General features: G+C 69.2%; 84 protein-coding genes and 8 pseudogenes. 34 read left to right on the forward strand and 58 right to left on the reverse strand.

All coding sequences use genetic code 11. The features are described 5' to 3' along the window. Positions 1–885 precede the first annotated feature (885 nt). Together LUZ64_RS32850 and LUZ64_RS32855 are read right to left on the reverse strand one after the other, a co-directional pair. Entirely contained in the window at positions 886–1788 is a 903-nt protein-coding gene (locus LUZ64_RS32850; RefSeq protein ID WP_095583100.1) for an MmyB family transcriptional regulator, read from the reverse strand. 659 nt (positions 1789–2447) lie between these two features. Continuing rightward, entirely contained in the window at positions 2448–3104 is a 657-nt protein-coding gene (locus LUZ64_RS32855) for an HAD-IA family hydrolase (RefSeq protein WP_095583110.1), read from the reverse strand. Positions 3105–3565: 461 nt separating this feature from the next. Here LUZ64_RS32855 and LUZ64_RS32860 point away from each other — a divergent pair, with 461 nt between their 5' ends. Continuing rightward, positions 3566–4201: an ImmA/IrrE family metallo-endopeptidase gene (locus tag LUZ64_RS32860; protein ID WP_107426661.1), complete on the forward strand. Its 636-nt coding sequence runs from the start codon at positions 3566–3568 to the stop codon at positions 4199–4201. A 17-nt stretch (positions 4202–4218) separates the two neighbouring features. Further along, positions 4219–5451 (forward strand): MAB_1171c family putative transporter, encoded by a 1233-nt coding sequence (locus LUZ64_RS32865; protein ID WP_095583102.1) that lies wholly within the window; start codon positions 4219–4221, stop codon positions 5449–5451. A 173-nt stretch (positions 5452–5624) separates the two neighbouring features. Here LUZ64_RS32865 and LUZ64_RS32870 read toward each other — a convergent pair whose 3' ends face one another. Further along, the gene (locus LUZ64_RS32870; RefSeq protein WP_143593353.1) at positions 5625–6482 is read right to left on the reverse strand and encodes a helix-turn-helix transcriptional regulator; all 858 of its coding nucleotides are present in this window, start codon (positions 6480–6482) and stop codon (positions 5625–5627) included. 1512 nt (positions 6483–7994) lie between these two features. Here LUZ64_RS32870 and LUZ64_RS32875 point away from each other — a divergent pair. Further along, positions 7995–9344: a helix-turn-helix domain-containing protein gene (locus tag LUZ64_RS32875; RefSeq protein ID WP_232390546.1), complete on the forward strand. Its 1350-nt coding sequence runs from the start codon at positions 7995–7997 to the stop codon at positions 9342–9344. A gap of 157 nt (positions 9345–9501) precedes the next feature. On the opposite strand, the gene LUZ64_RS32880 is transcribed toward LUZ64_RS32875, so the two are convergent. After that, on the reverse strand, positions 9502–10017 hold the full coding sequence (locus tag LUZ64_RS32880) for a GNAT family N-acetyltransferase (protein ID WP_095583104.1): 516 nt from the start codon (positions 10015–10017) through the stop codon (positions 9502–9504). Between the two features lie 270 nt (positions 10018–10287). After that, the gene (locus tag LUZ64_RS32885) at positions 10288–11424 is read right to left on the reverse strand and encodes a hypothetical protein (RefSeq protein ID WP_143593355.1); all 1137 of its coding nucleotides are present in this window, start codon (positions 11422–11424) and stop codon (positions 10288–10290) included. 1019 nt (positions 11425–12443) lie between these two features. Between LUZ64_RS32885 and LUZ64_RS32890 the strand changes: the two genes are divergently transcribed. Next, complete coding sequence (locus LUZ64_RS32890) at positions 12444–12887, forward strand: helix-turn-helix domain-containing protein (RefSeq protein ID WP_095583107.1); 444 nt, start codon at positions 12444–12446, stop codon at positions 12885–12887. A 229-nt stretch (positions 12888–13116) separates the two neighbouring features. Here the strand turns inward: LUZ64_RS32890 and LUZ64_RS32895 are convergent, their stop codons facing one another. The 4 genes from LUZ64_RS32895 to LUZ64_RS32910 form a co-directional block, all read right to left on the reverse strand. Then, complete coding sequence (locus LUZ64_RS32895) at positions 13117–13347, reverse strand: hypothetical protein (protein WP_095583108.1); 231 nt, start codon at positions 13345–13347, stop codon at positions 13117–13119. 101 nt (positions 13348–13448) lie between these two features. Beyond that, positions 13449–14882, reverse strand: a complete 1434-nt coding sequence (locus LUZ64_RS32900; RefSeq protein WP_095583109.1) for an NAD(P)/FAD-dependent oxidoreductase — start codon at positions 14880–14882, stop codon at positions 13449–13451. After that, complete coding sequence (locus tag LUZ64_RS32905) at positions 14857–16638, reverse strand: MAB_1171c family putative transporter (RefSeq protein ID WP_232390564.1); 1782 nt, start codon at positions 16636–16638, stop codon at positions 14857–14859. Before LUZ64_RS32905 ends, LUZ64_RS32900 begins: the two co-directional genes overlap by 26 nt. Positions 16639–16723: 85 nt before the next feature. Then, positions 16724–17275 (reverse strand): helix-turn-helix domain-containing protein, encoded by a 552-nt coding sequence (locus LUZ64_RS32910; protein ID WP_170116825.1) that lies wholly within the window; start codon positions 17273–17275, stop codon positions 16724–16726. A 315-nt stretch (positions 17276–17590) separates the two neighbouring features. Here LUZ64_RS32910 and LUZ64_RS32915 point away from each other — a divergent pair, with 315 nt between their 5' ends. The 4 genes and pseudogenes from LUZ64_RS32915 to LUZ64_RS32930 all read left to right on the forward strand — a co-directional run. Then, positions 17591–18121: a hypothetical protein gene (locus LUZ64_RS32915; protein ID WP_143593286.1), complete on the forward strand. Its 531-nt coding sequence runs from the start codon at positions 17591–17593 to the stop codon at positions 18119–18121. After that, a complete protein-coding gene (locus tag LUZ64_RS32920; protein ID WP_143593284.1) occupies positions 18114–19460 on the forward strand; it encodes a DUF6545 domain-containing protein in 1347 nt (448 codons plus the stop codon). The genes LUZ64_RS32915 and LUZ64_RS32920 overlap by 8 nt, the downstream gene beginning before the upstream one ends. Beyond that, complete coding sequence (locus LUZ64_RS32925; RefSeq protein ID WP_095582637.1) at positions 19450–20199, forward strand: oxygenase MpaB family protein; 750 nt, start codon at positions 19450–19452, stop codon at positions 20197–20199. The genes LUZ64_RS32920 and LUZ64_RS32925 overlap by 11 nt, the downstream gene beginning before the upstream one ends. A gap of 23 nt (positions 20200–20222) precedes the next feature. After that, positions 20223–20405, forward strand: a pseudogene (locus LUZ64_RS32930) (IS5-like element IS4811 family transposase); the annotation flags it as partial. Positions 20406–20615: 210 nt separating this feature from the next. On the opposite strand, the gene LUZ64_RS32935 reads toward LUZ64_RS32930, so the two are convergent. From LUZ64_RS32935 to LUZ64_RS32955, 5 genes and pseudogenes are all read right to left on the reverse strand, one after another. After that, positions 20616–21599 (reverse strand): phosphotransferase family protein, encoded by a 984-nt coding sequence (locus tag LUZ64_RS32935; protein WP_095582635.1) that lies wholly within the window; start codon positions 21597–21599, stop codon positions 20616–20618. Between the two features lie 158 nt (positions 21600–21757). Beyond that, a complete protein-coding gene (locus LUZ64_RS32940; RefSeq protein WP_095582634.1) occupies positions 21758–22399 on the reverse strand; it encodes a hypothetical protein in 642 nt (213 codons plus the stop codon). A 117-nt stretch (positions 22400–22516) separates the two neighbouring features. Beyond that, positions 22517–23620, reverse strand: coding sequence for a phosphoenolpyruvate carboxykinase (ATP) (locus LUZ64_RS32945; protein ID WP_095582633.1), 1104 nt, complete (start codon positions 23618–23620; stop codon positions 22517–22519). Between the two features lie 520 nt (positions 23621–24140). Then, positions 24141–24599, reverse strand: a pseudogene (locus LUZ64_RS32950) (lactate/malate family dehydrogenase); the annotation flags it as partial. A gap of 775 nt (positions 24600–25374) precedes the next feature. Further along, positions 25375–25668, reverse strand: a complete 294-nt coding sequence (locus LUZ64_RS32955) for a hypothetical protein (RefSeq protein WP_095582632.1) — start codon at positions 25666–25668, stop codon at positions 25375–25377. Positions 25669–27725: 2057 nt separating this feature from the next. Between LUZ64_RS32955 and LUZ64_RS32960 the strand changes: the two genes are divergently transcribed. Both LUZ64_RS32960 and LUZ64_RS32965 read left to right on the forward strand, forming a co-directional pair. Then, positions 27726–29090, forward strand: coding sequence for a helix-turn-helix domain-containing protein (locus LUZ64_RS32960; RefSeq protein WP_232390563.1), 1365 nt, complete (start codon positions 27726–27728; stop codon positions 29088–29090). A gap of 431 nt (positions 29091–29521) precedes the next feature. Next, positions 29522–29827: a hypothetical protein gene (locus tag LUZ64_RS32965; RefSeq protein ID WP_232390547.1), complete on the forward strand. Its 306-nt coding sequence runs from the start codon at positions 29522–29524 to the stop codon at positions 29825–29827. Between the two features lie 180 nt (positions 29828–30007). Here LUZ64_RS32965 and LUZ64_RS32970 read toward each other — a convergent pair whose 3' ends face one another. Further along, positions 30008–30295 carry a hypothetical protein gene (locus LUZ64_RS32970; RefSeq protein ID WP_095582630.1) on the reverse strand — a complete coding sequence of 96 codons (288 nt, stop codon included), beginning with the start codon at positions 30293–30295 and terminating at the stop codon, positions 30008–30010. 667 nt (positions 30296–30962) lie between these two features. On the opposite strand from LUZ64_RS32970, the gene LUZ64_RS32975 reads away from it, so the two are divergent. After that, positions 30963–31424, forward strand: coding sequence for a hypothetical protein (locus LUZ64_RS32975; RefSeq protein ID WP_095582629.1), 462 nt, complete (start codon positions 30963–30965; stop codon positions 31422–31424). Positions 31425–32422: 998 nt separating this feature from the next. Here LUZ64_RS32975 and LUZ64_RS32980 read toward each other — a convergent pair. From LUZ64_RS32980 to LUZ64_RS33015, 8 genes and pseudogenes are all read right to left on the reverse strand, one after another. Continuing rightward, positions 32423–33544: a ParB/RepB/Spo0J family partition protein gene (locus LUZ64_RS32980; RefSeq protein WP_095582628.1), complete on the reverse strand. Its 1122-nt coding sequence runs from the start codon at positions 33542–33544 to the stop codon at positions 32423–32425. After that, positions 33541–34692: a ParA family protein gene (locus LUZ64_RS32985; RefSeq protein ID WP_095582627.1), complete on the reverse strand. Its 1152-nt coding sequence runs from the start codon at positions 34690–34692 to the stop codon at positions 33541–33543. The genes LUZ64_RS32980 and LUZ64_RS32985 overlap by 4 nt, the downstream gene beginning before the upstream one ends. A gap of 1635 nt (positions 34693–36327) precedes the next feature. Then, on the reverse strand, positions 36328–37419 hold the full coding sequence (locus tag LUZ64_RS32990; protein ID WP_095582626.1) for a methyltransferase domain-containing protein: 1092 nt from the start codon (positions 37417–37419) through the stop codon (positions 36328–36330). 11 nt (positions 37420–37430) lie between these two features. Next, on the reverse strand, positions 37431–38252 hold the full coding sequence (locus LUZ64_RS32995; RefSeq protein WP_095582625.1) for a protein kinase: 822 nt from the start codon (positions 38250–38252) through the stop codon (positions 37431–37433). Positions 38253–38272: 20 nt separating this feature from the next. After that, complete coding sequence (locus LUZ64_RS33000; protein ID WP_095582624.1) at positions 38273–39190, reverse strand: radical SAM/SPASM domain-containing protein; 918 nt, start codon at positions 39188–39190, stop codon at positions 38273–38275. 267 nt (positions 39191–39457) lie between these two features. Then, positions 39458–40282 carry a WbqC family protein gene (locus LUZ64_RS33005; RefSeq protein ID WP_095582623.1) on the reverse strand — a complete coding sequence of 275 codons (825 nt, stop codon included), beginning with the start codon at positions 40280–40282 and terminating at the stop codon, positions 39458–39460. Then, on the reverse strand, positions 40224–40895 hold the full coding sequence (locus tag LUZ64_RS33010) for a YdcF family protein (protein ID WP_232390548.1): 672 nt from the start codon (positions 40893–40895) through the stop codon (positions 40224–40226). The genes LUZ64_RS33005 and LUZ64_RS33010 overlap by 59 nt, the downstream gene beginning before the upstream one ends. Next, a pseudogene (locus LUZ64_RS33015) lies at positions 40892–42006 on the reverse strand (helix-turn-helix domain-containing protein). Before LUZ64_RS33015 ends, LUZ64_RS33010 begins: the two are co-directional and overlap by 4 nt. 191 nt (positions 42007–42197) lie before the next feature. On the opposite strand from LUZ64_RS33015, the gene LUZ64_RS33020 reads away from it, so the two are divergent. Next, positions 42198–42632 (forward strand): hypothetical protein, encoded by a 435-nt coding sequence (locus LUZ64_RS33020; protein ID WP_232390549.1) that lies wholly within the window; start codon positions 42198–42200, stop codon positions 42630–42632. Positions 42633–42730: 98 nt separating this feature from the next. Here LUZ64_RS33020 and LUZ64_RS33025 read toward each other — a convergent pair whose 3' ends face one another. Together LUZ64_RS33025 and LUZ64_RS33030 are read right to left on the reverse strand one after the other, a co-directional pair. After that, complete coding sequence (locus LUZ64_RS33025) at positions 42731–43297, reverse strand: GNAT family N-acetyltransferase (RefSeq protein WP_095582622.1); 567 nt, start codon at positions 43295–43297, stop codon at positions 42731–42733. A 24-nt stretch (positions 43298–43321) separates the two neighbouring features. Continuing rightward, on the reverse strand, positions 43322–44665 hold the full coding sequence (locus LUZ64_RS33030; protein ID WP_232390550.1) for an NsdA family TPR-like regulatory protein: 1344 nt from the start codon (positions 44663–44665) through the stop codon (positions 43322–43324). Between the two features lie 718 nt (positions 44666–45383). On the opposite strand from LUZ64_RS33030, the gene LUZ64_RS33035 reads away from it, so the two are divergent. The 8 genes from LUZ64_RS33035 (at position 45384) to LUZ64_RS33070 (ending at position 52885) form a co-directional block, all read left to right on the forward strand. Further along, complete coding sequence (locus tag LUZ64_RS33035; protein ID WP_232390551.1) at positions 45384–46163, forward strand: SAM-dependent methyltransferase; 780 nt, start codon at positions 45384–45386, stop codon at positions 46161–46163. Between the two features lie 259 nt (positions 46164–46422). Continuing rightward, entirely contained in the window at positions 46423–46833 is a 411-nt protein-coding gene (locus LUZ64_RS33040; RefSeq protein ID WP_170116823.1) for an ATP-binding protein, read from the forward strand. Continuing rightward, the gene (locus LUZ64_RS33045; RefSeq protein WP_095582619.1) at positions 46830–47636 is read left to right on the forward strand and encodes a TauD/TfdA family dioxygenase; all 807 of its coding nucleotides are present in this window, start codon (positions 46830–46832) and stop codon (positions 47634–47636) included. Before LUZ64_RS33040 ends, LUZ64_RS33045 begins: the two co-directional genes overlap by 4 nt. A 432-nt stretch (positions 47637–48068) precedes the next feature. After that, positions 48069–48644 carry a DUF6624 domain-containing protein gene (locus LUZ64_RS33050; protein WP_095582618.1) on the forward strand — a complete coding sequence of 192 codons (576 nt, stop codon included), beginning with the start codon at positions 48069–48071 and terminating at the stop codon, positions 48642–48644. 74 nt (positions 48645–48718) lie between these two features. Then, entirely contained in the window at positions 48719–49753 is a 1035-nt protein-coding gene (locus LUZ64_RS33055) for an endonuclease/exonuclease/phosphatase family protein (protein WP_095582617.1), read from the forward strand. A 46-nt stretch (positions 49754–49799) separates the two neighbouring features. Then, the gene (gene hemC / locus LUZ64_RS33060) at positions 49800–50720 is read left to right on the forward strand and encodes a hydroxymethylbilane synthase (RefSeq protein ID WP_095582616.1); all 921 of its coding nucleotides are present in this window, start codon (positions 49800–49802) and stop codon (positions 50718–50720) included. Positions 50721–50783: 63 nt separating this feature from the next. After that, complete coding sequence (locus tag LUZ64_RS33065; protein ID WP_095582615.1) at positions 50784–51353, forward strand: helix-turn-helix domain-containing protein; 570 nt, start codon at positions 50784–50786, stop codon at positions 51351–51353. A gap of 1226 nt (positions 51354–52579) precedes the next feature. Continuing rightward, entirely contained in the window at positions 52580–52885 is a 306-nt protein-coding gene (locus LUZ64_RS33070) for a hypothetical protein (protein ID WP_095582614.1), read from the forward strand. Positions 52886–53038: 153 nt separating this feature from the next. Here the strand turns inward: LUZ64_RS33070 and LUZ64_RS33075 are convergent, their stop codons facing one another. Further along, positions 53039–53893: a helix-turn-helix domain-containing protein gene (locus LUZ64_RS33075; RefSeq protein WP_095582613.1), complete on the reverse strand. Its 855-nt coding sequence runs from the start codon at positions 53891–53893 to the stop codon at positions 53039–53041. Between the two features lie 75 nt (positions 53894–53968). Here LUZ64_RS33075 and LUZ64_RS33080 point away from each other — a divergent pair, with 75 nt between their 5' ends. Next, a complete protein-coding gene (locus tag LUZ64_RS33080) occupies positions 53969–54406 on the forward strand; it encodes a nuclear transport factor 2 family protein (protein WP_095582612.1) in 438 nt (145 codons plus the stop codon). 711 nt (positions 54407–55117) lie between these two features. On the opposite strand, the gene LUZ64_RS33085 is transcribed toward LUZ64_RS33080, so the two are convergent. After that, complete coding sequence (locus LUZ64_RS33085; protein ID WP_232390552.1) at positions 55118–56041, reverse strand: alanine--tRNA ligase; 924 nt, start codon at positions 56039–56041, stop codon at positions 55118–55120. On the opposite strand from LUZ64_RS33085, the gene LUZ64_RS33090 reads away from it, so the two are divergent. Both LUZ64_RS33090 and LUZ64_RS33095 read left to right on the forward strand, forming a co-directional pair. Next, entirely contained in the window at positions 55970–57382 is a 1413-nt protein-coding gene (locus LUZ64_RS33090) for a tetratricopeptide repeat protein (RefSeq protein WP_232390553.1), read from the forward strand. The genes LUZ64_RS33085 and LUZ64_RS33090 overlap by 72 nt on opposite strands. A gap of 9 nt (positions 57383–57391) precedes the next feature. Further along, positions 57392–57730 (forward strand): ASCH domain-containing protein, encoded by a 339-nt coding sequence (locus LUZ64_RS33095; RefSeq protein ID WP_095582610.1) that lies wholly within the window; start codon positions 57392–57394, stop codon positions 57728–57730. A 144-nt stretch (positions 57731–57874) separates the two neighbouring features. On the opposite strand, the pseudogene LUZ64_RS33100 reads toward LUZ64_RS33095, so the two are convergent. After that, a pseudogene (locus LUZ64_RS33100) lies at positions 57875–58263 on the reverse strand (hypothetical protein). Between the two features lie 933 nt (positions 58264–59196). Here LUZ64_RS33100 and LUZ64_RS33105 point away from each other — a divergent pair. The 3 genes from LUZ64_RS33105 (at position 59197) to LUZ64_RS33115 (ending at position 62139) form a co-directional block, all read left to right on the forward strand. After that, a complete protein-coding gene (locus tag LUZ64_RS33105) occupies positions 59197–59652 on the forward strand; it encodes a hypothetical protein (protein WP_095582609.1) in 456 nt (151 codons plus the stop codon). Between the two features lie 462 nt (positions 59653–60114). Further along, positions 60115–60252 carry a hypothetical protein gene (locus tag LUZ64_RS33110; RefSeq protein ID WP_170116822.1) on the forward strand — a complete coding sequence of 46 codons (138 nt, stop codon included), beginning with the start codon at positions 60115–60117 and terminating at the stop codon, positions 60250–60252. A 735-nt stretch (positions 60253–60987) separates the two neighbouring features. Then, positions 60988–62139 carry a cytochrome P450 gene (locus LUZ64_RS33115; RefSeq protein WP_095582608.1) on the forward strand — a complete coding sequence of 384 codons (1152 nt, stop codon included), beginning with the start codon at positions 60988–60990 and terminating at the stop codon, positions 62137–62139. A gap of 82 nt (positions 62140–62221) precedes the next feature. Here LUZ64_RS33115 and LUZ64_RS33120 read toward each other — a convergent pair whose 3' ends face one another. From LUZ64_RS33120 to LUZ64_RS33130, 3 genes are all read right to left on the reverse strand, one after another. After that, complete coding sequence (locus tag LUZ64_RS33120; RefSeq protein ID WP_232390554.1) at positions 62222–62473, reverse strand: hypothetical protein; 252 nt, start codon at positions 62471–62473, stop codon at positions 62222–62224. A 535-nt stretch (positions 62474–63008) separates the two neighbouring features. Further along, on the reverse strand, positions 63009–63539 hold the full coding sequence (locus LUZ64_RS33125) for an NsdA family TPR-like regulatory protein (RefSeq protein WP_095582607.1): 531 nt from the start codon (positions 63537–63539) through the stop codon (positions 63009–63011). Further along, positions 63536–64498 (reverse strand): ATP-binding protein, encoded by a 963-nt coding sequence (locus LUZ64_RS33130; protein WP_095582606.1) that lies wholly within the window; start codon positions 64496–64498, stop codon positions 63536–63538. The genes LUZ64_RS33125 and LUZ64_RS33130 overlap by 4 nt, the downstream gene beginning before the upstream one ends. A gap of 302 nt (positions 64499–64800) precedes the next feature. On the opposite strand from LUZ64_RS33130, the gene LUZ64_RS33135 reads away from it, so the two are divergent. Continuing rightward, entirely contained in the window at positions 64801–65250 is a 450-nt protein-coding gene (locus LUZ64_RS33135; protein ID WP_095582605.1) for a hypothetical protein, read from the forward strand. A 47-nt stretch (positions 65251–65297) separates the two neighbouring features. On the opposite strand, the gene LUZ64_RS33140 is transcribed toward LUZ64_RS33135, so the two are convergent. From LUZ64_RS33140 to LUZ64_RS33150, 3 genes are all read right to left on the reverse strand, one after another. Further along, complete coding sequence (locus LUZ64_RS33140) at positions 65298–66353, reverse strand: hypothetical protein (RefSeq protein ID WP_095582604.1); 1056 nt, start codon at positions 66351–66353, stop codon at positions 65298–65300. Positions 66354–66451: 98 nt separating this feature from the next. Then, entirely contained in the window at positions 66452–67177 is a 726-nt protein-coding gene (locus LUZ64_RS33145) for a hypothetical protein (RefSeq protein ID WP_095582603.1), read from the reverse strand. 110 nt (positions 67178–67287) lie between these two features. Further along, the gene (locus LUZ64_RS33150; RefSeq protein WP_095582602.1) at positions 67288–67794 is read right to left on the reverse strand and encodes a hypothetical protein; all 507 of its coding nucleotides are present in this window, start codon (positions 67792–67794) and stop codon (positions 67288–67290) included. A gap of 221 nt (positions 67795–68015) precedes the next feature. Between LUZ64_RS33150 and LUZ64_RS33155 the strand changes: the two genes are divergently transcribed. Next, positions 68016–68177 carry a hypothetical protein gene (locus LUZ64_RS33155; protein ID WP_170116821.1) on the forward strand — a complete coding sequence of 54 codons (162 nt, stop codon included), beginning with the start codon at positions 68016–68018 and terminating at the stop codon, positions 68175–68177. Positions 68178–68191: 14 nt separating this feature from the next. Here the strand turns inward: LUZ64_RS33155 and LUZ64_RS33160 are convergent, their stop codons facing one another. The 17 genes from LUZ64_RS33160 to LUZ64_RS33240 all read right to left on the reverse strand — a co-directional run bounded on the left by LUZ64_RS33160 (position 68192) and on the right by LUZ64_RS33240 (position 84760). Continuing rightward, positions 68192–68365 (reverse strand): hypothetical protein, encoded by a 174-nt coding sequence (locus LUZ64_RS33160; protein ID WP_232390555.1) that lies wholly within the window; start codon positions 68363–68365, stop codon positions 68192–68194. Positions 68366–68443: 78 nt separating this feature from the next. After that, the gene (locus tag LUZ64_RS33165) at positions 68444–70579 is read right to left on the reverse strand and encodes a chromosome segregation protein ParM (RefSeq protein ID WP_095582601.1); all 2136 of its coding nucleotides are present in this window, start codon (positions 70577–70579) and stop codon (positions 68444–68446) included. Positions 70580–70660: 81 nt separating this feature from the next. Then, positions 70661–71080, reverse strand: coding sequence for a conjugal transfer protein TraB (locus tag LUZ64_RS33170; RefSeq protein ID WP_095582600.1), 420 nt, complete (start codon positions 71078–71080; stop codon positions 70661–70663). 21 nt (positions 71081–71101) lie between these two features. Continuing rightward, positions 71102–72826: an ATP/GTP-binding protein gene (locus LUZ64_RS33175; protein ID WP_095582599.1), complete on the reverse strand. Its 1725-nt coding sequence runs from the start codon at positions 72824–72826 to the stop codon at positions 71102–71104. Positions 72827–73376: 550 nt separating this feature from the next. Next, the gene (locus LUZ64_RS33180; protein WP_095582598.1) at positions 73377–73688 is read right to left on the reverse strand and encodes a hypothetical protein; all 312 of its coding nucleotides are present in this window, start codon (positions 73686–73688) and stop codon (positions 73377–73379) included. Further along, positions 73685–74161 (reverse strand): hypothetical protein, encoded by a 477-nt coding sequence (locus LUZ64_RS33185; protein ID WP_095582597.1) that lies wholly within the window; start codon positions 74159–74161, stop codon positions 73685–73687. The genes LUZ64_RS33180 and LUZ64_RS33185 overlap by 4 nt, the downstream gene beginning before the upstream one ends. Before the next feature lie 115 nt (positions 74162–74276). Next, positions 74277–76439: a hypothetical protein gene (locus tag LUZ64_RS33190; protein ID WP_095582596.1), complete on the reverse strand. Its 2163-nt coding sequence runs from the start codon at positions 76437–76439 to the stop codon at positions 74277–74279. A 70-nt stretch (positions 76440–76509) separates the two neighbouring features. Next, the gene (locus tag LUZ64_RS33195; protein WP_095582595.1) at positions 76510–76890 is read right to left on the reverse strand and encodes a hypothetical protein; all 381 of its coding nucleotides are present in this window, start codon (positions 76888–76890) and stop codon (positions 76510–76512) included. Positions 76891–77378: 488 nt separating this feature from the next. Further along, complete coding sequence (locus LUZ64_RS33200) at positions 77379–77966, reverse strand: DUF6197 family protein (RefSeq protein WP_232390558.1); 588 nt, start codon at positions 77964–77966, stop codon at positions 77379–77381. A gap of 121 nt (positions 77967–78087) precedes the next feature. Then, positions 78088–79338, reverse strand: coding sequence for an IS110 family RNA-guided transposase (locus LUZ64_RS33205; RefSeq protein WP_170116820.1), 1251 nt, complete (start codon positions 79336–79338; stop codon positions 78088–78090). 465 nt (positions 79339–79803) lie between these two features. Beyond that, positions 79804–80142: a hypothetical protein gene (locus LUZ64_RS33210; RefSeq protein ID WP_095582593.1), complete on the reverse strand. Its 339-nt coding sequence runs from the start codon at positions 80140–80142 to the stop codon at positions 79804–79806. Between the two features lie 136 nt (positions 80143–80278). Then, positions 80279–80464, reverse strand: coding sequence for a hypothetical protein (locus LUZ64_RS33215; protein WP_143593280.1), 186 nt, complete (start codon positions 80462–80464; stop codon positions 80279–80281). 352 nt (positions 80465–80816) lie between these two features. Further along, positions 80817–81383, reverse strand: a complete 567-nt coding sequence (locus LUZ64_RS33220; protein WP_095582591.1) for a transcription factor WhiB — start codon at positions 81381–81383, stop codon at positions 80817–80819. A 249-nt stretch (positions 81384–81632) separates the two neighbouring features. Next, complete coding sequence (locus LUZ64_RS33225; RefSeq protein ID WP_095582590.1) at positions 81633–82778, reverse strand: methyltransferase domain-containing protein; 1146 nt, start codon at positions 82776–82778, stop codon at positions 81633–81635. Then, positions 82775–83737, reverse strand: coding sequence for an ATP-grasp ribosomal peptide maturase (gene tgmB, locus LUZ64_RS33230; RefSeq protein WP_095582589.1), 963 nt, complete (start codon positions 83735–83737; stop codon positions 82775–82777). Before tgmB ends, LUZ64_RS33225 begins: the two co-directional genes overlap by 4 nt. A 40-nt stretch (positions 83738–83777) precedes the next feature. Further along, positions 83778–84068 carry a putative ATP-grasp-modified RiPP gene (tgmA, locus tag LUZ64_RS33235; RefSeq protein WP_232390559.1) on the reverse strand — a complete coding sequence of 97 codons (291 nt, stop codon included), beginning with the start codon at positions 84066–84068 and terminating at the stop codon, positions 83778–83780. Between the two features lie 179 nt (positions 84069–84247). Beyond that, on the reverse strand, positions 84248–84760 hold the full coding sequence (locus tag LUZ64_RS33240; RefSeq protein ID WP_095582587.1) for a hypothetical protein: 513 nt from the start codon (positions 84758–84760) through the stop codon (positions 84248–84250). Between the two features lie 316 nt (positions 84761–85076). On the opposite strand from LUZ64_RS33240, the gene LUZ64_RS33245 reads away from it, so the two are divergent. The 3 genes and pseudogenes from LUZ64_RS33245 to LUZ64_RS37905 all read left to right on the forward strand — a co-directional run. Further along, positions 85077–85838 carry a GntR family transcriptional regulator gene (locus LUZ64_RS33245; RefSeq protein ID WP_095582586.1) on the forward strand — a complete coding sequence of 254 codons (762 nt, stop codon included), beginning with the start codon at positions 85077–85079 and terminating at the stop codon, positions 85836–85838. Positions 85839–85862: 24 nt separating this feature from the next. Beyond that, a complete protein-coding gene (locus tag LUZ64_RS33250; protein WP_232390560.1) occupies positions 85863–87032 on the forward strand; it encodes a type III PLP-dependent enzyme in 1170 nt (389 codons plus the stop codon). Positions 87033–87228: 196 nt separating this feature from the next. Beyond that, positions 87229–87456: pseudogene (locus tag LUZ64_RS37905) on the forward strand (GIY-YIG nuclease family protein); the annotation flags it as partial. A 141-nt stretch (positions 87457–87597) separates the two neighbouring features. Here LUZ64_RS37905 and LUZ64_RS33255 read toward each other — a convergent pair. Beyond that, entirely contained in the window at positions 87598–87942 is a 345-nt protein-coding gene (locus LUZ64_RS33255; protein WP_232390561.1) for an HAD family hydrolase, read from the reverse strand. A 574-nt stretch (positions 87943–88516) separates the two neighbouring features. On the opposite strand from LUZ64_RS33255, the gene LUZ64_RS33260 reads away from it, so the two are divergent. After that, complete coding sequence (locus LUZ64_RS33260) at positions 88517–88795, forward strand: hypothetical protein (RefSeq protein WP_095582585.1); 279 nt, start codon at positions 88517–88519, stop codon at positions 88793–88795. Continuing rightward, complete coding sequence (locus LUZ64_RS33265) at positions 88795–89262, forward strand: PIN domain-containing protein (RefSeq protein WP_095582584.1); 468 nt, start codon at positions 88795–88797, stop codon at positions 89260–89262. The genes LUZ64_RS33260 and LUZ64_RS33265 overlap by 1 nt, the downstream gene beginning before the upstream one ends. 227 nt (positions 89263–89489) lie before the next feature. Here LUZ64_RS33265 and LUZ64_RS33270 read toward each other — a convergent pair whose 3' ends face one another. The 6 genes and pseudogenes from LUZ64_RS33270 to LUZ64_RS38110 all read right to left on the reverse strand — a co-directional run. Continuing rightward, positions 89490–90122, reverse strand: a complete 633-nt coding sequence (locus tag LUZ64_RS33270; RefSeq protein ID WP_095582583.1) for a hypothetical protein — start codon at positions 90120–90122, stop codon at positions 89490–89492. Positions 90123–91100: 978 nt separating this feature from the next. After that, positions 91101–91313, reverse strand: a pseudogene (locus LUZ64_RS33275) (helix-turn-helix domain-containing protein); the annotation flags it as partial. Between the two features lie 311 nt (positions 91314–91624). Continuing rightward, positions 91625–92392 (reverse strand): DUF4158 domain-containing protein, encoded by a 768-nt coding sequence (locus LUZ64_RS33280; RefSeq protein WP_211305085.1) that lies wholly within the window; start codon positions 92390–92392, stop codon positions 91625–91627. A 139-nt stretch (positions 92393–92531) separates the two neighbouring features. Next, on the reverse strand, positions 92532–92915 hold the full coding sequence (locus LUZ64_RS33285) for a hypothetical protein (RefSeq protein WP_095582581.1): 384 nt from the start codon (positions 92913–92915) through the stop codon (positions 92532–92534). Between the two features lie 231 nt (positions 92916–93146). Further along, the gene (locus LUZ64_RS33290; protein WP_232390562.1) at positions 93147–95384 is read right to left on the reverse strand and encodes an asparagine synthetase B family protein; all 2238 of its coding nucleotides are present in this window, start codon (positions 95382–95384) and stop codon (positions 93147–93149) included. Between the two features lie 600 nt (positions 95385–95984). Next, a pseudogene (locus LUZ64_RS38110) lies at positions 95985–96122 on the reverse strand (IS110 family transposase); the annotation flags it as partial. Between the two features lie 52 nt (positions 96123–96174). Here LUZ64_RS38110 and LUZ64_RS38115 point away from each other — a divergent pair. Then, a pseudogene (locus tag LUZ64_RS38115) lies at positions 96175–96293 on the forward strand (IS5/IS1182 family transposase); the annotation flags it as partial.

Raw genomic sequence — 96293 nt, forward strand, 5'->3', positions numbered from 1 at the left:
CGGTACAACGCCACCGCGTCCGCCTTGAACTCGGCGGGGTAATGCTTCATCCCCACGGGGACTCCGTTCTCCTGGACCATCAAGATCCAAGTCTCTCCGGTGTCCAAAACCCGGGGTCAAGACCCCTGCGGACTTCCCCCATAACCGCGACACCCTGACGACGGCTTCCTCCGACAGCCCCATTACGTGCATCAAGTCGACAATCGACGGCGTGTGTTCCATCGGCGCGGCCCCTTCCATACAGTGGATCCGCACCATAGGCCCGACCACTGACATCGGCCCCGAACGCGTCCCCCGGCCACCGGCACAACTGAAGGAGAGTCGACCCCCCTATTAGCGTCAGCGCAGGTCAAGGAGTGTCGTCCCCGCATCCTGCGGGGGTAGCTCCCGGCTCCACGCCGAGCTCGTCCACGGCGGACGGTCGTCCCCGCATCCTGCGGGGGTAGCTCCGAGACGGGCGGGGCGTCGGGGCCGCTGGATGTGTCGTCCCCGCATCCTGCGGGGGTAGCTCCACTCCGGATCTGTGGGCGTCCTTGTCCGCCATGTCGTCCCCGCATCCCGCGGGGGTAGCTCGGTGTACGGGATGGGCCTGGGAAAGCTTTTTGGGTCGTCCCCGCGTCCGCAGGGGTAGCTCGTCCGATCGCAGGCTGAGACCCAGCAGGAGGTCATCGTCCCTGCGTCCGCAGGGGAAGCTCGGAGCGCGGATACACCCTTGTGCCTCATGGAGGAGTCGTCCCCGCTTCTGCGGGGGTATGGCCACCAGCGGTCCGACCGTGCCAGTCAGCTGCAGGCGTCCCAATGCCGTACGTGCGACGAGAGCCAACAGCCCGCTTACATCCGTACGGGTAGCCCATTTGTTCGCAGCCGATGGCACGGTTCGGATCGTCACCGCCCAAACGCCGGGAGAACACCCTGGACGTCGGCTTCGACCCGTTCCTGGGCAGAGGCACTGTCCAGCGGTGACCAATGCATGTAGACCACTCGGCATCCTGGCGAGCCGATGGGTTCGGAGGCTGCGGCGTCCATGATTCCCACGGCCCCCTGACCATGGTGGATCATCTTCCGCCTGGCTCCGTCGGGGTGGATGTACGGGTCTCGCTGATGGTGGTACATCTCGGCCAGGTCACCGGCCTGTACTTCTGTTTCCACCTCTCGCAGAGTTTGGTTCTGGGGTTCCTCGTTGAGTGCGAAGCGCAGCTGGGAGAGGGCCACGGGCCCCCAGTTCTCTGTCCAGTCGGGCATCCGGCAGCGGCTGTGGCTGTAGGGGGGAAGGGAGAGTATCCAGCGCATGACGTTGCTGGGGACGCCTCCGAAGAGGGCGTCGGCCGCGGAGTTGTGGTCGATGACGTCCCACTCGAAGGTGGAGATGTAGGCGGGGACCGTGCTGGAGTGGATTGCCAGCTTCCAGGCAGGGGCGACGCGGCGGCCGGCTTCGGGGGAGAGCGGTCTGGGGGCCTTGTAACCGTGGACGGCGAGGTGGAGCTCGCTCCACTGGGCCTCGCTGAGGCGAAGGATCTTCGCGGCGGCGCGCAGGAGGTGGTCGGGCGGGCTGGTGAGGGATGCCCGCTCGAGGCTGCAGTAGAAGTCCAGTCGGTGACCGGAGTGCGTATCGAATCCGAGGAGTAGGTCGATCTCCTGCTGGGTGAGGTAGCCCACGCGGCGTCCCCTGCCGGTGCCCCGTTCCTTCATCCCGTTCGCGAGGCGGAGCCCGTCAAGCTGCGGGTAGTCGGCCGGGTCCGTTCGGAACCGGGCGCGGCTGAGGATCCGTGTGACCCGTGTGCGGTCCATCTGGAGGGTTCCCCTCTGTGATACCGACCTTGCTTTGTTTAATTTCGAATTATACGGGGATTGGTGCTACCCAAACCCAGGGTCACCGATGACAATCGGTGCGTCGCGCCTGCGCTGACCACTGCCCTTCTCCCGTTCCCTCGAACGGCTCCGGAGAAGGGACGGGCGTGACTGGCCGTCGCACTGTATGTCCGTGGTGCGGGTGAGCACGGGGGAACGGACCGGTTGGCAGGCTCTTCCAAAGCCACAGATCTGCCCTGCCCAGCCTCGACTCCCGAGGAATGACGACATCAGTGAGGAATTCCTCCATGCGGTGGGAACAGCTCCACCCCGGTAGTCAGGCCGTGGCCGGCTCCCGCGCTCGCGGATTCACGGGCTCTCCCGTCCGAGCTCAGTACTGTTGCTCGTGCGCGGGGCAGTCGGCATCTTCCTTGGCCGGGCGCTGGTACGGCAAGCGCTCGCGGCTGGGTGCGCGGGCGACAGCGCGCGGCCGGCTCCGTCGCGACGGTCGTCTCGGAACGCTCCCCTGTGTTCGACCATGCGCTCCCGCCACTCTCCGCCAGTTCGCCGACCCGCCGGGCCCCGGCCGTCTTCGACGGCTACCGGCGGCGGTGGCCACCGGGCCCCTCTTACCCCTGGCCACGGCCGCCGCACGGCGCTCAGTTGACGGTGATCTCCAGGTCTCCGGACTCCATGACCCGAGCGGACACGGCGGTGAGGTCCGCGACCGTGGCGTCCGCCGCGAGTTCGTCCGCGCGGTGTGTCGTCGTCAGCGCGATGGTCGCCATACCGGCCGCTCGCCCCGCCGTCAGACCCGCGGGCGCGTCCTCGAAGACCACGCAGCGGGACGGTTCGACCCCGAGCCGCTCGGCCGCCAGCAGGAAAGGCTCGGGGTGCGGCTTGTAGTGGGTGAGGTCATCGTCCGACGTGACAAGGAACTTGGGATGGATACCCACCTGGTGGAGGCGCGCCTCGGCAATACGTCGGCTGCCGGACGTCACTACGGCCCAGCGGTCTTGAGGCAGCGAAGCCAGCAGCTCGATCGCGCCGGGGACCGGCTTCACGTTGCCGGCGACCGCGTCGGCCACCTCCGCGTCCACCAGGCGGCGGACTCCTTCAGCGACCTGGTCGGCGGGCAGGAGAGCGGCGGCGATCTCGGCGGCCGGGCGGCCGTGCACCTGGACGCGTGCCATGGCCTCTTCGAGGGTCATGCCGTACGACTCGGTCCACTGGCTCCAGACGCGCCTGACGGACCGCAGCGAGGACACCAGCGTTTCATCGCTGTCGAACAGAAGAGCATTCGCCGAAAATCGCATGGCTGGGAGCGTACATGGCGTGTGCATGCAGGTGATCGTCCGGGTGACGGTCATACCGCCCGCCGGGCTGAAAGGGATTCCACTGTGTGATGCCCGACGCCGGTCGTCTGTCGGCGGATCGGCAGGGTTGGGTAAGGGCTGTCGCGGGCTTCGGGGACGAAGGTGAGCCGCTCCCGGAGAAGTCAGGCGGAGAAATCCGGGTGGGCTCGTGCGTCCGGTCGCGTTGCCTGCGCGGAGTCGAGCTGAGCGAAATCCGCCACCCAAGGGGCCGTGGCGGTGCTTCAACGCCGTGGTCGCGGAACACCAGGTCACCTGGGGTACGACGGGGCCGCGCCCCTGCGTGATTCGGACTCCTCGGCCTGTCCAGATGCGGGAGTCCGGGCCACAACCGCGTGTGTCATCCCCTCGTGGGATTGTTTGGAAAGTTCGGGTGTTCACGAAAGGGACGGCAGGGGCGGGACATGAGAGAGGAAAGCCGCAAGGCGATGCGTCATCGGTACATACACGGCGCACACTCTCCAGGCCGAGAGATTCTCGGCGCGATCCAACGGCTCTTCAGAGGCGGAGATCTGCGCCGGCTGAGCAGGAGCTGCACGGAACGGTTGGAAGATTTTCCACTGCCCGACCCCTTCACCCTGGATGATTTGATCGCCGACATCGAGGCCGCCCGGGACTGCGTCATCCATCTGCTGCCGGTGGCTTCCCCGACCGACGACCTGCGGGCCGTCTGTGGTTTGCGGGTGAGTATCGACAAGGCCCACTTCATCCTCTACCGGCCCCGCCCCACGCCGAACCAGACCCTTAACACGATTTTCCATGAGCTGGCGCACCTGTGGCTGGACCACGGCAACGATCAGGAAGTCGCGGACGAACTGCTCGATGCCCTGCGCCCGCTGCTCGCCGAAGCCCTTGGCACGGGTGCCGTGATGAACGCACGCGCCCACTACGGTACCCGCGACGAGCAGGAGGCGGAGCTGTCCGCCTCCCTCATCCGGCACCGGATCCGTCAGCAGTCCGCTGTCGGGCAGGACCTGCTCAGCGTCATGGAAGTCACTTTGACCCACCCCCTGGCTCCACCGCGGCGCCGCCGCACATAAGGACGAGTACCATCCCCATGTTGAGCATTCTCATTCTGTTCGTCTGTGTCGAAATGACCGTTGTGGCGCTCTGGCGCCTGCCGGCCACCCGGTACGGCGACCCCTTGCGGCGCGCGCTATGGGGGTGTTCCGCAGGCTGGGCCGTAGCGCTCTGGGCCCGGTTCCCCCCGGTCAAGAACGCCATCGACGGTCTCGGTGTCAACGACCTCAGCGCCCTGGTCAAGGACTTCGCCTGCATGGCCGCTTCGCTGGCACTGCTCAATTACGCGGTGACCAGCTACGGAGTCAGCCAGGACGCCCCACCACGCCGCTTCGCCCTCTTGCGCGGGACCGCTCGTTTCGCCCGGTGGGCCACTGTGGGCGTCATCCCCGTGATGCTCGTCATGTTCTTCGTCGTGGTCGACCGGTCCCGGCCCAGCCGGGACTTCGCCGCAGATCATGCCGGTCAATGGGGCGTGGTGGTCTTCTCGACGCTGTTCTACCTCTATCTGGGCCTGTCCTGCACGACCTGCGGCTACCAGTGGGGGCACGTCGGCCGGCGTGCCGAATCGCCCGCCCTGCGTATCGGCATGGTGCTGGGATCCGTCGGCCTCTGGTTGCTGGCGGCGTATTCCGTGGTCCGGGTGAGTTTCGTATGGGGGACGATCTTCGTTCCCGCCTCTCCTGACGTCTCGCACACCGTGGGATCGCTCAGCAGCTTGCTCAATGTCCTGGCTGCCGCCCTGTTCGCTTCCGGGGCCAGTCTTCCGACCACGGAGGTCGTCGTGCAGCGCTGGAGTTCCCACCGCATGCTCTGGCGCCTGCACCCGTTGCGGAGGGACCTTGCCCGGCAGTTCCCCGATCTTTCCTTCCAGCCGCTCGCTCCGCGGTTGCGGGAAGCCCTGCGCTTCACCCCTGCTCTGGACGTGCGCCTGGACCGCGCGGTCCAGGAAGTGGGGGACGCGGTCGAGCAATTGCGCCACTATGTGGTTCCCGAGCTCTGGGCGGTCATCGAGGACGTCACGGCCGAGCATCCCGACCAGGAGGCGATGGCCGAGGCATATTGGATCGCCGCCGCCCTGCGCTCCGCCCGGCAGGGGCGCCGTTTCGAAGTACCAGCACCGGCCCTGCCTTCCAAGCCTTTCGCCGACAGTGTCTCTGAAGGGCGTTGGCTGGTGCGGGTCCAGGATTCCTACGCCCGGATAACTCCCGCCGCAGTGGACAAGATCCTCGATCGCGCGGATCGGCGGTTCACGACGGAGCACGTGTAGTACTCGACAGAGGGCGCTCCTCTCGTCTTCGCCTGGCTGTGACCGGCGGGGAGGGAGCGGCGCCCCGGGCATCGGCTCGATCTCGGATCTCACGCCCCCACGGATGTCGTTGAGGGCTGCCGGCAGTTCCCTCCGGGACCTGACGAGGCCGGGCCGGTGCGGGTCCCCGGCGCCTATTGCGGGGCTTGAGGGGCTTGCTTGCCGGACTTACGCAGCAGCAGATCGGTGATCGTGGCCACCATTTCAGGGGAAATGCTCCGGGTCCCGCCACGGGCGCCGATGGCGATTCCTTCTCGTCTCCGCGTCAGATAGTCCAGGCGTTCGAGTAGTTCCTCTTCCACTTGCGTTCCGGGCATGAAGTCGAAGGGCGTGACCCCCAGCGCCTCGGCCAGCCCTTGCTGGACCGGTCCCATCGGCAGTCCCGCGAAGACCTCCTCGGCGGTTCGCGCGCGCGTGCGAAGGTCTTCCACGTCCTGCGGTACGAGGTTGGCGCCGGTCGCGCGGTTCACCGCGGTGGCCACGTCGTCGTTGGTGACCTTCGGGCGGCCTTCCAGGTAGGCGTGGATCTTCTCGCTCAGCGTGCGGGGGGACGGTTCCGTCCTCACCGGGCTGGATGCCACGACGCCGAAGGAGCGTTCCTGGGCCGCCGAGAGTTCTTCTTGAGTGACGCCGTAGAGGCTGGCGGCGCTTTCCAGGAGAGTCGGCGAGAGACGTTTCTTGCCGGTCTCCGCCTGGCTCAGCGGTACGCGGGTCGTGCCGAGCGCGACGGCCGCCTTGGACTGGGTGAGCCGGGCGTCGGCGCGCAGGTCGGCGAGGTCGGGTTGACCGAGACGGGGGAAGAGGACATCGAGGTCGACGCCAAGGGCCTCCGCGATCGCGGGCAGTCGTTCCGCCGACGGAGAGTGTTCGTTCTCCCAGTCGACGACCGCTGTCTTGCTGACTCCCAGCATCTTGGCGAGGTCCACCTGGCGCAGGCCGGCACTACGGCGCATCGTACGCAGGCCCTGACCATTGAACTGGCGAGGCGGCACCAGTGAACTCCAAAACTCGGCGGCGGCATCGGGACGGACTCGATCACTGTAGCTTCAAGATTGCTACCAGATCCGACTTCAGGTAGATTCCGGTATCGACCCGGAGGGGGTACCACTACCCCTCTCGTTCATCCCTGTCAGGGCTTGCTCTGTTCGAGACGGGGTTCCGGACCCGGCCACTACGCGGCCTGAACAACCTGTGGTGTGACCCAGGTCCGGTCGATCCCCAGACAGCCGGAGACCGCATGAGCGTGGCACCAACCCAGCCTCGAGCATATCCCTCAGGCCGATCTCGGCATCCGGACGTGCTCGGTCCCCCGATCGCGCTGAACCCCGGACGAATGAGCCCGCCGCCGACCGCACATACGGCGCAGGACCTGCAAGGCACAGCAACGCCACAGATCTCGGTATCTGCCGAGGCACTGTCCGGCGCGGGATCCGTTCGGGCGTTCAGCATTCCGAACACAGCAGGCCATCCATAAACAATGAAGCGCCGAGGGCCGAGCCGGCGTAGCAGCCCTCGGACAGAGCGGTGAACGTGATCACCGCCGACAGCATCACACCTGAAGAAGTCGTCGACAGCCTCACTGTCCTTACCCCGAAGACGCCCGAACCCCGTCCCAGGGACGTCCCGGTCCTGCCGAAGACCGGAGCCTGACGCCCCGCCGACGGACACCTGTGCCGCGCCCCCACATGGACTCACTCTCCGGGGGCGGGGGTCAGCCCGCAGCGTGTCCCGGCACCACGCCCTCTCTCCTTCTCCCGCTCACCCGCTGGACTCAGCCATGCCTGAAACCACCCGCTCCGTCACCACGGACGGCTCTTCCCACAGCGACGGCGCCCCGTCCCTGACTTTTCTCCCCTCAGCGCAGCGCCACCTCGCGATCACCACCCGCGCTACAACCGGCGCTCATGCCAGGCCCCCTGCTCCGGGGCCCCGGAGCACCGCCCGCTTCACCAGCCTCGGAACCGTCATGAGCAGGGCCGGCTTCTTCGACGCGCCACGGACCACTCTGCGCACGCCGTTCGAAGCATGTCTGGTCCCCTCCGCAGGTGATGCCGGGAAGCTCCTTCCACCACAGCTCCGGGCACCTGGCCGACGCCGTCCACGCAGAGCCGCACCCCCAGGCGCCCCTCACCGCATCGGCACGCCCGCCCCCGCGGATCGGCGACCGGGCGTGCCCGGACCACAAGCGGCTGTCCCCAGCCGGGCAAGACCGGTCTTCGAGTCGGGCGCCCTCCCGGTCACCTTGGTCCGTACCCGCCGACGCCCTCGGCCGATGCCGTTATCCGGCCCGCGCCAGCCGCACGCGGGTGGTCGCAGCGCACGATCCGCGCACCGCGACCACCCATGCCGCTTCGGCGTCCCAGCCGGTGTTCCCCCTGGCCTGACCGCCAGGGAAGCCCACAGCCGTTCCCGTCCCCGTTCTCCACCGCGCCTGAAGGCCCCTTCCCCTGCCAGTGGGGGACACGGGTCCGCTTCGCGCTACCCGAACCCGCCTGGACCAGCTCATGCCTTCCCGCGCCTCCGCTCCCGCGCGCCACATCGCGGTCATGCGGCCCGTGCCACCGGCCCAGCAGTGGGTCTCCACCACTCTCACCCGCATCGCCTCGGACCCCTACAGCTGGATGCAGGCAGTCCACTGGGTCGACGGCCACACCACCACCGCGGGCCGTGGCCACGGCCCGCGGTGGTGCCTCACCACTATGCGCGTCGCCCAGTTACTGGCCCAGATCTCCCCCTGCCGCCCGGGCATCGCCTACCTGGCACGCCGGCTGACGGTGAGTGAAAGAACGATCCAATACCACCTGCAGCTACTGCGCGAGGCCGGCCTGCTGACCTACATCGTCAAAGGCTCGCGCGTACGCCGGGAGCGAGCCCAGGCGAGCGAGTTCGCCCGGACGATCCCGCCGGCCTTCGACAAGGCCCTGGGGCTTCGCACCGTCGGCGAGGGCGTCCACCGGAGGGTGACGGGCATCTCGGAGAGCGGGCGGACGGTAATAGCAGCGCTGGCCCGCAAGGCGGCCAGGAAAGTTCGAAAGCCCCGCTCGAAATGCTCGACGAGAGGATCGAAGACGGTTCCTTCAGGCGATCTTCGTTGCACCCCAATGGGGGGTAGTACCTCTCCGTCTTCCTCTGCCGGTACCTCTATACATCCCTCTGAGAGCAAGCTCGCCACGGGAAAGCGCTGTTCCTCCCGCTCGAAGACATCCGCCCGGGGAGGCCGTCGGAAGCTCAACAAGGTCGGCAGGCGCCACCAGCTGGCGTTCGAGCTCGTCCAGCAAGTGCCGTGGCTCGGGCGGGCCGCCGTACCGCGCATCGCGTGGGTGGCACGGCACGTCGCGGACGCGGGGTGGACGGCCACCGAGGTCGTCGCATGGCTGGAGGTGGAGAACGTGGCGCGTCGGGTGCACCGTCCGGCGGCGTTCCTCGCCCACCGGCTCCGGGGTGCCCATCTGCTGCTGGACACCCCGGCCAAGCGTGCCGCCTGCGTGGCCGCCTGGCGGGACTCTCGTCGCTCCGCCCAGCAGCGGCACGTCGAATGGCACGGCGACTGGCAGGCTCCCTCCAGCCCGGCGGTGCGACGCATGGTCGCGGAGGCGTTCACGACGCTCCCGCGGGAGCCCGGGGGCAAGGCCCTGCCGCCCTTGCGGGTGGGCGAGGACGGCAGGGCCGACCTGGAGCAGCTCTCGCGCGAGGAAGTCGTCGATCTGCGGGCGGCGGAAAAGCACCCGGAGATGATCCGGATGGCTGTTGAGGCGTGTGGCGAAGCCTTCGCCCGGAGGCTGTACACGCATCACCTCGTCGACCGCGTCATGCGGTTGAGCCTCACCGGGCGGGAGGCTCTCCACCATCCATAGGCTCCGGTATGAGCGTCCCCTTCAACCTCGCCAGCTGCCGGTGTCCTCCGCCCGCATCCGGCAATGACCCACGAACACCCCGCCGACTACGCCAGACTCTCAGGCCCACGGACGCACGCCCGTCACCGGAACCGACGGCGTCGCGGCCGGGCTGGACTCAAAGCACGCGCTGGTAGCGGAGCTCGGTGAGTGTGATCCCGTCGTAGATGTCTTCCTGAGCCGCCCCGTCGGCCTGGTAGCCGGCTCGCTCGTAGAAGCGCTGGGCTCGTTGGTTGTCACGCAGAACCCACAAAGCTGATTCCTCGAAGCCTTGGCCCTTCATCTGATCATGAGCCTCACCGAGGAGGATCTGGCCGATGCCCTGGCCGATCAGATCCTGCGATACGTACAGGGCGTAGACCTCACCGACCCGTCCCGGGGCGGGAATCTCACTTCGACACGGTCCGAAGCAGATCCACCCCACCGGGCCGCGGTCACCGAGCGCCACAAGGTCTCGTGCCTTTCGTCCAGGTCGAGAAAGCCACTGCCGCCGTCGAGCGGCATCACCTTCCACCGTCATCGCGTCCAAATACGTCCGGGGAACGATGCCGGTGTACGCCGCCTGCCATCCTCGGACTCGGATCGTCGAAACGGCCTCGATGTCGGCCACATCCATCTCCCGCACGTGCACCATCGCGCCACCGTAAAGGCACAGGCGCCTCGGAACGAACTGCTTTACCTCGCTGTCGGTGCCTCCCTTGAGGAGAGCGGCTCCTGACGAACGGTCTTCCCCGCGGACTCCCGCCCACAACCAGCGTGAGCGCACCGAGAAACGGGAGAGCCATCCCTTGGTCTTCGCCCGGCGGAGGCCGCCGGGCGAAGACCAAGGGATGAAAGGAAACCAGCCCACCTACAACGTAAGGAACCCTGCCCGACTGAACACGGGGGTATGGCCGGGACAGCATCAGTGCAGACAGATGCGTCGAGCGTAGGTCAGCCGCAGAGCACGGTCCACGAGGCCGGTTCCGTACAAGAACCCCGCGGCCGACCAGCCGAGCTCCTCCACCGCGTTAATGATCAATGCGGTGTCCCCTCGCCGATAGGCGGCGCGTGCGGCCTGACGCAAATCGATGAGGTCGTCCTCGCTCAGGGCTTCGATCCCGGGTAAAGGGGACATGACGGCGTGGACTCCGTGCGAGGCACGCAGAGTGGCGAGGGCGGCGAGGAACTCCTGGTTCGGGACAGAGCCCTCGTCGTTCTCGGAGCTGCGTCGGAGGGCCTCTTCCCGCATCCAGGCGTCAAGGCGTAGCTGCGCGGCGATGTACAGGTGGGGGCGTTGTGGCCGCCAGGCGGTGGTGCAGCCGAACCGGATGGCCGGGGAGATCTCCCTCAGCCAGACGTTGATGCTTCGTTCGTCCCAGCCCTCGGCGACTTTGTCGACCAGTGCCCAGGACAGTTCCGGAATGGTCGCGTGCTGGGCCCAGGGGTGCAGAGGCCGTAACGAGCGGGCGAGTCGATCCGCTGTGCCGTACATGGCGGCTGTGACGGTGTGGCCCAGGGTGCTCTTCCGGGGCGGTCTCGTTCTTCTTCGACGCGCTCGCGTAGTTCTTTCCCCACCACCATCTACACGATCTCGTCCGCGAGGGGTGGATGCGAGAGAATGGGGCGCACGGCTCCCCGGGCGACCGGGGCGGTGCCTTTTCGGGGAAGCATCGGTGCGGCGCCGGCGGTTCCCGGTCCCGCGGACGCCGATGACCCGGCCCCCGTAGCCGGTTCCTGCCAGTCGGTGTCCCATGGCCCTGTCGTACACGGCCGGGATGACGGCGCCGTACACGGTGGCCGTCGCCACGTATTTCCGGCCGGGTAAGCGGAGGTTGCGCTTGGATCCGTGCACCAGCCAGACCAGCGCGCCCAGCTCCCTGAGGACCGCGACATGCCGTTTGACCGTGGCCACCGACACCTCCAGGCGCCGCGCCGTGCCGATCAGGTCGTACAGGACGATTCCGCGCTGGTAGTCCATCCGCCGCGCCAGGTCCCGGGCCACCGCCAGCGTCGTGGGGCCGGCCTTCGGGTGCAGGCCCGCGCCGACCAGCCAGGTCACGGCACGCGTCCAGGCCCGGGGCTGAGCACGGCGGGATGCGGTGCGCAGGATGTCCTGGTCCTCGCCGCGTACTACTGGGAAGGCGTGGCCGGGAGGCAGGGTGGTTTCAGGGTCTGGAACCGTGGCGCTCGGTGCGGGCCCTCCGGCTCCGCCACGGTGCCCGCTTGTGGTGGGTGGAGCGGGCGGGCGGGAGGCGTCCGGAGCTGCTGTGGCGGCCGGGAAGGTAGGGGGTTCCATAGGCTGGGAGCGGGCATGCTGTAGCTGACAGATGGCAGCGTGATGCTGCATGATGAGCAGCGCTTCCTTCCTGCTTTTGGGAACAGGACGGCCCGCATTGCGAGGGGCTGCCCTGGAAGGGTGGCGTTCCGCCTGGATCGCGTGACTGTGGAAGGTGCCTCGGTCCAGGCCCTGGCTCGGGTTATGACACGAGCTGTGAAGGGGCCGCCTGGTGATTGGCGTCGCCAGGTCGGTCCGTATGAAGGTTCGCGGCGTTCCATGCCGCACGGCTCTAGGGCATCTTCACGTCCTTGTGCCCGTCTCCGGGCAAGGGGCACATCGGTGGGACACGGAGTGCGGGCCGGGAGTGCGTCCGAGCAGCCTTTTGAAGAGCGGGCGCGGCCGTAGGCGGCACGGAGCCACACGGCGGTGAACCGCCCGGGAGTTCCGCGGCGGCCATGGCGGCAGTCCTGCGCTGATCAACAGTAGCCGTCGTACCGGCTGAGTCGTTCACGCCTGTGCCTGGCCCCCCTCGCTGTGTCGCACCGGCGGTTTCGGGTTGCCGGTCGCGCACCGTCCGCAAGAGCCCCCGCACCGGACGACGGGTCGATCATTGCGGGCTGACCACCGGGTGTCAACGGTTGTTGAGGTAAGGTGGGACGGAATTTCATTACTCAATTTGGCTATTTTCCAAGCGTGTTGAGGACGGCCGATCAGTGAGGCCGCGGCTAGTAAAGATCGCCGAGGATGGGCATACTGCTGCCTGTCCGATCCGACGCGCACCAGCAGCCGGGGAGTTTCGCATGGGCGGTACCAGCGCGAAAACGGGTGAGCGCGTCGCTGACCTCCAGTTCGCCGAGCGCCTGGACATCTTGTTCGCTGATATGTACCCGGCCTCGCAAGGCCGGCCCTACACCAACGGCGAGGTGGCCCGGGCCACCGGCTTGAGCACCACTGCCATCGGCTATCTGCGTTCGGGCAGGAACCAGCCATCCTTCGACACGGCGGTACGACTCGCCGGCTTCTTCGGTGTCCCGCTGGACTTCTTCCGGAGCGATGAGGTCGCCGCCGCGGTCCGCGCGGACCTGGCCGATCTCGCCGCCTACCGTGACGGGCGGGCGCGCAGGATCCTGCGCCGCTCCGCGGGTTTGCCCCCGGCAGTGCAGGACGCGATCGAGGCGGTCATCAGTGAGTACCACGGCGCGTCCGGACAACCCCGGTCAGGAGAAGTAGCACCTGAGGAATGACCGGTGGACGGCGGCCCGGCGTCCCACACCGCCCCACCCTCGTCGTCGCCTGCCCCGAGGACCGGGTGGTGTTCTATCGACCGGCTGCGGTCCAACTGTCGCTAGCACCGCCGACGCGCTGCGCAAGCGGCAGCTGGGCTGATCAGGTAACCCGCCCGTGCGAGCGGGCCCGGGCTTTCTGCCGGCCCCGGCCCGCGACGGGCAGGCGTTTCGCGCCCGGGCAGCCCGGTCAGTCCTCCGGCCGAAGCCGCTGACGAGCCGCCTTCAGCCGCTGGTCGTAGTCAGGTGCGAACAGGTCGGGAAGCGTCCTGTCCAGCGTTCCGGCGATCCGGTGGATCGGCGCCCACACCGCCGGGTCGACGACGTGCCTGAGCTCGGTCATCCGGAGCTTCTCCAGCCAGTGCGACAGCACCAGGGCCTCGTCGCTCGTCAGCTCGATCGTGACCTGGCTGTCGCCCATACGCACCCCTTCGGCCGGAACTCCTTCCCCGATCACGCGAATTTACCGGTTCCCGGGAGCGAGGGAGCACGGAACCGGCAGAACGGGGCAGGACCGGCCCGTCAGCTCCGGGCTCGCCGGGCGTGCTGGAAGGACAGTTCGGCGGTGGTCAGTGGTGGTCCGGTCAGGGGGCGCCGGCCGGGGCCTCGCAGTGCCGCGATCATCATGTCCGGCGTCGCCAAGGTGGTGAGGGGCCTGGAGAGCGTCATGGCGGAGATCAGGGCGCGGGCCACGGCCGGGCGGCCGGTGGCGGTGAGGGCGACGCGGTCCATGTAGGCGCGCAGCAGGCGGGCCGCGGGCGGGGGCTGGGTTCCGGTGGCTCCGGGGTAGAGGATGTCCTGGCCGGTGGCCAGGGCCCAGGCGGTGTCGACGGCCTTGCCGGTGGCGCGTTGGACGCGGCGGGCGAGTTCGGAGGCGTCCAGGGGATGCCGGGTCAGTTCGGTGCGGAGGGCTTGGGCGCTGTGCGCGGCGACGGACATGCCGTGTCCGTAGACGGGGTTGTAGGTGGCGACGGCGTCGCCGAGGACGGTCAGGCCGGCGGGCCAGGTGGCCAGGCGTTCGTAGTAGCGGCGGCGGTTGACGGTGCTGCGGGTGACGGTGACGTCGGTGAGGGGTTCGGCATCGGTGATGAGGTCGGCGACGACGGGGTGGCGGACCTGGCGGGCGAAGGGTTCGAAGAGGGCGGGGTCCTTGGTCGGTTCGCCGCCGCGGGTGCCGGAGAGGGTGACCAGCCACCGTCGGTCCTCGATGGGGACCAGGGTGGCGGTCTGTCCGGGGACGGGTTCGCGGGTGTCGGCCTGGACGTTGACGACGGGGAAATCCTCCGTGCCGTCGGGGGCGCGGAAGATGCGTGTGGCGTAGACGAGGCCGGAGTCCACGACCTCCTCGTGCACGCGGGGCAGGCCGAGGTCGGTGAGCCACTGGGGGATGCGGGAGCCGCGACCGGTGGCGTCGACGACGAGGCCGGCCTCCAGGTCCTGTTCCGTGCCGTCGGCGGTGTCGCGTACGCGTACGCCGGTGACGTGGCGCGCGTTTCCCAGGAGAGTGACGGGTTCGGTGCGGCGGAGGAGGGTGACGCCGGGCAGGGCGAGGGCTTGTTCGCGGACGACCCAGTCCAGGAGGTCACGGGTGCAGGCGATGAGGTACTGCATCTCGGGCCACCGGCGTATCCAGCCCTGGGGGGACAGTGAGGCCAGCCCGGTGGGCAGGGCGATGCGGCGTGCCCCGGCCTCCAGCCAGCGCTGGTGGGTGCCGGGCAGGAGGCTTTCGATGGTGCGGGCGCCGCCGGACCACAGGAGGTGGGCGTGGCGTGCCTGCGGGAGGCCCTTGCGGGGTGCGGGCTCGGGAGGCAGCTCGTCCCGGTCGACGAGGATGATTTCGTCGGTGTGCGGGGCGAGTGCGGCGGCGGCGAGCATGCCGGTCATTCCCGCGCCGAGGATCACTGCCCGCCGGTGGCGGGCCGGGCGGTGGTCAGTGGTCCTGTTCGGCTGGTGCATGGGTGGTTGTCTCCTGCTCCTGGAGGTGTCGGCGGGCGGTGGCGACGATGGGTGAGTGCCGTAGTGCTCGGGAGACCCGGACGAGTGCGGTCAGTGGCAGCGGGGGCTCGGCGGTGGTGCTTCTGGGTTGCTGGTCGAGGGGGAGGGCGGGGGTGGGGAGGCCGGCGCTCTTCTTCTGTGCGGCCACGGCGAGTACCGCGGCCTCGGCGATGGCTTCGGCTTCCCTGCCGGTCCTGCCGGTCCGGTGCGCCCGTTCCAGGGCGGCGTCGGCGACGGTGGCCTCGAAGTAGGGGCGCAGGGCCAGGCGTCCGTCGTGGATTTCCGCGATGCGCCGGGTCAGTCGCAGGTCGACGGCCCACCAGGGGACCGGGACGTTCGCGACCACGCCGGGGGTGGCCGTGGAGAGCGTGGCCCATAGGCAGTGGAGGGCCGGGTGGGTCCGGAGGGCGGCGAAGGTGTCGCCGGCGGCGGTGAGGTGGTGTCCCAGGAGGGGTAGGAGGAAGCCGGTGGCGATGCACAGCGTGCCCATCGCGCCGAACCGGGGTGCGGCCAGCGTGCTGAGGTTGTCCCAGTCGGTGCCCGTCCAGCGGGCGGCGACGGCCGCGAGTTTGGTGAGGTCGAATCCCAGGTTGCACAGGAAGCCGGCCGTCAGGACGCGCAGGCCGCGCTGGAGCCAGGGCCGTCCGGTGGCGTGTCGGGCCCAGCTGCCGCAGACGGTACTGATCGAGATCGCGGCGACGCCGGTGGCGAGGAGGTACAGGACGATCATTTCCCGGATGAACGGGGTGTTGGCGTAGTAGGTGTCCAGGTCGACGCGTCGTTCCTCGGGAGCGTTGCCCAGGGCGAAGAGGGCGCACAGCGCGACGATGACGAGCCCGTATCCCGCCGCCCAGCGGCGGGCGGCGCGCTCCCGTTGTGGCGCGGGGCCGCCGCGCCAGCGGTCGATGAGGATGAGCCAGGAGGCGGCCAGGGCGCTGAGCAGGGAGTAGACGAGCGGGGCGGCGATGTTGGGGACCCCGGTGAGGCGGTTGACGAAGGCGATGCTGGTGGGGGCCGCGAAGGCGAAGGTTCCGCAGCTGAAGAAGAGCACGGCGCAGACCACGCGGAGCAGGGTGTCCTGCGGAGCGCGGGCGAGGTCGCGCAGTTTGAGGCAGAGCGCCGTCCCCACGACGATCGAGGGGAGGTAGTAGACCGGGTCAGGCACGCACGGGCCCCTGGAGGTTCTGGGGTCCCAGGGAGGCTTCGAGGCGCTGGACGAGTCCTGAGACCGGTGCCTGGCGGAGGCTGTCGTGGGCTTCCTGAGCGAGCCATTTGCGGGCCCTGCTGCCCAGGAGTGAGCCGAACGTCTCCGCCGCGGTTTCGTCGTGGTCGCAGAAGGCCGTGCGTGCCGCGAGCCGTCGTAGCGCGGTGTGGGCCGTGCCGGGGGCGAGCAGGGGGCGGCCTCCGCCGTGCTGAGGGCGGGGTCGGCGCGGTGGTGCTCTTCCAGGTGCCACAGGTCGTGTCCCAGGATGACGAGCTGGTGGACCGGGGCGGTGTCCTTCTCGCAGAGCACCAGGTGCTGGGCGTCGGTGGCCACCCACAGGCCGCTGACGGTTCCGGCGGGGAAGGACACCAGCCGGTGACTGACCGGGCGGTCGTGGCGTCGGCTCATCCCGGCGCACAGGGCGGTGAACAGGACATCCGGGCGTGCGGGGCCCGGCAGGTCCAGTCCGCTCAGCAGTTCGGCGCATAATCGCCGCATCCTCTTCAGGTCCACGGTCGCTCCGGCCGTCGTGCGCTCTCGTCGATCATGTTCTTCCCACCCACCCTGCGTCGTGTGCTCCGGGCTGTTCTGTGGTGTCTCACGTGTCGCGGGCGGGTGGAGGGGGGCGGTCGTTGCCCAGGATCTGGTCGACGATGCCGAGGACGGCTGTCAGTCCTTCGTCGGAGAGTTCGTTGGCGCGCAATGCGAGCTCTTTGACCCTGTGCTTGACCATGAGTTCGTCCATGCGGGTGGCTGGGTTGTCGCGGTCCGGCGCCGGAGGCGCTGTCCTTCTTCCGGGGGCGGTGGGGAGGTGATGGTCGCCGGTTTCGAGTGCGCGCAGGGTGCGTTCCACCTCGTGCACCGCGGGGTCGCCCGCCGGCCTCAGGAAGTAGTCCGAGCTGGGGATGTCGAAGAAGTCGGCCAGGCGGACGGCCTTCTCCAGGGTCGGGACGGACTTTCCCTTCCGCAGGTTGCTGATGTACTGGCTGGAGACCCTGACGTGTTCCGCGATCTCCACATCGGTGTACCGCCGCTCTCCGGTGGGGTAGCCGGTGTCGATCAGGCGCTGTAATCGGCGACCGAGCAGCGCGGCGGCCGTGGGAGCGGGAGCGCCTGGGGCCGCCTCATCCGGGCGTGGAGGCGTGGACATGGGCATGCAGTGTAGGACTCGCGGCCAACCGCGGGGAACCTGCAATCAACAATAATGGGCTATTTTTGATCGCTGAGGGCCTTAAGTGCCCTGTGATGCCCGAGAGTTCAATAATAATTGACAGGAGCGTGCATGGTCTGTGACCTTACGTGATCATAGGGCGCGGGACGGCTGTGCCCCCGAGAGGAGGGCCCCGCGATGCCCCGAGGTTCCACGTACCACCCTCCGGCGTACGTCTCACCGGCCCGCGCACCGCAGGTGCTGAAGCGGCACCGCGCCGGCCGGCACCGCGCACGGGGGCGGTGACCGCCCGCCATGCCCTTACGCGACAGCGCACGGACCAAGGTGACCCGGCGGCACTGCGAGAAGCGCCTGGCCTCGCTCGAACTGCCCCGCACCTGCGACATCCGGTCCCTCGTCACACACATCGCCGAGCGCATAGGCCACCCCATCGAGCTCGTTCCCCGTTCGCTCGACCCCCGGTCGGTCTCCGGGCAGTGCGAGTTGCGCCACGGCGTCTACCGGATCGTCTACCAGGCGCACACCAGCGCCTGGCACCAGGAACACATCATCAGCCACGAGCTCGGTCACCTGATCTCCGGCCATCCGTGCTCCGACATCGGTGACGAAGCGACCGACCGGCCTCCGCCAGCCACCCGCGTACTGAGCGCGGGCACCGTGGCACGCATGCTGAACCGCTCCCAGTACGGGGACCCCCTGGAACGGGAGGCCGAGATCATCGGCACCCTGCTCCAGCAACACCTCGCCACCCACGCCCAGCCTTCCGCGCACGCCGCCACCTGGGTCGCCCCCGCACTCGAACACACCTGGGGCGGCCGTGCATGACGTGCTCTACCTCGGCTGCGCGCTGGCAGCCGGCGGCGTTCTCCTCTACAAACTGCACGGGCTGCGCGAAGCCCCGTCCGCGACCCTTGTCGCCGTCTGCCTGTGCACCGGATTCCCCATGCTGGCGTTCATCGCCGCCGCGCCCTCGCTCTACACACGGATCGGCCGCGCCTCCGGCGTCCCGGACCTCGCCACCCTGCTCGTCTACGGCTTCATCACTTGCTTCAGCGGCTCGGCCCAGGTCCTCGCCTCGCTGTGGTCCGCGGAAGTCCGCCACCCCGCCGAAGCCTGGGAAGCGGCCCGGCCACGCGTCATCCGCCGCCTGGCCGTCTTCGCCACGGCCCTTTCCCTCATGACCGCCCTGTTCGCGTACGCCGCTTGCACGGGAGCGCTCACCGGCGGCCCCCACCCCCTGGACTTCGACACCTTCTACTCCACCGTGCCGACCGTCGTCGTGTTCCAGTTCGTCTACCAAGCGGGCTTCGCCTACGCGCTGCTCGGCGTCAGCCGGGCATGCCGACGGCACGCGGCACACCTCACCGACCGCGAACCCGAACGCACAGCCCTGCGCACCGGCGTCCTGCTGATTTCCCGGGGCTGCCGGGTCGCCCTCGGCTACAGCACCTGCAAACTCCTCGCCATCAGCGCCGCCGCCACCGGCGGAGGCACGACGTGGGACGTACTCTCCACCGTCGTCGGCCCCTTCTTCGCCTCGGCCGGCGCCATGCTCATCGCCGCCGGCTTCGCCTACCCCGCCGTCCAGGCATGGGCGGGACGCCGCCGTGATCTCCTCGCGCTGCGGCCCCTGTGGCTGGTCGCGGCCGACGCCGACCGGCACCTGCTCCTCGACCCCCTCCCTCCGGCCACCCGCCGCCAGGTCGCGGTACGCGATCTACGATGGCGGATCAGCCGGTGCATCACCGAGATCCGCGACGCCCAGCTGGCCATGCGGATCTGGGAGGACCCCCTCACCGCCGACATCGCCCGACACCACGCCCGTAGGCTGAAGTACTCCGCCGAGCGCGTCGAAGCCGCCGCCTCGGCCGCCGCCCTCCTCGGCGCGATCCGGACCCGCAACGCCGCCCTCGACAACCTCCTCTACACCGCCCGGACGCGAGCTCTGTCCCCACAGGCGTTGGCCGAAGCCGTGACCGCCACTCTCACCCAGGGCCTGGGCACCGCGGCACCGCGACGCCCCCTCCGGCTGGCGGCCACCCCGCGGGGCGGGCAGCGCGCCGAACTCGACCAGCTGATTCTCATCGCCCGGGCGCTGGAAAGCCGGCCGGTCACCATGGCCCTGCGGCAGAGCCTGCGGGAGAGGACCGGCCATGGACGGTGACCCCTACGCCCAGGCCCACGCCGTCTACCGGGCCATGGCGCGCGGCGAACTGGGGAACGACCTGCGCCTGGGCCTCAACCTGGGCTTCTACCGGACCTTCGCCGTGCCCGGCATCGCCAGGGTCCTCGCCGGCACGGGCAAGATGACCACCCGGCCCAAAGCCCGTGCCAAGGCGACCGGAGCCCTGATCTACACGCTCATCGATCACGGACCGCACCACCCGGCGGGAGCCCGGGCCGTCACGACCCTCAACCATCTGCACGCCGGGCTACCGGCAGGCGACGACGAGTTCGTCTACGTCCTGGCCGCGTTCTGCGTCGCCCCCATCCACTGGATCGACGCCCACGGCCGGCGCCCCACCACACCACAGGAGAAGACCTCGGCACACGCCTTCTACGCCGACCTGGGACAACGGATGAACCTTCCGCCGATACCAGGCTCGTTCGACGACCTGGAGGCGTGGATGGACGCCTACGAACAACGCCACTTCGCCGTGACACCCGAAGGCCGGGCGCTGATGAGGGCCACCAGGAACCTGCTCACCGACCGGTTCCCCCGCGCCCTGGCGCCCCTCGTCCACGCGGGGACGAACACCCTGTTCGACACCCGGTTCCTGGAAGCGATCGGCGCCTCTCCCCCGACGTGGCCTGTCCGCGCCCTGGTGCGTGCGGCGCTGCGCGTACGGGCGTGGAACGCCGCGCGGGGAACGCGGGCGAAGGAGTCGTCCACGCGGCCATGAGCGGGGCCGAGCGCCCGCGCTGCCTCTCTGCCAGGCGACGGGGCGAGGAGAGGACGATCGGCTGGTGCATGAACGCCCGCCGCAACGCACGCGACTACGAACGCTTGCCCCAACACTCTGAAGCCCATCTGAACTGGGCACTCATCACCATGATGACGCGGCGCCTGACCCGCAGGAGTCCCCGAACGAGCCAGTGGACCCGGAAGACGCCGACAGTTGGATGACGGTGACCTTACTCGGCGGCGGCCTCCGGCACGTCGTCCGTCCCGTGCTGACGCCGCCTCCTATTGACCCAGTCGTGCATGGCCTCGATGAGCGCGTCGGAAGGCGTGCGCCCCTCGGCCTCGGTGAGCGCTTCGAATCACTAGGACACCGGCAGCGCAGGCTGCCATCGGACGACGCTGACCACCGAGTCCTCAGCCGTACTGGCTGAAGAGCGCTTGAAGGTACTCCTCCAAGCGCTGGGCGAGAACGGCTGGTGTCAGATCTTCCCTCCCGATTTCCCGCCAGGGCTCGGCGACCTTCTCCGCGTCCGGTGCGAAGGCCAGCGCATCCAGCACACGCCAGTACAGGTGATCAGCGGGGTCGTCACTGAGCGTTCCACCGGCTGCGACGTAGTGATCCGCAAGCCGCATTCCGACGGGCACTCCGTGAAGCAGAGCAAGCGCAGTGGAGCAGTGGGCCACGTCCAGGTCAGCGGGTCCCCAGGACGTCTCCACCCAGTCCACGACACCCGTGATCGTCAGATCGGCTCCTTCTCCCGCGAAGAGCACGTTCCCGGGGTGGAAGTCCCGGTGCAGGAAGCAAGGCCGGTAGGCCGGGGGCGGCTGTCGGATCACCTCCACGGCACGCTGCCACACTTCCGGCTGTTTCGCGTTCTCGGGAAGCCGCACCCGCTCTGGGCTGGTCCACGCCTGATAGGTGCGCGGCCGGGCTCCTTCTGGAACGAGCACCCCGTGGATCGCCACCAACTGCCGGGCCAGGAGCTCTGTTTTCCGCTCGATGTCCTCCCCGTCCAGTCTGAGGCTCCCTGGAAGCAACGACATCAGCAGCGACGGATGGTCGCAGTGCTCCGCTGCCGCATCAACGCCATGAAGACGAGCGGCCGGTACGTTCGTGTCCGCGAGCAGACGGAGGATGTCCGCTTCCCGCGTCAGCAGTCCCAGGGCATGCCTTACGAAGAACGGTTTGACGAAAGACCGGAGCACGAGGGAATACGGCTCACCTTCCCCCTCAACATCGAGGCGACGCATCTGCGATGTCCAGCCCCCTCGCAACGCTGCCACAGCACAGACTCGGTCTCCAGAACGAAGACTCCGCTCCACCCATACACGGGTCCTGGACCCGCCTAGGTCATCGATGTCAGTCTCCACAACCGCCGCGCTCTCGCCCTCAGCCATGCCGACAGCCTAATGATCACGAAGGAGCGGCCTGAGGCGAGCCTTCAAAAACACCTACTCAGTCGTCATCACGCCGACGGCGTCAGGCAACTCCCCGGCCTGCCTTGACCCCCGTAATCTCAGCGGCCTTCTTGGCCAGCGAAGCCGGGCTCGCCGTCCTACGCCTTCGACGGTAGGGCCGGCGCGGGAAGGTCGACGATGCGGGCGAGGGCGGCTGTGACAGGAGCGCAATGGCCAGGCAGGTGACTGGAGGCCCACTCGGCTGCCAGCGCGAGGAAATCGGCCAGATCACGCTCGGCACCGGTCAGCAGGTTGCGGAGCTCATCGACGGACATCTCGATCACCGGGCTGTCGCTTTGCTCGACGTTGACAGTGAGCCGGACGATGTCGCCAAAGCGCTCCGCAACCGGTGAGACGGGCTCGTGACCGAACCCGAGCAGGCTGCCGCCGTCGACGAGCCGGTGCCAGTCGCGCCAGTCCTCCAGTCCATCACAGCAGCCGGGCAGGAAGATGACGCCTGTCGAGGTGTCGGTGACCCTCAGGCCGCCGGCCGCGAAGAGGCTGTCGAAGGGCAGCATTCCGTGAAGGAACGAGTCGAGTGCGTCGGCCGGGCGAGGCGGGCGGTCGCCGTCGGGGTCGATGTCATTGCAGCTGGCGACGCTCATCACCGCCGTCCCGACTTCAGTGGGTGAGAGCTCGCCGCTGAGAGGAAGGAAGCCGAACGACTCGATCCCGGCGACAGGCCAGAGGCCAAAGCCGTCAGACTCGTGTATCTCCAGGACGGGCTGCATCACGATCATTCAGCGAGTGTTCCTCATCCCTGCCCGTGTCTCCTCCTGATTACGCCGACCCCCTCATCTCGGCCAAGGGAGCTGAGCATGGCGGGGATGCCGTGGGGCATCCCCGCCATGGTTCATTCATGCGGTCGTGTCTGTGACCTGCGCGAGGAAGTCGGTGTTCGCCTTCACGCTGTGCCCCAGGGACAGGGAATTTCGGGGGAGGTCGCCAAGGAGTTCGAGCAGAGGCTGAGTGTCGGGGAGGTCTGTGGGCAGGAGGCCGAAGACGTCGGGGTAGCGGTCTTCGGTACCGGCGGTGAAGAAGTCGCCGGGCCCTGCGCTTCGGTCCTCGTCGAGGAGAGCGGGCTCGGTGCCGGGGGTGATCTCAGGGAAGAGGATGCGGGTGGCGTGTCCTTCGGTGGCCAGGGTCAGGCCGAGCCAGGAGTGGAGCTGGTCGGGGAAGAACTGGGGCTTGAGCTCCTTGCCGGACTCGTTCCACAGGGGCGTGCGGCTGCCGGAGTGGAGGGCGTCGGTCACCTTCTGGTGCTGGGTGGGGTGGAGTTGTTCGCCGCGCTGGACGCGTTCGCGGACCTGGTCGTACCAGCCGAGGGCACCGAGGAGGCCCAGGCCGATGGCGGCGGCCGAAGGCCAGGGCAGGACCCGCAGCCGGTCGCCCTCGCGGCGGATGAAGACGCGGTCGTTGGCCAGCAACTGCCAGCCGGCCCGGGCTAGGAGGAGGGCGGTGGTGGTCTTTCCGGCGCCCTTGTCGCCCAAGGTCAGCGCGGTCTGCCCGTCACGGACGACGGCGGAGGCGTGCAGGATCGACCAGCCGTCCGCGAGGAGTTGCCCGCGGACGACCTCGCGGGCGAGCCGTGCGGCGGCCAGGGCGACGGGAACGTCTTCGCACCCGTAAATGCGCAGAGGCCCGCCGGGCTCGGCCCGGTAGACGAGTTTGTCGTCGGGCTGGGAGGCGGCCACGGTGCCGCCGTCGTCCCGGTCGACGTGCATGGTCGAGTTCGCGTAGTCGGTCCCCTCGTGGGAGTGGTCGGCCTCGTACTGGGCGATCTCGGTGACCTGGTCGGGGTTGACGTCGGCGATCACTGCTGTGTTGGTGTCCGGGGCGGTGCTGGTGGCATTCCACCAGGGGCCGAAGTAGCGAAGGGCCCAGTCTGTGACCACCGGGCTGTTGCTGGTGACGGTCGCGGCCTGGGTGGCCGTGGCGATACGGACAGCGGCCTGGTGCACTGCGGTCTTCTCCTTCTGTCGGGGTTGCAACGGGGACGTACAGGCGGGCCAGGGGCTCGTAGGCATCACGGAGCTTGGCGTCGGCGGCTATCAGCTGACGGGCCTCGGCGGCGTCCAGCCGGGAGAGGCACACGGTCGGGGTTCCGGCGGAGAAGCGCAACGGAATTCCCCTCCACCTCCCCTCGTGGTTGACGCACAACTGCGTCACCGTGTCGTCCAGGCCCAGGCCTGCGCGGAGGGCGGCGATCACCGCCCCGGCCGGGCCGCAGCGGGTACGGCCCAGCCCTGCGTTCATCCGCCGGGGGCGGTCGGTCAGCTCGTCGAGCACCTGCCGCGGGGGCACCGGCACAGGCAGGTCGCCGACGCGGGTAGCCGACGCGCACACCACGGCCTGGTCGCCGTGCTCGCCGATCACGTGGCCGACCACAGCCTGCGCGGGCACGTCGAGGAGGCGGGCGAGGGTGAGGCGGTAGCGGGCGGTGTCGGTGTTCGAGCCGACTCCGTAGACGCGGGGGCAGCCGGAGACTTCGGCGAACAGGCGGGTGAGGACGTCGACGGGGTTGGTCACCATGACCACGAGTCCCTGGTAGTGGGCCAGTTTCCGTGCGACGCCGGCGATGACGGGGGCGTTGGCGTTCAGGCCGGCCATCCGGATGTCGGTGCGGGCGGTGTTGGCGAAATCCCCCCGTGGACAGACGACCACCGCTTCGCAGGAGGCGAGCTGTCCGGCGTCGGCGACGTGGACCGCCCGGACGGAGGAGGCGGTGACCTGGCACATGTCCTCCAGATCGGTCACCAGGGCCTGGGCCGAGAGCCCGGTGCGGGAGACGATGCGGACGGACTCGCACCAGCCCCCGGCGGCCAGCAGCATGGCCACACTCTGGCCGACGGCTCCGGCACCGATCACTCCGACCGCGTCGGCCGGCGGTGGCGTCACTGGTCGGCTGCCTTCGCCACGTCGGCCAGGGCGAGCCGCCACACCGTCTGCGGATCCGTCCCGGCGAGCAGGTTCGCGATGGTGCGGTCGAGCAGGGTGCATACCGACATGGCTTGCTGAGTGATTTTGATGCCCCTGCCGCGGGTGTACGGGTGAGGTCCAGCTTGGGCAGCGCCGAGAGAGTCGGCGGATTCAGATCCCAGCAAGGGGACCAAAAGCTACTTTCTCCCATATGCGGAGAAAAGCGACTCCCATAACCGGGTCTCTGAAGCCCGTTCGCGAGGCTCCGTGGGTGATCGGGTCCACGCAGCTATGACAAAGGCTCAGCGGGGCGCCTGCGGATTTTTGTCCTCCCTGGCACCCTCGATCCGCCCTTGTAGGACGTGCTACCAGTAGGTGTAGCGGCTTACGAGCCCCAGAGAGAGCGCGTGGTGAAGAGGACCATGCACTTCAGTTGGTCCGTGAGCGCTTGGCTTGGTCGGGCTGAGCGGCATGAGCCCGCAGGAATTCTGTCGTATCTGCTGCCCGGGTAGCTTCGCCAGGGGGTACCGCAGGCCGGTTGGAGCCGCCTCGCGCGGCTGATGAGTGGTTTGACGACGAGGGGTTGCGCGGCTGCCGGCACCACACAGATGCCTGCGCTATCGCCCCGCAGGGTGGCGACGGCCCCGTGTTCGTACACGTGGGTGGCGGTGACCGGGGCAGCAGCGACCGTGACCGTGTCCCCAGCGGATGCCGTACGTGGTGAGGTAGCGGTCGGCATCGTCGGGTGGAGCCAAAGCCTGCCACGACGCTGAGGAAGCGGCCCAGGATGGGGACTTCATCCAGGCTCCGGAGGACTGTCCGCGTCAGAGACCTCGGGACGGTGAGCGCCATCGCGTAGCCGGCGCCAGGCCGATCGCCGGCAGACATCGTCGAAGGCAAGGGCCGCGGATTCGGTGAGCAAGGCGGCACAGGCACAGGGCGGATTGGTCGCGATGACGGTCGCGGCCAAGGCGGTGAACAGCAGCTTGGTGTCGGTGGGTTCAAGGCAGCAGCGGCGGTCGAGGGTCAGTGGGATCGCCATCATGGTCTGCATGTAGACAAGTGCGAAGACGGTGCCGGAGATGAGCATGGCCCATGGCGGGCGGCCGTCCCGGGTTCGCGCGTCTCACCAGAGCGCCTATGAGCAAACGCTTCTGCGCGGCATCCGGTCGGCGGGACCGACCCGGCAGTGCGGAACTGGGAGGGGCCGTAGGCAGCACGTCGCCGTGGGCACGAAGCTCTTGTTCCTCGCGGTCCAGTGCTCGCGGTGCCTATGAAGGGGCAGGGCCATCTGTCCGTGGATGCCGTCCTCAGCACAGCGGAAGGCATGCCCGGTCGCGCCAGAAGTCCGGGTTGTGAGGGCTGTCCATCAGCCGGATCAGGTGGTGGGTGGCTGTGGTGAATGCCTGACCGAGTGAGGTCTCCGCATCGACGGCGATCTCACGGGCGTCCACATCATGCGTGGCGTGATCGGTGTCGCACCAGCAAGCCCACGTTCGCCGCGGCACACACCGAGAGCCTGCCATCCGGTCGCCGGAGTACCTCGAGGGTGAACTCCAATTGATCGCCCCTCTCATCGAGGACGTTCATGTCCGCGCAGAGGACTATTACGGAGACGCTTGGGCCGAGAACCGAGGACTGGGGAAGGTGGTTGGGCTGTGTCCATTGCCATTGCCGCGGATCTCCCCCGGGGCGGCTCGCGTCCACGGCGCGGGCGGCACGGTGGTTGACGCTTCGTTCAGCGAGCCGGAGCTTTGGGAACGCACGGACAGGGGAACGTCGTCGAAGGTGCCTCGGCTCATGACCATGGGCTCAATCCTTCTTCTCCTGCCGACCGGGAGGCAATGGCTTTCCGCCTGATCGGCGGAAGTGACCAGAAATCAGTCCTAACTACTTGTTAGTTTGCATTTCTGGCAGTTCGCTGACGGTGAGAGGCCGATGGTGCGCCGTGTTTCGCGGGCTGATGGGCTGCGATTCCGCTGACCAATCCGACGATCGACACGATCGGGGAGGTGTAAGCAGGTGATGGCGTGAACCGCTAGGCTGGGGGCCTGGCCAGACGACCCGTCACCGGGTGCCTGGCCGGTCACAAGTCAAAAGGGAACGGCCCCGCAGGGTTCCAGATGCGGCAAACATCTGGTGCGGGGCCGGGCCGACACTCACAACCGTAGAGAAGAAGAGGTGTCAGCACTTATGGCAAAGACTACCCGGGTCTGCGGGCATGTAGACAATGGGACTCGAAGCTCCGCCGTGACGATCACACCGGCGTCGAGCGTGGGTCCGTCATCTTCAACCGCAGGCCGGCGATGAGTGCCGCGGCCGCGCTACTGCCGGCCCTCGACTTCAGCCGTGCCGAACCACGTCCACTTGGTGTCGCTCGGTCAGCTGTCCTCGGGCGGTCGCGAAACCCGGCCATCGCTTGGCCTGTCGGCTTCTTCTTAGACAGGCTCGCGGATGAGGTGGTCGTGGAGTGTCCGACTGTCTTCCGCGTCGAAGCGCTCAGGCCCAGCCCGTCCATGAAAATGGCCGGGCCACAGGCACATTCTCTGGTGCCCAGGACTCTTTCGTTGTCAGCTGCCCGTCTGTTCGGGTCGGCTGCTGAGTCCTGGCGGCGGGCTCCGGCGGTTCGTACCGTCCGTGCCTGTGCCGCCTCCCGAGCTGCCGGTGTTCCTCCGTGGGAGGGCCGGCTTACCAAGGATTGTTTTGATGAAGGGATTTGGATGACGTAGCTCGCGCCCGTCAGGGCGGTGGGTTAGTCCCTGCCAGGGGACTTCCGCTCCCGCCCAGCCGCTTGGGTGCCAGCCCATAGCGGCTACTTCCGCTGGATCAAAGCCTGCCAGGGCTTCGGTCCAGTGCGTGGTCCGACCCGGTTGCCACACCGGCTTCGTTCCACGCGATCTTGCTTCTCCCCAGAAGCACCCATCAAAGAGAGTGCTTTGTTGTGCCCTCTTCTCCCGAACAGGACGAGTACATCTTGCACGATCGGTATGCCGTTTGTCAGCTCCACGCTGCCCGCGTGGGCGTTTCGCGAAGTTTTTCCACTCCCCCAGTCGACATTCAGGCCCTCGTGCTCCCTCGCACGGGTGCCTGCGACGTTTCTGAACGCGCCTGGGCGGACGTTTCGCGGGGGGCCCGGTCGTGACGCACATGCCTGTCGTGCCCCCTTCCGAGCAGTGGGTGGCGACGACCGCCAGCCGTATCGCCACGTGTTCCTACTCCTGGATGCAGGCCGTCCACTGGGTCGTCGGCTCGGGGAGCTACCAGCCGCGGCGTCAGCACGGGCCGCGTTTCGGGGAGACGACCGTACGTATCGCCCAGTTCCTCGCCGACCTCACCCCGTGCCGGCCCGGAATCGCGCATCTGGTCCGCCTCACGGGCCTCTCACGCCGCACGGTGCAGTACCACCTGGAGATGCTCCGTGAGGCCGGTCTCCTGGCCTACCTGGTCAAGGGCACCCGTATGTCAGGGCTGCCCAACCTGGCCAGTGAGTTCGCGCGTGTCATCCCCCCGGCCTTCGACCTCGCCCTCGGCATCCGCACCACAGGAGCGGGCACGGAACGGCGACCTGTCGGCATCGCCGAACGCGGCCGCGCACTCATCATGAAGCTGGCCAAGAAGGCGGCGAGGAAGGTCCGCAAAGCCCGCCGGAAGCCGAAGGCCCGTTGCACCCCAATGGAGGTAAGTACCTCAGCGTCTTCTTCTGCGGATGTAACCACTACTCCCTCTGAGAGCAAGCTCGACAACGGGAAGAAGGCACCTCTCGTCCGAAAGCAGCAGGAACCCCAGGCCCGGAAGCTCAACCAGGTCGGACGCCGCTACCAGCTGGCAGGCGAGCTCATCCGCCGGGTGCCCTGGCTGAGCCGCGCCTCCACCCCCCGTATCGCCTGGGTGCTCAAGCAGGTCGCCGACGCCGGATGGACAGCGGACCAGGTCATCGCCTGGCTCAACCTCGCGCCCGAACCCGCGACGATCCGCCGCCCGTCCGGCCTGCTGGCCGCCCGCCTCCGCGGCGCTGCCACCACCTGGACCACCGAGGCGACCCGTGCCGCGCAGGTCGAGATCGACCGTGACATGCGGCGTGCGGAGCGCTCCCGCCACACCGAGTGGGAAGGCGACTGGCTCGCGCCCCACAGCCCTCGCGTGATGGCGGAGGTCCAGCAGACGCTCGCCGACCTCCGGCAGCGGACCTCGGACGCCCAGGAAGCTCCTCAGGCGGAGACGCCCTGCACGAGCCTCGAATCGCTTCCCCGGGAACTCGTCATCGACATGCGGCGTGACGCCCAGAAGGACCACGGCCTGGTCCGCAACGCCATCGCCATGCTCGGGGAAACCGACGCGCGAAGGCTCTACACCCACCAGCTGGTCGACCTGGTGCTCCGCCTCACCACGGGCACGGCGACCCTCCACACGACAGGTGCGACGGCCTCGCTCCCCCGGGCACGAACGGCAGCCACCCCGCACCTGGAGCCGGCTCCCGGATGCCTCCAGGCTTCCGTCCCAGAGCTGCGGTGACAGTCGCGCACGAACGTCGCTGCTACGGGTCACCGTTCCCGGATCCTGCGGAGTCGCTGCTCGCCGGACATGCGCCCGAGGGCCTGCGGTGAGGTAGCCGTTCACTCGCCCAGGTATGAGGAAGAGCGGCCAGCAATCCCCCGTACCACCGCACCCAGGCCCACATCCCCCGACAGAGCGCGGACCTGCCCGGCTATTACGACGTAATAATGCCGACCAGCTGTCACCCATGACGGCCTTGTCCTACTCCCCCGCGTCCTGTTCCAGCAGACCTCTGTCGTGCGGACCTGGGCACTTACCCCCGGCTTCATGCCCCGACGTACGAAGAAGCCCGGCGGCTCGTCGCCGACGGACGCGCGTACCTGTGGACGCTCCGCCACAGCCACCGCGAGCACGACAGCGGCCGGCCCGCAGGCTGTCGCGAGACCCTCATGCTGTACCCACAGCCGGCAGGCACCGGCGGCCCGCTGCGCATCGTCTTCACCGAGGGCCCAGGCCGGTACGTCAGCGGGTTCCCCATGGGCTCCGGGGACGTGGGATACGTCCAGGGCAGCTCCCTGAACCTGCACCAGCCGGGCGCCGTCCGGGCCCTGCTCGACGCAACGTCGGCCCGCGGATGGGAACCAGGGGAGCGTCAGGCGGTGCAGATCGACGGCCGGCCCCTGCTGGAGACGGCGGCCGCCGCACGAGGCGGGGAGACCAGCCCGTCCCACTGCGTCACGATCAAACGCCGGTGAGACGGGGAGCCCCCGCCGCTGAGAAGACACCCGACGGATGCGCCAGGCACGGGGCCTCCAGGAAATGGCCGGCCCCGTCCGATGGGCCGGCGATTCAACGATCAGCCGCAGTGCAACGGCCGCGCTGCGGCGCGAACGAACGGGTCTGCGGTCGATGGAAATGCTCGGTGGACTGCTGTCTCACAGCCCGCGCAATGCCTGGTAGAAGTCGCCGTAGGTCGCCCAGCAGCCGACGCTGCCGTCGTCGTTGAGACTGCCCATGTACCAGTCCGTGTCGTCGACGAGCTGCACGAGGCAAAGGTCATGGAAGCCCAGCACGATCGCGGGAGGTGCCAGCTCGGGATCCTCTGGAGCGGCGGACCATGTCACAGTCCGGTTGGTGCGGAGCGGGATGGCCTCGTGGTCCCCGGACACGTCACGAATCCGCTGAAGTGTCCAACCCGTGGGCAGCAGGGGTGCGTCAGTCATGCAGCGATGATCTCAATGCCAACTCGGCACCTCCGGCGTCAGGCCACAGGGCCGAACCTCGCAATGCCCTGACGGACCGGACCCGCACACGCCGTCGCGGAAATCTCCCGTTGCCACCAGAAGAGGCTTTGTACGGTCGCGATGAAAGGCCTGTGCCGCCTGCCCAGCGGTCGGTCGCGTTCCCCAGAGTGTGAGCCCTGTGTGAGCCCGCACCTCTGGCTCGACTGAGCCAGCTCGTCCCCTTGCCCTGAGACAGGGGGTATCCCCCGCCGCTGTGTCGAGCTCCCCTGCCCATGGCCGCTCCGCACAGCGTGCGTGGAACTGTGGCCACATCCTCAAGAGGCCTGCGAGGCCGCACCCATCGCTATGGACGAGGGTGCAAAGGAGCCGTCGCGTTCGTGGCCGGCCGCGTGCCGGTGGCTTGCGGCCGTGCGCTCGTAGAGGAGAGATGTGACTGCGGGACCAGGAAACGAGGATCCTGACGTCCATGGCGCCGATCCCCCGGACCTTGAGCCGCAGACACCCTGCACGGGCGTCGAGCGTCTGGGCTGCTCATGCTTCAGCCCGCCCCGGGCGAATCACAGGCCAGGTACTCGGCACAGCTGAGGCCAGAAGCCCTCACTACGCCAGTGCATGCTGTTGATCTCAAGAACCCGAGGAGTACCGCATGCCCGACCGGCTGCCGATGGAGGAAGCATGCGCCTTCCTCCGTACTGAGCTGAAGACCGTAACACCGGCGACGTCCGTGCCGACGCTGGAGGCAGCGTGGGGGGCCTTCCTACGGTTCGGGCGGCAGCGCTTCGCCACGCCACCTCTGCCGGACGCCGACGGGCTCCTCTTCCAGTACGGCACACACGCCTTCTCCGGGCCGCCGATGTTCATCATGGACTTCGCCCGGCAGTTCGCTGTGATCGACGACGAGGGCGAGCACGACCACTTCACGCAGATCCACTGCGAACTCCGTTATGAGTCCGACGTCGCTCTCGACGATCTCGGTAGCCTCACGACCTGGTTCTTCCACGACACCGGCCAGGACATCGACCTGTGGGCCGAATCCGTGGAACGTCACCTCGAGCCACTGCTCGACCGCAGGCCCTCGGCGGTCGAGCAATACCAAGAGCGGGTGTAGGCCGGCAGGCCCTGACTCCCCTGCCGCCCGGGCGCCGCTGAGGCCACGGACCGAAGCCGACCGCTTGATGCCGGCAGCTTTCTCCACGAGAGGCCTCGCAGAGGCTGAGCCGATCTGTTCGTACGAGCACATCCGCGCGGTCGGCCGCAGGGCCCTGTGCCGGGTGTCCCGGGAACGATCACTTCGCGGCCCCTCGCCTCCCTGCGGCGGCCGGTGGAGTGTCGTCTGCCGCAGGGCATCGCGAGCCCGTCAGGCGCGTGGCACCGGACTCCGCTGCCTTGGTCGGCAGGGCGCCGTGCTGTTTCGGACCGGCGGCGTTCGGGAGAACAGCGAAGCTGGACTGAGCACGGGCCGACTACCCGGCCGGGGCGGCTGTGCAGCCAAGAGCCCCGCCCCGCTTGTGTCGGGACGATCGCACGACGCGCCTCCCACCCTGCCTCCTGCAGGCCCTCCCCCATCCGGACCTCCCAGCGAGCCGCTCTCCCTCAGGCGGGCGAAGCTGGTTCCGACAAGCAGGACGAGTGACCGAGGAGCGTATTTGCAGAGGCCGCAGCGGTAGTTCCCCCTGGGCGCAGCCCATCACCTGAGGTGCCTCGTCTTATTACGGCGTAATAAGACGCCCGGCTCCTGAGTACACCGGAGGGCTGGCTCGACGAAGGCGTGTCGGCTCGGGTGCGGGTGGAGTACGCCTTGAGCTCGCACGGACGACGCTTCACAGAGCCCTCCGTGTGCGTGCTGGCGTCCCTGAATCCTGGCGGCTGGCTGCGCGTCACCTCTGCGCGTCGGGGTCGGTGCGTCAGGGGTCGGGCTGCGGGCTGCCCTGGCGAGGTGGCCGAGGCGGGTGTGGGGTCTCTGCGCGCTTCGCCGGTATGAGGGAGGAAGGCTCTCTGTGGTGCTCTCTTGCGCCGGGCTCCAGAGGACTGGGTAGCAAAAGGGCCCCGCTTCCCACCGCCAGAGGCGGGAAGCGGGGCCCTGAAGTTTTTGAGGGGCCGTTGTCCTCAGAGCAGCTCGATGCCTTCCTTCACCAGCTGCTCGAAGTCAGCCGCCTGCATGTGCTCACGCAGGATGCGCAGTACCGCGGCCGGACTGTGCCAGGGCATCTCGCCGACTCCCACACTCGTCGGAACGTTCTCGGAGTGCGCGGGGCCGGGGGAGACCGACCTGGCAGCGGGCGCCGGGTCGGCGCTGGTCTTCATTACGTCGTAATGAAGACCACCCGTCGGACCGTCCGGACCGGGGGAGTCCGGAGCAGGGGCAGTCCGCTGGTTCTGCGTCCGGCCCGCGACCGGGCTGTCAGTGGTCTTCATTACGTCGTAATGAAGACCGCCAGGTGCTTCATCAGAACCCGGGGCCGTGGCCTGGACCGGAGGCCGGTGGGCCTCCGCCTGACGCGCGGCCTTTCTCGCGGCCTTCTCCGCTTGCTCCTGAGCCTTCTGCTCCTTGAGGGCCTGGAGTACCGCTTCCTGACTCTCCGGAGCCTTGCGCCCGACGGCGCGCAGCAGGTCCACCGGCTCCTCGCCGGCTTCGAGCCGCCTTTGGAGTTCGGGGGTGAGCTTCAGGAGTGCCAGACGCTGGGAGACCCATCCCTGGGAACGGTGCAGCCGTTTCGCGAGCCGGTCCTGTGTCTGGTGTACCTCCAGCAGCTGCTGCAGGGCTTTGGCCTCGTCCAGGGGCTCGAACGCCTCGCGGTGGATGTTCGCGACGAGAGCGGACTCCAAGATCGCGTTGTGGTCGCCGCCGAGGCTGTCGTCCACCATGACCTTGAGGGAGGACAGACCCGCTTCCCGTGCGGCGGCCAGGCGGCGGTTGCCGTCGATGACCACATACATGGCCCTCGGCTCCAGCTCGCCGTCACGCCCGGGGTTGGCCTCCAGGTAGGCGTCCCGCGTCATGATCCCGAGCGGTTGCTTCTGCCCGTGGTCGCGGAGACTGTTCGCGAGGTCGGTGACGTCCCCGAGCTGTTCGCGGGGGTTGTCGGGGTTGTGGCCCAGGAGGTGCAGGGCGAGCTGGTTCGGGCCGCTGCCCTCCAGCGCGCTGCTGATGGCCCGGCCACGGGCGCTACGAGCGGTGCCGGCACGGGAGAACGCGGAGGACTCCCCCATCTGGTCGGCCTTGCTCATGACGTCGCGCTCGCGATCTGCCGCATCGCCTCGGCCTGGTCACTCAGCGGTGCGTAGTCCAGGAGGGCCCGGCGCTTGCGGACGGCTTCGCGCTGTTCCTTCAGGTCGCCGATCACCGCGAGTACCGGGGGCTCACCGAGCTTCTTCCACTCATTGAGGGAGGAGGTGGCCACGTAGCCGCGACGGCTGTCGTACAGGTTCACCACGAGGCCCAGGTAGTCCAGGTCGAGCTCGAGGTCGTCGCACAAGGAGCCGATCTGGTCCGCGAGCATGGCGTAGGCGGTGGCGGAGCTGTCCTCGGCGAGGACGGGGATGATGACGCCCGAGACGCCGGCCTGTTCGTTGGGGCGTCGTCGGCCGTAGTAGATGGCGGCGTCCATCGCGATGCCGAGGCTCGGGGGACAGTCGACGACGATGACGTCGAAGTCGTCCTCGAGCGGTTCCAGGGCCCGTTCCAGAGTGGTCTCGCGGTGACGGATGCGCGTGTTGGTGGCGATCCGTGCGTCGAGGAGGAACCCGTCGAAGCAGGCGGGCAGGACGTGGAGGCGCTTGCCGAAACGTTCGCCCTCGATCGTCACGAGCAGATCCCGGAGGTCGCCCTTGCCCTCGGCGCACATGTGGGCCACGAGGCTGTCGTGCCCGGGTGCGATCTGGGGGATCCCGAGCTGTTCGCTGAGGTGGCCCTGGGGGTCGTAGTCGACGAGCAGGACGCGCTTGCCGGCTTCGGCGTATGCCTCGGCGACACCGGCCGCGACGGAGGTCTTGCCGACGCCGCCCTTCTGGTTGCAAATAATCTTGCGCTGGGGGAAGCCGGTCTCGGGGCGTGCGCCGGGGGAGTCGTGCGCGTCGAGCCAGCCGCGGATCGACTGGGCCAGGCCCTGGGTGTAGGAGACCTTGCGGTCGGTGCAGTCGGCCTTGAAGGCGTCGTACAGGCCGGCGGGGAGCCAGGTGCTGAACGAGTCGGCGCCGGTGGTGTCGACGGGGGAGGGCGCCGTGGTGTTTGCACGCCAGGCGTTGATGCCGTCGGTGACGGCGTCCTGAATGTCGATCCGGAGCTCAGCGGCGCGGACCTTGAGTTCTTGGCGGAGCGCGCTGGGCAGCTTGGACGCTACCTTTTCCCGCTCACCATCGGGGTACGGAGATGCCATGACGTCACCTTACTGACTTCTGCCGCTGATGCATCGTCGGTTTAGGCGTGTCTTGTACCTTTTTATACCTTCCTGGCATAAGGAAGAGCGCATTCCGTCTATGAATTTGTGATCTCAATGCGTCTCGACACGCCGGGATGGTCCGGTTCTTGACTGGCAGTTGCTGACGCCCCCGGCACGACTGACGCTCATTACGCCGTAATAAATGCTCAGCCTCCCGGGGGAGCGTGACGCCTTCGCCTCCTCCTGGCGCCCGCACGACGGGCACATGGCGCGTGGGCACCCCTGGCTCCCGGCGGCCCGGAACGCCTGCCCGAGCCCCGGGTGCGACAACCTGCATCGACCGGCCTTGGCGTGGCTCGCGGCGGGCCCGTAGGCGCGGTCCGGCGGAATCCTCGCTCGCACATGCGCAGTGATAGGAAGATCGCTGTGCGTAAATCCGAAGGCACGGCCGAGGCATTGATAAGAACGGTGACCCAGGCTTGTCGAGGCCGGCGAATCAGGGGCGGGAGTGGGCTGCCCCCTGTGGTGGCCATGCGCGCCTCCTGGTGTTAGTCCTCGTGGGACGGCTCGCGCTGCAGCACCCGTCAGGAGGCGAAGTCAACACTGACGGGACGTCTACAACCCTCAATTTCAAGGGAGTTGATCTGACCAAGGCCGAACCCGACACGCTTGTCGTGGGCCGTACGGAGGCTCTGAAGGGCGGGGCCCTGGCCGTTCGCTTCGGGCAAGCGCATGGGCAGGGCAGCAGATGCGGCGAATGCGTCAGCTGGCCAGCTATTCAGAGGTAGCCCGTGCGATGGGCTGGTCGGCCGTCAGCTCGATGAACCTGAACTGCCCTGCGGGTGGCACTCCAGGAAGTGCCATTCCCCGGCCTCATCGACGACGAAGTCCAACGCTCCGTGAGCGAGCCCGGATGCCGCCATGAACGCTCGTACCTTCGGCGCGATGGCCTCAGACACTGGGACGGTCCGCCATTCGACGCCCTCCTCGACGTGTCCATTCGACGCCACGAGTAGACGGAGGTCATCGCAGGTGAGGCCACCCCAGCATGCGCGAGGGACCAGACGTGCTGGTCGGCGTCGGCCAGCGTCCAGCCGGGACCAGCCCCGCGTGCGCGGGGACCGGCTGGCCACGGCCGTCTCCCTGCTCTACCAGCGGGGACCACCTGCTCTACCGAGCCACCGAGCCCGACCTCCGGGGGGGCCACCCCCGCGTGCGCGGGGACCACGCGCATACGGCAGAAAATTCTCCGGCCCCTTCAGGACCACCCCCGCGTGCGCGGGGACCACGTGTCCGGTCAGACCCTCGCGAACGAGGTCCTGGGACCACCCCCGCGTGCGCGGGGACCACAGGAGCTGACCAGCGGCTTTACATTGCGGGACGCGGGTTTTTACTCACTTCCGCAGAGCCCGGCAATTCAGACATGTTGCCTTCCTGGGGTAGGCGTGGCTTGCTTCGCTGGCACGCTACCGCTTTCCGGAGCGCCGTCGTACGAAATGGCACAACCGCTATAACAAACGTGAGAGCGATGTGGGCAAGGCCGACAGTAGCTTGGTCCACTGAACGGCAGCACGTTCGGCTTCCTCGATCCATTGCTGGAGCTCAGTCGATGATGTTGTCCGGGGTGTCGAGCTAGACGTGCTGTCCGCCAGAGGTGACGGTGAGGCCGGCACGGTCGCTTTCGGGGCGGCCGAGTCGCTCCCATCTACGGTAGGCGGCCTCCAGTTCGTCCCAGAGGGAGCGGGGTCCGTACTGCTCGACGGCGAAGGTGTCGTGTCCGGGCACGTAGTCCACGGAAGCCCAGGACATCCGGTCATCGGCGAGCAGCCACAGGGTGGCTTCGTAGCTGCCGTCGTTGGCCTCGGCCAGCAGGGACCAGGCGTCACGGAGGCCGAGGCCGATGAAGAACTTCGCCTCGTACTCGGCCGCCAGATCGCGGGGCGAGAGCGCGGTTGTGCTGCGGGCGGCATCGTCCTGGTGGTGAAGGAAGTCGCTGAGGTACCCGCGGTCAGGGCGGTTCGTACGGGAGCGCATGAAGGCCGGGTAGCCGCTGAACCTGCCCTCGGCGACGCCGTCCCGGACATCGAGGACGGCGAAACTGTACGAGTGGTAGCTGCCGCCCCAAGGGGCGACGATGCGCCCGGCCGGGGTCTGCTCGACCCATGCGTAAGGGATCTCGGGGACGGTGAACGTCGCGAGCCACCGGTCGTGCAGTGCCCCGTCCGCACACCCCTTCTCGGCGTCGCCGCACACGACGTGCGGGGTGTACCCGGCCGCTGCCAGGTTCTTGATGGCCTGCTCGACGATCACGGGATCGACGTCGATGCCGAAGACGTTGTCCGAGCCAAGCCGGTGCGAGAGCCAGGCGAGGTTGTAGCCCGTGCCGGCTCCGGCGTCCATGGCGCGGTGACCCTCGCGTACGTCCAGCAGCTGAAGCATCTCCAGCATGAGCGAGGGCATGGAGGACGAGGACGTCGGCAGTCTGTACGCCTCGTCGTCACCCAGGTCCTTGCCGTCGTTGACCTGGGTGACGAGCGGCAGGTCGCCGTAGACCACGGTCAGCCACCGCTCCGGGCGCTCACTGCGCGAGAGCGGCCGGTCGTCCACCTCGACGGTGTCGGGCACGAAGAGTTTGCGGTCGACCGAGGCTACGGCGCCCTTCCACTCCGGGAGAACCGCGCCCTTGTTGGTGAGGATCTGAGCGAGTCGTTCGGGAGTGCTCATGCAGTGACCTCTCAGTTGGCTGACAGCCCCGTCTCAGGGATGCCTCGGTGGTCCGCCCACGCTTGAGCCGCTGTCGCCATGTCGGTAAGCCACGACTCATTGGGGGTCCGCTCGGCGAGCTGGCGGTGCATACGTAGATCGGCCGCGGCGAACGCATCGATTGCCTTCGGATCTGCATTCACCCATGCAGTGCATCCGGCGGCCCATGACTCGGCGGATTCGGGGGTGTGGCCGGCGGCGATCAGCTGCACGACGAGACAGGCCGGGTCGATGAAACCGGGTCCGCGCGTGGGCCAAGACCAGTCGATGATCCACGCACCCGCTTCTCCTACCGTCAGGTTGGAGGGGTTGATGTCGGTGTGCAGTAGGGCATCACCACGGAGGAGCATCAACTCGTCTTCGCTGTTCACATAGGCGTCCCACCGGTCTTCCCGCCAATCCCGTGCGATGTCGGGCAGCTCCAGGCTCGCAGCCCGGTTGAGGAGGTCAACGGCAAGGGGAAGATCCGGTGAGCCGGGCTCGAAGTCAAGGCCGCGCTCGTCGATGGCCTCGAAACCCAGGATGATCCACCCAGCGTCGTCTCCGTCAACACTCCACAGCAGTCGGGGCGAGAGCGGCTGTACGTAGGGGTTGATTGCCCGTTCCCGGAGGATGGAGTCTTTCCGTCCTCCGGGATTGTTGAACATGGCCTTGACGAAGAACCGCCCCTTCTCGCTGTCAATGACTGCGGAGAAGTCGGAACTGAACCCTCGGTCCGGAACCTGGACGTGGGTGACGTTGCCGGTGTACGGCAGGATCAGCTGCCTGAAGTGGCCGTCGGGCAGGTCATCCACGTCGGGTCTCCTCGGTTACGTCAGTTCTTGGGCCCGCATTCGCTGCGCGGTGTACCCGGCCTGCACGCGTCGTTCGGTTCGCACCGCGGGTCGCATGGGTTCTTCGGGACGCAGTCGGGGTTACACGGCTGCTTCTGGCCCTGGTCGTTGTCCTTGTCCTTCTTCCCCCAGTCGGCTCGGAGGGAGTCAACGGCCTCCGACAGAGCGGGGCCGCTCAGGATAGAGGTCAGCGAGTCCTCGCGGACGTTACCGACACCCATCCAGGTAGAGAAGACGCACGGGGGTACCTCGCCGGTCGGGTCGATCGAGGCCCTGCCGTCACCACACCCCCCACACAGATTCGTCGCATCCGGATTCTGGCTACCGCACGCCCGCCCGAACTCCCGGATGTGATCAGTTCCGATCCGACTGACGCCGATCGACTGAAGGTCGGCCTTCGCCGCCTCCATGCGCTGCTCGTTGTCTCCGACGATGCCGGCTCGAACCGGGATACCGAGTTCGAGCGCCTTGATGATGTTGGCGCGAGTCCTGGCATGACTCGGACGACGGGTGACCTCGTTATGCTCCGACGCGTTGTCGGAGTAGTACGACGTGGCGAGGGACATACCCTCGCGTTGGAGCAGATCCCACCACGTGGCGGGCACGTGAACCAGGTTGCTGTAGACCTCGACCTTGATGCCGAGCGTCAGGGCGCGGCTCGCGATCTCGATCGCGTGCGGGTGCATGGTCGGCTCTCCGCCGATGAGGGTGATGTGCCAGACGCCCAGCTCGGCGGCCTGGTCCAAGACCTTGAACCAGTCGTCCCGGGTCATCGTGCCGTGGTCGCCATCAGGTCCTGACGAGTTGTAGCACTGCACGCATTCGAGCTGACACTTCCGCGTCAGGTCCAGCCATAGAAATCCGGTGGTGGTCTGCTCGACGGGTAACGCTGTCGCCATCCTCTTGCCCTCTCATTCGTTGACCGGTGGATCACGGGGCATTCACGGCCAGCTGTTGCTCGTCGCCTTGCCGTCGACGAGCTTGGCCACGCGGCTGCGCCTCCTTGTGCAGGTCGGAGGAGCGATAGGAGGACGCTAATGCGGGACGGGACATTTGCAGACGGTGTTTGCTGACAGTGTCCGGGCGGCGACGGCGAGTCCGCTGGCCGGACGTCTCCTTGGTGTCCGGCCAGGTCAGACGGCGTCGCCGTGCACCCCGGGCTGGGGTCACTGCTCCCAATCAGCCAGGTCACGGTGTGGATCCAGGGGTTGCCGTGTCCTTCTGCGGCTGTGGATGGTTTGCAGGCTGCTAACCAGGTGCTGGGGGCCGGTGCGCATCAGGGGCCAGATGCTGCTGATTTCGCGGGCGGTCTCCCACACGCCGGTCGCGGGGACGGTGAACGGGGCGACTGCGATGCCGTTGGCGGTGAAGGGGGCCGCGTCGAGGTAGCTCATGCCGCCGGATCCGCACAGATACGTGCGGGCTCCGACGGCGGCGGCGAGGTCGGCGAGTCGCTGTGAGCGCCCTGGTCTTGCCGGGAGGCTGCTGCTGTGGAGGATTCGGCCCCGCCAGCCGAGGAGGTCCAGCAAGGCGCGGGTGGATGCTTCGGCGACAGCCGCCGTCCGGTCGCTGGTGGCGAAGACGTCGAGGACGGGGGCCAGGGCCTGCCGGAGCGCGGGCCAGTGGGGGCTGGATCCGTAGTGCTGTTGGAGGATTCGCGCGGTCCGTTGTCGAGACCGGGCGGGCTCGGCCATCACGACCTCGCGGACCGTGGTGTTGCGGCCGTTAGGGAGCTGGGAGGGGATGGACAGCCACCAGCGGTGAGCGGGGTCGTCCAGGGCTGCGAGGCGGGTGCGGTGCTGGTAGTCGCGGCGGGTGAACTGGGCGTCGTCCAGGACGATCCAGCAGTCCGCCGCGAACAGCTTGGCCAGGGTCGAGAGCCGGGGGAAGAGGTTGGGCTGGTGGATGGCGCACAGCCCGCCCGGCGGTGGTTCAGGGGTTGAGCAGGCGGCTGTCGAAGCCGTCCTCGAGGAGAGATCGGTATGCGGCATGTACGTCCTCCGGGACGTCCTGCTCGATGGCGAAGCCGAGCCTCGGGTACTCGATCACCCGTTGCAGATCGCCGACGAGCTGGTCGACGACGAGCTTTTCGTCGCCGATCGTCTTCAAGTAGTCGTCGAACTCCAGTGGCGCCGAGGCGCAGATCACTTCCACCTCGGGCCAGACCTTGCGGGCGGTGGCGAAAGCGCGTCGTTCCATGTAGGGCATGGCAACCAGGAGCACGGTCTTCACTGCGATGCCGGCGGCGGCCAGCACGTCGCGGGAGAAGGTGATATTCTGGCCGGTATTGCGGGCTTTCGGCTCCAGCAGAACCGCTTCATCTGGGACGCCGAGGGCGAGCGCGTGCTCGCGGAAGTGGACGGCCTCGCCCCGGGGGAAGCGGCCCGGGTGGGTGGGGTTGGGCCCGCCCGAGAAGACCAGGGTGGGGAAGAGTCGGGCCCGGTACAGCTCGGCGCAGAAGACGGGGACGCCCAGGTCGTGGCTGCCCAGGCCGATCGCGGCGTCCGCCGAGCGGAGCTCGTGGCCCATCTGGTGGTAGTCCCAGATCAGCTTGGCCCGCTGGCGCTGGTCGTCGGTGATGCCCCGCTGGATGTCCGTCGTCACTGGCGTCTCTCTCCCTGTCCACCGCCGCCGGGGCTGGTCGCCCCCGCGGTCTGCCGGATGCTCTCGATGCTGGCCAGCTGGTGGCTCATGCCGTACTGAGCGGCCAGCTTGGCGGCCTGATCGAGGGCCGTCAGGCCATCATCCCGGGTGGCGGGGTCGGACAGCAGGATGTGCCCGTGCGCGGTGTCCAGCCGTACCCGCTGCATCGGCGAGTCGGTGATGCCGGTCCTGCGGGCGATGCCGATGAAGTGCAGGGCCTTGTTCAGGTCCCCCGTGCCTCGGTGGGCGAGGGCGAGTTTCTGGTGGGCAACGGACCAGTCGTCCGGCTCGCCGAGATCTTCGAAGTCGCGGGTCGGGGCGAGCATGACGCGGGCCGCATAGTCGTGCTCGCCTTCCTTGCTCAGCGCGGTTCCGACCACAGGCGGGCCCGTGCGCGGTCGCGGCGGGCGAGCCGGTCATCGACAGCCAGGTGTTCGTAATGGCGGGCGGCGGCCTCCAGGCTGCCGGACATCTCGGCGACGACGGCCAAGGAGAGGTCGAGCTGGGCGACGCGACGGGGGATGTCGAGCTGGGTGAAGATCGAGCGGGCTCCGGTGTACGCGTGCTGGGCAGACAGCGGCCCCACCACTGCCCCTTGGTCACGCTTGAGGTCGCCCATGAGGGCCGTGGAGCGGGCGAGGAGATACAGGCCCTTGTCGTCCAGCTCCGGCGGCCGGAAGCGGTTCAGCCACCGGCCCAGCAGGTTTTCGGCAAACGCGAAGTTCTGCCGGCTTAGGGAGACAACGACCCGGTCCAGGTCATCGGTCCACGACTCGTACTCCCAGGCCCGGGGGCCCGCGGAGGTGACGCGGCGGGTGGCCTGGGGTGGCCCGCCGGCTTCGGAGAGGAACGTCTCGAATCGCAGGTGTACCGCCGCGTCCGCGCGGGCGAGAGCGGTGTCCAAGATCGCCTGAGTGTCCGGGCGGGGCTCGGTCGTGGACAGGTGTTTGTCCCAGTTGGACACGGTTCTCACGGCAACGCCGAGGTGCTGGGCGAACGCGCGGACGCTCATCCGCAGGGCAAGCCGCAAGGCCCTGGCTTCCAGGCCGGTCCAGTGGTGCACGGTCGCCACGCGTCGCTCCCTTCCGAGAGCCCATGCAAGCACGGCACACGCATGCGGGGGAACGGAAGTGCAACGCAAGTGCAACACCGTGTCATTTCGTCGCCGCCCGCCAGGGAGGACGCTTCAACACGCAGGTCACAACCCCTCTTTGGCGACGGCCTGCTGGCCTCGTTTCCCCTGATCCTTGGACGGTCACCTCCATGGAACCCCTCACCGAGCACCGCAGCGTCGGCGGCCCGGCCGTCTACGGCTTCCTTCGGCTGGTCAACGTCCCCACGGTCCGAGAGAAGGCCCTGGAGCAGTCGCTGGCCGAGTACTGCCGCCAGCACGAACTGACCCTTTCCGGGCTGTTCACCGAACGCGTCACCGAGACCAACTCAGCTGCCTTCACCGGGCTGGTAGACGCGCTGGGAGTACCTGGCACTTACGGAATCGTGCTGCCCTCCGCCTCCCACCTGGGCCCCAAGGCCATAGCGGCGGTGAGGAGCAAACGCATCGCGGCGATGGGAGCCCGCGTGCTGCTGGTCCGCAGGGGCACCCCTGGCCCGGCCCGCCGCAGGCGCTCCGGCCCAGGCGGCTCTCCTGGCCGGCGGCGCGGGCACGGTCCCGTACCAGTACTGGGGGCCGAGTCGTGAGCCCCGATGTGCCCGCGGGCGAACAGCGGCTCCTGCTCGCGGGCCTCGGTTCCACGTGCCTTAGCGGCAGGGGCGCGCCGTCTCCGCAGCGGTCTCGGCTACAGGCCTTCGCGGCTGCCGTGATCTGTCCATTCGTCGGCAAGGATGGCGTGGACGATGGAGTCGCGCCATTGTCCGGCCTTGAGGATGTGTCCGCGGATGCGGCCCTCCTCGATCATCCCGGCCTTCAGCATGGTGCGCGCCGAGGCGGCGTTCAACGGCGAACGTGCGCCCCAGACGCGGTGAAGGTCGAGGCCGTCGAATGCCAGGGCGAGCAGGAGCTGGATGGTCTCGACGCCGTAGCCGATGCCCCAGGATTCCGGGCGCAGGGCGAAGCCGAGGGTGGCCGCGCGTTGCTGGTGGGGGTCGGTGGCCAGTCGGCCGTACCCGATCAGGTCGCTGCTGTCGCGTTCGATGACGGCGAGGCAGTATTCGGCGCGCGGTGCGGCTGTCGCCGAGGCTATCGACCGGGCGACGATGTGCCCCACGTCCTGGCGGGAGCGGGCTTCGAAGCTCAGGTGTTCGGTGGCCTCGGGGTTGCCGTAGATCGCGAAGACCGCGTTCGTGTCGTCGGGGGTGAGCTCGCGGAGCTCCAGGCGCTGACTGCGACGGCTGACCGGGTACATGCCATCGGACTCTACCGGTGCGGATCAGCGCGGCAGGGCCAGTCGGCTGGGGCTGTATGCCTCGATTTCGGCTCGCAGGTCCCGGGCGGTGGCCGCGTTGCGGGCGGGGTCTCGGAGGAGGGCTGCTCCTACGCGGTCGGCGGAGACGACGATGCCGCGGTTCCGGTGTGCGGGTGCGAGGTCGAGGACGGGCCGGATGGCTTCGGCTGCTCCGTCGACTTCGCCGCTGTACAGGCGGGTGAGGGCGAGATTGCACTGAGCACCGGCCAGGTCACCGAAGGCCCAGTCGGCGGCTTCGGAGTCGCTGAATCGTTGGACGGCTTCCTCGGCGAGGGCCGCTATTCGGGCGTTGCTGTTGCCGAGCAGGACCTCGGACTCGACGGAGTAGTAGAGGTGCTTGCTCTCGGGGAAGGTGAGCAGTCCGCCGAGGTGGTCGAGGTCATCGTGCTGCACCCGTCCCCGGAGTTCCTCCGCGCGCTGGATCGCGGCCCGAGTGGCCTCCTCATCACCCAGGAGGGCGGCGGCGCGGGCCTCCAGGCCGGCCAGCCACACGGCGACCGTGCCGTGCAGGCCAGGGCATTCGGCCGCCCCCTGGCGGGCGTAGTGCAGGGCCTCGGCTCCTTTGCCGGACCAGTAGGTGATCAGCGACTTCAGGCCGAACGTCAGGGCGACGAGACCGGGGTGTTCCGCCTGCTGGGCGCACACGCCGGCGGCGCGGGCCTGGATCATGGCGTTCTGCGGGTCGCCCATGTCGTGGCAGCCCTTGGCCATGTGGAACGACAGGAGCGTCGCCAGGACGTGCAGCTCCCGGGTCTGCGACGGTCGTGCCCGGCCACTGTCAATGAGGCGGAAGCAGTCGTCCTGAGCTTCCGCGATCTCATCCCAGATCGCAGGCAGGGGTACGCGCGGGTACCGGGTGACGATCGTTTCTACCCGGTCCCTGAGAAATCCGAGGGTTTCCGGGCCGATGTGGCCTCGCTCCGCTCCCATCGCGAAGTCCCTCGCACGCTTTGCGGCCATGTCCGCCGTCCTTCTCATCTCATGCAGCACCGCACCGGAGTCCGGGCGGCCGGTGGTGGGAGCCGGGCCGAGCAAGGGGTCGGGCAGGGGTCCGTCCGGGGCCGGGCTCCACAGCTCCTCGATGCTGTAGCCCAGCCAGTGACGGATCACCCGACGGGCGTCCCGTTGCGGGAACCGGCCGTTGTAGAGCCACGCCTGGAACGTGCTCAGCGCCGGCTCCAAGCTCTTCAGCCCCGGGTCGCCTTCGAGCTCTGCCAGCGCGCCGGCGGCCACTTTGAAGTGCCGCAGGAAGGCACGATGCTCCGTTGCTTGCTGCTCTTCGAGCAGGCGCCTGAACAAGGTGCGCATTACGCCCCCTCACTCCTCATATCCGGCGCATCCGTCCCTGTGACGCCAGGGTGTCTCCCTCATCAACTTGCCCGACCCGAGGGGCATTTAGCGGCCCGAGGCGGACCCGAGGGGAAACCGAGGATGCACCTCGGATTTCGGGCGTGAGTCGAGGGACGAACGGGGGTGGAGATGGCCGCCCGCCGTGGCCAGGCTCTTTACCTACCCGTTGCGGGGGCGCCCGTCCGGATACCTCCGCGAGACCAGGGAGCCGCACGTGGCATCGCCAGCAGTGACACCCCACCTGAAGAACCGCGAAAGCGGACAGGCCGCCGAAACGACGCAGCCGCCCATGGCAGCGGCAGACGCGGGGTCGACACCGCTGAGAGCACCGCACCGCAGCCGGACACAGCTTGCCCTAAGACGGCCCGTCGGACTTCTCGTGGCACCCGCTGCCTGTGCGGCTCCTCTGATCCCAACGCTCGTGCGCTCGCTCCGCCGTTCCACGCCCCCAGTCGGCGAGCCTGCCTCGCCGTCCGCTCCTCCGCCCGGCAGACCAAAGTCCCGCTCGCCGGAGCACGGGACCCGATGCGCCGGCGCGGCTCTTCCCCTGTCCCGCCCTGATCCGGAGAACACCACCGTGACCAACCACCTGACCGCCACGCCTCCCGTCGCTCCCGTACTTGAGGACACCCCCGCCGCACAAGCGGGACGGTGGGAGCTTCCACCCTCGCCAAGCATGGTCCTCGACGGCAGTTCCTCCGCGAGGCCGGACCCGGCTCGCGTCCACAGCTTCTTACTGCGCGGCCACAACCACCTGCCCGCCGACCGGGAGACGGCCGCGATCCTGCTGGCCGAGGACCCGCAGGCCCGGGTGGCAGCACGTATCACCCACCGGCACCGCGAACTGGCCCTGACCTACCTGGCTGTCGACCACGGCATCCGGCAGGTACTCGTCGTCGGGTGCGGCTACCCGCAGCGGCCGTACGCGCACAGGGTCATCGGCCGGTACGGCACGGCCCGTGTCGTGTACGCGGACACTGACCCGGTGGCACTCACGCACGCGCGCGCCGTCATGAACGCCACACCACCGGGCCACACCGGGTTCGTGCTCGCGGACCTGGCCCAGCCCGCCACCCTGGCCGGCGTCCAGGCCCGCGAAATCCTGGACTTCAACCGACCGATCGCGGTCCTGCTGCATCACGTGCTGCACCTGCTGCCGGATCCCTACAACCTGGTCACCCAGCTCAAGAACATGCTGGCCAGCGGCAGCGCCCTGTCGATCACCCACCCCACCGGCGATCTCCATCCTCGTCACGTGGCCGCCGCCTCAGCGGCCACGGCCGCCGGGATCCCCATGTGGCTGCGCACCCGGGAGGAGGTGGAGGCGTTCTGCGTGGGCCGGCGCCTGGCCAAGGGCGGCACGAAGCCGGTTTCCTCCTGGGGCCACGGCAACAAGGCCACTCCGGGCAGCGGGGCATCTTCCGCCGCCTACGCCGTCACCGCCCTCAAGGCATGAACGGAGACAGATCAGTGAGCCTGCTGGTCAGCGTCGTGGTCGCGGTGTGCGCCGACGCTCTCCCTCTCTCGCGCCTGATCAGGAGGCTTCAGGCTCAGCACTGCATGGGCCCGGTTGAGCTGCTCCCCGGGAGCACGGGCGGTGGAGCAGCATGAGTGTCGCGGCCGCATCGCACGCCTGTGCACCCCATATGCCCCAGACCGTTCCGGCGTTCCGCAAACGTCCCCGGCTCCACACCGAGCGCCTAGAGGTGATGGGCGTGCCCCGTCGGCGGGAAGCGGTCAGCGAAGCCCGCCGCACGGTGCGACGGCTGCTGCTGCGGTGGGGGGTAGGCGCGGAAGAGGCGTTTGAGGCGGAGCTGTTCGCCGCCGAGCTGCTGGCCAACGCCCTCGGGCATGCCCTGCCCGGCCCTGGCGGTGAGATCGGTCTTCAGATCGCCAAGGGCCGTCGGGGCGTCCTCGTAGAGGTCGAGGACGGGGGCAGCGAGGAGTCCTCGCTGTTCGCCTCCTTCGCGGCCGGCGCGGTGGACGACGGGGAGTCGGAGCACGGCCGCGGGCTGCTCCTGGTGGAGGAGCTGGGGCGCGGCCGGTGGGGGTGGCGCCGGCTCGGCAACGGGCACCGCTCGGTGTGGGCCTACGTCGTCCCAGCAGAGAGCCGGGGCGCGAGATGAGCACCGTCCGCGCAGGGGCGCCCGCAGCGCTCAACAGTCGGCGGCGCAGCCCCCGGCTGTTCGAGAGTCTTCTGGTCGACGTCCGGGGCGAGGGCGCGGTCGACGTCATCGCTGACCGGTTGTGGCGGGCGGGTCTGGTGACCGTGTCCGGGCTGACCACACCTGAGGCCGTCGCCGACCTCGCCGCCCGGCTGATGGACACCAGCCCGTACGACGAGGACGGGCCGTTCGGCCTGCACGGGATACGCGACACCCGCCGGCACACGCACCGTGTGGATGGCGTGGTCCTGACCCGGGGGCCGGTGGACCTGCACACCTGCGGCGCCGTCCTGCGGGAGCCGCCTCGTCTGGTCCTGGTGGTCTGCTTCAAGAGGGCCCGTAGCGGCGGGGAGACGCTGCTGGCCGACGGCCGGGCCGTCTTCGACGACCTGCTGCGGGAGCAGCCGGACGCCGCGCACGCCTTGTCGCTGCCAGGGGCCGCCATCTTCGGCAGAGGGGCCGATGCTTTCGCCGCCCCGGTCTTCCAGGTTCTGGCTGATCAGCGCCGTGTCGTGCGATTACGGCAGGACGGGCTGATCCGCTGGCCCGAACACGCCCAACCACATGTGCTCGCGTTACGGGCCCGCCTGGCCCGTCACCAGCGCGTGATCAAGCTCCGCCCCGGCGACGGCTACCTGCTGGACAATTCCCGCTGGCTGCACGGGCGGGGGCCTTTCATCGGAAACCGGTTGTTCCACCGGGCCGAGGGAACACCGCTCATACCCATGGACAGCGACGCCTGGCCGGAGGCGGACGCGTGGTGAACCGCGTACGCGTCGAAGCCGCCGCCCGCGAGGGGTTCCAGCAGGCGCTGGGTGAGACGGAACCCGTCTCCACGGCCGCGCTGGAGCGACTGTGGGATGCCCTGCACCGGTGGATCCCGGACCCTCCGCCCGACGAACCCACCGTGGAACTTCCCGTCTGGCGGCCGTCGCCCCCGCCGCTGCCGAGGCGCCATGGGCGCGCACGGCACCGCCGAAAGCGCCCCCGCATTCGGAGGTGGACGGCCCTGCTGTGCGGCCTCCCGGCCGTACTCGGACTCAGCGTGCTGCTGTCCGCCCCCCACCGCGGGCGGGCCGTCAAGGCTCTGCGCTGCACCCGTCCGGAAGACCCAAGTCCCGCTCGTGCTGACGGGGTCCGAACCACCGGACGACGACCACCCAGCGGCGCAATCCCGCCTTCGGAGAAGGGCCTTCATGACGCCCGCCACCCGACCACCGGTCCGCCTGGACCTCCTCCTCACCCTCACCCGCCTGCACCGCGAGGGCATCGCCGTCCGAATGACCCGCACATTCGTCCCCAGCCGGCAGGAGCTGCTGGCAATAGTGCGATGGGAGAAGCGCAGCGCCCGGGAGCTGGAACAGATCTTCGAGGCGCACGGCTGGCCGGGCCCTGATCTGGTGGGCGAGGTCGGGGCGGAGGCCGCGTGGTGGATCGCCCTGCTGTGTGACCGGCAGACGGCGTTCCAGCAGGGCGCCCACCGGCATCTGCTGGAGGCGGTCGAGCGCGGTGACGCCCCGGCCCGGCACGGGGCCTACTTCACCGACCGGCTGCGGATGCACGAGGGCGTGCCGCAGCCGTACGGCACGCAGTACCTGCTCAACGCGAGCGGGGCGATCACCCGGTACCCCGTCGCCGACCCCGGGCTTCTGGGGCTGCGCTGCCACCGGGCGGGCCTACCCAAGGTCGCGGAAGCCCGGCCGGCCGATCTGCGCCTGATGGCCCTCACCCGCCTGCCCAGAGCACCCACGGGCCTGCCCTCCCTCCGATAGCGCGGCGCGCGGCGCCCCCGCGGCCGACCGCCCGGCACTCGTCCGCTCCACCACCCCCGAGAGGAACCACCCCTATGAGCCGCCCCACCCAAGTCGTCGTCGCCCTGCCCACTGCCCGGCCCCGACCCCTGACCGGCTGCCGCGACGAGGACGAAGGGAACCCGCCGGCCGTCGCGGACGCGACCGGGTTACCGGCTACTGACGCCGGCACCGCCCCCGATCACCACATGGCCATCACAGCCGCCGCCGACCGACAGGCGACGGCGGACCATGCCCGACTGGTCACCTACAACACGCTCACCGGAGGCATCGACGCCGACAGCAGAGAGCGGCGGCGCCTGGGACAACTCGACTTCCTGGCCTCGCTGGACGCCGACGTAATCGCTCTGCAGGAGCTACGCCGCTGGGAGGAGGGCGGCTGGGACCGGCTGTGGCAGGCGGCCAACGCCCTCGGGATGGTCCCGCTGCCCCCGGTGCTCTCCCGGCGCGGCCGGGGCAACCACCTTGCGTTGCTCTACCGGCCGACGACCGTACGGGTCGGCGACTACGACGCCGACCTGGTGCAGGGTGCGTTCTACCACGGGGCGGGCCGGGCCCGGCTCTCCATCAAGGACCAGCCGCTACTCACCGTGCTGATCACGCACCTGTCCTATCTCGGCGGGGCCGAACGATACGCGGAGGCGCAGTGGCTGACCGGCTACGGCGACACCTACGAGAGCAACCCGCAGCGGGTGGTACTGGCCGGCGACCTGAACACGATCGGCGCGCACGACCGTGAGCCGGACTGGAACCTGATCCCGGCCAACCTCCAATCCAGGCACCGCCACATCACCCCCGAAGGCACCTTCGGGGACACCGACCGACGCGCCATCCAATTGCTAGCCGCAGCCGGATTTCGCGACCCCTTCGACGTCCTGGGCCAGGCGCCGCCGCGCACCGCGGGCTACTGGAGCGAGGCCGAGCGGGTCGATCACCGCTCGGACTTCATTCTCGTGAACCGGCACGTGACCGGCGACATCGCCGCCGCCTCGGTCCACGACACCGAGGCGACACGGTCCCTCTCCGATCACGTGCCGGTGGTCGTCGACCTGGCCCCGCCCGTGCCCTGACCCCGAGCCCCGCCCTGCCCTCTGGAACCATTCCCAGGAGACCGCCATGCCCCGCCCGCTCCGTATCGGTGCGCCTTCCCTCCCCCTCGCCCTCATCCAGGTCGCCCAGGTACAGGCCGCCGTCGCCACCCACCACCCCGGCATCCGCACCGAGCACGTCCCCCTCGCCACCCCGGCCCAGCACGAACACCACGACGGCACCGGCCTGATGGCGGGAACCGTCACCAGCGACATCGAGCACGCTCTCCTGGCGGGCGAGTGCGATGCGGCCGTGCGCTGCATGAAGGACGTCCCCGGCGTACCACTGACGCCTACGGGCACGGTGTTCGCCGCCTACCTGCCTCGCGGAGACCGCCGGGACGCCCTCGTGAACCGCTCCGGGCTTCCCCTCGACCGGCTCCCACCCGGCACCCAGATCGCCACCTCCTCCGTACGACGCACCGCGTTGCTCACCAGGAGCCACCCGCAACTGAAAGCCGTGCCGATCCACGGAACGATCGACGCCCGCCTCGCCGCAGTGGAATCCGGCGCAGCGGACGCCTCGATCGTCGCCTTCAACGAGCTGAAGAACCTGGGGCAGTGGCACCTGCTGGCCGAAGTCCTGGGCGTCCAGCGGATGTGCCCTCCACTGGGCGCCGCCGTCCTCGGACTGCAGTGCCGCGCCGACGACACCAAGACCATCAGCCGCCTGGCCCCACTCGACGATCCGCGCACACGCCGGGAGATCACGGCCGAACGCATCCTCCTGCGCGTACTGCGGGGCCGCTGCGAGACGCCCGTGGCCGGGCACTGCACCACCCGCCCCGACGGGCGCCTGTCCCTGCGCGGCACCGCATTCACACCCGACGGCCACCGCACCCTCCACTGCCACCAGGCCGGCACCGACCCCGCCACGCTCGGCACACACGTTGCCCACGAACTGCTCTCCAGCGGAGCCCGCGACCTCGCCGACACCTACGCGCTCTAGCACAGCGCCGCCCGGCCGCGCCCCGCACCCACCCCCGTCCGCTCATCTGTGAAGGCCGACCCCATGACTGCCCCCAGCACCAGCACACCCATCGAAGCGTTCGAATTCCCTTACGGCTCCGTTCTCGCCACGGTCCTGCCTCCCCGCGAGTACCAGGCGCTCATGGACTCGACGTTCCTCAGCCCACAGCAACGGATCGCGATCACGCTGGTCGCCGTCGGCCACACGCTCAAGAGCGCCACCGAGGCCATGGGAATCAAGCCGACGACGCTGGCCTCCTATCTCGCCTCCACCGCCAATGAACTCGGCTGCCACCAGCGCGTGTCCCTGCTGGTCCACAGCGCCTACAGCCACCCCGACTTCCCCACACCCGCCCGGATCGACGAGCCGGCCCCGACACTCGACACGGACGAGTGGACGGTCCTCCTCGCCCACACCCAGGGCATCACCTTCCAGCGCCTGAGCGAGTCCCGGGGCCGGGCCAGGAGCCTCCTGACCGGCATCAACCAGCGGCTGATGACCAAACTCGCAGCCACCTCCCCACCCCATGCCGTCCGGCGCGCCTGGCAACACGGTCTCCTTCCTCACCACGGCGCCCCGGCCGGCCCGGGAGCAGACGGCCGGACGCCGTAAGCCACCCGGATCCGGCCAGCGTCGTCGTGACCCTGCCCAGCACCATGCAAGGTCTGCCCGAGCTCTTCGCGAACCGGGCGTGCAGACCTACGTCGGGGATATGGACGTCATCGTGGTGGACCACGGGCCCCGGCCGGTGATCGACGAGACCGCGCTCCAGAGGCGGAAGCCGACACGGGTGGCGCACGAGCTCCGGTCAGGCCTGTCGCACGCTCGGGACGCGGGCATCGATGCGCCACTGGTGGCTGGCCCTCCTCGCCACGTTGGAGGCCGTTCCGGACGCCGACCGGGTTCGCCCTCCACTCTTCGCCTCTCCCCGCAGCGCCCACCCTGGATCAACTGTCGAGCGTCAGATCGCTGCCAGGAACTTTTCCGGCGGCCGGGGCCGCGTGCGCGGGGGACCAGACCCAGGGGGAACCATGTTTCACCGTCAACCTTGGACCGCCCCCCCGCATGCGTGGGGACCACAAGATCCGGGACGAGGCCGAGCTCCTTCGGTGGGGATCACCCCCGCGTGCGCGGGGACCACGGAGCTGAAATTGAGCGCGAGCATAGTCCTCAGGGACCACCCCCGCGTGCGCGGGGACCACACCTCTCTTCGTTCAGCGGCCGCCTGAGGCTCGGGACCACCCCCGCGTGCGCGGGGACCACAGGAGCTGACCAGCGGCTTTACATTGCGGGACGCGGGTTTTTACTCACTTCCGCAGAGCCCGGCATTTCAGGCATATAGCGCCTTCCTGAGGCAGGTGTGGCTTGTTCGCTGGCACGTTACCGCTTTCCGGAGCGCCGTCGTACGAAATGCCGCAACCGCTACGACCAGCGTGCGAGTGGCTTGGGCAGAACCGACGATAGCTTGGTCCCCTGAACCCCCCTCAGGGACATCGGGAGGCTCCGACGCAGGCCGGAGGACACCGGGTCAGACTGTACGAAGGGAACAGCCATGGCCACCCACCGCCTCTCGCTAGCCCCCAAACCCACAGCACGGACCACGCGACAGTGCGCCGGAGCGAGATCCACTCGAATCCACCGCGACCCGCAACTGCTCACACTGCCAGCAGCCCGTCACCATCGTCGCTCTCCCGCGACACCAGAAACTGTCGGCCTTCGATGCCCAAGGGCCTTCCTGACGTCGTCCCACTGAGCAGGGCTCTGTGACAGCAGGACCGATGGGCCGGTAGCTCGGTAATCAGGCTGCTGACCGCACGCTGTGATGGCAGGCTCTGCCCATGGCTTTCCTGCGTTGTGAAGTGGTCCGATGGGTCGACGATGAACCCCAGCCCGGCCTGGTCGAAGCCCGCTTCACCGACGCCCACCAGCGAGAGTGGGCCTTCATCGACAAGTGCCCTGTCTTCACCGGTGACAACCTGACCTCCGACTCCCTCTATCCGGTCGTAGTCGGTGTCCTCTGCGACGTACTGACCACCGACGGCACAGGGAACACAGTCACGATCTCCGTCGCCCGATGGGGGCTCGAATCTCTTGAAGGAGACATCGAGTTCGAAGTACGGGCTGATCAATTGACCACCAGCTGAGGTTCACGATCACCGGGTCCCGTCGACCTTACGGTTGGTGGGGACGGGCAGTTCCAGTTTCACGGACGGTAGCCATCGGCTGGGGCATAAATGGCGCTCTTCGGGGTGGGCACCTCCGTCCATGGCGAGTGGTGCGTATTGTGCGGCGGGGTGTCAGGCTGTTTCCGTCGGCGCTGTGCTCGCCCACGCGATGTCGTCCACTGCCAGTCCTGGGTCGGCGGCCAGGGCTGCCGGAGTCACTCCGGTGAATGCCAGGGTCTCCCTGTGGAGATGGGACTGATCGGCGTATCCGCACTCCGCCGCGACCCGGGCCGTGCTGTCGCCTGCGGTCAAGCGGTGGGCGGCATGGCGGAAGCGGACCAGCGTCGTAGCGCGCTTGGGAGGCAGGCCTACTTGCGACCGGAACCGGGACCACAGGCGCCTGCGGCTCCAGCCGACCTCGGCCGCCAGGTCCTCGACCCTGACCGAGCCGCGGCTGACGATGATCCGGTCCCAGGCCCTGACCACTTCCGGGTCCGCCGGTGGCCCCGTCCCACGGCGATGGGAGAACAAGGCATCGGTCAACGTGAAACGGTCCTCCCATGACGGTGCATCGCCCAGTTGTTCCCGGAGCCGTGCCGCGTCCCGGCCCCACAGGTCGTCGAGGGCGACCACGGTACGGTCCAGTTCCGCCGGGCAGATGCCCAGCACAGCGTGCGCGACCACCGGGGACACGTGCACCTCTACGCACGTGACGTTCTCGCCCCGCACGCGGACCGCACCCGGTACGAGCCCGGCGACGAGACTTCCCCGCTGCTGCCAGCCGCTGGCGTCGCCCATGACGAGCGAGCCGTCGCCGAACTCGACCACCACAGTGACGGCCGGGTGCGGGATCACCGGCAGGTCGGCAGAACCCGCACTCCGGTACCGGAAGCCGGCCAGGCTGATGCCGGCTGACCGGCCGGGCCTCAGCGGCCTCGCGACATCCCACCCGGCCACAGCCCCATGCTCGTACACGGTGAACGGCATGCCCCCATGCTAAGAGGAGAGCACCTGGAACATTTGTCCAAGACGCCGGCGCGCCGCCACGGTGACAGTGGACTCATGAGCCACCACATCATCCAGGAGGCCTTCCAGGCCTTTGCCAGCAGCAACCCCGACCAGATCTCCGCGGTCCTCACCGAGGACGCCGAATGGCTGTCGCCCCCTGGAAACGCCACTGCCCTCGCGCTCGAGTCGACCCACCACATGGTGGGCAGGAAGGCAATCGTGCGCTTCTTCACCGAGGGCTTCCCCCGTCTGTTCGCGCGTGACGTCACCGTCACCTTCCACGGGTCTCACACCGACGGCCACCGGGTGACCGTGGAGGCGACCATGACAGCCACGCTCGCCAACGGCAGCCCCTACACCAACGACTACTGCTTCCTCTTCGAGCTCCGGGACGGGCTGATCCACCGCGTCCGCGAATACGTGGACACCGCCCGTGGGCGCCGCATGATCTTCGGCGAACTTCCAGAACAGACATCCCCGGCTCAGCCCTGACCCGCCGGCCCCGACTGAACAGGCAGGCCGGAACGGCGAACCTACCTCGCCGGCCCCGGCGCACGACCAGCAGCTCGCCCTCCATCAACAGCCGCCACTCTGAGTGATCAATGGTGGTCAGACGTTTCCCCATCAACTGGCTGCCGGTGGGGAATTCCAACTGGCCACTAACATCTAGGCTCTGCGAACTACTGCGGGCCCGCGATGCAAACGCCGATGCATCTGGGCAGACCTGGGGCGCCGAGTCCAGAGCCTCAGCGTTCTCACCCGCATCACCGAGAGGCTCAGGATTCCCCCAGCATTTCTGAGACTCGATCTTCCCGCCGCGGCTCCCGTGTGGTCGCGTGCTGCCACGTCAGCATCGGGGAAGACTAGGATCACGGCAGTCCAGGACCAGGAGGACGATGTACGACGCCGCAAACTCCCCTGTCAACTCTTTGTGTTCAGGCTGAGGGCCTCGCGGCAGGTGGCCTCTGGGCGGAGGCGACGTGCCGGCTCGCTCGTGAGGGTGAAGTGGCCCACTATCCTTTAACGCCTTTCTCGGGCTATTAAAGGGAAACCCCGGCTGTGCCGCTGGTGCCGTGGGGCTCAGAAGGGTTCCGTGCCCCGTGCAGAGAATTCGGCCCCTCCAGCCCCTGTCTTATGCGCGGAGGGTCCCCGCGAGGAGGAATGCGGGGACACTCTTATGTCCGTGCGCTTGGGCGACCTGGGTCAGGTCAGTGCTCGCCGAGCAGGCGGGTGGCCTCCTGGGTGGCGAGGTCCAGGGCCTCGGTGAGAGCTTGTGGGTGGCGTCCTCCGGCGCTGGCGAGGGGACCGCGGCCTTCCGGAGCCGCCGCCGACGGTGCGGGCGGCCTGGGCGAGGATCTGGCTGGCCTGGGTGCCGTCCTGGTGGAGATCGGGTGAGATTGCGGCGGCGAGGAGGGCCTTGCCGCCGTGTTCGGCGGCCAGGATCACGATGGCTGGGCGGTGGCCGAGCCGGGCGAGGGTGTCGGCGGCGAGTCCGCGGAGTTCGTCCGGGGCGATGCCGGTGACGCGCTGGACGATCAGCTGCCCGCGGCCGGTTGGCCGGGCCTGGTCGGCGAGGTGTCCGGCTTGGTGCCGCAGTTCGGCGGCCCGGAGCTGGGACAGCTGCTGCTGGGCGGTGGCGAGGGCGTCCAGGCGCTTGCGGAGGGCGCCGGGGGCGTCGGTGGGGCGGGTGCCGAGCAGGACGGCGAGTTCGTTCAGAAGCCGTCCTTCGGTGTCGAGCTGGCGGAGGGTGCCGTGGCCGGTGAGGGCTTCGACGCGGCGGAGGTTGGAGCCGATCGAGGACTCGTTGAGCAGGCGGAAGGTGCCGACCTGGAAGCCGTGGGCGACGTGGGTGCCGCCACAGAGCTCGCGGGAGAAGTCGCCGATGTCGACGATGCGAACCCGCTCGCCGTACTTCTCTCCGAACAGCGCGATTGCTCCGGCGGCTTCGGCCTCGGCCCGGTCGGCATGCCAGGCCCGCACTTCCGGGTCATCGAGGACGTGACCGTTGACGGCGTTCTCAATCGCGGTGAGCCGGTCGGGGGCGAGGGCGGTGAAGTGGGCGAAGTCGAAGCGGAGCCGGTCGGGCTCGACGAGGGAGCCCTGCTGGCGGGCGTGATCGCCGCCCACCAGCTCGTGAAGGACGCGGGCCTGCCCAAGGTCGGGCTGTCCGAGCGGTCATGGAAGGACTGGGAGGCCGGCGTCCTGCCCAGCCCCGTCTATCAGGACCTGTTGTGCCGTCTGTTCGCCACCCACCCGGTCTCCTTGGGCTTTGCCCACGACTACTCGCCCCAGGACTCTGATCCACTTTGGAGCGGGACCGCGGTGGGTGCGACACTCCCCGCAGGGCAGGCACTTGCCAGGGGAACCAGCCCGGACGACGGGGCGGAGGTAGCGGAGACGAAGCGTCGCGACGCGGTGAAACTCGCCGGACTGGCCTTCGCGGGCCCGGCCGCCGCCGCCCAGATCCTGGAAGCGGCCGCCGCCGAGGTCATGGAGTTCACCCAGCAGGCCGAGGCGACCTCGCTCGGCTCCGGCACCCTCGACCACCTCGACCTCGCGGTCACCGAGTTCAACCACGCGTACTCGCTCAAGCCGCCCAAAGCGGTCTTCGACGCCGTCCTGGACTACCGCCGCAAGGTCGACCGCTTCCTCAAGGACGACCACACCCACCGCCAGGAACGGGACCTGCGGGCGTTCGCCGGCTGGCTGTCCGAACTCTTAGCGTGGCTCGCCCACGACCTCGGAAACGCCCGCACCGGCCTCGCGTTCGCCACCGACGCGTTCATCCAGGGCCGGCAGGCCGGACACGGCCAGCTGTGCGCGTGGGCCATGGACGCCGCCGCCTCCATCAACCTCTATGAACAACGGCCCGCCAAGGCCCGCGAAGCCGCCCTCAAGGGCCTCTCCGAAGCTCCAGCCGGGCATCCGCTGACCATGCGGCTGCATGCCCAGGCCGCCCGCGCGGCCGCCGCCGACGCCGAAGGCTTCACCACCGCCTTCCAGACCGCCGAGGACGCCTATCGGCTCCTGCCGCCCCGCTCGCCCCGCCGCTTCGGCATGGACGTCGCTCCGCTCGCGGACTACGCGCTCACCTCGTATCCGGCGACCTCGTTCATCTGGCTCGGCCAGGCCGAACAAGCCCGCCAGCATGCCGAACACGCGTTCGCGACCTATGAAGCGGCCCCCGCGGCGTCCTGGTCCCCCAGCCGGGAGGCCATCGCCCGCATCGACCTCGCGCTCGCGCATGCCCAGCTCGGCGACCCCGACGACGCCGTCGCCCTCGGCCACCAGGCCCTCGCCTCCGCCCGCGTCGTCGACTCCGTACGCAGCCGGGCCGGAGACCTCACCACCTTCCTGACCCGCCGCTATCCCCGCCAGGCGGCCGTCGAGGGCCTGCGCGAACGGCTCGCCGCCGCCGTCGACGCCGCCCGCCCGGCCCTGACCGCAGCAACACCGTCTGGAGCCTGAAGGAGACCGATGGCCGAGCACACGCTCAACATCCGCAAGCCCTACTTCGACCTGATCGCCAGCGGCGCGAAGACTATCGAGGTCCGCGTCGGCTATCCCAAGATCCGCAAGATCGCCGCCGGGGACCTCCTTCGGATCAGCTGCGGCGACGACACCCAGACCCGCCGCGTGGCCGAGGTGAAGGAGTACGAGTCCTTCAAGGCGATGCTCGACGCGGAGGACGCGGCCGCGATCGGCGGCCCGGACATGACCCACGACCAGCTCACCGCCGCGATCCGCGACATCTACCCGCCCGAGAAAGAAGCCCTCGGCGTCTTCGCCCTCCACCTCGCACAGGTCGGCGGCTGAGCCGGGCCGTCCCCCCTCCTCGAGGAAGGGGGGCGGACCAGTGAACGTACCCAGTCGCGTACGACTCCGCCGTGCACCATCGCGTACGGACCTATGTGCTCAGCCGTCCATTCGAACCGGGGACGGCCGAGCACGGCTGTCGGCTCAGCTGGTGGGCGGACGGAACGGGATGACGTTGTCCGATGCCGGGACGGGTTCCGTTGGCGTATCTGTCCCCTGGGTTAGGACGGCGCCGGCGAGGGTCAGGCGGGTCACCAGCTGGCGGAGCTCTTCGAGCTCGGCCAGCTGGTTCGCTATCGTCTTCCTGAGCTTGGCGACGGTCGCACGCAACTGCTTCTCCGTCTCCGGGACCTGCTTGGTCTCCGTGCGGACACGCTCGTCGAACTCGTTCTTCAGGTCAGCGTGCCGCTTGTAGAGAGCCATGCGGTGAGCGCGGCGGCGGTGAAGCTACCGTTAGAGGCGGTGGCCTTCCCGGCCAGCAGCCGGTCCATCGCCTCACGGATACGGGTGCGTTCGTCCTGCTGTTGGTTCATGTCAGGGCCTCGGCGGTCTGGGCGGTGGATCACCCCCGCGTTGCGCGGGGACCACCTGGCGGTGATGACGGCGAGGTCTGCCTCCCGGGGACCACCCCCGCGTGCGCGGGGACCACAGGAGCTGACCAGCAGCTTTACGTTACGGGATGCGGGTTTTTACTCACTTCCACAGAGTCGGGCATTTCAGGCATGTTGCTTTTCTGGTGCAGGCTTGGTCGGCTTCGCTGGCACGTTACCGCTTTCCGGAGCGCCGACGCGCGAAATGGCTCAACCGCTGCGACAAGCGTGCGAATGGTGTGGGCGGTACCGACGGTGGCCTTGGTCCGTTGAACCCCCGACAGGGCTGTCGGGAGGCTCCGGCGCGGTGGCCGGAGACACCGGGGCCTCGGCGAGCGGCTGGGCGAGGGTGGTCTTCCCGGCCCCCGCGCGGGGCCCTGACCCTGGACAGCACGTATAAAACAAGTGGGCTGACGAGGCTTCCAATCCGAGTGGGTTGGCGTACGGTGCCCTGCTGGCTACAGGGGGCGCCGTACGCCCGTTTGGCGGCCCGTCAGCCAGGGCCGGCCGGTATCCTCCCCGGCCTCGGCCCCGAGCTGTCTGAAGCCGCGTTAGCAAGTCCGTGGGTCAGGCGCTTGGGCGAGGGGAGGGAGACACCCTCGTTCCGGGGCGGGAGCGGCAATGCCGGGTCACTCGAATGGTTGACTCTGTCTGTTGTGCGGCTTGACAGGCACTTTGAGGGGCCCGCGGATTTTAAGCGGTAATGACAGAGGCGCCCGGCAGGACACGCGCTGCCGACGGGTATTTGCGTAAGGCCCTGAACGGCGTGAGAGCCCGGCGGTCTCTACGGTCGCACGGGGCGGGTAGGCCGCGCCCGCCCGCGCCCTCACCCTGAGGGGCCCGTGTGCGGCCGGCATGGCAACAAGGAGCAGCACCATGGCAGCGATCACTCAGATCCTCGCCCACCTGAAGACCGCGGACACGAAGAACGCCAGTACGGACAGCTCCGTCTACCTCGGCATCGGCGGCCGGGAGTTCCTGCTGGACCTCAAGGACCGCGATGAAATGGAGCAGGGAGCCGACGAGAAGTACTACTTCGGCGAGGGCTCCAACGTGGAGCAGAAGGAGTACAACGACCCGAGTAAGCCCCCGCTGACCGACGACGACGTGCGGTACTTCCCGGTCTACCTGCGTCTGGAGCCCTCCGGCAGCGACCCGGGCTGGTGCGTGGAATGGGCATCGGTGACGGTCAATCCCGACACCCCCGACGCCCACCGCTACATCCACCCCAGCCTCCACAAGGTCAGCGACACCAACCGGATCTGGCTCGAATCCGACGCGGGCAAGACCCTCTACCTGCGCCCGGACACCGAAGGCAGCACGGAAAACTGACAGTGAAGATTGCAGCTGAGAGGCAGTCCTTGGATGCAGTGACGCACGTCAGTGGCTCTAAAGGGGCACTGGGCACTACGGCAAAGTTGCAGGTCAGGGCCTCATAGCCCCGGCGCGAAGCGGCCCCGGTACTCAGCCGAGTACCGGGGCCGCTTCATGTTCGGGGGTCAGCTGGCACGCCGCCGTCGCTGCTGCTCCTCCAGGTAGACCCGCTCCTTGTTCCGTGCAAGCTGCGCCTTGACCAGCTGGAAAGGCATGTCGCGGCGGATGCCAGCGAGCAGCGGCCCCCGGTCTCCCACTCCTCTTCGAAGGGCTCAGAGCCCGACCCGGCCGGTTCGGTAACGACGTAGGGCTCGCCGCTACCGGGGCGGTCTCCCCACGCGGTCCGGTCGGCGCGAACGCGCTGACCCGGTTCTCGTGCTCGCGGCGGGCCTTGCACTGGGCGGGGATCGCGGGGACGCCTTGGCCGCCGTCGAGCGGCTGGCAGCGGGCGACGAGCCGGCGGTGCACGGCCGGGACCGCGGTGACGCGCAGGGCGTACCCCTGGCCGCGCCGCACGACCACCCCCTGGTCGAGCACGGCCCGCTCGGCGGCCTCTAGGGGCAGCGCCGAGGTACGCTCAAAAGCCGCCAGTTCTTGATTGGTGGGTTTCTTCAGCTCTCGGCGTGAGTCCCGAGAGCGTTGAGGCGGTTCGCGTACTGGCGACGGGCCTTACGCTGAGCCGAGACCGCCGGGAAGCCCCTGGAGGGGCTGGTGGCCGGCAAGGATGGTTGGTGAACCGCCGGGGTGGCGCTGACACGCCGGGTGTAGCCCCGCCCGCGTCGTACGGCTTGGCCGTCGCCGAGCGCGGCCCGCTCGGCGGGGCTCCAGGGCCGTGTCGGCGAGAGACGTCACGGCCAACTGCGGTCGCTGCCCGGTGGGAAGACCGGCACCAGCGAGAGCAGCTAAGCGCCATGGGGCGTGGCACAAGGCCACGCCCCGGGCATCTAGCACTCGTCGCCGTCGTAGTGCTCGTACCGTCCGTGGTGAATGACGCGGATGGTCATTGCGGCACCTCCTCTCCGCTCGTGCGGTGAGACCTCTCTATGGTGCGGCGATCCACCTCCGAGCGCACGGGGAGCACAAGGGGCGCACAAAGACGTCTCAGGCGCGCCCGTCGCTGCGCTGCGCCAGCACTTGCCATGGGGTGATTGGGCCCGGGTGACTCCGGGCTGGGGGTATTGATGCAGCCGTTGCCCAGCCCCGGTATACGCGGAGCACCTTGCGGTCTTCGTCTTCCGGCCAACATCGTCCGCCCCCCGGACCACCGCCGGTCAGGGGGGAAGGCACAAGCGTATGAGCCCTCACCATGACGCCCTCGATGTGGCCGTGCCCGTAGAGCAGCAGCCGGGTCTGGGCAGTGGGGTCCAGCGGCTGCGGATGGCGGATGGGTCGTTGGCCTGGCTGGTGGGCGGATACAACGACTGCCGCCGTTGGTTGCGCAGTGGGCTGCTGGCGCTTGACGACGTCCACGCCGGAAGCGGCTACCGGGGGTTTCGTCTGCCTGGTTCGCTGGCGGCGGACCTGCAGAACCGGGACGGCGAGGACCACGCGCGCCTGCGCGCGCTGGCCGCCCAGCCGCTGGCCCCCAGGCACGTTGCACGGTGGGAGGGACACATCGGCCGGGTCGCGGATCAGCTGGCCGCCTCCCTTGTGCTCCGGGGCGGTGGTGAGCTGATGGGAGACTTCGCGCTCCCGCTGGTGTTGACCGTCGTGTGCGACCTGCTCGACATCCCGGTGGCTGATCGCAGGGACCTGGCAGGCTGGACCCGCACGATGTTCCGCCCTGACCGGTCAGGCGGTCTGGACAGCGCGGTCGAGCACGTCCGACGGCTGATGGCCCGCCTCGTCGCCGACCGCCGCCGCACCCCCGGCGATGACCTGATCACCTGGTGGGGCACCACTGGCTCCGAGCACGCCCGGGCCGACGAGGACGAACTGGTCCTCCTCGCGTTCGGCATGTGGTGGGCGGGTATCGAGAACACCGCCCACCTCATCTGCCTCAGCGCCCTCCACCTCATTCGCCAGCCGGGCACGCTGCGAGACCATCCGCGGCAGGCTCCCGCCGTGGTCGAGGAACTGCTGCGCCGCCACGGTCCCGCCCTGACCTCCGCGCGGCGCTTCGCCCGCCGCGACGTGACCATCGGCGGCCGGCACATCCCTGCGGGCGACACCGTCCTGTTCGCGCTGGCCGCGGCCAACCACGACCCCGACCAGTTTCCGCACCCCTACCGCTTCCTCCCGGACCGGCCCTCGGGCCACCACCTGGCGTTCGGGCACGGACCGCACTACTGCCCAGGCGCGGCGCTGGCCCGAGCCGAACTGCGCGCCACGCTCGGCGCCCTGCACCACCTGCCGCGCCTGGCCCTGGCCGTACCGGAAAACGCGCTGAACTGGCGCAGATCCCCGCGTCTGAAGGGCCTGCTCACCCTCCCCGTCACAGTTTGACCCCCGCGTCCTGCCTGTCCGAACCGGGTCGCCTCGCGTCCCGTCACGGCCTTGAGGAACATCGGTACAGCAGGGAGAACGGTCATGGTCCGATCGGGACGAGCGCGTTGACGCGGTTCTCGTACTCGCGGCGGGCCTTGCGCTGAGCCGGGATCGCCGCAGTGCCGTCGAGAGGGTGGCAGCGGTCGAGGAGTTGGCGGTGGATCGCGGGTACGACGGTGACGCGCAGGGTGTAGCCCTGGCCGCGCCGTACGGTCACCCCCGCATCGAGTGTGACGCGCTCGGCGGGTTCCAGTTCGGCGGCGCGGAGGAAGTCGGCGACCTTGCCGGGCATGTCGAGGACGACCGGCAGTTCCGGGGCCGGGGCGCCTGGGTCGGCGGCCGCCGGGCTCCTGGGCGCGACGCCCTCGCACAGGCCATCGCCCGCGCGAAGCGGAACCCGGGGCGGCCTACAGCGCGCGGCCCCGGCTGCCGATCCCGCTGACGCTGGATCGAACCGACTGGTACGACCCGAGGGATCTGACGGCATGGTGGCAGGGGCGTCCCGGCCGAGGCCGGCGGAGCTGACCCCGGTTCCTGCGGTCTCCTCGTCGCTGGGCTGCCGTGAGGAGTGAAGCGGCCCCCGGCGGTGACCACCGGCCCACCGGATCGGTGACGTAGCCGAGGCCTTGCGCGCGGGGAGCAGTAAGCAAAGACCGCGCTTCGCGGTGGGTTGCGGAAGGTGGGGCGCCTCGCTGCGGTCGGCGCCGCGCGGGGACGACACAGTCGGTGGGTGGTTGGGGGCAGGTTGGAAGGGGATGGACAGCACGACGCCGCCGGCGGCGACGTCCGTCACTTTCGCCGGCGAGGTGCTGTGCGTCCTGTCGCGGTCAGCTGGCGCGGGCCAGTTCCAGGAGCTCCCCGACTCCCTCGGCCGAGGTGTGCCCGGCGAAGCCCGGGAGGAGCCCGTGGACCAGCTCGACGCAGCGCGGGGCACCGATCCGGTTCGCCATCGTGAGCGCCTGGGTGGCGGTGGTCGCCGCGCGGTCGTACTCGCCGTCGCGCAGGTACTCCTCGGCCTCGTAGGCGAGGAACACCGCCTTCGTCTTCGTCCGGGCGACCGGCAGGACCTTGGTGCCGTCCTGGGTGAGCTGGTGGGCGCTGCGGCGGTGGCCGAGGTCGAGGAGACACCGGCCGGAATCGACGGCGAGGTCCGAGGGGGACATCCACACGCACCAGGTGGGGGCCGGTTCGGCGGTAGGGGCGCCGAGCTGGTGCTCGGCGGCGGCCAGGGCCCGGCTGCACGAGAGCTCTTCACCGAGGGCGGCGTGGGCGCGGCCGAGCCGGAGGTAGAGCACCGAGCGGGCCATGGGGTGGTCGGTGAGCGGGTGGGGGTGCGGGCCGTCGGCGGCGCGGCTCACGCGCGTACCGCTTCCGCGTACTGCGCTTCCAGGTCGGCGCGGCCCTCGGGGTCGTCGTCCTGGTCGTTGTTCTCGTGCGGGCCGTGCACGGTGCAGACGATGTCTTCGTGACCGTCCAGGTCGCCGTTCAGCGCCCGGAACAAGCAGGTGACGCTGTAGGCGGGCGCCCAGGCGTAGGCGGTGCATTCGTTGTCGTGCGGGCACGGCACCATCACGTCGAACCCGATATCGCCCTTGCCGTCCAGGTCGGTGCGCAGGGCGAGGGTGAGGTGCATCTGACCGAGGCGGATCTCCGCGACGCGGTCGCCGCCGGCGACGTCCGAGCCGGGCTTCCACCGCCACATCGGCAGGATCTCCGGGCCGAAGATCTTGCGTACGAGCAGCAGGTCGCCCAGGCCGTCGCCGCCGTCCCGTCCGAGGTCGGCGTTCCGGGTCTCGCTCAGGCTCTTCAGGAGCGGCAGCAGCCGGTAGAGGCTGTCGGAGAAGACGACGTGGTTGAAGCCTTCGGTCTTGAGCTTCGGGTGGGAGTGGACCATCGCCTTGTGCTGCGCGAGGACCGTGTCCTTCGGCACGGCGCGGTTGGCCGGTCGCGGTCGCTGGCGCTCCACACACACGGAAGCCGGGGTGGACACCACGACCGCGATGGCGGGCACGTTATGCCGCTGGGCGGCGGCGACCAGTGGCTCCCTGGCGGCCCTGGTGACGTTCGTGGCGTCGACGACCGTGTTCAACCGCCGCCCCATTCGGCGCTCCAGGATCAGGTGCAGGGCATCGACCGCGTCGGCCGTGGCCTCCTGGTCGCCCGCGTCGTCGCTGACCGCCTCGCGCATCGCGTCCAGGGACAGGATCTGTGAGTCGGGCCAGGTGCGGGCCAGGGTGCTCTTACCAGCGCCGCTGGCGCCGATCAGCACGATCAGGGCGTTCTCCGGCAGTTCCGGGTGCGTCTGCAGCGACGTCATGTGCGTTCTCCTTGTGGGTGGAGGGGTGCGGGTGGTCAGGTGCGGGTGCTTCCCGGCGGAGTCGGGGGCGAAGGTCGCGGCCTCTTCGCGCAGGCGGTGGACTCGGAGTCGTCCGCGTCGAGCGGGGTGAGTACGGCGGCAGTCGATCGGGCCGCCCAGTTCGCTCCGAGGCCGCGGTATTGGTGGGCTGGCTCCGGTCAGCGAGCAACCCGCAGCGCAAGCGGCGGTACGGCGATCAGCCTCGGTCCCGGATCAACTGAGCCGGGCGGAGCAGGGAAAGAGTGCGCTGGGATAATCAGGGGATGGCCAGCAATGAGATCCGGTTCGACCGCCAGCCTCGTGACGACCTTGGCGTGCTTGAGGTCGCCCCACGCATCGACGGAATACCGCTCACCGAGCTGATCGACAGATTCGAGACTGACGCCGGGATGCAACCCGCAGGCGACGCCTACGGCGGTCTTATCCCTGAGTACTTTCGGTTCGGCCCGTTGGAGGACCACTTCCACGGACGGTCCACCGACGCCATGGGGCCGAAGACGCCCTTGCTCGGCTGTGAATGCGGCGAGCTGGGGTGCTGGCCGCTCATGGCCCGCATCGCCGTGACAGCCGATCTCGTGACCTGGGACTTCTTCGAGCAGCCCTACCGCACGGCACGCGACTACACGGCGTTCGGCCCGTTCCAATTCGACCGCCACCAATACGATGACGCCTTGCGGGCTCTGAGCGCGGAAATCAGCTCCACCGATACGTGAGCACCCCTCATCCGCCCCATCTCCAGGTGGTTGTCGGGGCGGATTTTTCAGGCGGCCGGCTCGTGGCCGGGCCTGCCGCCTGTGTCCGTGCGGGCCTTGGCCAGGCGTGCCTCAAACGCGGCGTTCCAGGCGTCGGGGTCGTGGCCGGCCTTCTCGGCCGCCTCCCACGCGAACTCGCCGATTTCGCCGCTGTCGAGTTCCTCGGCGGTTTCGGCGACGATGGTGGCGGCCAGGCGTGGGTCGGCGGTGTGGAGGGCGTCGAGGTACCGGTAGGCCCTCCAGGCCGTGGCGCCGACGGCGGCGTGGGCGGCGAACGCCTCACCCGAGGCGGCGCTCTCCAGCATCGCGTGCGTGCTGCGCAGGGTCTGCTGGAGCAGATCTCCCGCGGTCTCGGTGACGGCCTTGGTGACCTCGTAGCGGGTCCGGTCCGGCGCGGCGGGGATGCCGTCGGGTATCGCGGCGGCCGCGCCCGCGGACAGGGTGTGCTGCCAGTCGGCGTGGACCTGATCGAGAGCGGCGTGGCCGCTGGTCTCGATGCCACGGCGGCGGATGTAAGCAGGCATCTGGGCGCCGAGGAAGTCCTCGCCCACGACCAGCACCGCCCGCCGGTCGGCGGTGACACGGACGCGCACCAGATCGTCGGCGTCACCGAACCGGCGCAGCAGTCCGGAGTCCAGGACCGGGAACGCGCCGTCGGAGGCGCTGGTCTGCTCGAGGACACCTCGCAGGATGCCGCGCCAGTCGAAGAACGCCAGGTCCGGGCTGACGGCGATACCGAGGTCGCCGTGGGCGGCGGTGAACCGCACGCGGTCCCCGGCGGCGGTCACGGTGACGGGCTCGTGGCCGGTCTGGGTGCTGATCCACTCGCGCAGGGCGTGCAGGGACCGGGCCGGGAGCGTGCGGGCGAACGGCTCGCCGTCCAGGCCGGTGTGGCGGTAGCGGGCGGCGCCCACCGTGTACCGGTCGCTGGCCACCGCGTACACGTAGTTGGCGTCGGCTTCCAGGCGGATGCCGTACAGCACCTCAGTGAACTCGCCGCCGACGTGGGCGCGCGTGCGGTCAATGAGCCGGCCGAGCTGATGGGCGTTGATCGTGAAAGGCACGAGCTGCTCCCTTGGTGGAATGGGGTGGTGCGGGGCCGGGCGGCCTGTCCGGTCCTCGGCAACCGCAGGGGTGGCCGAGGACCAGGTGGGGCGCCGGGTCAGCGCTTCTGGAGCGGGTGCACATTGTCGGGGGTACCGTCATCGGCGGGCGGGGTGACCGGGGCCGGGAGGTGGAGGTGCGGCTCGACCCGGGCACCGGCGTTGTGGACCTGTGTGAAGACCGCCGGGCGCAGGCTCAGGCCGCGCAGGGCGAACGCGGAGGCGGCGGTCCAGGCAAGGACGGCCATCCCGGTGGCGATGGTGCGGCCGTCGGCGGGGGTGGCACTCCACACCATGGCGATGCTGGCGGCGCCCCAGGCGGTCCAGGTCAGGCAGGCGCCGCTGCTGCGGAGGAAGCCGCCGAGCAGACCGAAGAGACCGGTGACCTGCCAGACGGTGTAGACGGTGGAGGCACTGATCGGCAGCGAAGCGGAGTGGGCCGCAATGTAGGAGCGGACTGGGTTGTCGATCACTGCCCATACTCCGGAGGAGGTGTCGGTGCCGACCTGCACGGCCGGAGCGGCGTCCAGCAGCCGGTTCACCGCGTCGTTGGTGACGCCGATCCCGCCGTCCAGGAGGACCAGGGCCGCGCAGGCCCCGGCGAGAGCGAGCACGGCCTTGATCCAGTTGGCCATCTTGTGCCACCCGGCCCGGCGGGCGAGCCGGAGTTCCTCCCACCGCCGGTATAGGAGCCCGCCCTCGCTCCAGGCGGTGGCCCACCACAGGGCCACGGCAGCGCGCCGGGTGGGCGGAGTGGGCTGGTTCTGCGGGTCGTTGTCGGTCATTTTCGGTTTCTCCTTCGGTCGCTGGTGGAGCGGATGCGGGCGGCCTGCCTCCGTACTCGACTCCCGGCCCGTGCGAGTGGGGGGTTCGAGTGCGAGGCGGGTGGCCCGGGTCAGAAGGTGGTGGTCGACTTGCCGAACCACCGGTTGGTGTTGATCACGGTCGTCTCGTGGTGCACCTGCACGGTGCTACCGCCGCGACCGGTGGCCTTGACGAGGAGCAGCAGCGCGAGGGCGGCGATCAGGCCGCTGCTCCCGCTGACGGCGGCGATGCCGGCGGCGGCCTGGCCGATGCCCCAGCCGAGCCCGGCCCCGGCCGTGCCGGCGGCGATGCCGACGGCCAGGACCAGTTGGGCGCGGGGGTCGATGAGCGGCTGCGGGGTCAGGTCTCGCTGAGGGGGTGCGGGCATGACGGGGGAGTGGAGGTAGCCGGCCGGGAGCATGTCGCGCGGGACGCCGACGAAGTTGCCGTCGGGGCCAGGCACCCACACCACAGGCTGGCGCTCGCCGGACAAATCCACCGAAGCTGGCTCGGGGACCGCGGGCAGGGCGGTCTGGTGGTGGGGTGCGTAGACGGCGGGCTGGTGGCTGTACGAGTGGGCCGTGTCGTACGGGGGCATGGCGGCAGGGTCCTTTCGCGGACGACGGTGCCCTCCCGGCCGTGGTTGCCGGGAGGGCAGCCGGGGAGGGGAGCGGACGGCGAAGGGCACTTCCGGTGTTCGTTGACCGGCCGACGCCCTTCGGCGTCGTGCAGCAGGGGGTGGGGTGCTGTCGGCGGGTAGTCACCGCACCCGTGGCCCGGGCATCCTCGGACTGACACAGGCGCGGGGAAGGGGATGGGGTGGAGTTCGTCTTCGAGTGCGGGTGGTGCGGTGGGGACAACTACTTCGTGGGCAGGCAGGTCGGCTTCTGGGTCGACAAGTGGGAGGTGCCCTCGGAGTGGGACTGCCGCTTCTGCGACGAGCTCAACTACACCCACGACCCGCCGTGGACAGAGGCGTAGTCAGAAGCTGGAGATCAGTGAGGCGACTGCGGCGAGGCCGCTGTTGATGGCCGGGGCCAGGCCGGTCGCAGCGAGGGTGAAGCCGAACAACGACAGGCCAGGGCCGAGCCAGCGCGGACGTAGCCGCCCTTGACCAGGACGGCGACGATGATGCCCAGCAGCACGGCGGCGGAGATCGAGAGGGCCACAGCGGGCGGTGCTCCTTCGCAGAGGTTGGGTGGGGCCAGCTGCGCTCGGCGCGCTGGACACGGGATGGGCGGGTGTGGTCAGGCGTCGGTGAGGCTCTTGATGGCCTCCAGCGCCTGGCGGGGCGAGGTCACCTGCTCGGCGCGGCGACCACCGCTCTTGGGACCGCGCCCGCCTCCGCCCTTGCCGCCGCCGCGCCGGCGGGACCGGCCATCACCGTCGTTGTCCTCGTCGGGCTCGGGCCAGAACTCGCCGGGCCGCACGGGCTCGTTCCAGTCAAACCACAGGCCACGCGTGGTCAGCTCGCTGATCTCGTGGTCGGTGAGCCGGTTGATCTCGTCGGGGAACAGCTCGGAGAGGTCGGTGTCGAAGTCCGCGTACAGCGACCGCATCAGCACGGCGCGGCCGTTGTCGAGGACGATGACCGCGACGCCGCCCGTGGAGACACCATTCTCCGGATCAGCGTCACCGCGCAGGGCCCGCTCGATCGCGGAACCCTCCGTACGGGAGTAGCGAGCCGGGATGGTCGGCACGTCGTAAGCGTTCTCCATCGTGCCCTCCGCCGCCTTGCGGGTGGCGCCGGGCGACCCCATGTTGAAGATGACCGGGCGGCTGTTCTGGCGCAGGTTGTCCTTCATCTCCGTGGAGAACCCGTTGTGCGCGAACGGGGACTGGCCGGCTGGGTTGAAGCCGATGCCGTACTTCAGGCCGGTGACCGTGAGGTCCTCGCCGTCCTTCTGGATGAACTCGCCGAAGTCCGCGTCCTGCGCCGCGGTCATGAACTCATCGCCGTACACGTTCAGCTGCCGGTACGGGCACCGCGAGTCGCCCGGCTTGTAGTCGTGCGGCTGTCCGTCGTGCGGCCAGGGCATCTCCGCCCTGATCTCGCACAGCGCCTTCGCCGCCCGCAGCGAGCGGGCCATCCACAGCGCGTTCGAGCCCTGCCGGTCGATGTACCGGCCCAGCACGGTGGTCTTCTCGTCTTTGCGGACGGTGGACAGCCACACCACCTCCCCGTCCAGGGACTGGGCGGCCATGTGGATCGCGAAGAACTGCGTCTTGCCCGACCGGGACACCCCGAGGGTCAGGCCGTGGGCCGGGGCGTTCTTGTCGTGCTGGTACACCATCGTCTTCACCGGCTGGCCGGTGATGGTGAACCCGCACACGTACATGCCCTTGGCGTCCGGGGTGAGCAGCTCGCGGGTGGCGGGGAAGACCACGGACAGGGGCGGGTTGTCGAACGCGCTGATCAGGAACTCGTTGCCGTCGATGAGGACGAACACGCAGGAGTCGTCCTCGGGCAGCCCGAGCGCGCGGCAGACCTTGGGCAGGTCGATGCGCGGGGTGTCGGTGGAGTCGGCCATCTTCGCCCGGTAGAAGGTCACCCGGCGCGTCTCGTCGCGGGTCTTGTGGACCAGCTCGGAGCCGGGGGCGCCGCCCTTGGGCCCGCCGACCCGGTCCGTCCAGCGCTCCTGCGCGGTCGGCTTGGTGCGGCGGCGCTGGCCCGCGTCCGGGGTGATGCGGGCCTCCATCCAGCCGGGCCCGCCCTGGCGACCGGGCTGGATGGCGACCTCCGCCAGCACCACGTCGCTGGAGTGCACGCCGAACGGCGCGGCGACCGCGGCCTCCGACAGGCCGGTGATCGGCCGTCCGGTCTCCGAGGCGCGCAGCAGGACCGTCATGTCGTGCCGCTGACCGGGGTGCCGGGTCGCCTTGACGACGTGCGTACGGCCGGGCATTCCGGCGTTCTCCCACAGCACCCGCGCGTCGCGGGTGAGCAGGTCGGCTCCGTCGTCGGGGACGACCGGGGACGGCTCGGGAGCTTCGGCGGGCGCCAGCTGCGGGGCCGGAGCCGCGACGGCGGGGCGGTGGTTGCGGCGGGTGTGCCGGGAGAACGGCATCACCAGGTAGCCGGCCGCCGCCCATCCGGCGGCGAGCAGGGCGTCCCCCCAGTACGGGCCGAAGCCGGTGGTATGCCCGGCGGCGACGTCGACGGCGGCGGCCAGGACCAGCGGGGACCAGCGCAGGATCTTGCGTCCGGCGCCGGGCTCCCCGTTCTTGGCGGCGAGGAACCAGCCGCCGATCCCGGCGGCGCCGGCCAGCTGCACGACCTGGTTGACGGGGCTGTCGGGGTAGAGGTTCGGGGCCACGGCCAGCACGGGCGCGGCGAGGGTGTAGGCGAGGCGTTCGAGCGCGACACTGCGCGGCGTGGTCACCTGCTTCTCCTTCGGGAACGGGGACGGGCGGCCCCGCGAGATGTGCGGGGCCGCCCGTGGCGGGTGGGTGGGGGAGCGGGGTCAGCGGTTGAAGAACCCGGGCCTGGGCGTCTTCTCGCGCCGACCCGAGCGGATGTCGTCCAGCGCTCCGTAGAGCTTGGAGTGGGTGCGCTTGGTCTCGTGGCTGAGGTCGGCGGTCTCCTGCGCGGTCTCGTGCAGCCTCTTGACCTGCACAGCGGCGCCCCCGAGGGCGACACCGACGTTGCTGGTCAGCTCCACGAACTTCGGGTCGAGTTCGGCGTTGTCGACGTCGCGGGCCGCGTCCTCGGCACGCTTGGCGTTCCTGCGGATGCTGCGCGTGAGCTCCTCGAGGCCGAGGCCGGCGTCGTCGAGCGCGCGCCCGAGGGTGTCGAGCTTGGTCTGGACGGCCTTGTAGCGGTTGTCGCCGTCGGCCACGACGGGTACCGCGCCGCTGGGGCGGGGTGCGAGATCGCTGCTCATCAGCGGATTTCCTCCCTCGTCTTAGTCGTGGTGGGCGGCGGCCGACACGTATTTCAGGCCCGCGTCTTCCTTCGCGGCCATGTCTTCGCCGTAGATGCGGGCGACCATCGCGGCCGCGAGCTTGGCTGCCTCCAGGGCCAGGCCGCACTCGGTCGCGCACCGTTCGGCCTGCTGCTTCATGCGGGCTGCGGCGTCGGCCAGGTCCGAGATCAGCTCGGTGACCTCGGTGCTGACGTTGTGGTCGCCGACCAGGTCGGCGGCCATGTCCCGCAGGGCGTCGGCGACCTTGGCGAGCGCCTCCGCGAGGGTTTCTGCCCGCTCCTGGTCGGAGGCTGCCCGGATGGCGATGTTCGCCATCTCCATCAGGTACTCGTCGAACGTGATGTCCGTACGGTGCTGGGCGCCGAGGCCGCCCGCGCCGGACGGCCTGCTGACCTCGCTCATGCTGCTCCCTTCCGTGCTGGTCGGCCGGCTGGTTCCGGGCCGTGCGGTGTGTTTCTCCGGCGCGGGCGGCAGGCCCCTGATGCCGGTCGTGATGGCCGCAGGTCCGTCGGGGACGATGTCCGCGTCGACGATGTCGTCCTCGCCCTTCGCGGCGCGCTTGGGCGGGCGGGTGTCGTGCTCGGGCCACTCCACCGTCGGGGTGGAGTCCTCCGCGCCGAACGGGCTGCCTGCCGGACGGTCGCGCCGACCGGCGCGACCCGTACGACCGCGCCCCGTCCGGCCGGTACGACCGGTGCGGCGGGTATGTCCGCGCCGTCCGGCCCGGCCCGTGCCGCCGGTGCGCCGACGCCGGAACCGACGCCGCTTCTTCGCACCGTCAGACGCCCCGTCATCGGCCGTGGAGTCCGTGCCCGGCGCATCGCCTGCCGTGCCGTCGTTGGCGGTCTTCCTGTCCTTGCCGTCGGTGTCCTTGTCCTTGGAGTCCTTGTCCTTGGGCAGGCTCACCTTCTCGGTGCCGTCCTTCACGTCCTTGGCGGCCTTCGCGTCGGCGCGGCGTTTGTCCCAGCGGCGTTGGGCTTCCTTGCCGACGGCCTGGCCCAGCGTGGTACGACCGGAGTCGGCCGACGCCGCGGCTTCCCGCTTCGCCTTCCGCGCCGCGTCGCGCTCCTGGTGCTTGGCCCGGCGGTCCTCCCACGCCTGCTGCCGCTGCGCGCGGCCCTGGTCGCGGTCCTTGGACCGGTCCGCGACACCGGCGGAGTGCCCGGCGCTGCGCCGTTCCTGCCGCCCGGCCTGCCGGACCCCGGCGCGCTCCTGGCGGCCGCGGGCCCTCTCGGCACGAGCGCCGGACGCCTGACTACCGTCGCCCCTCGAGCTCCTGCCGCTGTTACGGCCGGAGCTGCCAGAGCCCGTCTGAGAGCCTTTCGAGCCCCCGGGCGAACCGCTGCGCCCGGAACCGGGTGCACGGCCGCCAGAGCCCGTCTGAGAGCCCTTCGCGCCGCCCTTGCCGCCTCCGCCGCCCCCAGTCGATCCGGACCCCGAACGCCCGCCGGGGCCGCCGGAGTTGGAGCCGCGCGAGCCGCCGGAACGGTTCGGTCCCGGGCTCGAGTTGTTGCGGGGCGGCCCGGTGCCGCCCCCGCCGCGGGAGGACCCGCCCCCGCCGCCGGCCTTCGAGCGGCCCTTGTCCGCCCCCAGGCCGGAGGCGGACGACTTCGTGCGGTCGGTGTCCGCCTTTCCGCGTGCCACCGCCTTGTCGCCCTTCGCTTTCATCATCGCGGCGTGGAGCTTTCCGTTCTGCTCCATCATCGCGACTTCCTGCGCGGTGCGGCCTTCCAGCAGCGCGGCCTTCCGTGCTCTTTCAGCCTCACGGAAAGGCGCTTCGCTTTCGTGATTGGCCCGCGCCATTTCCAGGCGGAATTCCAGCCAGTCACCGAGACGGTCGGCGAGAGAACGAGGCTGTTCGTATTCGTCTTCCTCGTATTCGCCGTCATCTTCGCCGGTTTCTGGTGCTGTAATTCCTTCGGACCGCAGGGCCGTCGACGGGTCCGGGGCGGCCGGAATCGTCGGCAGTTCCCTCGTCGTCTCTTCCGGTGACTCCGGCGGCGCTGGGGGAACGTCTTTCGGCAGCGGAATGGTGTCGCCGTAATCCGGGATCGGCGGTGGCACGTACATGGAATCACCGTTCCAGGGGCCCTGGACTAGGGTCCCGGTGCCGTCCTCATCGGACACGGTGCGCCTCCCTCCTAAGACTTGACAGAGCGTGGGGTCTTGTGTGCACGCGTGTGCACGTGCACGTGTGCACGCTTTACGCGCGCGAGGCCCCGCGGGAGCCCGGCGGGGCCTTCGCTGGTGACGTTCAGTGACGCGGGGGGTGCTTCGCCACGACCTGCTCCGCGTACTGCAGCAGGTCGCTCCAGATCCGTCCGTTGCCCTCCACTCGCTGGTCCAGCGCCGTGATGAACAGGCGGCAGATCAGCGCGAATCCGGAGTAGACGTCCTGGCGATTTTCTTTGACGTCCTTGGCCATTCGGGATCGCGCCAGGCGGAGCCAGAATTCCATCTGCCCTGCTTCGCCGCGAGATTCGCGGGCTTTCTTCGCCTCTTCCTTCAGCCAGTTCTGGCGCCGTTCTGCGGAACGTTCGGCTCTGCTGAGGGGGCGGGGGTTCACGCCGACTCCCGACCGAGGTCGTAAATCGACGTGGGGCCACCATAGCCGAGATTCTGGTTCTGTGCATCCTGCTGCGGCGGATTCGGCGCGGCCTGGAGCGGCTGCGGGTTATTCTTCCGCTGCTTTTCCAGCTCCTTTTCCTTCCTACCCTTGGCCGTATTCACAACGGCCTCGTCGTGGGCACGGCGCTTATAGGCGCTCTTTTCCAGGCCCTCGGTGAGCTTGTTCAGGTTCTTGAGCACGTTCCCGAGGGCCTTTTCGACGGGCATCGCGCGCAGCCTGGCGTGGTACCAGCGGTCGCCCTCCACGTGCGTCTCGCGCAGGTGCACGCGGGTCTCGATCGCAAGGGTTTCCAGGTTCTTGCCGATGTCCAGCAGGACCCGCTGAACGTCGGCCAGGTACCGGGCGGTTGCCTCCGGGCTCTGCGCGACGTCGCGCAGAGGGGAGTAGTTCGGGTCGTTGTTGCTGTTCACGGCGGGGATTCCCTCCTGGTGTACTGGTGGGGCTGTCGACTGCTTCCGGCAGTCGCAGCGAGGGTCAGCCCATTACCGGTGGGCTGACCCTCACTGGTGTGTGCCGGACGACCGGTCAGGTCAGGTACTTGTCAGCGTCCTCGGGGCGCAGCAGGCCGGCCCGGGACAGCAGCCGGATTGCGCGGGGCTGGTTGATGCTGAGTTCCGTCCGGGCGCGGCTGATGTTGACGAAGCCGTCGTCCTCGCGCGGCAGAGCCCGTACCGCGGGGAGCAGTTCGGCATCCGTACGGGCCGGCGTGGCTGTACCGGTACGCCCGGCGGTGATCGTCGCGGTGGTACGCGAGCGGGTGCTTGCCGTACTGGTACGGGCGGCGGGAGGACTGTCCACGGGAGCCGTACGGGCGGTGGCTGTACCGGTACGCGTCTTGCTCGCGAGAGTCGCTGTACCGGTACGGCTGGAACGCTCCGGCCCTGTACGCGCTGCCCCGTCCGGGGTTGCCTGTACGCGGCTTGTACGGTCTCCGTACGTGCTGGTCACGCCCGCATTGGGCGCCGCTGCGGCGGTGCCGTACGGGGTGCCGTGTACAGGCTCCGTACGAGCCGTACCGGGGGCTGTACCGGCGGGCGGTGTACTGGCTGCCGTGCTGTACGAGTGCGTACCGGAGGGTCCCGTGCGGGGGCGCGGTGTACCAGCCGGGCCGTCTGTACGGGCGGCTGTACCGCTATGTCCGCCTGTCCCGGTCGCTGTGTCCGTACCACCGTGTGCGTCTGTACCGGCGTCGTGCATGAGCAAGTGGACGCGCCAGATGACGGCCACGAAGATCAGCACGACGAAGGTGGTCAGCCACCACGGCGCGGACTCTCCCTCGGGCACGAGGTGCGCCTGCTCCGAGAGGTGGAAGACAACGTTCGCCGACGCCATCAGCGCGAGCGCGGCCCCGATGTCCTTCTTCGTGCGGAACGCGGTGACGCAGTAGACGTCGATCGACACCGGCAGCAGCGGAGCGACGTAGGGGTGGATACCGACCATGCGGGCCAGCTCGTACTCGCCGGAGGCGGCGAGCCCGACGCCGGCCGCCAGCGCGACCCACGGCGCCGTCTCCCACGCCTTCCGGCTGAGCTTGTGGTGCCACCCACGCCAGCGGGAGCCAGCCTTCTTCGCCTCGCGGGCCTCCTCCAGCAGCCGGCGCGCGCGGGCCTCATCCGCCTGGGCCCGCCCGGTGATGCCGTGGGCCTTCTTCTCCGCCTCCGCGGTGATGCGCTCGGCCTCCTTCTGAGCGGCCTCCCGCAACTGCACCGCGACCGTCTTGGCTTCCTCCCGCAGCCGCTCGCGCTGCCTGCCGCAGGCCGCCCGGAGCCCGGCGAGTTCCTCCGCGAGGGCCTTGCGCCTGTCGGCGGCCTCCGCGTCGAACTTCTCGGTGAGCGCGCGCAGTTGCTCACGCAGCCCCGCACGCACCTGCTCCGCCTCGGCCTGCGCGGTGGCCACGTGCTGGTCGGCCTCGCGGCGCCGGCCGTCGGCGGCCTTCACCGCGTCCGCGTACAGCTGCTCCGCCTCCGCCCGCCGGGCGTCGTACTGGCCGGCGGCCGTCTCGGCGAGCTTGGCGAACCGCTCGCGCGCCTGCTCGACCTCCCGCTGCGCCGCGGCCACCAGTCCGTCGGCCTGCTCCTGGGCGCGGGCGAGGATCGCACCGGCCTCGATGCGGCGCCGGCCGACCAGGGCGCCGATCTCAGTGAGGTCGGCTTCGGCCAGGCGTCGCAGCTCGGCGACCGCGGCGGCCGTCGCCTCGCGGTCAGTGGCGGCCAGCTTGGTGAGGTCGGCGATCTGCGCGCGGGCCTCCTCCACCAGGGTCTCGGCACGGTCGCGGGCCTCCGCCAGGAGGCGCTCGGCCTCGCCGCGCGCCGTCTCCAGGTCCTGCTTCGCCGCCGCACGCCGGACGGTGGCCTCCTGGTCCGCGCTGACAGTGAGGTCCTCAGCGCGGGTTCGCGCCTCGGTGAGCAGCGTGGTGACCTGCTCGTGGGTAGCGGAGACCGTACGAGCGGCGGCGGCTTCGGCTTCCGCCTGGAGCGCGGCGGCCGTCTCGCGGGCGGTGTCGATGAGGTCGGCGGCCCGGTCCCGGCCGTCAGCGACCAGGGCGTCGGCCGCCAGACTGATACCGGATGCCTTCTCCTGCGGTGTGGCCGGGGGGCGGCTCGGTGCGGGCGTCTTGGATGCGGTGGCCGACGGCTTCGACGGCGACTTCCTCTTGGCACGGGTACGGGTCGCGGTGCGCGCGGCCATCACAGTCCTTTCGGTCACAACTGCGACCCGCGCCGGAGGATGCCGACGCGGGCCACGGGGGAGGGGGAGGTCAGGTGCGCGGGCGGGGCAGCTCCTGCCCGCGGCACGCGGCGGTCTGCTGGACGAGCCAGGCGACGGCACCCGGGGCCATGGTGTCCGCGGCGGCGCCGGTGTGGAGGGGGGCCGTGTCGATGTCGCGCATCGCGTCGGCCGGCGGCAGCAGCCGCATGTACTCGCCCCGCGCGTTGCCACCGACGGGCCTGCCGCTGGCCAGGCAGGTCAGCGAGTAGCGGTAGCCGCCGTCGAAGCGGAAGGCGTCATCGACACGGCAGACGAACGTGTGGGCGGGCAGGCCCGCCCAGAAACGGTTGGGGTCCCGGTAGACGACGTAGTCCCCGCGGTTGAACACGGCCGCCGTCACCGAGCCGGCCTGGGGGTGAAGTGCAGTCATGCGGTGCTCCTAGGGCTCACGGCCGGGCGTCCCGGCCCTCGCTACCGCCCGATCTGCCGAGGAAGCGGTCCGTGCAGACCGGGGGCGGCTGCGTACGAGCAGCCACGACCGCCCCCACCCGCTCGCAACGTGTGAGGGCGACCGTGATCGCTCGTCAGTGGTCAGTTGCCGACGGCCGCACCCGAGCGGCGGCTCACCTTGGCCAGGTGGACGTACGGGCTGGGAATGGTCACGCGTCCTCCTCGAACGCAAAAAACAGCGCCGCCGGGCGGTTGTCCGGCGGCGCGGTGCGGATCGTCGTATCCGGGCAGGCCCGCCCCGGAAGCAGCTCAGAGTGCGGCCCGGTAGATGACCACGGCCACGATCGCGAAGTTGGCGAAGATCGAGAAGGCGTAGAGAAGACGCACAACAGGTCCTCCTTTCCAGACGAAGGCGGGGGGCGGGGGCGGTCGGTGGCGCCGGGGGAGGGCGCGGAGCCACGGTGCGGGTCAGTCCGTCTTCCCCGTGACCTCGGCGGCACCGGGCCCGTAGGTGCGGGCGAACCGGGCTCCCGCGGTCAGCAGGGCGGTGATGTCCGCGTGGGTGCGGGTGAGCCGCTCCGACCACGGCGTGGCGCGGGCGGTGTCCGATCCGGTGTGGGCCCGGATCAGCAGGTCCAGGACGTCGGAGGCGATGGCGGCGGTGCCCGGGTCGCCGTGCCCGCCGCCCTCGGCGACGTGGCGCAGGGCGGTGGACAGGGTGCGCTGCGGGTCGTTGCCGACGTCCTCGCGGACCCAGCGCAGCAGGGACTTGAGCATGGCCTTCACGGTCATGGAGTCGTCATCGGCCAGGTCCGCACTGGTCGTCCAGTCCTTGCCGCAGTCGTAGATGCGGACCCAGCCGTCCTTGTCGAGCAGGGCGGCGGTGGCCTCCAGGTGGCGGGCGACGCTCTCGCCGGAGGATTCCTCTCCGGACGGGCCGGTCCACACCGGCCGGTAGCTGTCGGCGGCAAGGCCGGCCGCCGTGCGCAGCGTCTCGTCGGTGAATACCACCGCCGCGGTGGGGGGTTCGGTGGCGGTGTTCGTCGTCATGGGCATGCGGGGGCCTCGTTTCGGTTCATCGGGTCCGGACTGTCCGGCTCCCCGTCACCGCCCGTACCGGCCCGCCGGCGTTCGGCGGTCGGTGCGGGCGGATCAGACACCTCGCGACGCTAAGGCGTCAAGCCGCGGCGGCGAGCCCGGTGGGGAAGGCGAGCTGTTCATCGAACAGCTCGCCGTTCTTGAGGCAGTGGTAGAGCTGGCCGATCATTCGGTTGAAGAGGTTCCTCTGGGCGGAGGCGTGCCAGTCGCCGTGGTCGTCGCGGCGGCGCCGGTGGTGAGCCATGGCGCCGGGTGAGGCTCGCAGTGAGGCGAAGGCCCAGAGGTAGCCGGTGTGGTTGAGGCGGTCGTTCTTCACCCACCGCCGGGTGATGCTCGACTTCTTCCCGGATGCCCGTGTGATGGGCGAGGCACCCGCGTATGCCTTCAGGCCGCGGGCGTCGGCAAACCGGGCCCGGTCGTCCCCGATCTCGGCGAGCACCCGGGCGCCGAGCTGGACGCCGAGTCCGGGAAAGCTGCAGATGATGTCAGCGTCCGGGTGCTGAGGGAAAGCTTCCTCCACCGCCTCAGCGAGGTCGTCAGCGGCGGTGCAGGCGGCCGTGAGCTGGATAAGGAGGGCGAGCATCTGCTTGCCGAGCGCGTCCTCGACCAGAGGCGGCTGGTGAGCCCAGTCGGCGCGGAAGACCTCTCGGAGCCGCTCAGCCTCGGCCTCGATCCCGCGCTGACGCCCTGCGCGCTTGAGCGCGGCAGCGATCCGGGTGCGCGTCAGCCGGGCCGCCCGGGCAGGTGTCGGGGCGGCCTTGAGGAGTTCGCGGGCTTCGGGGCGGCACAGGCCGTTCCGCCAGGGTTCGAACGCGGCCAGGGCGGACGGGTAGTACTCGCGAAGAAGCGAACGGAGCTGGTTGGCAGTCTGCTGCCGGTTCCAGACCACATCCTGCTGGGCCCGGGCCAGGACCGCGATGGCGCGGGCTAGGTCGCTGTCGCTGGGCAGGGGCCGGTGGGCGTGCATGTCGGTGCGGAGGATGTTCGCCAGGACGAGGGCGTCGCCGGGGTCGGACTTCTTGCGGCTAACGCTGTGGCGGTCGCGGTAGCGGGCGGCCGCCATGGGGTTGATCGCGAAGGCCTGCCGCTTGCCCGTCCGCAGGACGGCGACGAGCAGGCCGCGGGAGGTCTCGATCGCGACCGGGATCGGGGTCTCCTTAGTGTCGCCGTACTCGGCGAGCAGGTCCAGCAGGATGCGGTAGCCGGCCGCGTCGTCGGTGATGTGACGCTTGGCCAGCAGCTGCCCGCTGTCGTCGACCAGGGCGACGTCGTGCGACCGTTCCGCCCAGTCGATTCCGCAGTAGATCAAGTGTGCTCCTCCCCTGAGCATGAGCGTTCGCGCTGGTCACGAGCGCATGCGGGCCACGCGTCGACCTAATTCCAGGCCTCGGCACCAGGGCCGGGCCGCCACCTCGCTAGTCGTTCGTGGCACCAGCGCGCCACGCGGGCCCCGGTCTAAGCGGGAGCTCGGAAGGGGCTCGGGCGAATCGAGAGGTCACCGCGCGGCGGGCTCGCACCACGAAGATCAACGAGTGGTACAGACACAGGTGGTGGCGGCCGCGAAGACGCCGAACGCCGCCGGTCTGATCCGAGGCATCGAGTGCCCGGCAGCCATTAGGCATCCGCCCGGCGCCCACGCGACCGCCACCACCACGAGTGCCGGGGCCGCCCACGCGGTCTATAGGTAGGCCTCACAGGCCCGGCTCATCACAGGTGTCACGGCCCCGGCACTCGAACAACCCGGTGACGTCCTCTCGGCCGTCACCGTGATCGCTAAAAACGAATTAGGCAGCCGTCAGGCCAGCCTTCCGCCGCGGGGCGCGGCGGTCCGGGTGCCGGGCAGGGCCAGGTCGACGACGACGCGTCCGCCCTCGGCGTGCCGTCCGACGACGACCAGGTCCTCCCGGACGGCGCGAGCGATGCCGGGGTCCGCGGCTTCGACCAGGTGCTCGTAGGACTCGTAGTCCGCCGGGCCCCACGTCGTGCAGTCGCCGTGCGTGGCACGGAACCGGTCGGCGGCCTGCCGGTCCTGGCCGGCCGGGGCCATGGAGGACTCCGCCGGCCTGGCGGGCACCTGCCAGCGGGGGAGGCCGGCGGCGTCCAGGGGGTGCCGCAGGGTGATGGTGCGAAGCACGAGTTCCTCCTGTATCGGACGAGGGAGAGCGTCCGGCCCCGGGTCTTTCCGGGGCCGGGTCGTGCGAAAAGGGAGCCGGCCGCCTGGACCGCGGGCAGCCGGGCCTGGAGAGTTCCGGGAGAGCGGGCGCCCTGTGTCAGCGCCGGTTCTGCCGGGCCCGGCGCTGGACGTACGCGTCCTGGAGCCGGGCGAACCGCTCGTGCAGCGGCTTGCCGACCTGGCAGGGCTCGTATGCCTGGCACGCCGCACAGCCGTCGACGTGCTCCGTGGAGGTCTGGAACGCGCGCATGTACCTGAGGAACAGGTCGTCAGCCACAGCCACGGGCCCTCCGGTCAGCCTCGGACCTCGCGTTGGCGCGCCGGACCTCGTCCTCCAGCCGCTCGTGCTCCGCCTCGGTCATGGCCCTCACCGCGCCTGTCCGGTGCCGCGACAGACAGTGCAGGACTTCCAGGTCTGCCGCAGTACACCGTCGCCGCTGGTGTCGACGGTCTGACCGCCAGCCCCGCCGCAGTCGTGGCACGCCCGGGCAACCTCGACGGCTTTCGACCCGCCCGCCATCAGCGCCCACCTCCCCGGCCGGTGCGACGGTCGTCGGCCTCACGGGCCCGCCGCAGGAACTCCTCCATCTGCCGCGCCTCCCGCTCCTGCGCCGTCGCCCGCTCGCCGCCCGCGCTCACGCAGCCTCACCCCAGCCGGCACGCGCCCGCCGCTGACGACGGATCGCCCGGAGCTCGGCAGCGGCTTCGGTGGCACGGGCGTTACTTTCCTTGCGGGCCTTCTCCAGGGCGGCGCCGGCCTGGATGACCACGCTCGCCTCCTTCAGCTGTCGCAGCGCGGCCCGCATGTACACCTCCCACTCGACGGTGGCCCGCTGGTCCTCGGCCACCGCCGCCGCCAGCCGCTCCGCCTCCCGGGCCCGCTCCTCGACCAGCTGTTGGCCGGTCAGGCCACCGCGCACCATGTCGTCCTGCCACGACCGGCCCTCACCCTGCCTCAGCGCGAGCTCCCGGCACTCCGCCATCACCGGGCACATCTCCCGGCAGAAGTCGCCCAGAAGCCGGGCGCGGAAGGACCAGTCGGCCTCGGGCTCGCTCTCCTCGCGGAACCACTCCTCCCGCAGGGGAGCGTTGCGCAGGTCGGCGCAGGCGGCGCCCGCGTCGACCGCGGCCTGGAGGGCCGGGGCCCGCAGGCTCTGCACCTGCTCGTGCACCCGGTCGGGTGCCACTGTCATCATGTTCACGGTCGCGTCTTCCTCTCGATAGGGGCGACTGCAGACGGCCCCCGGGTCGCACCCCGGGGGCCGTCGTTTCTTGCTCGGCCGCTGGTACAAGCAGCCACGGCCCTGGCCACCCCGCTCAATACGGGGTGGCCAGGGCCGTGGTCGTTCGTGGGGGGGGGCGAGCGCCGTCGGGCCTCAGTGGGGCACTGCCCCACTGAGGCCCGACGGACGTAATGCACAGGATGTGCCGTACCAGCGGGCCGTACGAGGTCAGGCGCTGAGCATCCAGCGGGCGGTGGCTGGCTCAGCTCGATACAGGGTGTGCAGCCCCTCGGCGGTGACCGTCAGGGTGTAGGCGCCGGGCTGGGGGCGCCCCGCGACGGCCCACTGCTCCATGAGCGCCAGCCGCTCGCCGAAAAGGTCACGGGGCCCGCCGTGCTCGACCGTCACGTCCGTTCCGAGCGCCGGGGTGATGCGCGCCCACGACCCGGTGGCCGGGTGCACGAGACCGTGAACCAACTCGCCGTCTTCGGGGTCACCCAGGGTCATGGACAGCACGTCGTGGTGGAGCATCCAGATTTCCATCGCGGTCGCCTGCACGAGCTCGCCGAGGAACGTGCTCGCCTCGTCGGCGGGCACGGGCAACCGCACGGTGGTGCTCGCGCCGCTGCCGCCCATGACCAGGCCGGCGAACTGCCCGGCGCGCGCGGCGACGTGGTCGGGCGCGGGACGGGCGCGCATGAACGCCGCCTCTTCGGGGAGGAAAGCGCCCTCGGCGCCGCCGTCCTCGCGGACCGTGAGACGGACGACGCCGTTGCCCACGTTCGTCACGATGATGCCGCCGGGCTTCACCTGCGCAAGCCACGCGGTGGGGATGCGGTCCACACCGCAGGTGGCGAGGATGCCGTCGTACGGGGCAGCGTCCGCGTGGCCCTTGGTGCCGTCGCCGGTGACCATCAGCGGCGTGTACCCGGCCGCCCTCAGCCGGTCACGAGCCTGCGCCGTCAGCTCGGGGTCGATGTCTACGCTCACGACGTGCTCCGCCCCGAGCCGGTGACACAGCAGCGCGGTGTTGTAGCCGGTGCCCGTGCCGATCTCCAGCACGCGGGCGGCGTCGGGGACGGTGAACGCCTCCAGCATCCGGGCCATGAGCGAGGGCTGGCTGGACGAGCTAACCGGGGTGCCGGCCGCGTCCCAGCAGGTGACGAGGGTGGTGTCCGTGTAGACGGCTTCGTCGTATCCCTCGCCCCCGGGTTCGAAGACGCGCTTGTCGCCATTTACGGTGCGCAGGGTGAAGACGGGCACGAAGGTCTCGCGGGGCACCGTGGCGAACGCGTCCGCCCAGCAGGACCCGGCGGCGAGTGCGCCCTGCGCCAGAAGGGTGTCGGTCATGCGGTAGCGGGCTGCGGCAGTCATCGGGCTTCCCCCTCTTGGAGTGCGTCGGCCAGTGCCCGTGTGATGGGGTCGCGGAGTTCAGGGATGAACCCGTACTGGCCCGACGGATTGATATCGACTAGGTGCCATGCGGCTTGGTGATTAACGAGGAAGTCCAGGGCGACGTACCGGAGCCCGAACGCTTCCATCAGACGCCGGACGCCTTTGCGGACGGCATCCGGGACGCCGCACTCGCGGAAGGTGAGCGAGTCGTAGTCCCGGCGGAAGTCGGCCCGGGAGGCGTCCGAACCCGCGTGGATCTCGGCCGCGAACATCTGCTCGTTCACTGCCGTGAGCCGGACCTCGTACTGCTTGTCGATCCACTGCTGGAACAGGTGCGCGGTGCGGGCCACGTCGCTGGTGATGTCGTCGGCGCGGACCTGTGTGGTCCACAGGGCGTACTGCTCGCCGTTACGGCTGCCGGGGCCGGTGGTGCCCAGCGCCTTGTACGCCGCCGTCTTGCCAGGCAGGCCGGAGATGAATGTGCGCGCCTCGGCGGGGTCGTTCGTGATGAGCGTGGGCGGGACGCGCAGCCCGCACCGGACGGCGGTGGCTAGGGCCAGGGGCGCGAAGTCGGCCTGTGCGTTGTGGTGCGGGTGGTTGATCCATATGCAGGGGAGGGAGGTGAGGATGCCGCCCAGGCCGGCGCGGGCCTCGGAAGAGGCCCAGCGGGCGTCATCGTGGGACAGGCCGGGGTGGAGGCGGAACGGGGAGGGGCGCCGGTAGTAGACGGCGGTGATCTCCTCGAGGACCGGGTCCTGGTGCTGCCCGCGCCAGCTTCCCCGCCAGCCGCCGGGTCCGATCTCGGCCGTGAGTGTGCTGGTCTCCGGGAAGTCCCCGGGATCCATGCGGCACACGGATATGCCGCGGGCGGTCAGTTCGGTGACCACCATGTCCGCGACCCCGTCGAGGAGAGGGCGGGTCAGCACCAGGACCGTCATCGCTTCAGTTCCTCCTTTGTGTCATTCGTTGTGCTGACGGTCAGTCGGTGTCGTTTTCGGTGTCGGTCGCGATCTGCATGTCCTCCACGGTCTGCGACGTCGAGGTGATCTGCGTCTTCATCGAGGGGGCGTGGATGAACGGCTGGCCGTCGGCGGTGACCGTCAGCTGCCGCTCGGGGCAGTACGACAGCGTGTTCGCCCACTCGGTGCCGACGTCGCGGGTCACCGGCAGGGCGAGGGTCACCCCGAAGGGGCGGACCGTCCCCGTTGCGCTCGCCGTGGCGGCGTCAGGGGCGGGCTTGGGGAACATCGGCGGTGCGAGAGTGCTCACCTTGATCTCTCCTCATTTTCCGTGGTGCAGAGACCGTCCCGGAGGATTCCGGGACGGAAGACTGCGGGCCCCGGTGAGGCTGGCGTCTTCTCAGCCAGCTGCGGGGCGCGAGCAGCCACGGCCGCCTCCACCCGCTCATCGCGGGTGGAGGCGGCCGTGGTCGTTCGTCGTGGTTCGGGTCAGCGCGCAGGGTGCAGAGTCCTGCGCGGAACTTCCGGGCCGTCGGCCGGAGAGTCGCCCTTCGGGTACTCCTGGCGTGCAGTGTCCGTGCGGCTGACCGCCGGACGGACTGCGGCCCATTCGGCTGCCCGCTGGCGCGGCACCACCACCGGAGCCGGGGTGCTCCCCAGCCGCTTCACACGGGTGGCGTGCCGCGACCCGGGGTCCATGCCTTCGTTCTGGTAGCGGTTGGCCAGCTTCTCGTAGCGGGCGTGCCACTGGTCCGCGGTGAGGTCGATCCAGATGCGCTGGCCGCTTCCGGGGCAGCGGGGCGTGCGATCCGGGCCGGAGCGGCGGTGCCGGGGCTGGCCGCTGTGCGGCACGGCCCGGTGCGCGGTGACCATGCGGTCCTGGATGGGCCGCCAGACGCGGCAGTCGGGACAGACGATGGCGCGCTTCTCGCCGTCGCGCAGGTTGATGAGGTCGGGGCGGATGGTGCTCGCCTGTAGCGGTAACCGGCCGTTGTGCTTCATAGGTGTCCTCCAAACGGTTGCGTTCTCCGCCCGCCACGGGCTTACGAAGGGCCGTGGGGGACAGGCAGCGCAACTGCTGTCGGGCTGCGCCCGCAACGAGCCGACCGGGGACCTCGTGGTACGTCTCCCGGCACCCACCATCAGGTGAGCGATCACACAACTCGATGCGGTGCTGCGCTATGGATTGTGGGGCGACAAACGCCAAACGTTTGTCGTTTTCGAGGATGACGCTCGAGGAACCTCACGTCAAGCGATTCGCCAAACGTTTGACGACTGCTACGGTGATGTCGTGAGCCCATAGACAAGGAGTCGACCGATGCACCCACAGAGGCTGGGATACCGAGAGATCGCCGCTGCGCTCCGCCAGGACATCAGGGCAGGCCGCTACCCACCGGCGTCCGTCCTGCCGCCTGAGCCGGAGCTTGCTCAGCAGTACGGAGCGTCACGCAGCCTGGTGAATCGTGCGATGAGCCTCCTGGCCGCAGAAGGACTGGTCCGCCCCCGCCAAGGGCGCGGAACCATCGTCACGTGGCTGCCGCCCATGCTGCATTCGGCCGCCCGCTACTCTCGGACGACCCGTGAGCGTGACGGGAACCGCGGCGCTTTCGACAGCGATGTGAAGGCGATAGGCCTGGAGCCTCAGCACGAGATCACGGTGGAACGCGCCGTGCCACCTGCAGAAGTTGCGGACGCTCTAGGCGTAGCGCACGACGAGCTCTGCCTGGTCCGACGACGCCGACTGCTCGCAAGCGGCATCCCGGTGAGGATTAACGCCTCGTGGTTCCCCCTGGAGATCGCCGAGAGCACCGTTCTGGAGGAGCCCGGCCCCGTCATCAACGGCGGGATCAAGTCGGCGCTGTCCAACCTTGGCTACCGGCAGACCACAGCGAGCGAGCGCATCGTCCCCAGCCGGCTGCCTACCGAGGCAGAGGCGAGCGTGCTGGAGATCAGCCCTGAGCGGAGCGTGACGGAGATCGTCCACGTCGGCCAGACGGCGGAGGGCCGGTCCGTTGAGGTGACCACCACTGTCGCCCCCGCCCACTACCTCGTGATCGAGCACGAGTTCCCGCTCACCTGACAACAGCACAGCTAGGAGTTGCGAGTGATTACCGACATCGTCGCCGAGCAGGCAGTCAGTCTCGCCGCGTCCGGGCAGCTTCCCGCCTATGTGTACGACCTGGGCGCGCTACGTACGCATGCCGCCCATATCCAGAAGGCGCTGGACTTCCCTGGAGCGCCCGAGATCTTCTACGCGGCAAAGGCCAACCCGGATGCACCGATCTTGCAAGCCCTGGCCCCTTACGTGGCCGGCATCGAGGTTGCGTCTGGCGGCGAGCTGAAGCACGTCCGAAACGTCCTGCCGGACGCGCGGCTGGCCTTCGGCGGCCCGGGAAAGACCGATCGTGAGCTGGAGCTCGCCCTGGACTTGGGGGTCGAGCGCATCCATGTCGAAAGCCCTTACGAACTGACACGGCTGGCCGGCCTCGCGCGCCGCACCGGCCTCGAGGTCGACGTGCTTCTGCGGGTCAATCTCGCTGGCGACCGCTCAGGGGTCGCACTCGCGATGGGCGGGCCATTCGGGATGGACCCTGAGCTAGTCGAATCCTGCCGGGACATCCTCGCCACAGCGCCGTGGGTGCGACTGCGTGGCATCCATGCACACCTCGCCTCTGGCCTGAGCGCACCCGCGATGCGGCGCCAGTCCGTCGAGATTCTCGAGTGGGCTCGCCCATGGATGGATAAGGCAGGCGTGGACCAGCCGGAGTTCAACCTGGGTGGTGGCATGGCTGTCGACTACGCCGCCCCTGACCAGAGGTTCGACTGGTCAGCGTACGGGCAGGAGATTGCGGCCCTCGCTAGGCCCGGGGAAACCCTGCGTATCGAACCCGGACGCGCCGTGAGCGTGTACGCCGGCTGGTACGTCACCGAGGCCCTGGACGTGAAAAAGGCGCACGGCCAGTGGTATGCGGTGCTCCGCGGTGGCACCATGCAAATCCGTACACCGGTGACCAAGCACCACAATCATCCATTTGTCGTGCTGCCCTCGAAAACCACCACAGGGCCGTCCATGGGCGGGGAGCCAGTCACACTCGTCGGCCAACTGTGCACGCCCAAGGATGTTTTCGCCCGCCAAGTTCCAGTGGAACGCCTTGCGGTTGGCGATCTGGTGGCGCTCTCTATGGCGGGGGCCTACGCGTGGAACATCTCCCACCACGACTTCCTGATGCACCCCAAGCCCACCTTCCACTACCTCGATCCGGATGAGCAGTAGCCCCGATCACTCTCCCCTCCCGGGACGGCTGGGGAGGCGACCCGCGGGGACCTGGAAGCACATTCGCAAACGGGCGGGGACCTCACTGCGGACACCATGGCGTCCCCGCCCAAGGAGTCAGCCCGTGTCATCGACTGGTTGGTGCGTGAGTGAACCGACGTAGTGAATGCTCGATCCACGTAGTTGGAGGGGGCGCATGACTGAGCAGGTATACGTAGTCGGCTCGCCCGGCTCGCGAATCGTCAAGATCGGACGCAGCAAGGCCCCTGAAAAGCGTCTGTGGTCCCTCCAAGTCGGCTCTCCCGTCCCGCTGGCCCTGCTGGCGACGTTTACGGGAGGGCGTGATCTCGAGGAAGCTCTGCACCGCTATTTCGGCTCCTACCGGAAGCACGGCGAGTGGTTCGACCTCGGAAGGGATCCAGCAGAAGAGGTACGCGCAGCGGTGGCACTCGGAATCCCTGCCTTGCTCTCACAGCGGGCCACTCGCAACACCCACGCTAAGCAGGCCATCGCCGTGTCGCCCTCAAAAAGGGCACCCGACTGGGATACCCGCTTCCCCCCACTGTCAAGGCAACGTTACGAGGCTCTCCTGGCAAAACACGGCCTCCCTCCGGACACCCCAGAAGTAGTGATCCACCAGTGCGACGGCTGCATCGACTGCCGCATTGGTCGCCTTGACCTCGGAGCTCCTGTCATACAGGAAACGAACGAGGCGCCGGTCCGGTTTGCGGATTTCCAGGTCGCCGGAGACCGCGACGCCGTCGACCAGGTCGGCGAGGCCGGCTGCGGTGAGCTTGGTGCGCTGGATGTCGCTGGCGCCGTTGGTGCCGATGCCGATCGTCCAGCCTGCGGATCGGAGGCGGGCCAGGCCCTGGAGGACCGCGGGGCGGCAGGTCACGGCGGTCGCCATGCGGTCCACGTAGGTCTGCGACAGCTGGGCGGCAGGTTCCTCGAGCGCGAAGGCGTCGCGGAGCCGAGCGAAGTCCTGTGGGCCCGCCGGTCGGCCAGTTCATGGAGCATCCATGCCTCGATCTCCGGCCCGTAGCCTGCTGCCTCGCACATTCCGGAGACGGAGACGGCGAGGGCCGCTTGTCGGTCGACGGGCGTGTTGTCCAAGTCGAAGAGAGCGAGGCGAGGCATGACGGCGACCCTAGCCGAGCGGCAAGCTCAGCTGTGACGACCGCTCTGCCTCTACGACAGGACACGGCCGATCGCGTGCGTCGAGGGGCTGCTCGCCGCCCGTCCTGCGGGATGGTTGGGCGTCCTTCTTCCTACGTGGTAGGAAGCGCATGTTTGCCCGCTCCCGGCCCCTTTGGCAGCGTCTGAATGACCTGTTCGGATCGTGGCGGTTCCGGCCATGCCTTCGGCTTTGCAGGCTCATCAGGGAAGGGCAGCAACCGGAGGTCCGTATCAACCGCTCTCAGGTTCGACGAGGCGTACGTCTCGTTGAACCTGGTGGACTCAGAAGTGCAAGGAGGTTCACTGTGACCGATCAGCCGCCACAGACACCGCCCGCAGAAGGGCGGGCGTCGATTACCGCGTCCGTGACGGTGGTGGGGGAGACGGCCGAGTTTCTGCGTGAGTACGCCGCCATGACGGGGCGCACGCCGGAGGAGGCCACGATTTTGTGGGTGGCGGGCAAGGTGGTTGTGCCGCCGGAAACGCCGCTCGGGCAGGACCCGCGTGTGGGGGACTGGGCCTTGTTCGACGGTCCCGAGGATCTCGCCGAGCGATCCCACGGGTACCTGCGAGGAGACGAGTGATGGCGCTCGGTGTCAACGCCTTGCCTGCGGCCGTGGCCGACACTTCGGTGCTCCTCGCGGCGTTCAACAGCAAGGATCACGGGCACGTGGGGGCCGTCGAAGCGTTGATGGCTCCGCGTCGGTTGTGGGTTTCGCAGCTGGTCATGGCAGAGCTGGACTACCTGCTGACCGAGAAGGTCGGTGCCCGGGCCGCGCTGGATGCGTTGCGGCGGATCAACGGGCTCACCAGGATCGGGCGCGTGCAGATCGCTGAGGGCGGCATCGCGGTGATGACCGAGGCGGAAGGGGTGATGGAGAAGTATCCGGCTGTCGGGCTGACGGATTCTGTGAATGCGGTGCTGGCCTGGAAGCTGGCCCGGCCGGTTGTGCTGAGCCTCGATCATCACTACCGCGACGTGATAGCGCCTCGTCACCGGAATGAGACCCGCCTTGAGGTGCTGCCTGAGTCCGTCCGGCGGCGATCATGACACGTCGTCTCGGCTGCCTACCGAGGCGGGGGGTGCTGGAGATCAGCCTTGAGCGGAGCGTCACGGAGATCGTCCACGTCGGCCAGACGGCGGAGGGCCGGTCCGTTGAGGTGACCACCGCTGTCGCCCCCGCCCACTACCCCCGTGATCGAGTACGAGTTCCCGCTCACCTGACAACTGCCCCGCTAGGAGGCGACGAGACGGAGTGTCAGCGGCCCAGGTGGTCGTCAGCGGGTCGTCGCGAAGGGGAGGGCCAGGTGGTCCACGGTCTGGGCTGCCTGGGTGTCGTCTGCTGGGCTGCCGGGCGGGGTCAGAGCGGTGAGGGCTGCCTGCAGGGTGGGCGAGTCCCGCTGCCACCTCTTGGGGGCGGTCAGCTTCAGCCGGGGCGCGGTATCGCGGGGCATGACCTGGCTCTTGCAGTCGATGGCCGGGATGAGGCCGAGGGTGTGCGCGAAGAGGAGGACAGGCTTGGTGGCGATGAGCGAGCGCAGCTCGAGCCGGGCCACGGGGCCGAGGAGGTAGACGCGTCCTCCCGGCCTCTTCTGCTTTCCGACCACGATCAGCCCGTCGAGGGTGTCGGCGAGGGCGTCCCAGCCGTAGGGGCGGTCTTCGGTGAAGGTGTTGCGGTAGTGGAGGAGTTCCACGCCGTCGGGCAATTGTGCTGCGATGTGCTCGAGCCAGTTGTCCCAGTTCGGGCTTTCCACGGCCCTGGGGCCGGCGCTGACGTAGGCCCTCACCCGGCTGCCGGGGGCGCGGCGAGCGGCGATCTGTTCCATGGCCGCGGCGTAGCGGCGTTGCTGAACCGGGCGCGCGAAGGTGGGCACGTCCAGGTCCAGGGAGTCGGTCGGCGTCGTCTGCATGCTGCTCATCATGCCGGAGCCGGTGCCGTGGGGGCAGCGAGGGGGCCGGCACGGATGTGTGCTGGCAGGCCGTCAGGCGGCTGTGCAGGCACGGCGACACGGGTGGTTTGGGCATGCCTGGCAGGGCCGCGATCGGGGTAGTGTGTCGGTGGATAAGATCTACACAGACATGGCTGAGCCCCGCGAGGTGGAGCTCCGGGGCACGGCCGCAGACCAACTACAGGATGGTCTCGACATGGTTCAGGTTACCCGTACCTTCTTGCAGACACACACCAAGGCACCCGCCGTAGCAGCGATGACGCGTACGTCGCTCCGGTTGGGTGCCTTTTGCATGCTTCCGCGCCGGTCCGGGCATGGGTACGCCTCTCACCGGGCGGGGGTTGAGATGACGTAAGCCTTGGGGCGGCGCCCGCACGCGGGTCTTCTAGCCGCCCGGGTCACTCGGCCTTCCGGTGATTGCAGTCACCTCGGCTGAGCGCCCATCTGATCTCCGCTCCGGCCTTGCAGGGCCTCGCGGGGGAGTTGTTCGACCGGTTGCAGCCGCTTCGAACAGTTCAATTTTCGGTTCACCCAGAACCAGCACCTCAACAAGAGGGGCCTTTGCGTACCTCCGAAACTGAAGGAGCGCTGCCATTTTGCACTACACCCTTAGGTCTTGTCAGCCCCGGCGTGCCCGTTTGACCGCGAATGCGGCTTTGTGTGCCTCACATCTCCGTCGGCCGGGTGGTCTGTACCTGCCCAGTGGACGCTCTCCCGAGACCGCGCGGCGGTCGTCGCCCGCCTCATGCCGCCGGGCTTCACATACCGCGAGCGCGGGGTCCTCCGGCGCGCTGCAGCCATCCGACCCAGCCCTGGGTGCACCTGCCGCAAATTGCCTGGCGGAGAGTGTCACACCCAGCGGATTCTCCACACCTGTAGCAAACGTGAGTACCAGTCCCGTTGTCCCCGTCCTGTCCGTAACCGTCAATCCGCTGAAACTAGGGTCTCGTCGACGTACCTCCAGGCCGTCGCCTCCGACACGCCGAAACCGGCCCCGACCTGCGCGAACGTCTCGTTCTTCCGCAGATGTGCGAGTACCAGCAGGGCCTGCTTGAAACAACCCAGCCTCCGCCACGGCGACTTCAGTCCCTGCCGGCGGGCATGGATCAGCCACGAGACATGCTCGACCAACTCGTGCGGGACGTCGAGCATGGCAGGATACGGAACCAACAGAGCCCCTTGGCGCCGGTGTCGAGTGAGATCAACACCCCAACGACAAGGGGCTCTGCCATGTCACCAGCACCGCCTCTGACCTGCCCGTTCCACCCTCGCGGGACAAGATGAAGAGGTTCACGCAGCTTGATCTTCGCCCGCGACTCCGAGCCCGACAGGGCCTGGTCGAAGAGCTGCACCACGGAGTCCAGAACATCGACGGCGGACTGTGCCAGCAGCGTGAGCAGGATCGGGTGACGCCGATTCGCCTCCCGGCGCTGAAGGGCCTGCGCGGTCAGGCGTCGGCCGATCTAGGCGAGGTGGCGGCGTCGTTCGGCGGGCAGCGCGGACAGGTCGAGGCTGTGCGCCTCCAGGCCGCGCAGGAACACCAGCTTCTCCACCTCGCCGCCCACGCTGGTGGGCGACGCCTGCACCGGCCCGGTCGCCAGCCAGTGCAGCCGCGTGGGCCGCAGGGCCGGATCGACGACCAGCAGGTTGTCCAGGCCGCGGGTGCGCTCCCCGGTCAGCAGGTGGGCCACCCGGGCGTGGGTCTTCTGTTCGGCAGCGGTGCGGGCGCTGGCGACCTTCTCCAGCAGCGTGACCACGCCGGGCCGGATCACCTTCGCCGAGCGCAGGTACTCGCAGCCCAGGCGGAACAGCAGACTCGGGGAGTCGTGCTCCATCGCGCGGGCCAGCAGGAACTCGTCCAGCTCCTTGTGCTCGATGGCCTTCGGTTGTTTCCACCCGAGATAGTCGGCGATCTCCTTCAGGTGGTCGGTGCGGGTCTGCTCGCGCGCGCCGTAGCCCGCCAGGTCACCGGCGACGAGCCCCAGCTGGCGGGTCAGGCGGCCGACCGCCGCGGGCGGCGCGGTCGGCACGTCGTCGGGGACGAAGCCCAGCCAGGGCAGAGCAGACAGCTGCACGGCGGCGCCGAGCACGTTCTGGGAGCGACGGAACTTCCGCAGGAACGCCTCGTCGGCCGGGGTGAGGGTGAAGTAGCGGATCAGCTCGTCCCGCCCGATCGCCGGAAAGGACCGTAAGCCCTCCAACTCCTCATCCGAGAACACCCGCGTGGCCATCGGCCCCTCCCACCCCACTCGCATCAGCACAGACGGGCACTACCCCTACCCGGCCAGCAGGCGTGGACATCAGAGAACTCCCGAACTACCCACAGCAGTACGGGAGTTCCAGTACCCTTCGGCGCCCACAAGCGGGGCTCTAGTCGCGCAGGTTCCCCATCGTCGGGTCGGCCTTGATCCGCTTCGAGCTGCGCACCGCGCCGAGCACCGCGGCCGACAGCTCGTCCGGCCACTCCTCGGGCTCGACCATGGTCTGCTGCCCGACGGTGAGCACAGACATCAGCAGCCCCTTGGCGACCTGTTGCTGGAGAGCCTCACGCATCCCGCCCTCGCGCGGGGTGATGCCCGCAGCTTCCCGCACGGCCCGTTCGCAGTCCCGGGCCAGATACGGGTGCGCCGGAGCGAACAGCGCCACCATCAGGTTCATCGCCTCGTGCGCGAGCCCGTCACAGAGCCGGTTCCACGTCTCGCGGTCGTAGCCGCCCTCCTTGTAGTAGTCGGTCGCGAGGGTGACCCCCTCCATCAGCTCCTTCACCTTCGGAGCGATCTCGCCCAGGAGCTTCTGGATCTACTCGTCACTCAGGTCGTTCAGCGGCGGCTCGTCGGCGCTCAGCATGGCCGCGACGCTACCGACCCGCTCATGGTCACCGCGCCGTTTCACCCGGGGATCAGCCCAGATCAGAGGCTGCTGCACGGCATAGCGTTGTTTTTTTCCGCGAGAACTACTGGGACCCGGTGCCCTCCCTGAAGATCCTCACTGATGTGGCAGGGGTTTGATAGATCGGCGGGTGGCGCCGTGGGCTAGAAGTTGGTTTAGCCAGAGTTCGGTGGAGATGAGCTCTGTGAGCCCGTCCAAGAAAGTTACTAGTTTTCCTTCGGCAGTTGCCCGGAGCGCGTTTCTGACGGTGGCTGCTTTGATGAGGCCCGCCTCGGCGAGGAGTGAGGTGTGGAAGAGGTCAAGGAGGGGGCCGAGTGAGGCGCGGATGCCGGCTTGGAGCATGGCTGTGTGAAGGGTGTGGGAAGGGGTGCCCCAGCCGGGTGGAAGACCAGTGATTCCGGTGCCGGCGAGAACGGCTCGGAGCACGTGGGCGCGTGCCCCGGGCTGGACACGCAGGGTTTCGGGGACTGCGCGGCAGGCTCGGACTACTTGATTATCGAGGTAGGGGGCGTGCAAGCGTTGGTCGGGGAGGCTGATGGCTTGTTCGTACACGTGGTGGTTAGCGGCTTGGCGGTGGAGTGCAGAGGCGGCGCGCCGTTCTCCGGGGCGGGCCGGGAGCGTGGTAGAGCGAATGGCTGCGTGTTGGAGGCGTACCGCCGCTTCAGCTAGAGCATCTCTGGTCAGCCAGCGTGCGGCGGGTCCTGGGCGGCACCAGGTAAGAGCGGTGAGGGAGGGGTGGCCAGGGAGGCCAGGGTGAGCGTCGGTGGGAAGACTGCTGAGGTGGAGCATATGGGCTGCGGTGGCTTCCAAGGCTTCGCGATAGGTGGTGCGGGTGAGATGGCGTGCTGCCCGGTAGACGGTGAAGGGCAGGGCTGGGGAGTGCGCAGTAAGGCCGGTTGCGCGAGTTAGGGCTGAGAGGGGCCTAAGCAGGTGCCCGCAACGGTGGTCCATGAGGAGGTCGGCGAGGCGGGCAGGGTGGGCGTCTAGCGTTTGGCGGGCACCATGGCCGGTGATGTGGTCGCTGCCGCCTTGAGCGAGCCGGTGGCGGTTACGGGCAGCGGAAGCGATGGCTGGGCCAGGCTCGTCGGTGAGGGGTTCGGTTCCTAGGGCGGCGTAGGGGAGGTCTTTAGTGTTGGCGGTAACGATTACATGGTAAAGAGAGGGGTAGTTGGCGACGATGGCGCGGGCACGGTCCATTTCGTGTTGGTGACCGTGATTGCTGTGTAGTGCGAGATCGTCGTAGGTGATGGCTCGGATGCGTTTGTTCTGTCTGCTGCGTGTTCTCGGCGAGGTATCAGGCGAGTCAGCGAGCCCAATGGTTAGCAGAGCGAGGGTCGCGGAGGCGCTGCCACCCGAGAGGTCAGCCCCAATTCCGGTTGTTCGGCAGTGGACTTCAGGAAAACTCTTGGACTTCTCTGTGGCGTTCGAGTGAGCGTCTGGGTTGAAGCGGTGCGGTCTGTGAGGATGGTAATTTTTGCTGTGCGGGTTTGGAGTATGGTGCAGTGATTCGTGGTAGTCGCTCTCGTTGCCGAAGATGTCAGCCTGTTCGTAGTGATGGCGGAACTCTGTCCCGAGTTCCGCCTGATGAGATGTGCCGTTCGTGTAGCCGCCCGTGGGACCGTGGCTTGTTTCGGTGTGGTGGTGGGAGGCGTCAAAGCGGGTCCGCAGCGCGTCGAGAAGAGCGTCGCGGATGCCTCCGACGGCTTGCTCTGGGCGGGTCCGGGGAGCGGAGACGGCGAGCGACGCTGTCGGCTCGTAACTGGTGATGTCGCGTGTGCCGTCGCGTAGGACGAGGGCGTGCTCGGGTGGTACGCGTCGTACGCCCAGGTAGGGCGTGCCGTCGCTCAGGGCCTCCGGGGAGTCGGGACAGGCGAGCAGGGCGGCGAGGTGGCCGACGTCGAGCTGTGCCTCGATGAGGTCGGCGAGGGGCAGGGCGGCCGTGGCGTAGGCGGTGCCGCCGGCCCATGCCGTGTGGAAGACGGGGCGGGCGCCGACCAGGTCGCCTACGACGCTGGTGCGGCGTCCCACCTGAGCGATGGTGGTGTAGCTGCCAGGCCAGGTGGTGAGGTGCCGCAGGGCACCTCCGCGAGCGGCGATGAGCCCGGTGCGCAGTTGCTCGTCGTCGGCACCGCAGCGGCCGAGGACAGCAAGGTGGGCGAGGCAGTTGAGGCGGACGACGCGCACCTCGTCGGGGCGCCAGTCGCCGACGGCCCACAGGGGCGCCGGGCCGCCCCAGAGAAGGCGGGCGTTGGCGGGTTTCATCACCTCATGTCCTGCGCCGATGATGGCGGCAGCCGATGAGATGCTGCCGTTCCATCCGATCACCGAGCGCATAGAAGCCTCCACGGGACAATGGACGGACACTGGCTGAGAGCTCGAGGAACTGTGTGCGGGAACGGTGCACGGTATGAGGGTGACGCTCAGGATTTCCTATGCGCGTTCCGGGTTAACCTTTGCGGCTCGTTCGCGGGGTACCGCCCAAGCAGTTCCGGAACCACCCATGAGAACAGGTCCGCGAAGTGACGGGTCGGGTGTGTGAAATGTCCACCTGTCGCCACGCTGGGTGCTCGTGTGGGCGTGTGGGCGTGTGGGCGTGTGGGCGTGTGGGCGTGTGGGCGTGTGGGCGTGTGGGCGTGTGGGCGTGTGGGCGCAGCTCATCATGATCGCTCCCCCTCCGCAAGCATGATCTTGTGGGTAAGAACCAAAAGTTATATGGCCACGACAACGTGTCGTAAGGAAACTCTGAGTTCCTTGCTGTAGGACGAACACATGTCTCGTGTGGCGAGGTTATGGGTTCAATTAACACGAAGGGTGGAGCTTACCTACCGCGCTGTGCGGTAGCGCTGTGTCCTGTTGCTTGTTGGCCGTTGTCGTAGTCGGGGAGTGTCCAATAGACGGCGGATCCGATGATCAAGGAGAATCTCAATGATCTTGTCAAGCCGTCTGCGTGACCGGTGGGACGGAGGTGAACAGCCTTTTGTCGCTCAGCATCGCCCACAGCACGTTGACCCGGCGTCGGGCGAGCGTGAGCATTGCTTGGGTGTGGATCAGGCGCTCGGCGCGCTTTTTACAAGTCATTTCGTTTGGTGTGATCTGCGGGATGGTGGTGGGGTGAGGTGGTGGGGTGACGACGAAGCTTGTTGAGCGGTTGGTGCCGGACGGCTTGTGGGAGTTGTTCCAGCGGGTCGTGCCGCCTGCGCCGGTACGCCCGCAGGGCGGCGGCCGTCGGCGGCATGGTGACCG

The organism is Streptomyces albireticuli, from assembly GCF_021228125.1.
Lineage (GTDB): Bacteria > Actinomycetota > Actinomycetes > Streptomycetales > Streptomycetaceae > Streptomyces > Streptomyces albireticuli.

What these genes read in the sequence shown, in the direction of transcription:
- LUZ64_RS33135 (WP_095582605.1), top strand. Translation starts at nt 64,801, where the DNA reads ATGGCCAGCAATGAGATCCGGTTCGACCGCCAGCCTCGTGACGACCTT.
- LUZ64_RS33055 (WP_095582617.1), top strand. Translation starts at nt 48,719, where the DNA reads ATGAGCCGCCCCACCCAAGTCGTCGTCGCCCTGCCCACTGCCCGGCCC.
- LUZ64_RS32850 (WP_095583100.1), bottom strand. Translation starts at nt 1,788, where the DNA reads ATGGACCGCACACGGGTCACACGGATCCTCAGCCGCGCCCGGTTCCGA.
- LUZ64_RS32865 (WP_095583102.1), top strand. Translation starts at nt 4,219, where the DNA reads ATGTTGAGCATTCTCATTCTGTTCGTCTGTGTCGAAATGACCGTTGTG.
- LUZ64_RS32875 (WP_232390546.1), top strand. Translation starts at nt 7,995, where the DNA reads ATGCCTTCCCGCGCCTCCGCTCCCGCGCGCCACATCGCGGTCATGCGG.
- LUZ64_RS33120 (WP_232390554.1), bottom strand. Translation starts at nt 62,473, where the DNA reads ATGCCCGGCAAGGTCGCCGACTTCCTCCGCGCCGCCGAACTGGAACCC.
- LUZ64_RS32970 (WP_095582630.1), bottom strand. Translation starts at nt 30,295, where the DNA reads ATGACTGACGCACCCCTGCTGCCCACGGGTTGGACACTTCAGCGGATT.
- LUZ64_RS33070 (WP_095582614.1), top strand. Translation starts at nt 52,580, where the DNA reads ATGGCTTTCCTGCGTTGTGAAGTGGTCCGATGGGTCGACGATGAACCC.
- LUZ64_RS33105 (WP_095582609.1), top strand. Translation starts at nt 59,197, where the DNA reads ATGGCAGCGATCACTCAGATCCTCGCCCACCTGAAGACCGCGGACACG.
- LUZ64_RS33270 (WP_095582583.1), bottom strand. Translation starts at nt 90,122, where the DNA reads ATGCAGACGACGCCGACCGACTCCCTGGACCTGGACGTGCCCACCTTC.
- LUZ64_RS33245 (WP_095582586.1), top strand. Translation starts at nt 85,077, where the DNA reads ATGCACCCACAGAGGCTGGGATACCGAGAGATCGCCGCTGCGCTCCGC.
- LUZ64_RS32860 (WP_107426661.1), top strand. Translation starts at nt 3,566, where the DNA reads ATGAGAGAGGAAAGCCGCAAGGCGATGCGTCATCGGTACATACACGGC.
- LUZ64_RS33170 (WP_095582600.1), bottom strand. Translation starts at nt 71,080, where the DNA reads ATGAGCAGCGATCTCGCACCCCGCCCCAGCGGCGCGGTACCCGTCGTG.
- LUZ64_RS32895 (WP_095583108.1), bottom strand. Translation starts at nt 13,347, where the DNA reads ATGGGCGACAGCCAGGTCACGATCGAGCTGACGAGCGACGAGGCCCTG.
- LUZ64_RS32855 (WP_095583110.1), bottom strand. Translation starts at nt 3,104, where the DNA reads ATGCGATTTTCGGCGAATGCTCTTCTGTTCGACAGCGATGAAACGCTG.
- LUZ64_RS33020 (WP_232390549.1), top strand. Translation starts at nt 42,198, where the DNA reads ATGGAACCCCTCACCGAGCACCGCAGCGTCGGCGGCCCGGCCGTCTAC.
- LUZ64_RS33115 (WP_095582608.1), top strand. Translation starts at nt 60,988, where the DNA reads ATGAGCCCTCACCATGACGCCCTCGATGTGGCCGTGCCCGTAGAGCAG.
- LUZ64_RS33145 (WP_095582603.1), bottom strand. Translation starts at nt 67,177, where the DNA reads ATGACCGACAACGACCCGCAGAACCAGCCCACTCCGCCCACCCGGCGC.
- LUZ64_RS32985 (WP_095582627.1), bottom strand. Translation starts at nt 34,692, where the DNA reads ATGGCATCTCCGTACCCCGATGGTGAGCGGGAAAAGGTAGCGTCCAAG.
- LUZ64_RS33255 (WP_232390561.1), bottom strand. Translation starts at nt 87,942, where the DNA reads ATGGCGACCGCCGTGACCTGCCGCCCCGCGGTCCTCCAGGGCCTGGCC.
- LUZ64_RS32960 (WP_232390563.1), top strand. Translation starts at nt 27,726, where the DNA reads ATGCCTGTCGTGCCCCCTTCCGAGCAGTGGGTGGCGACGACCGCCAGC.
- LUZ64_RS32900 (WP_095583109.1), bottom strand. Translation starts at nt 14,882, where the DNA reads ATGCACCAGCCGAACAGGACCACTGACCACCGCCCGGCCCGCCACCGG.
- LUZ64_RS32880 (WP_095583104.1), bottom strand. Translation starts at nt 10,017, where the DNA reads ATGGTGCACGTGCGGGAGATGGATGTGGCCGACATCGAGGCCGTTTCG.
- LUZ64_RS33130 (WP_095582606.1), bottom strand. Translation starts at nt 64,498, where the DNA reads ATGACGTCGCTGCAGACGCACCCGGAACTGCCGGAGAACGCCCTGATC.
- tgmB (WP_095582589.1), bottom strand. Translation starts at nt 83,737, where the DNA reads ATGACGGTCCTGGTGCTGACCCGCCCTCTCCTCGACGGGGTCGCGGAC.
- LUZ64_RS33045 (WP_095582619.1), top strand. Translation starts at nt 46,830, where the DNA reads ATGAGCACCGTCCGCGCAGGGGCGCCCGCAGCGCTCAACAGTCGGCGG.
- LUZ64_RS33050 (WP_095582618.1), top strand. Translation starts at nt 48,069, where the DNA reads ATGACGCCCGCCACCCGACCACCGGTCCGCCTGGACCTCCTCCTCACC.
- LUZ64_RS32935 (WP_095582635.1), bottom strand. Translation starts at nt 21,599, where the DNA reads ATGGCTGAGGGCGAGAGCGCGGCGGTTGTGGAGACTGACATCGATGAC.
- LUZ64_RS33095 (WP_095582610.1), top strand. Translation starts at nt 57,392, where the DNA reads ATGGCCGAGCACACGCTCAACATCCGCAAGCCCTACTTCGACCTGATC.
- LUZ64_RS33225 (WP_095582590.1), bottom strand. Translation starts at nt 82,778, where the DNA reads ATGACTGCCGCAGCCCGCTACCGCATGACCGACACCCTTCTGGCGCAG.
- LUZ64_RS33195 (WP_095582595.1), bottom strand. Translation starts at nt 76,890, where the DNA reads ATGACTGCACTTCACCCCCAGGCCGGCTCGGTGACGGCGGCCGTGTTC.
- LUZ64_RS33200 (WP_232390558.1), bottom strand. Translation starts at nt 77,966, where the DNA reads ATGCCCATGACGACGAACACCGCCACCGAACCCCCCACCGCGGCGGTG.
- LUZ64_RS32955 (WP_095582632.1), bottom strand. Translation starts at nt 25,668, where the DNA reads ATGCTCATCTCCGGCACCGTCTTCGCACTTGTCTACATGCAGACCATG.
- LUZ64_RS32990 (WP_095582626.1), bottom strand. Translation starts at nt 37,419, where the DNA reads ATGAGCACTCCCGAACGACTCGCTCAGATCCTCACCAACAAGGGCGCG.
- LUZ64_RS32925 (WP_095582637.1), top strand. Translation starts at nt 19,450, where the DNA reads ATGGACGGTGACCCCTACGCCCAGGCCCACGCCGTCTACCGGGCCATG.
- LUZ64_RS33205 (WP_170116820.1), bottom strand. Translation starts at nt 79,338, where the DNA reads ATGCTCAGGGGAGGAGCACACTTGATCTACTGCGGAATCGACTGGGCG.
- LUZ64_RS33175 (WP_095582599.1), bottom strand. Translation starts at nt 72,826, where the DNA reads ATGATGGAGCAGAACGGAAAGCTCCACGCCGCGATGATGAAAGCGAAG.
- LUZ64_RS33280 (WP_211305085.1), bottom strand. Translation starts at nt 92,392, where the DNA reads ATGGCCACGCGGGTGTTCTCGGATGAGGAGTTGGAGGGCTTACGGTCC.
- LUZ64_RS33240 (WP_095582587.1), bottom strand. Translation starts at nt 84,760, where the DNA reads ATGAAGCACAACGGCCGGTTACCGCTACAGGCGAGCACCATCCGCCCC.
- LUZ64_RS32940 (WP_095582634.1), bottom strand. Translation starts at nt 22,399, where the DNA reads ATGATCGTGATGCAGCCCGTCCTGGAGATACACGAGTCTGACGGCTTT.
- LUZ64_RS33285 (WP_095582581.1), bottom strand. Translation starts at nt 92,915, where the DNA reads ATGGAGGGGGTCACCCTCGCGACCGACTACTACAAGGAGGGCGGCTAC.
- LUZ64_RS33035 (WP_232390551.1), top strand. Translation starts at nt 45,384, where the DNA reads ATGGTCCTCGACGGCAGTTCCTCCGCGAGGCCGGACCCGGCTCGCGTC.
- LUZ64_RS33075 (WP_095582613.1), bottom strand. Translation starts at nt 53,893, where the DNA reads ATGCCGTTCACCGTGTACGAGCATGGGGCTGTGGCCGGGTGGGATGTC.
- LUZ64_RS33005 (WP_095582623.1), bottom strand. Translation starts at nt 40,282, where the DNA reads ATGCCGCATACCGATCTCTCCTCGAGGACGGCTTCGACAGCCGCCTGC.
- LUZ64_RS33080 (WP_095582612.1), top strand. Translation starts at nt 53,969, where the DNA reads ATGAGCCACCACATCATCCAGGAGGCCTTCCAGGCCTTTGCCAGCAGC.
- LUZ64_RS32910 (WP_170116825.1), bottom strand. Translation starts at nt 17,275, where the DNA reads ATGTCCACGCCTCCACGCCCGGATGAGGCGGCCCCAGGCGCTCCCGCT.
- LUZ64_RS32965 (WP_232390547.1), top strand. Translation starts at nt 29,522, where the DNA reads ATGCTGTACCCACAGCCGGCAGGCACCGGCGGCCCGCTGCGCATCGTC.
- LUZ64_RS32975 (WP_095582629.1), top strand. Translation starts at nt 30,963, where the DNA reads ATGCCCGACCGGCTGCCGATGGAGGAAGCATGCGCCTTCCTCCGTACT.
- hemC (WP_095582616.1), top strand. Translation starts at nt 49,800, where the DNA reads ATGCCCCGCCCGCTCCGTATCGGTGCGCCTTCCCTCCCCCTCGCCCTC.
- LUZ64_RS32980 (WP_095582628.1), bottom strand. Translation starts at nt 33,544, where the DNA reads ATGAGCAAGGCCGACCAGATGGGGGAGTCCTCCGCGTTCTCCCGTGCC.
- LUZ64_RS33150 (WP_095582602.1), bottom strand. Translation starts at nt 67,794, where the DNA reads ATGCCCCCGTACGACACGGCCCACTCGTACAGCCACCAGCCCGCCGTC.
- LUZ64_RS33025 (WP_095582622.1), bottom strand. Translation starts at nt 43,297, where the DNA reads ATGTACCCGGTCAGCCGTCGCAGTCAGCGCCTGGAGCTCCGCGAGCTC.
- LUZ64_RS32915 (WP_143593286.1), top strand. Translation starts at nt 17,591, where the DNA reads ATGCCCTTACGCGACAGCGCACGGACCAAGGTGACCCGGCGGCACTGC.
- LUZ64_RS33000 (WP_095582624.1), bottom strand. Translation starts at nt 39,190, where the DNA reads ATGGCGACAGCGTTACCCGTCGAGCAGACCACCACCGGATTTCTATGG.
- LUZ64_RS33290 (WP_232390562.1), bottom strand. Translation starts at nt 95,384, where the DNA reads ATGCGCTCGGTGATCGGATGGAACGGCAGCATCTCATCGGCTGCCGCC.
- LUZ64_RS33065 (WP_095582615.1), top strand. Translation starts at nt 50,784, where the DNA reads ATGACTGCCCCCAGCACCAGCACACCCATCGAAGCGTTCGAATTCCCT.
- LUZ64_RS32890 (WP_095583107.1), top strand. Translation starts at nt 12,444, where the DNA reads ATGGGCGGTACCAGCGCGAAAACGGGTGAGCGCGTCGCTGACCTCCAG.
- LUZ64_RS33030 (WP_232390550.1), bottom strand. Translation starts at nt 44,665, where the DNA reads ATGCGCACCTTGTTCAGGCGCCTGCTCGAAGAGCAGCAAGCAACGGAG.
- LUZ64_RS33265 (WP_095582584.1), top strand. Translation starts at nt 88,795, where the DNA reads ATGGCGCTCGGTGTCAACGCCTTGCCTGCGGCCGTGGCCGACACTTCG.
- LUZ64_RS33190 (WP_095582596.1), bottom strand. Translation starts at nt 76,439, where the DNA reads ATGGCCGCGCGCACCGCGACCCGTACCCGTGCCAAGAGGAAGTCGCCG.